Genomic DNA, 115,343 nt, shown 5'->3' on the forward strand with positions numbered 1-115,343 from the left:
ATGGCCGCCGCCCCAAGCTCAACAACAGCGGCCGACGCGCCGGAGCCGAGTGCCGCGAGATCGAGAGGGACTACGGCCTGCGCAGGCTCGGCACCGGCGACGGCACCGCCGACAAGCGGCCCACCCAGGCCGAGATGCACAAGGCGGCACGGCTCGGCTGGGAACAGACCAGCAGGCAGTGGCTGCAGGAGCGCATCCGCGCCGCCATCCCCCACGCAGCCAACGCCGAACAGTTCCTCGCCTACCTCCAGGCGGACGGCGTCGAGGTGAAGATCCGCCGCCTGCCGTCCGGGGACCTCCAGGGCTACTCCGTCGGCCGCCCCGGCGACCTCGACAAGAACGGCAGGCAGATCTACCTTCCCGGCGGGAAGATCTCACCCGACCTCTCCCTGCCCAAGCTCCAGGCCCTCCTCGAAGACGGCCAGCCGACCGAGCACCCGACGGCGCGCCGCAACCGGCCCAGCAACACGTGGCAGCGCGCCACCGACGCCCTCGACACCCTCCACGACGACTTGGCAGACGGCGAGTCGAGCGCCGGTGGCGGGAGCGGTGACGGCTCCCGCGCGCAGGCCCAGATCACCGCGCTCGGCGAACTGATCGAGGCCACCGCGCAGGTCGCACCCGCCGACCTGCGCGGCGAACTTCGAGTCGCTACCCGCGTGTTCGCGCGCGCCCAGCGCTCCCAGGTCCGCGCCGAGCACCAGGCCGCAGCCGGCCTTCGTCACGCGGCCCGCGACATCGTGCGCGCCGCCGACGGACCCGACGGCAGCACCCTCGCCGTCCTGCTCGCCACCCTCGTCTGGGCCGCGATCCTCGCCGGACGCTGGCACCAGGCCCGAGGCCACCAGCAGCAGGCCGAAGCCGCCCACCGGGCCGTTCGGCACCTTGAGGCCGCCTACGACCAGGCCGCCGCACCGCAGTTCGCCGCCCTCGTCCACCGACAGCCCAAGGAGGAGACCCGCAACACTCTCGCTCACGACGTCCGCGCAGCTGTCCCCGAGCACGCCGAGCGGATCCTTGCCGACCCCAACTGGCCAGCCCTGGCCACCGTCCTCGCTGATGCCGAAGCCGGCGGCCACCAGCCCCACCAGCTCCTCGCCCAGGCCGTCGAGCGACGCGAGCTGGCCACCGCCCGCCTGCCCGCCAAGGTCCTCATCAGCCGCATCCAGCACACCAGCCGCAACCCCGTCCCCAGCCGGGTCGCCGAAGCCGCCCGCCTGCGCTCTAGCACCCTGGCTGCCCTCCCGCAGCGGCGGACGCCCGAGCCCGCGGTACCGACGTTCGCTGTCCCGACTGAGAACCGCCAGCATCGCCGCAGGTAAGAGATGACGGCCGACCATTGAGTGGCCATCAGCGGCGCCCGTCCGCATGGCGGGGTGCCCAGTGAAATACAGCTTGGCGTCGCTTCCGGTGGTCGGGAGCCTTCCCGACCACCGGAAGCCTCGTCGTGTCGCCACCGTGGCCGACCGGCCAGGAGTACCCCCATGCCAGACCCGCCGATACGCCCTACCCTCCCTGACCGCCAAGCGATCCGGGCCGCTCCATCCCGACAAGTTCAATCCCCGGCGGCCTCCGGGGCAGGGGGGTTCGCCAGCCAGTCGGGGAGCTGGGTCGTCGAGTCGGTGACCGCATGCGAGATTTGCTCGTGGGTCAAGCCCATAACTTGACGGAGGTCGGCTCCTTCGAGATGCGTCTGATAGAGCAGCGCTTCATCGAGCCGGGTACGCGTCCAGTCAGCCTCGCTCAGGCGGGCATTGGAGAGGTTCGCCCCAGTGAGATCAGCGTCGACGAAGGAAGCCGAACCTGCCTGGTCGATCAACTTGAGATCGGCGCCGCGCAGGCTTGCCCCGGTCAAGTGTGCTGCAGGAAGCCGCGCTTGCGTCAGATGGGCACCATCCAGCATGGCGCGATTCAGCCAAGCGGCGCGAAGGTCAGCTCGGTCGAGACGGACGTCCGGGAGGTGCGCCCCGGTGAGCTTGGCGAAGGCCAGATTTGTGTCGATGAGATTGGCCCCGTTCAAGCGAGCGCCCCTCAGCTCGGCCCCAACGAGGTAGGCCCCGGCGAGGTCAATGGGGCCTGACTCCTCCCGGTCGGGCCGACGGCGCAAAACGGCGAGTCCGGCTTCGACGTCAGTGGGGGGTCGGAACCGCAAGGCTGGGGGCAGCTTTTGACGCTGCAGAAGCTGCTCCTCGCTGGGCACTGTCGCATGCTCGCGAATAAACGCGATCACCACCTCGACGATCGCTGCGTGATCCGCCGGGGAGTCGTGCATGATCCGTTCGAGGGCGTATACACCGCCGATGCGCACGCTCAGCTGACTGGATCCGAGCTGCTGGATCGCCTTGATGTATCGGTCGGTCACCTGGTTCTCGCGAGCGATCCTTCCTGCCGCTGATCTTTCTCGCGATTGTGTTGAAGAGTCTCTTGAGCCACCCTCAGGTTCTCTTGGGTGACTCTGAGTGTCCTGCCAGTGAAGAAGAGACCAACGGCACCCGCCGAAGCAACCAGGAGTGCAACGACCGCAGTGCGGAAACCCGCGACAACGGTCGCTTTGGGTCCGCTGTCCCTGAGGCCGTTTAGCTCCACCCGGTCCAGTTCCCATGGGCCGCGCCACAGCAGCCAGAGGGAGCCCACCAACACGAGAGTGATCAACATGGGAGTGAGGGCTCGTAGCAGCAATCGCCGTGCACTGCCGGTGGTCACGGGGCTCACCTGCTGGCCACGCTGCCATCGAGATTCGTCATTGGGCCTCCGCGGGCTTGGCGGCACGGTGCCGCAACCGTCTTGGAACCTACCGGAGGACGAGGTCGTCGACGTGCCGTTCACCGACGAGAATGGTCACGTGTGCCACGGGTTGCAGCCACAGCGCGCGCCGAGGAACAGCTCAAGGTTGGCCGGCACCCGGCCCAGTGCCCCCTGGCAGCACCACCGACGCCCTCGACCCACTGTCCGAAGACCTCACCGCTGGCGGCAGCGGGGGCGACGGCAACCTGGCCCAGGCCCAGATCATCGTGCTCAGCGAATTGATCGAGGCCACCGCACAGACCGCACCCGCCGACCTGCGCGCCGAACTCCGGATCACTTCAGGGGGCGTTCGCCCGCACTCAGTGATCCCAGATCCGCTCTGAGCATCAAGCCGCCGCCAGCCTTCGCACCGCCGCCCGCGACCTGGTGAACGCCAGAAGTGGCAAGGACGGCAGGGCTCTCGCCGAACTGATCAGCAATCGAACCGACACCAGCGCGGTGGTGCTGGCTCTGTCGTCTTCGGTCGCCAGGAACGATCTCAACCTGACACAAGCAGCAGTCCGGCACTACGAGCAATGCGGTGCCGGACGTCTTCTCTCGATGCCAGTGGCCAACCCCTCGCTACCGCGCGCCGAGGTTCACAGCTGGGCGGAGCAGGTCGAGGACGTGCGTCCAGCTGTAGCTGTCGCGGCCTCCGCCCGCCTTGGGCATGTGGGGCACGTAGTCGCCGATCAGGACGCCCATCGAACGGAGCCGGGCCAGGCTCTCGTCGTATGCCGGATGAGCCGCCTGGGCGGAGTTCACGTACGGCTGGATGGCGGTCGGGATGCCGAGTCCGTACGCCTCGCAGAGGATGCCGAGTGCGAGCGTGTCCGAGATGCCAGCGGCCCACTTGTTGATGGTGTTGAAGGTGGCGGGCGCGACCGCGATGGCATCTGCCGGCGGCAGTGGCTGTGGGACGCTGGGCGTGCGCCAGGCCGAGCGGATGGGGTAGCCGGTCTGTGTCTCGATGGCCTCCTGGTCTATGAAGCCGAGTGCGCTGGGGGTGGCCACCACGCCGACCTTCCAGCCTTCGTCATGGGCGGCGGTGATGAGCGTGCCTACATCGTCCGCGATGCCTGAGGCACAGACGACGATGTAGAGGAACGGCTCGCGCTGATCGGTCAAACCTGGACTCCCAACTCCTGGCAGAAACGACGAAGCTCCGGGATCGCGCCGCGCCGGTCGCGGGCGGCCATGTCACCGGCCAGCTCCAGCACGGCAGGGCGTCGGCGGATGTCCTCCGACGCACAGCTCTCCGCGATCCTCAGCGCTTTGTACCCCTCGGCCAGTCTGCCCTGTTGGCTGTATGCCCGTGCAGCCTCCACCCAGAGTGCCGCCCGGCGTTCAGGAACGGGGATGCGTCGGCGCATCAGGGGCTGAGCGGCTTCGAGCGCCGCTCCCGCATCGCCCAGGACGACGGAGGCGCTCACCGAATGCAGCGCGACGTTGGTCGGGCTGAAGTTCGCCCAGGCGTCCGGTGCGTCGAGCTCGACGTAGTGCGCGACCTCCTGGGCCTCGGCGAGGAACTCTGCGGTCGTGGCGCGATCGCCGCCCGCGCTCGCGGCCGTAACTCCGCGAAGAAGCATGAGGCCGAGCGCTGCGAGGTAGGCGGGAGGCCGCCGGTCGTAGCTGCTGGCGAGTTGGTCGGCGGTGTGGCGGATGAGGGTGATGGCCGGCTTGGTGTGCCGGTCTCGGGCGAGCACGTGGGCCTGAACACGGACACTGGAGGCCATGACGACGGGATCGCCGCTCCGTTCGGCCTCGGCCATCGCCCGGCCGACCGCTAGCCAGGCGTTGCCGTGGTCGCCCAGCTTCAGGAGCAGACTCACCGCGGTCTGGTAGGCCGTCGCGAGCAGACCTGCCAGCGCCGGGTCGCCGCCATGGACAGCGTCCTGGGCCTGGCGAAGGTCGGCGATCAGCGACGGCAGGGCGTCTTCCAACTCGGCATACCGACAGGCATAGAAGAGCCTGCGGGCCTGGGAGAGTCGCGCGGTGAGAGCGGCCTGGGCCTGTGGCGGAGCACTGGCTGGAAGCGGTCCAGGCAGAAGTGCCTGCACAAGCTCCATGCCCACGCTGGGCGGGGCTGCTGGGGCCGCGAGCGCGACGACGCTCGCAGCCAAGAAGTTCCGACGGTGCATGTCGTCCGCCCTGCTGTCCGCACTGGTATGGGAGGACAGGCCGAGGCTCCCCAGTGGGATGTCGAGCACGGCCGCGACAGCCCGCAGAACGTCCATGTCCTGCGTCCCCGTGCCGCTCTCAAGTCGGCTGATCTTCGACTGGTGGTAGCCCAGTTCGGTGGCCACATCCTCTTGCGTCCGGCCGCTCAACACTCGTGCGCGGCGGATCACTTCTCCGATCCCGCCCGCTGCGGAGTGTGCCTTGGCCGTCGGCGACATGGCTTCTCCTGCCAATGCTGATCCTGCCTGGTGGGCCGAGCGTAGCCGCACCAGGACAACCCGGTATGCACGATCTGCATGGATCATGCGCACCTGGCGCGCTACCTAACCACTCGGCTCGGCCACGGAGTTGTCTTGGCGTCAGCAGCTCACTCACCCCTGGAGCTCGCGACTCCCGACCCCGCATGCCCGAGGCCCATCCGTGGTCTCCGGCGAGCGTGGTTCTACCCAGTGGCTAAGGAGAAGCGCCAATGGCCTTCCGCTCGGACGTGCAGAGAGAAAACACCGCGCACCAGCGGGACGCCATGGCCCTTCCTCTCGTACCGGTCGGAGAGCAGATGATCAGCGGAGTGGCGGCCCTCCCAAACCGCGCCACCGAGCGCCGTCGGCGCCTCGCGGCTGCCAGCGCCAACGCCCGGGAGGTGCTGGGCCGTCACCAGTTCGCCGACGGTCAGTGCAGTCACGGCTGTGGCGTCTGGCCGTGCAACACCGTGGTCGACACGGTCCAGGAATGCGACGGTGACCGATGAGCGCCCCCTCCCTCGCGCGACGCATCGCCTTCGACGGCACCACGCGGGACGACATCCCCCCAGCCCGGGAAGCCGTCGTAGGCATTGCCCGATCGTGGGGAATCACCGGGGACGGCCTGGACGACATCGCCCTGGTTGCCGGCGAGCTCCTTGCCAACGCGGTCATCCACGCCCCCGGACGGCTGCTGGCCGGTGTTTACCTCTCCCCGGACGGCGACCGCGTGGTGATCGAGGTCTACGATCCGTCGCGCAGGATGCCGACCGGGGCGGCGAACTTCGGCAGCAGCGAACTGACCTGCGGTCGAGGCATGCTGCTGATCGAGGACCTGTCGGAGAGCTGGGGCGCCGATCCGACTACTCACGGGAAGAAGGTCTGGGCCGAGCTGGCCGTCCCAGCCGTGGTGGTACCCGAGCTCCCTCGCTCGGAGCGCCGAGCCGCCCTGATCGCCAGCATGGTCCGGACCGATCGTCCCAGGCCGCGCCCCATCGACCCACCCGACCCAGCGCCCGCGCGTACCAGTGGTTCTCGGAACACCGAGCCCCGCGCGCCCACCGACTCCGCCCGTACTGGTCAAGGCACACCAGCCGGGCGGTGACGGGGCCGGTCGCTCTTCCCCCGGGAGCGGCTGGCCCCACCCTCGCACAACCCGCTGGGTTCAGCTGCGCATGCTCCACCTGAACTCAGCTCTACGGAAGGATGGATGAATGAGCGACTGGGACTTCGTGAAGGACAGAACGGCCACGCAAGGCGCGGTGTGGAAGTCGACAGACGGCCTGCTCTACAAGCGGACCGGGGGCGAGGACCTGCGCGAGGAGATCGAGTTCCAGCGACTCGCCGCCGGCCTCGGCTACCCGGTCCCGGAGATCGTCGACAGCGGGTCGGAGAACGGGAGCTACTACGTCACGGAGCGCTCCCTCGGCAGCGCCTCACTGCACGAGGAGGCCCTGGCCGACGCTCTGCGCGACGGGCGGGTCAGCTACCAGGTGATCAGCACGGCGGCAGCCGTCTCGTCCAAGCTCTTGCAGGCCCAGGCCAGGCACCCGCTGCCCGCCTCGCCCTGGTTCGAGAAGGCTGCCTTCGCCAAGGACGTCTTCGAGGAGAACCCGGACTTCGACACCACACGGGTCCACGACACGGTCAAGCGAGCCCTCGACCGGATGGCACTGCTGCCCACGGTTCACGGGCACCTGGACTTCGGCCTGCCCAACGTCCTGGCGGCCGGCGTCATCGACTGGCAACACCACGGCCCCATCCCGCTCGGCTACGACGTCTACCCCGCGCTCGACATCGTCGCCTTCAAGGGCGGAGGCAAGGGTTACAGCATCAGCCCCGAGCAGCGCGCCAGCTACGTCGCCGCACTGGACGAGACCAGCGCCTCCCTGATCGGGCAGCGGGTGGGCGAGCACCTGGGCGACTTCCTGCTCGTCAAGTGCTTCTTCTTCCTCGCCCTCATGCGGCCCACCGACCCCGCACGGCACGACAAGCACATCAAGTGGCAGTACCGCCGCACCCTATTTACGATGGGACTTGATCAGTATGAGTCGTCCAGCACGATCGACACCGACACCTTCCCCACTCTGGAACGGTTTACCACTGAGCACCGGTAGGCCGGTTCCCACCGTTCGCGACCGCGACTACCTGATGGACCACCACGGAGTCGTCTTCAAGGTCATTGGCGACAGCCACCCCGGCAGCCATTACCTCGGCTACGTCAAGTACCACCCTGACGAGAAGGGCGACCGTCGGCTCTTCGACCGGACCTACCGGCAGAACAGCGTCGTGTCGAAGTCCTTCGGCATCCTCGCCGGCAGGCCGGAGTGCTACGTCTACTCCGACACCCTCGGCTGCGTCATCACCGGCATCCCGCGCGAGGACGTGGCCGTCCACTACTCCTGCCGCCAGGCCCTCGCCGCCATCCACGAGGGCCCCGGCGCGGTCGCCGACAACCCGGCAGGCAAGGACCTCCTGGCGATCACCGAGTGGATCACCGCGAACGACGCCAAGGGCCTGATCGGCGTCACCGGCTCCTTCCTCGTCGGCTGCTTCAACGAGCGCTCCGACATCGACCTCGTCTGCTACGGGCCGGAGGGCTACGAGGCCGCGCAGGAGTTGTTCAAGCAGCCCGAGCTGATCAGGCCGTATGACGGGGACGACCTGACACGGCTCTACATCCGGCGGGCGAAGTACATGGAGGGCAGCTCGTTCGACACGCTCATCAAACAGGAGAGGCGCAAGCTCCAGGGGCTGACCGCCAATGCCGGCGCGCACATCAACTGCGAGCCGATTCGCTCCGACCGCGACAAGACCTTCTCCCGGGTGACCTCCAAGGAGATCGGTGAGGTCTCGCTCCTGGCGAAGATCACCGACCACGCCGAGGGCCTCACCACCCCGGCGGTCTACGGGATCAAGGTCAAGACCATCCTCAGCTCGACCATCGACGAGCCCGACTCCTTCGCCCGCAGGATCACCCACATGCGCTCGTACCTCGGCGCCTACACCAGCGCGTTCCGCACCGGAGACACCGTTCACCTGTCCGGCAAGCTCGTCCACACCCAGGACGGCGAACGCAGCGGCTTCGGCATCGAGCTCACCCCATGGACCGTCAGCGGCTCCTACGTCGCCAACCTCGCCGGATAGGAGCCGTGCCATGACCTTACTCATCGTCCGCCACGCCGAGTCCGTCGAGAACGCCGACAAGTACAACGGCTTCTACCAGGACCCGCGTCCGTACAGCGGGGCCGCCGCCCACAGCATCTCCCGCAGCATCGTCGGGCTGACCCCACGCGGCTTCCGGCAAGCCCAGTGGCTCGCCGAGGTGCTCCCGGGCCTCATGAATCACGAGCCGCACGTCTACACCTCGACCTACCGGAGGGCGACCGACACCGCGCTGATCGCTCTCCCCGACCTCCCGGACGGGTGGCCCCAACAGACGGCGCTCCTCGACGAACAGCACTACGGGGACGCCACCTACATGACCAAGCGCGAACTGTTCGACACCTACCCGGAACTGGCCGAGGACCGCAGACAGCGCAAGCACATCTGGACCGCGCCTGGCGGTGGCGAGTCCCTCGCCGAAGCCGTGAGCAAACGGGCCGCCGAGTTCGCCGCCCTGGCTCAGTCCGAACTCCAGACACCCTGCACGGTCGTCGCATTCACCCACCAGACCGCCGCCGTCGCACTCCGCTCGTTGCTCGAAGGCCGCGAGCTTCCGGAGATCCTCGCGGAGGAGCGGAAGGGCAAGATGCCCAACGCCGCGATCCTCCACTACGACCTGCGAGACGGCCGGTTCGTCCGGACGGGAACGACCATCCCGCTGATTTAGGAGGAGCCCGTGCGACACCTGTTCCTCAACGGACCCGTCCAGAACGGGCCCTTCACCTTCGAGACCAAGCCGGGCAAGGCCGTCGGCATTCGACTCGCCGCAGCCCTGAACGCCATCATCGGCGCACCACCCGTGCCCCACCTGTGGAACACCGTGACCCTCGCAGGAGACCTGCGGCATCGCCAGGCGGACAGGAGGCAGGTCCGCGAGGCGTTCGAGGCCGACCTCATAGCAGCCAAGTATCCGCCTGGGCAGTCGCCGGTAGCTGGCACCCTGACCGACGCTGACGCCGAGGTGGCCAGCGTGGCCCTGGAGATGATCGAGAGCAACCTGAGGGCTGGCACCCTCGTGGTGAGCCGCGAGACCGTCCCGACGTGTCGCGTCTGCGGTCACATGACCGGCAACGGGACCCACCCCTGCAACGCCTGCGGCAGCACCGAGACTCAACCCTGCACCGGCCTGCACCTCGTCGCCGAGCTCGCGAAGGACCGCCCAGTCCTCGACCGCTCGGACATCCACGCGAGCCATCGCCAGGAGCCCAAGCACTTACAGAACACCGCCAGCAACGTTACCCAGCGCCTGATTCTCACCCGAACCCGCGACCACGGCATCGACCTCTCACCGCTCGGGCTGGCCGGCCTCGTCCTCGACCCACGGGTCGGCATCCACGCCACTGTCCTCGCCGTAGCACGAAGGCACCAGGCGGACACAGCCGTGATGACCATCACCCAGAACGCGGCCAACCACATCGCAGCGCACGGGCAGCACTTCCGAGAGCACTTCGGCACTCGGCTGCAGTACGCCCTGCACGGACATCTCCCCTATGACCACACGGCGGACCTCCGAGCGGTGTATGAGGCCTACAAGGCGAGCCCCGGGGCGAAGATGGCGTTCGAGACGTGGTTCCTCCCTCTCATCTCCCTGAAGGAGAAGACCGCGACTCGACCGCAGCAGCTTCCCGCGCTCTTCAAGCACTACATGCGGGCACACATGGTCCAGCCCGCCGAGGCCGACGAAGCCGTCATCAACGCCATTCGGCGCGCTGTTGCGAGTGGTGACACCGGCTGGATCATGAATAAGCCGGAGTTGGCCAACGTGATGGCTGCCACTCGGCTCGCTGCCACCTACCCCTACGTCGGCTGAATCCCAAGAGCGCGCTCCAGCCCGGCCGATGCAGAGAGCGACATGGCGAATGCTCAATGCCACCTGAACGTGTCGAGCGTGAGACGTCCTCCGAGGTGCCCACTGTAGGGTCGATCCGTGGCAACTCTCGCGCTCTTCGACACCGACAAGCAGGCACTGCCCGACGTTCCGGCGGAGGCAGTCGAGCATGGCGAGGTCTTCACCCGGCGCTGGGTGGTCGAGCTCATCCTTGATCTACTCGGTTACACATCGGACAAAGATCTCTCGGAGCTGAAAGTCGTAGAGCCTGCCTGCGGTGCGGGAGCGTTCCTCGGCGTGATTGCCTCGCGGATCAGTGCCTCGTGCCGAGCTCACGGTCGTCCGATCACCGATGCGGTGAGCGCAGTCCAGGCCTTCGACCTGCTCGCGCGGAACGTGGCCGGGAGCCGTGGACTCGTCGAGCAGCAGCTACACGACGAGGGGTGGGAGCGTCACGATGCTCGGAAGGTGGCTTCGAGCTGGGTAACTCAGGGGGACTACCTGCTCCAGGCTGACTCCGAGCACCGCGCGGACTTCGTGGTGGGCAATCCCCCGTACATCAGGCTGGAGGATGTGCCCGATGACCGGATGGATGCCTATCGCGATGCATGTTCCACGATGGGTGGTCGGGCCGACATCTACGTCGGCTTCTACGAGGTAGCGCTTCGGAGCTTGCAGCCGGGCGGCCGGCTCGGCTTCATCTGCGCTGACCGCTGGATGAGGAACCAGTACGGCCGCAAGCTGCGCCAGCTGGTGACAAAGCAGTTCAGCATGGACCTGGCGCTGGTCATGCACGACGTGGATGCCTTCCAGGACCAGGTCGCGGCCTACCCTGCGATCACGATCATTTCCAAGAAGGCGCAAGGCGGTGCCGTGGCCGCCGATACGACCCGCGCCTTCGGGGAATCAGAGGCCCGTAAGTTCCTCGCTTGGTACGAGGCCGATGACCGGAAGCCGGTTGCAACCAAGGCCTTCCAGGCGGCCCCCCTGCCGCACTGGTTCCCCGGCGAGGACTCCTGGCCTGCCGCCTCACCAGCCAGGCTCGCTGTTCTCGAAGATCTCAGCGAGCGGTTTCGCTTGCTGGAGGACATGACGACGGGCACGCGCGTCGGCATCGGCATCGCCACTGGGGCCGACAAGGTCTTCATCACCGACGACGCTGAGCTGGTCGAGCAGGACCGGCTTTTGCCTATGGCCATGGTTCGCGACACCACAAGCGGCTCCATTAACTGGAACGGCTCTTACCTGGTCAACCCGTGGAACTCCCAGGGCGAGCTCGTCGATCTGGCTGGTTACCCGATGCTCTCGGCCTACTTCCGCCAGCACAGTGGCGTGTTGCGCAAGAGGTACGTCGCGGTCAAGCAGCCGGACCGCTGGTACAAGACCATCGACAAGGTCGACCATAGGCTGACGACGAGGCCGAAACTCCTCTTCCCGGATATGAAACTGACGATCCATCCGGTGCTCGATGAAGGGGCGTTGTACCCTCACCACAACCTGTACTTCATCGTCTCGGACGTCTGGGACATGCGCGTACTTGGCGGCCTGCTCCTCTCCAAGGTCGCCGAGGCGTTCGTGGAGGCATACGCGGTCAAGATGCGCGGGGGAACGCTTCGCTTCCAGGCGCAGTATCTCCGCAAGATCCGTGTGCCTGACCCGGAATCCATCGCTGCCGAGGACCGGTCTGCTCTGGCAGACGCCTTCGACAAGCGGGACGTGAAGGCGGCCACCGAGGCAGCGCTGCGCGTCTACGGGCTAACCGAGCTTCCCAACTAGGAGGAACCGACCTTGACGGTCAGCCGCCAGGACTTCGAAGACGCCATCGCCGCGTACTGGGGCGTCAAGCAAGCCCAGAACGCGCAGTCGGCGATCAAGGCTGCAGTGGGCGCCGGCACCGCTGGTTCCGTCAGAGGCGGCAAGCACTTCGATTCCATCGCAGCCCTCCTGGCGAAGTTCTTCCTCGAAGCGGGCTACCCGCCGGAGAGCATCCGGGTCACCAAGTCGCAGGGGTTGGAACTTCCGGGCTACTACAGGCCCCAGAAGCAGTGGGACGTAGTTGTCGCGTACGAGAACACACTGGTGGCCGCCTTCGAGCTGAAGGCACTGGGTGGTCCGTCCTTCGGCAACAACTACAACAACCGGGTGGAGGAGGCGCTCGGCAGCGCTGTCGACCTCCGCAGGGCAGCGCTGGCGGACCTCTACCCCGGCGAGAAGCCGTGGCTCGGCTACTTCTTCATCATGCAGGACGAGGCCGGATCGCGGAGGCCGGTCAAGCCGGCCAAGGGGGCCCTCCCCGTCGAAGACATCTGGCACGGCAAGTCCTACCAGGACCGCTTTGGGATCTTCTGCCAGCGGCTGATGGCAGAGCAGCTGTACGACGCGGTCTGCTACGTCACGTCGTCGGCGGATGAGCCGAAGCCGACTGAGCCGGTCGCCAGCCTCGACTGGCGGCACTTCTCGGCTGCCATAAACGCTCGGATCACGTACCTGCAGGAACTGGGGCTGCCCAAGCCGAGCTGGCCGCTGGCCCCGCTCTTCGGAAACCCCAGCTAACGCCAGCCGGTAGAGGCCCCAACGGGCGCCTGTCGCCCTCCGCTACCCGGAGCTATGGGAGTCCGCAGGACACTCGATTACGACCGTCGCATGCCAACCAAGAAATGCCTGGTCAGGGGCCCCTGCCACTCTCCGTCGCAGGTCAGGATCGGCCGGCATTTGTTCCGCTTCAGCGTCTGACGCCGCCCGGCGCGTGGTTGGGCGCGTCAGTCGCTGAGCACGCTGACGAGCTGGTGGAGCTGCGCTTCGTCGAGAGGGGTCCGGTGGGCGAGGCGGTTGCGGGACCTCCAAAGGGTGCGCAGCCGCCGGCGCTCCACCTCGTTGAGGGCGATGTGGCCGTTGAGGTGCGCTCCCCACATGGCGCCGAGTTCCATAGCGGTGAGCACCAGTCCGGTGTCGGTCGCCGTGTCGGGATCGGCTGAACCGCCGACGGGCCGGGGCCCGTACTGCTCGGCCAACCGGGATAGGGGGATCCGGGCGCGACGGCGGACGACATCGGTGAACTCCTCGCGGGCGTCGTCCAGCCGTGGAAGCAGCGCATGGTGCTGGGCGAGCCAGACCCTGGTGGCCACGATGTGCCGGTGCGCGAGGTCGTGTGCGGGATGACGGCGCAGGTGGCCGTCCCAGTTGTCGACGATCCCGGCGCTCCAGGGGGTTAGCACCACCTGGTCGGGTCGGTGGCCCGGTCCACCGACCCGCTCGTGCCACTTCGGCGGAGCGGTGTCCTCGACGGCGGTGTCTGCGACGGTGAGCCGCAGTGCGTCCAAAAGCGTCTCGGGGCTCCCGTTCCAGTGACTGGCCAGGGCGGCGGCTACGTCGAGAAAGGGGCCGCTGACCTCGGTGATGGTCGCCTGGACGACGGCCTCCAGCAGCTGCTGATGACGAGCCAGGCCGGTCCTGGGAGGTCGGCTGACGGCGACGACCGTGGCCGTGTCCAGGCGCCCGACGGCGCCCCACCACCAGTGGACAGCGATGTCCTCGCGAGCGAGTTGGTCCGGCAGGTTGGCGGGCAGGTCCTCCGCGGTCACGACGACGAGGGCCCGCGGGCGCCGGTCCGGTGGGAGGCCGGCCTCCTTGGCCGTGGCAACGATCCGCCGCAGGAGGTTGGTCGCAGCGGTGGGTGCCTCCTCGTTCCATGCCCTGATGATGACGGGGCGGGTCTCGGGCCGGTCGTCTGGCTCTCCGACGAGCCTGGCGAGCACTCCTTCAGTCGTGGCACGGGTGGCCCGGTGACTGGGGGCGCCGGGCTGGGCCGCCAGCGGCTGCTCGGCGAGCTCCGCCGCGAGCCGTCCCAGCAGCTCCGCGAGAGATTCGGCGGGGGTGATGGGGCGTGCCGGCACCGGGCGAGGCGCGGAAGGCACGCCGACCCCGGGACCGGCGCCGAAGCCCGACAGGCCGTCGTCGTAGTCGAGCAGAGGCGCTAGACCGGACCACTGCGGTGCGGTCGGCGGTGGTGCGGGTGTCGCCGGAACGGAGGCGCCGGGGCGGTCGGGGGCGGCCGTAGGCAGAAGGAGGAAGTCACCGATCTCGTGAAGGAGTTCGGTGAGCAACGCATCGGCGACGCAGCCCGGCCCGGAGGTCAGCGCGCGTGGCAGCAGCCAGAGGCAGCTCCGCCCCGCGCGGAGGTCGTCGTGAAGCCGTCGGAGCCACCCCCTGACCCCGGGGAGCGAGGTCAGGGGGACGGCTGTGCTCGTACTCACACGCCCCGCCTGACGACGCCGAGCGCCTGAAAGGTGATCAGGTCCAGGGCATAGCCGTCCTCGCTGTCGTCCAGCACCCCGTGATTGGTGAGCCTGCTGGTGAGCCGACGCACCTCGTCCAGCTCCAGGCCGGTGACCGCGGCGATGTCGGCGTGCCCGCAGCCTTCCCCGGCTTCGACGTACTCGGCCCAGACGGACAGCGGCTCGATCACATCCTGGTCCAACTCGACCCGGGCGAGATGGTCGGCGGCGTTGCCCGGCTGAGCAAAATAGGCGGTGACCTGGTCCAGCGCGGCTTCCAGGGTGGCGCCGCCCCGGGTGGCCTGATGGACGGTCCGTTCCACCACGCTTGGCCAGCCTCCCGTGGCATCCGCCAGCCGCCGCCGTTTGTCCGGGGTGTCGAACGGGCACTCCGGCCAAGCACGCAGGCTGTCGGCGTTCCACCGTTCCGGCCGTAGCACACTGGTGACCCGCTCGTCCCCGAAGCCCAGCCAGGTCATCGGGTCGACGACGAGTACCGCGGCTCGGTGTGGGGCCCCGGAGCCGTGGGACATGTGCGCGTGCAGCTTCTCCACGGCCTGACGGAGCACCTCAAGGCCGCACGTGCGCACGTCGGCGAGGACGACGCTGGGCTGCCGGCTCCGGGCGTCCCGGGTAAGCACACCTGCGAGGTCGTCCGGACCGGCTGTGTGCACGGTCAACCCGCGCGCGTCTGCGTACGAGCTGATCGCGAGGGTCACCAGCTCCGGGCCGTGCGCCTTGGTCAGACACACAACGGTCGCACCCGGGCTGGTCGCCTCGTATAGCTGCTGCTCGGTCAGCGGGCTGTAACGGGCGACACCGTGCGGATCGCTGCCGACCAGGCGCCGTGAGAAGCGCGGGTTGTAGTCGTAGGGCAGGCTGAACTCGGTCTGACGGAGCTCCAGTTCCAGATCCTCGCGAGTGCCGAGCATGCGGACCACATTGGGGCTGCGCACCGCGTAGTTGCGGCGATCGGCCTCCTGGACCAGCAGTCCGAGGCCCACCATCTCGTCCAGGTAGATCTTCACGTCGCTGGCGGTGAGCTTGTTGAAGCCGTCGGGCCAGTGCCGCTTCGCCTCGCTGAGTAGGTAGTCCGCGTCGTAGCCGCGCTGGAAGCGGTCGTCGCCGCTGCGCAGCGCTATCACCAGCGCGAGCACCCGGTAGCGGTCCTCCAGGTTGATCGTGATCCGTAGACGCTCGGCGATGTTGCGGTGGACCTGCGCCGAACCGGTCACCGCCCGGATGTCCTCCTCGGTGACCGTGATCGGCCACTGCGCCGAGCCGAGCGGCTTCTCGCGCAGCGCCGCGACCAGCCGGTCGCAGAAGATCTGCACCAGGCAGGCCTGGTAGTTGGTTGCAGCGAGCACACGCCACACCAGGTCGGGGCGCTCGAAGCGGTAGCCGAACGCGGCCATAGGCTCTACGACGAGGCGCTGCGCCTCGGCCGGCTTGAGCGGGCCGATGAGGACGTCCGGGCCGCCGTGGGCGAGTGGCACGTTGGAGAGGTGGCTGAATCGCTGGACCTGGTGCAGGCCAGCAAAGACGATCTTGAAGCGACGGTCGGTGCTGTCCATGAGGCCCTTGAGGCGGGCGACGTTGGCGAACGTGCCCTCGCCGCCGCGGCCGTGGACCGCCTTCGAGTCAGCGGTCAGGAACGCGTCGGCCTCGTCGGCGAGTACGAGCACCCGGCGCTCGCGGTTCTCCTCAAGCCAGCGCCGCACATGATCCAGCAGGACGTCGGCGCTCACCTCGGAGGACACCTTCGGGCCGAGGACACCGACCCGTTTGAGCTCCGCGCTCAGCACCGACCAGATCCGGTCGGCCGGTTCGGCCTCACCCACGCCACGAGCCTTCAGGTCGAGGTATATCGCCTTGCGTTCCGGCGTCATGGGGAAGGTTGCCTCGACCTTGCGCAGCAGCGCGGACTTGCCGAGCTGGCGTCCCCCATACAGGAACAGTGCTCCGAGCGGGTCGACGACTGTGGCCATCTCCTTGCTACGGCCGTAGAACACCTCCGGCGGTACCAGGCCGGCCACGAACGGCGTGTACGGCGTGAAGGCGGTCCACGGCAGCGTGACGCGCTGGGCGGCTCGGAACGAGCGAGGCGAACGGGCCGCCGTCCAGCCGAACACGGCCGGGTCCACCACCAGGGCCTGCTGCGACGAGGTCCGTGCATGCGTGGCCATCACCCGGCGCCCGGCCAGGCCCAGCGGATAGAGGTAGAGGATGATGCAGGCGCCGGTCTCGTTTCGCAGCAGCTCAAGCGGACTGCGCCCGCGTAGCTCGTCGGCGACCACCAGGACGGTGTAGGTGATCGCCGCGGATCCGAGCGCGGCGACGTAGCCGGGAGCGGCCTCGTTGGCCGCCAGCTTGGCGGTCAACCGGAGGATGCCGCGCACCTGCTGGTGGTCGTCGCGGGTCGGCGTGCGTCCCTCCAGCCCCAGGACGCGCAGAACGGAGGGGACGTGCTTCTGCCACTCCGACCCGCGCGTGGTGGGCTTGCACAGCGCGTCCCATGACTCCAGCCCGATCCGCGAACCCTCGGTCAGCGGCTGGCCATCGGCGTACAGTTCCGCCCACGGCCGGGCCGAGTATCCCTGCGCCCCGGCCTTCGAAGACCGGACGGTCTCCAACCCGGCCATGAACTGGCGAAGTTCGTCGCCCCAGTCGACACTGCTCCAGTCGGGCAGCGCGCTGCCCTCGCGCAGCAGCGCCAGGCACTCCTCGGCGGTGACCGTGTCGCCGGCCCGGAGCAGCTCGGTGAGCCGCTTGTGGTCCTGTTCCGATATCACCAACGAGTCCAGTTGCTCGTACAGCCGCGCCAGGTACGCCTGGAGCCTTTCGTCCAGCTCCTGTTCAAGCCGCCGGATATCCTCGACCGCGGCGCGGAACGCCCCGTCGGGCGTGGGCTGTTCGAGGTGTTCCAGTCGACCGACCAGCTCACGCTCGGTCAGGTCATCGAGGTTCTGGGTGCGCAGCTCGGCGAGTCGACCGGCGGCCATCCGGTGGGCTTCCCGGCGAAGGCCGGACCAGCGCGCCCACTCGGCGTCGCGCAGCGTGCGCCAGTCGGGGGGAAGGGCCCGGATCCCGGCGGGAGCCGCTGGCACCAGCCCCTGCTCCAGGGCCTCCACCAGGCTGTCGGCCAGGTGGAGGTCACCGCGCTCGGCATAGGCGGTGACGACGGAACGGATGTTGACCGGCGCGAGCAGCAAGGCCACGGCTTCGGCGAAGCCGGGCTCGCTCGGCAGCGGCAGACCGTCGCGCGAGCGCGGCAGGTCGAGCGCCGCCAGCAGCGCCTCGGTGCCCGGCGCGATGTCCAGTGCGGTGTCCAGGCGGGCCTCTCCCTCGGCGACGTCCAGCACCCGCAAGGGAACCGGCGCGCTGTCCTCGCCCAGGAACCACGCCCGCAGCCGGAGCAGCGCGGCGCCTTCGGGCCCTGGCAGCGCGGGCGCCTGCCGCACCTGGTCGACGGCGTGCCGGAGCGCGGTCACGGTGTCGCCAAGTTCCTCCGCCCCTGGCGCGGCCAGCGCGCGGGCCTGCGAGAGCAGGGTGACGACCTGCTCGATCCGGTTGAGCAGGGAGCGCTTCGCCTTGGCCTCGATCGGTTCCTTGGCCTGCTTGGGCGTCCGGATCGCTGCGTCGGCATCCTCGATGATGCGCTCGGAGGCGTCCCGCTTACGGAAGGTCTCCCATGCCTCCTCCAGGACTGAGGTGTCCGCCTCTTCGGCCGCCCACGCGCGCACGGCCGCCAGCGCCCGGCCGAGCGGCTGCTCCGCGCCGATCAGCCGGTTCTGCACCTGGGTCGCTCGGGCATAGCCGATCTTCTTCAGCGGCAGGCTCGTCGCCAGCTCGGCGGCTGCCGCGGCGATGCCGGTCCGAGTGAGGATCGGTTCCGCGTCACGGCGCGGGTGCAGAGTCGCCGGATCGAAGCGCTGGTAGCGCCGCAGCACGTCGACCGCGCACTCCAGCAGTCGGCCCCAGGGCCCGGGCACGAGGGCCGACGGGTCCGTCTGCAGCAGGAGGTCGTTCGGCCAACCCGCCACCAAGCCGGCCCGGAGCGATGCCACAGTGGCCAGGATGAGCGCCGGACGGTCGCCCTGTAGGGCCTCCAGGTCTGGCACGAATCGGGTCATCACCGGGGTGGCCTCTTCGGCGAGGTCGCAAGAGAAGGCGGCGTCCGTGAACGCGAGGCTCTCGGCTCGGTGCGCGGGTTCGGCCGACCCCAGGGTCAGCCAGTACGCCTCCTGGAAGCGGCGCGCGGTCACCAGCCGCTCGACGGGAGAAGCCTCGGCCGCGACGTTCTCGTCGTCCTGGGTGCTCTGCCACGCCAGGTAGGCGGTCTCCTCGGTGCCCGGTTCGTCTGCCGGCTCCGCTGTGGAATTCTCCAGGCCCGGGACGTCCGCAAGGGGCTCAGGGGCGGCGGTCGGGAGTTCAGGAGTGGCAGGGGTTTCCGCCACGGCCTCCGGCGGGAACGGCTGCTCGGCCTCGGGCTGCGGCGTCGGCGGTTCGGGTGCGGTCTCGGACGCGGACCGGGTGGGTTCCTCGACCTCCTCGCCGGGCTTCTCGTCGACCCGCTCGTCGACCGGCTCCGAGTCCGCAGTGGTGGGCCCGTTTTCGGCAGCTGGCTCTTCGGCGGGGACGGCGGGCAGGGCCTCAGTTGGCCCGGCGTCGCCGCCCAGGCTCGCGATCTCGTCGTCGAGTGCGTGCAACGAGGCTCTCAGCGTCTCCAGGTAGACGCCGCCGCTGTCCTGCCCGGCCTGCTCGACGATCTTCAGCAACGTCTCCCGCTGCGTCTCCAGCAGCGTGAGCCGTGCGGCGCGTGCGGCCCGTTCCTCAGCCTCGGCGCGCAGTCCCTCTACCGAGGCATGAAGCCCCGCGAACCCTTCGTCGGCGTTCCACCCTAGGCCGACCACTGCGGTCCTATCCGCCAGTGCGGCCCGCTCGGTCGACCAGGCGGCCGCCTCGTCCAGTACGCCCTCGGGCAGCCCGAGCCCGGCGCGGACCCGATCGGCAGCCTGGCCGAGGCGTTCGGCGACCGAGCTCGAACGCTCGCGCAGCGAGCGTGCCAGGTCGGCGAGTTCGGTCCAGTCAGGGACCGGCAGGTCGTCCTCTGCCAACAGTTTCTCCTCCTCGTCCTGCTCGGATATTTCCGTCATGTGGTTGTCGGTATCGGCGGCGGCATGCATGCTGTCGACGGAGTGGCAGCCAACCTCGCCCTGGCGGCAGCGGCACGGCACCTCGGGTCGGGCTGCGGCTTCAAGCAGGGTCCCCCAGTTCTGTGAGACCAGGTTGGCCGTCGGGCCGTTCTCGGAGAGCAGCCCGTAAAGCGTCAGGCGGGCGAGTACCGGCTCCAGGAAGCCGATCATCGCCTCCAGCTCCTCGGCACCGGGGTTGGCACACGTTTCCTGCGGATAGCCACCGCAGTGATGGAGCCGATGCCTCGCGAACCGCGTCGCGGCGTTGGCGATCTCCTTGAGGTCCTTCGTGGGCGCGCGACTCAGCCAGACCCGAACCGTCAGGAGTTCGCGCTGGCCAGCCCGGCGAACCCCGTTCCGGCGAGCGCCCGCCACCCGCGCCCAGTAGGGCAGCGGGCCGGGGGCGAGGATCAGTTCTCGTAACTCGGCGTCGGTCAGGCTGGTAATCCAGACTCTGAGGTCCCCACCCGATATTGCCATGCCGGGATCCTGCCAGATCGTCCTCTCTTCGGAACAGTCGGGCCGTGATTCGAATTGACGACCGATCAGCTTGCTCGTCGGAGTGAATGCCGCCAAGGCGGCCCCCGTGCGAGGCCCTCCGCCGTGCAGCGACTTGCGGGCTTCAGACTCTGAAGATCTCGGCGGGGGCGCAGGGTGAGGTCAGATCCTCGGGAGCCGTCCTCGCGCGCCAAAGTGCAGATCGCCTGTCTGGCCGAGGGGGAAGGCGGTGCTGGACCGAGCTGGCGGCAAGGTGACGGTCTCAAACGTGCGTTCAACGCCGCGTTCACGCCCGCCGAGCTAGCACCCCCATGCGAGCTCCCGGGGCGCACAACGGCCGTCCTCGTAGACCGGACCTCAGGCGCTCCCGCTCGTTGAACGGGCCGAGCGCAGGCGCGTTTGCAGGGCCGGGCCCGCAGTCGCGAGGTTGAAGCGGAATCCGTCGCAGTCCGCGTACAGTCCGCAGGACACCCGATTGCGACCGTCGTAGGCCATCGCTGGCCAACCAAGAAATGCCTGGTCGGAGGCGTGATCGACCTCTCGCCGCAGGTCAGGTTCGGCCGTCATATGTTCCGCTTCAACGTCTGACGCCGCACTTCGGTGATCCGGCGGATGCCGGATCAACCGGATCAGAAGGGGGCCGAGTCCATTGGGACTCGGCCCCCTCGGGGTCAGCGCACGTGGACGGACGTGACCTCGGTGGTGCGGGCGACGTACGGGTGGCCGCCCTTCAGGCCGTCGACGCCGTAGAGCACACCACGGAACTGCAGAGTCCCTCGGTGAGTGGCCTTGACCTGCGCATCGACCCTGGCATCACGTACGTTGACGTACGTGATGGGGCCGCACTTGACGGTGTGCCAGGCACCGTGCGTGCCGACGCGCTCCTGCGCGCACAACTTGCCGAAAGGCACGCCGTCGTCGCCGGCGTCCCCCTTGAGGTGGATGCTGTGGCCCAGGCTCACGGTGCCCGGTGACACCTTGAGCTCGGCACTGCCCTTGGCGAGCGCGGGCGTCACCGCGACCGCGAGCGAGGCCACGCCCAGTGCGCCGACCACGGCCATACGTGCCGCGCTGCGCTTCAGACGGTTTGTCATCGATATCTCCCCCTGTGAGTCCGACAGTTCGGTCCGCGCGCCGCACCTCGGTTTCCCCCTCGGCGCGGGGCGCTGTCACGAGCAGGCCACAGCGTACGGCAGTTCGACAGGAGCGGCCGGGCAGTGGCGGGTCCGGCGGCCTCGTGAGACGAGGCAGAGGCCGTACCGGGTAGGACGAGGAGGGAGAGTCCGCAGTTGCGTTCGAACGGCTGATGATTCGCCAAGGAGCTCGGTGTGCCCAGCCGGTGCACCCGTGTTCGGTGCGTCTAGAAGCCGGTGTCGTAGGTGTAGAACTTGGTGTGGTCGAGCAGGTCGGCCGGGGTGACGTTGTTCCACGGCTTCATGGTGTCGTTGAGGTCGACGACGTCCGGGGTGTTGCCGGTCGGCAGGTAGCCCTGGCCGGGGTGGCGGGACTGCCACTCGGCCCACAGCTTGTCGATGAAGCAGTGGTGCAGCCAGAAGGCCGGGTCATTGGGCGACATCCCGGTGGCCATGTGGCCGCCGATCCAGACGTGGACCCGGTTGTGCAGGTTGACGCCCCGCCAGCCCTCGAGGTTGTTGCGGAAGCCGTCGGAGGAGCTGTTCCACGGGGCGGCGTCGTAGGTGGCCATGGCCAGCACGGAGTCGGCCTCGGCCTTGGTGGGCAGTGCGGCGACCGCTCCGCCGAGGTTGCGGCGCAGGTAGGAGCGGCTGTCGGGACGGACGGTGAGGGCCCACTTGCCGCTGCTGAACGCGAACGGCCCCGTGGTGACCTGGCCGTCGCTGCTGCGGCCGGTGCCGCCCAGGAAGTCGGCGCCCCAGAGCGAGGAGTTGGCGGTGCGGTCGGCCGTCCAGTCCCAGTAGGGGAGGTTGACGGCGGGGTTGATGCTCTGGAGTTCCTGCTCGAACTGGAGCAGGAACCTGCGGTGCCAGGGCAGGAAGGACGGCGAGCGGTGTCCGGTCCGTTCGCCGTTGTCGGTGTCGCTGACGATGAAGGTGTTGTGGGTGCTGACGAAGGAGTCGTAGCGCCCCAGGCGCTTGAGCTCCAGGACGGCGTCGACGAAGTCGCGCTTCTCCTTGGCCGTCAGGGTCGCCTGGTTCTTACGGACTGCCATGGGTGATCCTCTTGGGTTCGTGCTGTCAGGGGCCGGGTGGTGGCTCGGTCGCTGTGCGGCTCGGTTGCTCGGTGGTTCGCGGCTCAGGTGAGCGGGAGCAGCTCGGCACCCTGGAGATCGAGTACGGCGGCACGGGCGAGCGAGCGCGGCGTGGCATGGGTCTGGTAGTGGTTCACCACGCTGATCCAGGTGCCGTCGGCGTTGCGCATGACGTGCAGTTCCTGACCGTCCACCAGAACCTGGTAGCCGCCGCCGTGGTGTCCGCTGTGGTCACTGCCGTGCCCGGCGGCCAGCGGCCTGCCCTGGATCCGGCGGCCCTGGTACACCTCGTCGAACCCGTCGCCGGCGCCCGGGTCGGCGGCCACCGCGGACTGCCCGTTCGGCCCGGTGAAGCCGATCACGGCCGTACCGACGGCAGCGGTGAGCGCGACGCCCGCGCCCTGCAGCATGCGACGCCGGGTCAGCTCGGACGAGCTCCCGCGATCGGGCATGGCGCTGTTTTCGGACATGGCTGAGTACCCCCCTGTGATGGTTGCCTGAGTGACGGATCGCCGGCCCGGCAGGTGTGTGCCGAAGACGTGTGCGAAAGATCGGGATCCGTGGACTCATGCTTACAGAACGGGCAAGACTGCCGGAACGGCCGATCGGCGGGGGTTGGGCGGTTGTCCATATTTCCGGACATGCTGCGCCGAATGTTGCATCCTGCACCAGTCAAGGACTTCTCTGAAGATGGTAATCAGAAGTGCATTTGACGGCATATTTTTCGGCAAAATGCCTGCTTGGCAGGAAATTATTCGGCAGCTACGCGCGTCATGTGACCGGCCTTACGGTTCCAGGATGGCGTGAAGCCGCAGGTCCGGGCGGCTGGAAAGGACTTTGCGGACCTCGGCCCGTCGAGGCCGTCGGCCGTCGCCCAGCGGCACCGGCAACGGTCCACCACGGCATCGGAGTTGACCAGGATGCCGTCCGTGTCGAGCAGGAGCGCGCGGGCGCCGAGGGTGGTCGGCGCGGCGCTGGGCGTACGGGCTCCTCGGGTGGCTTGGCCGGTTCTGTTCCTCAGGGGTGGGGAACGCTCAGCCGAGCAGATGGGCATTGACCGCCCGCGCCGCTTCGGCCAGTTCGGGCAGTTCCACGATCGTCACTCCGGCCGAGATGAGCAGCGCCGTCCCCTGGCAGGCGGTCACGAAGAGATCCGGCTCCCGCCAGGCGACGACCACCCGGGGGATGCCTGCTGCGATGATCAACTGGGCGCAGGTGCGCGGCCGGGAGGCGCGCTGCCCGCAGGGCTCCAGCGAGCTGTAGATGGTCGCGGTGCGCAGTCGGGGATCGTCGGCGGGCAGCTTGGCGAGCGCGGCCTCTTCGGCGTGGTTGTGCGCGTCGATCTCCCGGCTGTAGCCCTCACTGAGCACCTCGCCGTCGGCGCCGACGAGCACTGCGCCGACGGAGAAGGCGGTCTTCGACGGCGGGCAGAGCCGGGAGAGTTCGACGGCGCGGGCGAGCCACTGCAGATCCTCGGGTGCGGTCATGGGCTGGTCTCCTTGGGGGCGTACCGGAGCAGGACGACATCGCCCACCGTACGCGCCTCGACCAGCCTCATCCGCCGGGTGGGCCCGCCGGGATAGTCGGCCGGACCGGCGAAGCGGGGTGCGTCGCACTGGCCGACCAGCAGCGGTGCGACGGCGAGTTGCAGCTCGTCGGCGAGCCCCTGGGCGAGGAACTGGGTGTGGACGCTGCCGCCGCCCTCGACCATCAGCCGCCCGACGCCACGCGCGCCCAGGTCGTCCAGAACGGCGCCGAGTTCGACGTTCGCGCCGAGGCCGACGACCTCCGCCAGTCCGTCGAGCTCGGCGCCGAGCCGGGCCGCGGCAGCGTTCGTGGTGTAAGCGAGCTTCGCGCCGCCGGTGTGCCAGAAGTTGAGGTCGGCGGTGAGTGAACCGCTTGCGCTCAGGGTGACCTTGAGTGGGTACTCGGGCTTGCCTGCGGCGACCCGGTCGGCCCGTCGGGTGGCGGAGTTGACGAGCAGCCGGGGGTTGTCCCGGCGCAGGGTGTTGCCGCCGACCAGGATGGCGTCGCAGCCCGCCCGCAGCTCGTCCACCCGGTCGAAGTCCGCCGGGTTGGAGAGCAGCAGACGGTCGGGCGAGGCGTCGTCGAGGTAGCCGTCGACGGACATCGCGGCGCTCAGCAGGACGTAGGGGCGGCGTGCGGCCACGAGGAGTCCCTTCCCTAGGAGTGGTGCCACGGTACGGCCCGGCGGGTGCTGTCCGCCCATCGGCCCGGTGCGGCGGGGACGGGTCAGGCCGCCCGCGGCGGCAGGGGGAGCGGGAGGGCGGGCAGGCCGTCGATGCTGGTGCCGACGTGGTCCTTGCCCTCGCAGTATGCCGAGAACTCCTCCTCGCCCTTGCGTTCGAAGTACTCGGAGTGCAGGCTGCGGTCCTCGCGGTAGTCCATGAACGGGACGGCGAAGCCGCAGGAGTCGCTGACCCGGTCGGCCCGCACCAGCACGATCGCGCGCAGCCCGGCGCCGTCCACGGACGGGTCGAAGTGCGCCAGCAGAGCGCCGAAGCGCGAGTCGTCGCGGAAGACCGCCTCGCCCTGCCCGTGCACCCGCACCACGGTGGGCGGCCCGGTGAAGGCGCACCACATCAGGGTGATCCGCCCGTTCTCCCGCAGGTGGGCGATGGTCTCGGCGGTGCTGCCGCCGAAGTCCAGGTAGGCCAGGGTCAGTTCGTCCAGGACGGCCAGCGTCCCGGAGCGGCCCTTGGGGGAGAGGTTGACGTGCCCGTCCCCGGCCAGCGGGGCGGTGGCGGTGAAGAAGACCGGCTGACTCTCGATGAACTTCCGCAGGCGGCCGTCGATGCGTTCATAGGTCTTTCCCATGCCTCCGATTGTGACTCTCCGACCTCGGGGGCGGGAAGTCGACAGTACGTGCGTCTCGACATCGGAGACGGATCTTCTCGTTGAGTGAGACATGCGCGTACCCTCGGAGCAGTCGCCGGAGCGAGGGGAGCAACTGATGGCGGATCGTCAGGTCGTCTATACGCACGGGTATCAGGAGCCGGTGTTGCGTTCGCACCGGTCGCGTACGGCGCAGAACTCGGCCGCCTACCTGCTGCCCGAGCTGCGGCCGGGGCAGGTGCTGCTGGATGTCGGCTGCGGCCCCGGCACGATCACCGCCGACCTGGCCGAACTGGTCGGTCCGAGCGGCCGGGTGGTCGCGGTGGACGCCTCCGCCGAGGTGCTGGAGCAGGCCGCCGCCCACGTGGCCGGCCGGGGGCTCTCCAATGTGGTCTTCGAGTCCGCCGATGTCCACCAACTGCACTATGTCGACGGCGAGTTCGATGTCGTGCACGCCCATCAGGTGCTCCAGCACGTCGCCGACCCGGTGGCCGCGCTGTGCGAGATGCGCCGGGTCACCGCCCCCGGCGGGGTGGTCGCGGCCAGGGACTCCGACTACGCGGCGATGACCTGGTACCCCGAGGTGCCCGAACTGGCCGAGTGGTTGGCGCTGTACCGGCGGATCGCCCGCGCCAACGGCGGCGAACCGGACGCGGGGCGCCGACTGCTGTCCTGGGCGCGCGCGGCCGGCCTGGAGGACGTCCGGGCCACCTCCGCGACCTGGACGTACGCCACGCCCGAGCAGCGCGCTTTCTGGGGCGGCATGTGGGCGGACCGGGCGGTGAGGTCCACCTTCGCCGAGACCGCCGTCGCCAAGGGGTACGCCACCCTGGCGGACCTGGAGCGGATCTCGGCGGGCTGGCGGGCCTGGGGCGCCGAGCCGGACGGCTGGTTCGCCGTCCTGCACGGTGAGGTACTGGCTCGCGTCTGACGACCGTGCCGACCCCGGACCTGCGGCGGGGCTGCGCCCCGTACGGCCTTCGGGTGGCGAGGGGTGCGTGCCCCTGACGCCGGTCCCCGGCGCCCTGCGCGTGCGGCCTTACCTGCTGTTAACCGGCCACGTACCCATCGGTAGCAGGGCCTGCATAGCGTCGGGAGCAGTACCGCAGTCCCCGGCCCGCCCCCCACCGGGCCGGGGGCAGTACCGTCCCCGGTATGGAGACGTACCGGGTGATGCGCCAGGACGACAACGGCAACCGCCTCGTGGTCGCCAAGGGCCTCGGACGTGCCAAGGCCGAGATGCTCGCGGCCGAGTTCGAGGCTCGCGGGCACAAGCAGCTGTACTGGGTCGAGACCGAGCCCGCATAGGGTCGGCGGCATGGAGATGCAGATCGTCGTCGGCGGGGCCCTCATCCACCAGGGCCGGGTACTGGCTGCCCGGCGCAGTGCGCCGCCCGAGGTGGCCGGTCTCTGGGAGTTCCCCGGTGGCAAGGCCGAGCCGGGTGAGACCCAGGAACAGGCGCTGGAACGCGAGCTGCACGAGGAGCTGGGTGTGCGCGCCCGCGCGCTGAGGCAGTTGCCGGGTCGGTGGCCGATCCGGGCCGGTCTGGAGCTGCGGATCTGGGCCGCCGAGCTGCTCTCCGGCGATCCGCAGCCGCTGGAGGACCACTCCGAACTGCGCTGGCTCGGCCCGACCGAGCTCGGCGACGTGGACTGGCTCGAACACGACCGCGAGATCCTCCCCTACCTCGCCCGTCTGCTCGCCGAGTCCTGAGTGCCCGCCGAGTCCTGAGCGCCCGCCGGGTCCCGAGCGTCCGCCGGGTTCCGGGCGGTGCGCCGACGCGGTGCTGCCCGGAGCCCCGTGCCCCGAGGCGGTGCCGGCCGGACCGGGGCATAGCCCGGGTAGACCAATCGGAAAAGACGACTCGGCTGCCGGGATACCCTGGCCGTGTGGTGGGTATGTCACTGTTCGGCAGCATTCGTCACCATAGGTGAGGTGACAACCAGCCATCCGTACCCCGGTGGTCCGCCGGGGTGCGCAGCCCGAGAGCCGGAGGCCCCGTCCGTGTCGAGTACGGGTAACGGCGAGGGAGCACGGCAAGGCCAGGGGCTCCCCCGACGCGGTCCCTCTGCGGCGGACTTCGGGAGCGGTACAGGCCGGGGACTCGGCAGTGCCGCCGCCCGCGCCCGCCTGCGCCGCCGTATGCCGTCGCCCGCGCCGCCGCGCTCCGCCCAGCAGGCATCCCGCTCGCCGTCGCCCGCCCCGTCCTCGCCCGCGGGGCCCACCCGCCACCGCGATGCCATTCCCTCCGCACCCGCCTCGCGCGGCCGTCCGACCGCCCCGTTCCCGGGCAAGGCCGCCCCACCCGCCGCCCGGTTCGGCCAGCACACCCAGCACACCCAGGGCAGCCTGTTCGACGTGGTGAAGGTGGCCATCGCGATCCTGGACACCTCGGGCCGGGTGGTGCTGTGGAGCCCGGCTGCCGAGGACCTGCTCGGCTGGCCGAGCGAGCTGCTGGTCGGCCGCCGGATCGAGGAGCTGGTGAGCGACGAGGAGATGGTCGCCCGCACCCGGGTCGCGCTCCAGGACACCGTGCGCAGCGGCAGCTGGCACGGGCTGGCCGAGCTGCGCCACCGCGAGGGCCGGCTGATCGCGGTCGAGGCCCGGATCTCGCTGCTGGTGGACGGGGACGGTACGCCGTTCCTCCAGGTCGCGCTGGCCGACGCCGGTACGCTCCAGGCGGTCGAGCGCGATCTCGCGGTCAGGGACGCGCTCTTCGAGCAGTCCCCGCTCGGCATCGCGATCCTCGACACCGACCTGCGCTACACCGCCGTCAACCACACCCTCGCCGAGATGAACGGTGTCGCCGCCGAGGAGCACGTCGGCCGCACCACCGGGGAGACGCTGCCGGAGCGTGCCGCCGACGAGATCACCACGATCCAGCGGCAGGTCCTGGCCACCGGGGAGCCGGTCGTCGACGTCACCCTCGCCGCCCCCATCACCGCCCGCACGGGCTTCCGGTCCATCTCCTACAGCCGGATGACGGACCGTTCGGGCAAGGTCCTCGGCATCTCGGGCACCGTGATGGACGTGACCGAGCGGTACCGGGCGGTGTCCAAGGTCGAGCACGCCCGGCGCAGGCTCTCGCTGCTCAACGAGTTCGGCTCCCGGGTCGGCGATCTGCTGGACGCCTCCAGGATCGCCCAGGAGCTGGCGGGCGCGGTCGTCCCGAGGCACGCGGACTACTCGGCCGTCATCCTGCTCCAGGCGGTGGCCCACGGCGACGATCTGCCCAGGCACGGCCACGACCGCCGGACCTCGCTGCTCCAGCTCGGCACGGCCTCCGTGCAGGACGGCCCCGAGGTCGAGGTGATGCTCCGTCGGGGCGCCAGGATCACCTTCGCCGAGGACTCCGCCTTCGGCAGGGTCCTGCGCAGCGGAGTCCCCGAACTGCTCTCCGGACCGGACGAGCTGAGCGACCTGTCCTACCCCGGCGATCCGAAGCTGCAGGCGGCGCACGACCTGGGCGTGCACTCCCGGCTGGTCGTCCCGCTGCGCGCCCGGGGCATTGTGATCGGCCTGCTGGTGGTCAGCCGGGCCGGGTACCGGGAGGGCTTCGACCGCGACGACCTGGCCTTCACCGTCGAACTCGCCGACCGGGCGGGCAGCTCGCTGGACAACGCCCGGCTGTACGCGCGCGAGCGCACCGCCGCGCTCACCCTCCAGCGCACCCTGCTGCCCCAGCAGGTCCCGCAGCCCACCGGGATCGAGGTCGCCTACCGCTATGTGCCCGGCAGCAGCGGCACCGAGGTGGGCGGCGACTGGTTCGACGTCATCCCGCTGCCGGGCGACCGCACCGCGCTGGTGGTCGGCGACGTGATGGGCCACGGCCTGCGGGCCGCGGCCACCATGGGGCGGCTGCGCACCGCCGTCCGCACCCTGGCCGGTCTCGACCTGCCGCCCGAGGTACTGCTGCGGCACGTCAACGAGCTGGCCGACGACCTGGCCCAGGGCCCGGACGAGGCGCTGCTCGCCACCTGCGTGTACGCGGTCTTCGACCCGGCGACCGGACGGCTGACCGTCACCAAGGCCGGGCACATCCCGCCCGTCCTGATCGTCCCCAAGGACACGGCCGAGGACCCCGCCCGGATCGGCAGCCCGCTGCCGGGCGGGGCGGGGCAGGTGGTGGACCTGCCCTCCGGTGCGCCGCTCGGTGTCGGCGGCGTCCCGTTCGAGTCGATCGAGCTGGAGATCCCCGAGGGCAGCCTGCTGGCCCTGTGCACGGACGGTCTGGTGGAGTCCCGCGACAAGGACCTCGACGTGGGGCTCGACCGGCTGATCGGCGTCCTGGAACAGCCGTACCCGTCCATCCAGCAGGCGTGCGAGGCGGTGCTGGCCACCATGGAGCAGGGGCGCGAACCGGACGACGTCGCGCTGCTGCTGGCCAGGCTCGGCCGGGGCCGGACCGGTACACCGACGGCGGGCTGGACGCTGCCCGCCGAGCCGACCGCCGTCTCCCGGGCTCGCCGCCTGGTCCGGGGCACCCTGACCGAGTGGTCCATCGAGGAACTCACCGACACCACCGAGCTGCTGGTCAGTGAGCTGGTCACCAACTCCGTCCGGTACGCCAGCGCCCCGATCGGCGTCCGGCTCACCCTGGGGGACACCCTGCTGGTGGAGATCTCCGACCCGCTGCCCGACCCGCCCCGCGAGCGGCACGCCGCCGAGGCCGACGAGGGCGGCCGGGGCCTGGAGCTGGTCCGCCGGCTGGCGCTGCGCTGGGGCACCCGCACGGAGGGCATGGGCAAGGTGGTCTGGTTCGAACTGGCGGCCGGCGAATCCGAATCCCCCGGGTCTGCGGTGTAGCAGGTCATCCGGAGTTCACCAATGAACGTAATTCCGCCACAACTCGGCATGATCTTGTCAGATATGAGCGGCATTCAGGTCGGATAAGCTCAATGCGCTTGACCCGAGAGCACTGATTCGACTGAGCTGCTTGGTTCGAACAGTCGCCGCCGGGTAAGGACCCCGGGGCGGGCCCTCCCTCGATTCGATGTTGTGATGTTCGAGGGCGTGTGCGCGCGCTCCGGAATGATGAATACTCGGACTTCATCGACATCCGGATGGCCACGGGTTGGAGGGGTCGGTCCGTTGGACAGCATCCCGGCGCCGAACGCGCCGAGCAGCGGCGCTCATGCTGCCGTGCCCGGGCAGCCTGGCGTCCCGACTGCCCGGGGCAGGGACCGCAGCGCGCCCGGCAGCTGGGGTCACACCCAGCCGGGCTCCATCTACGACTTCGTCCGGGTCGCCACCTTCGCGATCGGCCCCGACGGGCGGATCAGCCAGTGGAGCGGCCGGGCCGCCGAGTTCTTCGGCGTCCCCGCCACCGAGGCGGTCGGCAGTGACCCGATCACCACCTTCGTCCCCCGCGAACTCTGGCAGCGCGGCCGCGCCCGGCTGGAGCGCATCCTGGGCGGCGAGGAGTGGGTCGGCACCGCGCCCTACCGGGGTGCCGACGGCAGCGAGGGCCTCGCCGAGCTGTACGCCATGCCCGACGCGCTGCCCGGCACCGGCACCGGCACACCCGACGCCGCCGGCGCGACCTGTCTCGCCGTCGACCTCGGACGGCTGCGCCGGATCGAGACCGACCTCGCCGCCTCCGAGGCCGTCTTCGGACAGACCCCCACCGGCTTCTTCCTCTTCGACAACGAGCTGCGCCTGCAGCGCGTCAACGACGCCTTCGCCGCCGGCGTCGGCCTGCCGCCCGCCGAACTCCAGGGCCTCACCCCGTACGACCTCTTCCTGCCCGGCGAGGCCGAGCGGCTGCTGGTCGCACTGCGCAAGGTGCTCGACGGCGGCGGGCCGACCGTCGACCTGCGCTTCACCGGCGCCGTCCCGCGCACCGCCAGCGTTCCCGCCCCGACCGGCAGCCGGCGCGACGGCGGCCGCCGCTGGGCCATCTCGCTCTACCGGCTCACCGGCTCCGCCGGGCACCCGATGGGTGTGGCCGGGCAGGTCACGGACGTCACCAGCCGCCATGTCGCCGAGCGGGAGGCCGCCGGCGTGCGCCGCAGCCTCGCCCTGCTGAACGAGGCCAGCAGCCACATCGGCTCCACCCTCGATCTGGAGACCACCGCCAAGGAGCTGCTGGACGTGATCGTCCCGCAGTTCTGCGACCTGGCCACCGTCGACCTCTACACCGCTCTGCTCACCGGCGACACCGGGCCGATCTCCGGCCAGTCCGGGCTCTCGGACGGCTGCGGCGAGCTGCGCCGGGTCGCCGTCTCCAGCGTGGTCGGCGGTGCCTCCAGTGTGCTCGGCGCCGAGGGGTCCATGCCGGTCGCCGAGGCCGGCGGCACCCTCTGTTACCCGCGCCGCTCCCCGCACGCACGTGCGCTGCGCACGGGCCGCAGCGTCGTCCCCCAGCCGGGGCCCGACCCGCTGCTGCGCTCGACCCTGGTCGTCCCGTTGGTCGCCCGCGACCAGGTGCTCGGCCTGGTCCAGCTCTCCCGCGCGATCGGCAGCGAGCCCTTCGACGCGCGTGATGTCGCCATCGCCGAGGAACTCGTCGCCCGCGCCGCCGTCTGCGTCGACAACGCCCGGCTCTACCGCCGCGAGCACGAGCGCGCCCTGCTGCTCCAGCGCAGCCTGCTGCCGCCGGGCAACCCGGCCGCCACCGGCCTGGAGATCGCCCGACGCTACCTGCCCAGCAACAACAACACCGAGGTGGGCGGCGACTGGTTCGACGTCATCCCGCTGCCCGGCAGCCGCACGGCGCTCGTGATCGGTGACGTGATGGGCCGCGGCCTGCGCGCCGCCGTCGCGATGGGCCAGCTCCGTACGGCGGTTCGCACCCTCGCCATGCTCGATCTCGACCCGGCCGAGGTGCTCACCGCGCTGGACGAGATCGCCCGCGGCCTCGGCGGCGACGGCGGGCAGGACGGCCGCCCGGGCGAGGAGTCCACCGAGCTCTACCTCGCCACCTGCGTCTACGCCGTGTACGACGCGGTCAAGCAGCGGTGCATCTTCGCCAACGCCGGACACCTGCCGCCCGTCCTGCTCAGCCCGGGGGAGCCCGCCAGGATGCTGGACGTCCCGCCGGGGCTGCCGCTCGGCGTCGGCGGCGAGCCCTTCGAGGAGGTCTGGGTCGACCTGCCCGACGGCGCGATCCTCGGCCTCTACACCGACGGCCTGGTGGAGTCCCGCAAGCACCAGCTGGACGAGGGCCTCCGCGCCTTCCGCACCGCCCTGACCGGCGGCTCCAAGGAGCTGGAGAAGCTCTGCGACCAGGTGCTGGACGAACTGATCCCGCACCACGGCGAGGACGACATCGCCCTGCTGATGGCCAAGGTGCAGAGCCTGCCCGAGGACGCGGTGGGCGACTGGAGGCTCCCCGCCGAACTGACCTCGGTCGGCAAGGCCCGCGACCTCGCCTGCGGCTGGCTGCTGACCCGGGGCCTGGACGAACTGGTCGACACCACCGAGCTGCTGGTCAGCGAGCTGGTCACCAATGCGCTGCGGCACGGCCGGGGCGAGATCAGGCTGCGGCTGCTGCGCGATCGCACGATGGTCTGCGAGGTCTGGGACGACGGGTACGCCCAGCCGAGGCAGCGCCGCGCCCAGGAGACCGACGAGGGCGGCCGGGGCCTGCAACTGGTCAGCCTGCTGGCCGAACGCTGGGGCAGCCGCCGGACGCCCAACGGCAAGATCGTCTGGTTCGAACTCGCCCTGTAGCCCTTCGGCCCTCCTCGGCTCCTCGGGCATTCTCGGGCCTCCTCGCCCTGTCTGTCGTACGTAGGCCGGGAGGGTGCTTCCCGGCGGCCGGCTCGCCGTGTCGCCCGTGCGCGGGTCCGTATGTGTCTTTCAGTGGTGGTCCACCCTGATCCTCGGATCAACTGACCATCAGCCGGAGAAGTGCATGCGCGTCAGCCAGCTCACCGCCGCCGCCCTCGCCTTGCTGATGAGCACCGCGTTGACCGGGTGCTCCGACGACGGGGACCCGTCGCCCCAGGCCGCCGCCGACCTGGTCCGCGTCGACCGGGCCGAGATCCGCGAGGGCGGCACCCTGCGCTGGGCCGTGGACGCCGTCCCGGCCACCCTCAACGTCTTCCAGCCGGAGGCGACCCCCGACTCCGACCTGCTCGCGCAGGCCCTGCTGCCCTGCCTGTTCCGGCTGGACGAGCACGCCCGTCCCACTGCGGACCCGGACTACCTGGTCGCCGCCGCCTCCACCGCGGCCGGGAAGAACCCGCAGACCGTCACCTACCGGCTCAACCCCAAGGCCGTCTGGAGCGACGGCACCCCGATCTCGGCCGCCGACTTCACCGCCCAGTGGCATGCACTCGCCGGCACCGACCCGGCCTTCCACAGCGACCACCCGGCCGGATACGCCGCGATCGACTCCGTCACGCAGGGGGCGGACGCCCACGAGATCAAGGTGACCTTCAAGCAGCCGTACGCCGCGTGGCGGGCCCTCTTCAGCCCGCTCTACCCCGCCCCGTCGATCAGCACCGCGGACGCCTTCAACCAGCCGCTCGCCGAGACCCTGCGCGTCTCGGCAGGTCCGTTCACCGTGCGCTCGTACGACCGCAACGCAGGCAGGGCGGCGCTGGTCCGCAACCCCGACTGGTGGGGCGACCCCGCGAAGGCCGAGGAGATCGACTTCCTGGCCACCCCGGCCGCCGACCGTCTGGACGCCCTCGATCAGGGCAAGGTGGACATCGCTCCGCTCACCGCCTCGATCGACCGTGCCCCGTCCGACCGGCCCGCAGCCGCCGACACGTCGGCCTCGGCTACCGCGTCCGCTTCGACCTCGTCCTCCGCGTCCTCGTCCGCGTCCGCTTCGACCTCGTCCTCCGCGTCCTCGTCCGCGTCCGCTTCGACCTCGTCCTCCGCGTCCTCGTCCGCGTCCGCTTCGACCTCGTCCTCCTCGTCCGCGTCCGCGTCCGCTTCGACCTCTCCGTCCGGTTCCGGGTCTCCCTCGTCGGGCTCTCCTGCCTCTCCTGCCTCTCCTGCCTCCCCTGCGTCTCCCGACTCTCCCGCTTCGCCCAAGCAGAGCCCGGCCGGTGCCGCGGCCACAGCGAAGTCGGGGAAGCCCGCTGCTCCGCCGGAGGCCGCCGGGGTCGTGGACGCCTCCGTCCAGGCCCTGCGGCGCGCCGAGTCGCTCCCCGGACTGACCCTGCACCGCGCGGCCGCCCCCGCCTTCACCCAGCTCACCCTGAACGCCGCCCGGACCCCCCTCAACGACCCCTCGGTGCGCCGCGCCGTCGCCCGGGCCGTGGACCGGCAGCGGATCGCCACCGCGGCCCTCGGCCCGCTCGGCATGCCCGCCGTAGCGCTGGGCAACCACCTGCTGATGGCCGACCAGGAGGGCTACCAGGACAACAGCGTCGCCGCGGCCGGTGGCGGCACGGTCGCCGGCAAGCTGCTGGACAACGCGGGCTGGCAGCGGACCGACGCGGGCCGGGCCAAGGACGGCAAGCAGCTCAGCCTCGCCCTGCTCATCCCGGACGGCTCGGCCATCGCCCGTCGTGCCGCCGACGCAATCACCGCGAACCTGGCGGAGGTCGGCATCACGATCCGTACGACGCCGGTCCCCGTCGACGGCTTCGTCAAGGACCACCTGGCCACCGGTGACTACGACCTGGCGCTCTTCTCCTGGCCCGCCTCGGGTCACCCCGGGGCCGAGGAGCGCGCCCTCTACGCCAAGCCCCAGCCGGGCCCCGACGGTGTGCCGGTGGTCGGCCGCAACTACGCCAGGATCGGTACCGAGGAGATCGACCGCCTCTTCGACAAGGCCGCCGCCGAACTCGACCCCACCGCCCAGCGCAGGCTGCTCCAGCAGGCGGACGCCCGGATCTGGCAGCTGGCCCACTCCGTTCCGCTCTACCAGCGCCCCGACCTGGTCGCTGTCCGCAACACCGTCGCCAACGCGGGTGCGTACGGCTTCACCACCCCGCGCTTCCAGGATCTGGGCTTCCGCCAGGGCTCGTAGGGCCCGGTGCGGAGCCCGCGCCCCGAAGGACTCCGAGGCCCCCCGGAGCGTGAGCAGATGATCTTTCAGCGCCCGTTTCGGTTTCGTTGGGTAGTTCCACGTACCATAGGAGGAAGCCGTGGCATGTCAACGTGCCCGGCGGGTGGACCGGTAGTAGCAGGCGGAACGGGCGGCGGCGATCAACAGGGTCGCAAGTCGGCGTCACGCAGCCGGGCGCCTCAACCCACGATTCCGGGAGAATCCGCTAGGCATGCCCACGCGCAACGACATCCGTAACGTCGCCATCGTCGCCCACGTCGACCACGGCAAGACCACCCTGGTCGACGCCATGCTGAAGCAGGCCGGCGCCTTCGCCGCCCACCAGCACCTCGACGACCGCATGATGGACTCGAACGACCTGGAGCGCGAGAAGGGCATCACCATTCTCGCGAAGAACACTGCGGTCAAGTACCACCCCAAGGAGGGTGGCGCCCCGATCACGATCAACATCATCGACACCCCGGGCCACGCCGACTTCGGTGGCGAGGTCGAGCGCGGTCTGTCGATGGTGGACGCGGTCGTCCTCCTGGTCGACGCCTCCGAGGGCCCGCTGCCCCAGACCCGCTTCGTGCTCCGCAAGGCACTGACGGCCAAGCTGCCGGTCATCCTCTGCATCAACAAGACGGACCGTCCGGACTCCCGGATCGCCGAGGTCATCAACGAGACCTACGACCTCTTCCTGGACCTGGACGCCACCGAGGACCAGATCGAGTTCCCGATCGTCTACGCCTGTGCGCGTGACGGCGTCGCCTCGATGACCAAGCCGGAGGACGGCACCGTCCCGGCCGACAGCGACTCGCTGGAGCCGTTCTTCTCGACGATCCTGGAGCACGTCCCGGCCCCGACCTACGACGAGGACGCCCCCCTCCAGGCGCACGTCACCAACCTGGACGCCGACAACTTCCTCGGCCGTATCGCGCTCTGCCGCGTCGAGCAGGGTGAGCTGCGCAAGGGCCAGCAGGTCGCGTGGATGAAGCGTGACGGCTCGATCCAGCAGGTGAAGATCACCGAGCTGCTGATGACCGAGGCGCTCACCCGCAAGCCGGCCGAGGTGGCGGGCCCCGGTGACATCTGCGCCGTCGCCGGTATCCCCGACATCATGATCGGTGAGACCCTGGCCGACCTCGAGAACCCGATCGCGCTGCCGCTGATCACGGTGGACGAGCCGGCCATCTCCATGGTCATCGGCACCAACACCTCGCCGCTGGTCGGCAAGGGCGGCAAGGGCCACAAGGTCACCGCCCGCATGGTGAAGGACCGTCTGGACAAGGAGCTGATCGGCAACGTCTCGCTCCGCGTGCTGCCGACCGAGCGTCCCGACGCCTGGGAGGTCCAGGGCCGTGGTGAGCTGGCGCTCGCCATCCTGGTCGAGACCATGCGCCGCGAGCTCTTCGAGCTGACCGTCGGCAAGCCGCAGGTGGTCACCAAGATCGTCAACGGCAAGACCCACGAGCCGGTCGAGCGGATGACGATCGACAGCCCCGAGGAGTACCTCGGCGCGATCACCCAGCTGATGGCCGTCCGCAAGGGCCGCATGGAGACCATGACGAACCACGGCTCCGGCTGGGTCCGCATGGAGTTCATCGTCCCCTCGCGTGGCCTGATCGGCTTCCGCACCCAGTTCCTCACCGAGACCCGTGGCACGGGTATCGCGCACTCCATCTTCGAGGGCCACGAGCCGTGGTTCGGCGAGCTCCGGATGCGCAACAACGGTTCGCTGGTGGCCGACCGCGCGGGTGTCGTGACGCCGTTCGCCATGATGGGCATCCAGGAGCGCGGCACGCTCTTCGTCGAGCCCACCACCGAGGTGTACGAGGGCATGATCGTCGGCGAGAACTCGCGCCAGGACGACATGGACATCAACATCACCAAGGAGAAGAAGCTCACCAATATGCGTGCCGCTTCCTCCGACACCACCGAGAACCTGGTGCCGCCGCGCAAGCTCTCGCTGGAGCAGTCGCTGGAGTTCTGCCGCGAGGACGAGTGCATCGAGGTGACCCCGGAAACCGTGCGTATCCGCAAGGTCGTCCTGGACCAGAAGGAGCGCGGCCGCTCCGCGTCCCGCGCCAAGAAGGGCTGACGCTCTTTCGGTAGTACACCAAGGGCCGGTTGTTGTCCCCCTCAGGAAGGGGGACAACAACCGGCCCTTGTCACTCTCCGTCGTCGACGCGCGTAGCTAAAATGATCTCCGAGATGTCCGGTAATCGTGCGTAACCGACCGTCATTCAAGGCAACTGTCCGTTTCATGCCTGTCTGAGTATGTCTCATATGTCCGATTTTCAAAATCAATCCAACTTTCATGTGACCAAATTGAAATGCGTAATGGTCATCTAAGTATCCGAGCGTGACCGATAGTGGGTTCAGTCGAGCTCGGGTCAAGGGTTACGCGCAGGGGTGCGCGCCGAACCTCGGGCAAGGAAGCATCGCTCGGTCAAGGCGCTGTTGCCGGCCATATCCCGCGGTGCTTTCCACGTTCGGAACACGGATACAGGAGGCACATCCATGCGCGGTGCCAGCCAGGCCAAGTGGGTCGTTGCAGCTGTCGCGGTCGCCCTCGCCGCTACCGCCTGCAGCAGTGGCGGTTCGTCGGGCAGCTCGGGCAGCGGTGCGGTCAACGCCCAGGGCGTTTTCAGCTACCAGAGCGCCGAGCCGCAGAACCCGCTGCAGCCGGCCAACGCCATGGAGAACCAGGGCGGCCGCATCACCATGCAGCTGTTCAAGGGTCTGGTCGACTTCGACCCCACCGGCAAGCCGCGCAACCAGGTCGCCGACAAGATCGAGACCACCGACGCCCAGCACTACACCGTCACGCTGAAGTCCGGCTGGACCTTCCACGACGGCACCCCGGTCACGGCGCAGTCCTTCGTGGACTCGTGGAACTGGTCGGCGAACGTCAAGAACAACCAGATCAACTCCGACTGGTTCAAGGACATTGCCGGTTACACCGACGTCCACCCGGAGAAGGGTGACCCGACCACGGACAAGATGTCCGGTCTGAAGGTCGTCGACGACACCCACTTCACCATCGAACTGACCGGCCCCGTCTCGTACTTCCAGTACAAGCTCGGCTATGTCGCCTTTGCGCCGCTGCCGAAGGTCTTCTTCACCGACCCGGCCAAGTACGGCCAGAACCCGATCGGTGACGGCCCCTACAAGTTCGTCTCGTGGGAGCACAACAAGGCGATCACCCTGGCCTCGTACGACAAGTACGCCGGTGTGGACAAGCCGAAGAACGGCGGCATCGTCTTCCGCAACTACACCCAGGCCGACGCCGCCTACAAGGACCTCGTCTCGGACTCCCTGGACGTGCTGGACCAGGTCGACCCGACCGACCTGGCCTCCTACAAGAACGACCTGGGCGACCGTGCCGTGGACCAGGTCCAGGGCGCCATCCAGAACATCTCCTTCGCGATGTACCAGCCGGAGTGGCAGGGCGTCGACAAGGCGAAGGTCCGTCAGGGCCTGTCGATGGCGATCGACCGCGACACCATCACCAAGACGGTGCTGCACGGCTCCCGCCAGCCCGCCGACAGCTGGGTCGCTCCCGGTGCCCTGGGCTACAAGGCCGGCACCTGCGGCGACTTCTGCAAGTTCGACCCGGCCAAGGCCAAGGAGCTGATCCAGGCCGGCGGCGGTGTGCCCAACAACAAGATCACCATCGTCTACAACGCCGATGGCGGCCACAAGGAGTGGGTGGACGCGGTCTGCAACTCCATCCGCCAGTCCACCGGTGTCGACTGCCTCGGTGACCCGAAGCCGGACTTCAAGACCGCGCGGGACATCATCACCAAGAAGCAGGTCACGAGCATGATGCGGACCGGCTGGGTGCAGGACTACTCGGTGAACGCCAACTACCTGCGCGACGTGTACGGCACGGGTGCCTCGGCCAACGACGCCGGCTACTCCAGCGCGGACTTCGACAAGCTGGCCGCCCAGGCCGACAAGGCGACCACCGTCGACAAGACCGCGGACCTGTACCAGCAGGCCGAGACCCAGCTGGCCAAGGACATGCCGGCCATCCCGCTCTGGTACTACAAGACCAACTCCGGCTACTCGAACAACGTCCAGAACGTGAAGTTCGACAACGTCGGCAACCCGGTCTACACCGACGTCGAGGTCAAGCAGAAGTAGTCAGGTCGGCACCGCACGGCTTGAAGCGAGACGGCCGGTGCCTGTCCGACCCCACAAGGGCAGGACTGGCACCGGCCGTTGTCGCGCCGAGAACCTCTGGCCGGGATGACGGCCCGTCAGAGTATTGGATGGAGGCATAATGGGGCGCTTTGTCATAAGGCGACTGCTCCAGATGATCCCGGTCTTCCTAGGGACGACCTTTCTGATCTTCTTCATGGTGCACATGCTGCCCGGTGACCCGGTCAGAGCGATGTGGGGCGACAAAGCGGTGGACCCCGCTCAGCTTGCCTCCATCAGGCACAACCTGGGGCTCGACAAGCCCTGGTACGAGCAGTACCTCACGTACATGGGGCACCTGTTCCAGGGCGACTTCGGTACCACGATGGGTAACCGCAAGGTTCTCGACGTGATCACCGAGGCGCTGCCGGTGACGGTCCGACTGGCGCTGCTGGCCTTCGTCTTCGAGATCGTGCTCGGCGTGACGATCGGTCTGTTCGCCGGTCTGCGGCGGGGCAAGTCCTTCGACAAGGGCACCCTGATCCTCACCCTGCTGCTGATCTCGATTCCGGTTCCGGTACTCGGTTTCATCTTCCAGACGGTCTTCGCCACCCAGCTGAGGTGGGTCACCCCGACCGTCCAGGACTCGATGAACATCGGCCAACTGGTGCTGCCCGCACTGGTGCTGGGTTCGCTGTCGCTCGCGTACGTCGCCCGGCTCACCCGTACCTCCATCGTCGAGAACATCAGGGCCGACTACATCAGGACGGCGGTGGCCAAGGGCCTGCCGCGCCGCAAGGTGATCGGTACCCACCTCCTGCGCAACTCGATGATCCCGGTGGTCACCTTCCTCGGTACCGATCTGGGCGCGCTGATGGGCGGTGCCATCGTCACCGAGGGCATCTTCAACGTGAAGGGCGTCGGCAACGCGCTCTACCACGCCATCAACCTCAACGAAGGCGCCACGATCTCCGGCTTCGTCGTGGTCCTGGTGCTCGTCTACCTGGCCGCCAGCCTGATCGTCGACCTGCTCTACGCGGTCCTGGACCCGAGGATCCGTTATGCCTGACCTGATCGAGAAGACCGCAGACGTCCCTGCGCAGGGCGCCACGGAGCCCAAGCCCGAGAAGCCGCGCAGCCTCGGCTCGGACGCCTGGCACGACCTGCGCCGCCGGCCGATCTTCGTGATCTCCGCGCTGCTGATCCTGCTGCTGATCGTGATAGCCGTCGCCCCGAGCCTGTTCACCTCGGTGGACCCGCGCGCCGGAGACCTGCGCAACCACTTCCTGACCAAGCCGAACTACGGCCACTTCTTCCAGCCGGACTGGTTCGGTTACGACGGCCAGGGCCGCTCCATCTACGCCCGCGTGCTCTACGGTGCCCGCGCCTCGGTGGTCGTCGGCATCTGCGTCACCCTCGGGACCACCATCCTCGGCGGCATCATCGGTATGTTCGCCGGATACTTCGGCGGCTGGGCGGACGCGGTGCTCTCCCGGATCACCGACGTCTTCTTCGGTATCCCGCTGCTGCTCGGCGCCCTGGTGATCCTCAACGCCTTCAGCACGCGCACCGTCTGGAGCGTCGTCTTCGCGATGACCGCGCTGGGCTGGACCCAGATGGCCCGCGTGATGCGCGGTGCGGTGATCACCGTCAAGCAGCAGGACTACGTCACCGCCGCCAAGGCGCTCGGTGCGGGTACCGGCCGGATCATGCTGAAGCACATCCTGCCGAACGCGCTCGCCCCCGTGATCGTGGTCGCCACCATCGCGCTCGGCGGCTACATCGCCCTGGAGGCGACGCTCAGCTTCCTCGGTATCGGTCTCCAGGACCCGACCATCTCCTGGGGTATCGACATCAACTCGGCCCAGAAGGTGATCCGCGAGGCCCCGTTCGCGCTCTTCTTCCCGGCCGGCATGCTCAGCATCACCGTGCTGGCGTTCATCATGCTCGGTGACGCGGTCCGCGACGCCCTCGACCCGAAGCTGCGCTGAGAGAGGCGGTACGCACCATGACCACTGTCACTGAGAAGGCCGACAGCGGGGAGCGCCTCGCTCCCGGCACCCCGTTGCTCGAAGTCCGCGACCTGCACGTGGAGTTCGTGACCCGGGACGGCATCGCCAAGGCCGTCAACGGGGTCAACTACTCCGTAGCAGCGGGCGAGACGCTGGCCGTGCTGGGCGAGTCCGGCTCCGGCAAGTCCGTCACCGCGCAGACCATCATGGGCATCCTGGACATGCCCCCGGGCCGGGTCACCTCGGGCGAGATCCTCTTCCGCGGCCAGGACATGCTGAAGATGTCCAACGAGGAGCGCCGGAAGATCCGCGGCCGGAAGATCGCGATGATCTTCCAGGACGCGCTCTCCTCGCTCAACCCGGTGCTCTCCGTGGGCTACCAGCTCGGCGAGATGTTCCGGGTGCACCAGGGCGCCTCCCGAAAGGAGGCGAAGGCCAAGGCCATCGAGCTGATGGACCGGGTCCGCATCCCGGCCGCCGCCCAGCGGGTGAACGACTACCCGCACCAGTTCTCGGGCGGTATGCGTCAGCGCATCATGATCGCGATGGCGCTGGCCCTCGAACCGGACCTGATCATCGCGGACGAGCCCACCACCGCCCTGGACGTCACCGTCCAGGCCCAGGTGATGGACCTGCTGGCGGAGCTTCAGGCCGAGTACAACATGGGCCTGATCCTGATCACCCACGACCTCGGCGTGGTCGCCGACGTCGCGGACAAGATCGCGGTGATGTACGCGGGCCGGATCGTCGAGACCGCCCCGGTGCACGAGCTGTACGCCAGCCCGGCGCACCCGTACACCAAGGGTCTGCTCCGTTCGATCCCGCGCCTGGACCAGAAGGGCCAGGACCTGTACGCGATCAAGGGCCTGCCGCCCAACCTGCTCAAGGTTCCGGCCGGTTGCGCGTTCAACCCGCGCTGTGACATCGCGACCGACCTCTGCCGTACCGAGATCCCGGCGCTGCACCAGGTGGCCGACAAGGACGGCGCCGAGCTCGCGGGCCGCCGCAGCGCCTGCCACCTCTGGAAGGAGACCCTCCATGGCTGAGCCGATCCTGGAGGTCAGGAACCTGGTCAAGCACTACCCGCTGACCCAGGGCGTCCTCTTCAAGAAGCAGATCGGCGCGGTCAAGGCCGTGGACGGTATCTCCTTCGAGCTGCACAAGGGCGAGACCCTGGGCATCGTGGGGGAGTCGGGCTGTGGCAAGTCCACGCTGGCCAAGGTGCTGATGAACCTTGAGCGGGCCACCGCCGGCGAGGTGCTGTTCAAGGGCGAGGACATCTCCAAGCTCTCCGGTGCCGCCCTCAAGGCTGTGCGGCGGAACATCCAGATGGTGTTCCAGGACCCGTACACGTCGTTGAACCCGCGTATGACGGTGGGTGACATCATCGGGGAGCCGTTCGAGATCCATCCGGAGGTGGCGCCGAAGGGCGACCGCCGCAAGGCTGTTCAGGATCTGCTGGACGTGGTGGGCCTCAATCCGGAGTACATCAACCGGTATCCGCACCAGTTCTCGGGCGGTCAGCGCCAGCGGATCGGTATCGCACGCGGGTTGGCGCTGAAGCCGGAGATCATCATCTGTGACGAGCCGGTGTCGGCGCTGGACGTCTCGGTGCAGGCGCAGGTGATCAACCTGCTGGAGCAGCTCCAGGGCGAGTTCGACCTGTCGTACATGTTCATCGCGCACGACCTGTCGATCGTCCGGCACATCTCGGACCGGGTGGGCGTGATGTACCTGGGCAAGATGGTGGAGATCGGGTCGGACGAGCAGATCTACGAGCACGCGACCCACCCCTACACCCAGGCGCTGCTGTCGGCGGTGCCGGTGCCGGACCCGACGGGCCGGGAGGGACGCGAGCGGATCATCCTGTCCGGGGACATCCCCTCGCCGGCCAACCCGCCGTCGGGCTGCCGCTTCCGCACCCGCTGCTGGAAGGCCGAGGAGCGCTGCTCGACCGAGCTGCCGCTGCTCGCGGTGCCCTCGCTGGAGGGCCCGGCCGCCCACGAGTCCGCCTGCCACTTCGCGGCGGAGCGCGAGGTCGAGCAGAGCGCGGCGTGAGCGCGAGGTCGAGCAGAGCGCGGCGTGAGCGCGAGGTCGAGCAGAGCGCGGCGTGAGCGCGAGATGGCGCAGAGCGCGGCCTGATCGACCGTAGCCCGTGAGGCCCGGTCCACACCCAGGTGTGGACCGGGCCTCACGGCGTTCGGGATGGCGTGGCGGGGAGCCCATCCGGAGGTACCTCGGTCGCGCCGCCGGGAACTCGCGCTTCTCATGGGGTGTGATGCGTCACACGTCTTGAGGAGGACATCCATGTCTGCTGTCGCCCGAGTGCGCTGGGCCGTGATCGTTGCGACGTCGGTGGCCCTGGTGGCCACCGGGTGCAGCAGCACCTCAAGCGGCGGCGGCGGGGGTGGTGGCAACGCCAACGGCATCGTGACGGCGTGGTGGGGCGACCCGGCGAACCCGCTCGAACCCGCCAACACCAACGAGGTCAACGGTGGCGCGGTGCTCGACATGATCTACACCGGTCTGGTGGCCTACGACCCCAAGACCAGCAAGGCCGGCAATGCGATGGCCGAGTCGATCACCTCCAGCGATCAGCAGAACTGGACCGTCAAGATCAAGCCCGGCTGGAAGTTCAGCGACGGCACACCCGTCACCGCCGCCTCCTTCGTGGACGCCTGGAACTACGGGGCGCTCTCCACCAACAAGCAGGTGGGCTCCAGCTTCTTCCAGTACATCCAGGGCTACAAGGACGTGGCCCCGACCTCCGGCAGCCCCGCCGCCCAGACCATGTCGGGTCTGAAGGTCGTCGACGACACCAGCTTCACCGTGGCGCTCAGCCAGAAGTTCTCCACCTGGCCGCAGACCCTCGGCTACGCCGCCTACTACCCGCTCCCGAAGAGCTTCTTCACCGACCACGCGGCCTTTCTCGACAAGCCGGTGGGCAACGGCCCGTACACGATCGCCGCCTGGACCAAGAGCCAGAAGATGCAGCTGCGGCCGAACCCCGACTACAGCGGGAGCAACAAGCCCAAGAACGCCGGTATCGACCTCAAGGTCTACACCGACACCAACGCCGCCTACGCCGATCTCCAGGCCGGCAACCTGGACGTCGACAACGGCCTGCCGAACAGTGCGCTGAAGACCATTCAGTCCGACCTCAGCGGGCGCTTCCTCAACCAGCCCGCCGGCATCATCCAGACCATCTCCTTCCCGCTCTACCAGTCCGACTGGAGCACCGGGAACGCCAAACTGGTCCGCCAGGGCATCTCGATGGCGATCGACCGTGCCACCATCACCAAGGTCGTCTTCAACAACACCCGCACTCCGGCCACCGACTTCACCTCGCCCGTCCTCGGTGACTCCGGCGGCTACAAGGAGGGCCTCTGCGGTGACACCTGCAAGCTCAACGCGGCCAAGGCCAAGCAGCTGATCCAGCAGGGCGGCGGGATCCCCGGCGGCCAGCTGACGATCAGCTACAACGCGGACGGCCCGCACAAGGAGTGGGTGGACGCGGTCTGCAACAGCATCAACAACGCGATGGGTGACACCAAGGCGTGCGTCGGCCGCCCGGTCGGCACCTTCGCCGACTTCCGCAACCAGGTCCACGGCAAGCAGATGACCGGAGGCTTCCGCACCGGCTGGCAGATGGACTACCCGCTGATCCAGAACTTCCTGCAGCCGGTGTACGTGACCGGGGCCTCCTCCAACGACTCGGGTTACAGCAACAAGGCCTTCGACGCCAAGGTGAGCCAGGCGAACGGCGAGGCGGACGCGGCCAAGGCCGTCGCCGACTACCAGGACGCGGAGAAGATGCTGGCCACCGACCTGCCGGCGATCCCGCTCTGGTACCAGAACGGCACGGTGGGCTGGTCGTCCCGGGCCTCCAGCGTGATGCTGAACCCCTTCAGCGTCCCGGTCTACACCGAGATCACCGTCAAGTAGCCGGTGGCGGGGGGCGGGCCCCCCGCCCCCCCGGCCCCCGCCCCCCCCCCCCCCCCCCCCGGGGCGGGGGGGGGGGCCCCCCCCCCCCCCCCCGGGGGCCCCGCCCCCCGCCGCTGAGACGGCCGACTGGAGGTCCGCATGGGACGCTATGTCATCAGACGCCTGCTCCAGATGATCCCGGTCTTCATCGGGACCACCTTTCTGATCTTCGTCATGGTCCACGCCCTGGGCGACCCGGTGAACGCGCTCTTCGGCGACCGGGCACCGGACCCGGCGGTCGCGGAGAAGATCCGTGAGCAGTACAACCTCAACGACCCGCTCTGGCTCCAGTACCTGAAGTACATGGGCAAGCTGTTCCGGTGGGACTTCGGAACCACCTTCAGCGGTCAGAGCGTCACCTCCCTGCTCGCCACCGCCTTCCCCACCACGCTGAAGCTGACCGCGGTGGCCTTCACCATCGAGGTGATCTTCGGGATCGGCCTCGGTCTGCTGAGCGGCCTGCGACGGGGCCGGGTCGCCGACAACAGCGTGCTGATCCTGACCCTGGTGGTCATCTCCATCCCGACCTTCGTCACCGGCTATGTGCTTCAGTACCTGGTCGGTGTGAAGTGGGGCGCGGCACCCGCGACCGTCGGCGACCAGGTCACCCTGGACCGGCTGATTCTGCCCGGTGTGGTGCTGGCCTCGGTCTCGCTCGCGTACGTCGCCCGGCTCACCCGGACCACCGTCGTCGAGAACGTCCGCGCCGACTATGTGCGAACCGCCGTGGCCAAGGGCCTGCCGCGCCGCCGGGTGGTCGTCAACCACCTGCTGCGCAACTCGCTGATCCCGGTGGTCACCTTCCTGGGCACCGACCTGGGCGCCCTGATGGGCGGTGCGCTGGTGACCGAGCGCATCTTCAACATCCATGGCGTGGGCTACTACCTGTACCAGGGCATCGTTCGCCAGAACAGCAACACCGTGGTCGGCTTCGTGACCATCCTGGTGATCATCTACCTGGCGGCCAACCTGCTCGTCGACCTGCTCTACGCGGTCCTGGACCCGAGGATCCGTTATGCCTGACCAGGAGAAGTACAACGCGGCGGACCCGCTCGCCGAGGCCGGCACCGAAGAGCTGGAGATGCCGAGCGCGGTCGAGAACCGGACCTTCGACCTCGGCACCATGGAGGCCCAGTCACTTATAAAGCCCGAACGCCTCCAGGACCATCCCGAGGCCCCTGCCGCCGACGAGCGGGTGGAGGCGCGCAGCCTCTGGCAGGACGCCTGGCGCGACCTGCGGCGCAATCCGATCTTCATCATCTCCGGACTGCTGATCGTCTTCCTGATCGTGATGGCGGTCTGGCCCGGCCTCTTCGCCTCCACCGACCCGCTCAAGTGCGACCTGTCCAAGTCCCAGCAGGGTGTCTCCTCGGGGCATCCCTTCGGCTACGACAACCAGGGTTGCGACGTCTATGCCAGGACCGTCTACGGCGCCCGCGCCTCGATCACCGTCGGCGTCTGCGCCACGGCCGGGGCGGCTCTCGTCGGCACCGTGATGGGCGGTCTGGCGGGCTTCTTCGGCGGCTGGTTCGACTCGGTCGTCTCACGGATCGCCGACATCTTCTTCGGCATCCCGATCCTGCTGGGCGGCCTGGTGTTCCTCTCCGTGGTGCCCAGCCAGTCGATCTGGATCGTGGTGGCCTTCATCGTGGTGCTCGGCTGGCCGCAGATCGCCCGTATCTCCCGGGGCTCGGTCATCACCGTCAAGCAGCAGGACTACGTCACCGCTGCCGAGGCGCTCGGCGCCGGCAGCAGCCGGCTGATGGTGCGGCACATCCTGCCCAACGCGGTCGCCCCGATCATCGTGGTGGCGACCATCGCCCTCGGCACCTACATCGCCCTGGAGGCCACACTGAGCTTCCTCGGCGTGGGGCTCAAGCCGCCGACGGTCTCCTGGGGCATCGACATCTCCTCGGCCTCGGACTCCTTCCGCAACGCGCCGCACATGCTGCTCTATCCCGCCGGTGCGCTCAGCATCACCGTGCTGGCGTTCATCATGCTCGGCGATGCGGTCCGCGACGCTCTCGACCCCAAGCTGCGCTGAGAGAGAGGCCCACCGACCATGAGCAGCAGCATGACGACCGGCGTGAGCAGCCGGAAGGCCGACCCCCGGGGGAGCGGCACGGGTGTCGAGGACGCACCGCTGCTCCAGGTGCGCGACCTGCATGTGGAGTTCCGCACCAGGGACGGTGTCGCCAGGGCCGTCAACGGTGTCGACTACTCGGTCAGGGCGGGCGAGACGATCGCCATCCTGGGAGAGTCGGGTTCGGGCAAGTCCGTCACCGCGCAGGCGGTCATGGGCATCCTGGACAGTCCGCCGGGCTTCGTCACCGGTGGGGAGATCCTCTTCAAGGGCCGCGACCTGCTGAAGCTCGGGCAGGACGAGCGCCGCAAGATCCGGGGCTCACAGCTGGCGATGATCTTCCAGGACGCGCTCTCCTCGCTCAACCCCGTGCACTCGGTGGGCTACCAGCTGGGCGAGATGTTCCGGGTGCACCGGGACGCCTCCCGCAAGGAGGCGAAGGCCAGGGCCGTCGAGTTGATGGACCGGGTCCGCATCCCGGCGGCCAAGGAGCGGGTGAACGACTATCCGCACCAGTTCTCGGGCGGTATGCGTCAGCGCATCATGATCGCGATGGCGCTGGCGCTCGAACCGGATCTGATCATCGCGGACGAGCCGACGACGGCGCTCGATGTGACGGTGCAGGCCCAGGTGATGGAGCTGCTGGCGGAGCTTCAGGCCGAGTACAACATGGGCCTGATCCTGATCACCCACGACCTCGGCGTGGTCGCCGACGTCGCGGACAAGATCGCGGTGATGTACGCGGGCCGGATCGTCGAGACCGCCCCGGTGCACGAGCTGTACGCGCGCCCGGCGCACCCCTACACCCGGGGCCTGCTCGACTCCATCCCGCGCCTGGACCAGAAGGGCCAGGAGCTGTACGCGATCAAGGGTCTGCCGCCCAATCTGCTGCGGATCCCGAAGGGGTGCGCCTTCAACCCGCGCTGCCCCAGAGCGCAGGAGATCTGCCGGCAGGAGGTGCCGAAGCTCTTCCAGGTCACCGAGGACGACGGGACGGAGCTGGCCGGCCGGGGCAGTGCCTGCTTCTTCTGGAAGGAGACCCTCCATGACGCATAGCGGAGCCGGCGCCGACGGAGCCGACACCAACGGGGCCGGAGTACCGGAGGAGGCCGCGTTCGCGCAGGAGGTGCCGCGCGGCGAGCCGATCCTCGAAGTCCGGCAACTGGTCAAGTACTTCCCGCTGACCAGGGGCATCCTCTTCAAGAAGCAGGTCGGCGCGGTGAAGGCCGTGGACGGTGTCTCCTTCGACCTGCGGCAGGGCGAGACCCTGGGCATCGTGGGGGAGTCGGGCTGTGGCAAGTCCACGCTGGCCAAGGTCCTGATGAACCTGGAGGCCCCGACCAGTGGCTCGGTGAAGTACAAGGGGGAGGAGATCTCGCGGCTGAGCGGTGCGGCGCTGAAGGCTGTGCGGCGGAACATCCAGATGGTGTTCCAGGACCCGTACACGTCGTTGAACCCGCGTATGACGGTGGGTGACATCATCGGGGAGCCGTTCGAGATCCACCCGGAGGTGGCGCCGAAGGGCGACCGCCGCAAGGCTGTTCAGGATCTGCTGGACGTGGTGGGCCTCAATCCGGAGTACATCAACCGGTATCCGCACCAGTTCTCGGGCGGTCAGCGCCAGCGGATCGGTATCGCACGCGGGTTGGCGCTGAAGCCGGAGATCATCATCTGTGACGAGCCGGTGTCGGCGCTGGACGTCTCGGTGCAGGCGCAGGTGATCAACCTGCTGGAGCAGCTCCAGGGCGAGTTCGACCTGTCGTACATGTTCATCGCGCACGACCTGTCGATCGTCCGGCACATCTCGGACCGGGTGGGCGTGATGTACCTGGGCAAGATGGTGGAGATCGGGTCGGACGCGGAGATCTACGAGCACGCGACCCACCCCTACACCCAGGCGCTGCTGTCGGCGGTGCCGGTGCCGGACCCGACGGGCCGGGAGGGGCGAGAGCGGATCGTCCTCTCGGGCGACGTGCCTTCGCCGGCCAACCCGCCGTCGGGCTGCCGCTTCCGCACCCGCTGCTGGAAGGCGCAGGAGAAGTGTGCGAGGGAGACGCCGGCGCTGACCGTGCGGGAGTGGCTCGAAGGAGCTGCGGCGCATGACTCGGCCTGTCATTTCGCGGCGGAGCGCGAGATTGGGCAGAGCGCGGCGGAGCGCGAGAGCGGGCAGGGCGCGACGGAGCGCGAGAGCGGGAAGCAGGAGAAGCAGCAGTAACTCTGTTCACAGCTTTCACGGCCCGTCCCCTTGTGGGGCGGGCCTTTGGTTTCCAGTGTTGTGCAGATAAAGCATCAGCATTCGGATGATGTTGTCCGGTATTCGGAAAATGGCTGCGTGAATTCCGTGAACGATATGCGGCTCTCTGTCAGTTAATGCCCGGGTTGGGCGCTCCACGTAACAGAAAAGAGATGTGAGGAAGATTCCAAACGGGGGCGGGGAGATTGATAGTTGCTCTGCGCACGTCGATGGGCCGCATCGTCAACTGATTTGATGCGCCCAGACGTTGACCTTCGCCATGCCTGGAACGCCGGGCCGCGGAGGGGCTCTTCGTTCCCACGCCCTGAATCGAGAGGCAGTTGAATGAGGCTCACCAAGGCAATGCGCTGGACAGCGGTGGCTGCCACCACAGTCCTGGCAGTGGCTGCTTGCAGCAACGGCGGTAGCTCGGGTGGCGGCGGAAAGCCGGCGGCGAGCAATAACGCGCCGGCCAAGGACGGCGGTACCTTCCGGCTGGGCATTGTCGAGCCTACGGCTATTGATCCGTACAACGTGCAGGAATCCGAGGGAACCCTGGTTGCCCAGAATCTGTTCACCGGCCTGACCAGCGTCGATGTCAATGGCAAGATCAGCAATGCGCTGGCCGAGAGCCGGACCCCGAACGACGACTGCAGCCAGTGGACGTTCAAGATCAAGGGCGGGACCACCTTCTCGAACGGGGAGGCGGTGGACGCTGCGGCGTTCATCCGCGGCTGGACCCGGGCCGCGGCGAAGGACGCGGCCTCCGACGTGGCGTACCACCTGAACGAGATCGACGGCTTCAAGGCGCTCCAGGACGGTACCGCGACCACCTTCAAGGGCCTTGCCGCGCCGGACGCGACCACGCTGGTGGTCAATCTCGCCATCAAGGACTGCGAGTTCGACCTGCGCACCTTCCACACGGTGTTCAGCCCGGTACCGCCGGAGGCGGGCGCGGCCACCAACAAGGCGTACAACGACCAGCCGATCGGCAACGGGCCGTTCAAGATGGAAGGCCCCTGGCAGCACAACAGCAAGATCACGCTGGTCCGGAACGACAGCTACGGCCTGACCAAGGCACACCTGGACCGGGTCGAGATCTCCATCCTGAACTCCGCCAACGCCGACCAGCTGGAGTACCAGGGCTTCCAGGCCGGGCAGTTCGACTGGGCCCGGATGCCCACCGAGCAGCTCCCCGTCGCCAAGGCCACCTACGGGCCGAAGAACGAGTGGTACGACTGGGACGCCAACGGCATGAACTACCTGATGCCCGTCACCTTCAACGGCCCGTTGAAGAGCAAGGAGGCGCGCCAGGCGATCTCCTACGCGATCGACCGTGACGCCATCGTCAGCGGCGTGTTCAAGGGTTTCCGTCACAAGGCCACCACGCTGGTGCCCTCGGCCTTCAAGGACGCCTTCCAGGACGGCGTCTGCGCCAGCTGCGTGAAGCAGGACAAGGACAAGGCCAAGCAGCTCGCCGCGCAGGCCGGTCTGACGCCCGGCACCAAGCTGTACTTCGGCTACAACACCGGTGGCGGCCACGACGCCTGGGTGCAGGCCGTCGCACAGCAGCTCAAGGACGTGCTCGGCCTGGACGTGCAGATCGACGGCATCCCGTTCAAGGAACTGCTGAAGAAGGAGAAGACGCCGACTTCCACCGGTATGTACCGGGCGGCCTGGGGTGCGGACTACCCGACCCCCGGCAACTTCCTGAGCCCGCTGCTGGCCACCGCCTCCATCAACGAGGACCCGGCCACCCACACGGTCCAGGGCGACAACGCCGGCCGCTACAGCAACCCGGCCTTCGACGCCCTGCTGCAGAAGGCCACCGCCACCAAGGACCTGGCCGAGCGGACCAGGATCTACCAGCAGGCCGAGAAGATGGCGATCGGCGACGACCAGGCACTGATCCCGCTCTTCACCCGTAGCCAGCAGCGTGTCGCCAACACCGAGAAGTGGGCCAACCTGACCTACGACTTCAACGAGAACCCCACCCTGGCGAACGTCTCGCAGAAGTAGCCCGTCCATCGCGTCAGGCGTTCTCCCCTCCTGGACCCCTACGCCCCACCGCAGTTGACGTGGGGCCAGTAAACCGCCGCCGGCTCTGTCTGGACCAGGCAGAGCCGGCGGTCCCCCGTACCCGCCCGACCGGGTGACGTACAGGGGAGGGCGACGCCGCTCTGCCGCGACCCCACAGAGAGGCACATGCCATGGGTAGGTATCTGCTGCGAAGGCTCGGACAGATGATCGTCGTGCTGCTCGGCGCGACGCTGATCCTCTTCGCCTGCCTGTTCGTCATTCCCGGCGACCCGGTCGGCTCGCTGGCCGGCAGTGAGCGCTCGCGCGACCCCGCGGTGGTCGAGCAGCTGCACAAGCGCTACGGGCTCGACAAGCCGCTGATCGTCCAATACGGCACTTACGTCAACAAGTTGGTGCACGGCGACATGGGAGAGGACTACACCCAGCGCCGCCCGGTCGCCGAGATCCTCGGCCCCAAGCTGGTGAACACGTCCAAGCTGGCCATCGCCGCGATCGTCTTCGACGCGGTGATCGGCGCGGGGGTGGGTGCGCTCGCCGCGCTCAAGCGGTACTCGCTCTGGGACACCGTGGTCACGCTGATCACCACCATCCTGGTCGGGTTCCCGACCTTTGTGATCGGCATGCTGATGCTCAACCTCTTTGCCGTACAGCTCAAATGGGTGCCGGTCATCGGTGACCCGAGCGATCCGGTGCAGGTCGTCCTGCCCGCGATCACCCTGGCCATCATTGATGCCGCACTGGTCGCCCGCCTGATGCGCGGCACCATGCTGGAGGTGCTGCGGGCCGACTACGTGAAGACCGCCATCGCCAAGGGCGTGCCCCGGCGGCAGGTGCTGCTCAAGCACGTCATGCGCAACTCGGTCATCCCGGTGGTGACATACATCGGCATCTCGTTCGGCAGCCTGCTGGGCGGCGCGATCATCACCGAGACCATCTTCAACTGGGACGGCATCGGCATGGCGATGTCCACCGCGATCCAGCAGCAGAACAACCCGATCGTGGTCGGGGTGGCGACCTGGGGGGTCGCCATCTTCGTGCTGCTCAACCTGGTCGTCGATCTGCTGTACGCGATGCTCGACCCCCGAATCCGGCTGAGCTGAGGGCGCCGATATGACTGACGACAAGACGACCACAACTCCCGTGTCGGGCAAGGTGGTTCCGCAGCAGCGCAAGGACCGGACCCCGGCCGCCGGCTCGGCCGAACCGGCCATCAAGGTGGTCAAGGAGTGGCAGGAGGTCTGGCACCGCTTCGCCGCCAACAAGCTCGCACTGGTGGGCCTGGTCCTGGTCGTGGGCCTGCTGCTGACCGCCGTCTTCGCTCCGCTGATCGCGCCGCACGACCCGCTGAAGCAGGACCTCATGAACACGCTCAAGCCACCGAGCGGGGAGCACCTGTTCGGCACCGACATCCTGGGCCGCGACCAGCTCTCCCGGGTGATCTACGGCTCCCGGATCGCGGTCATCGTCGGTGTGGTCTCGATCGTGCTCACGCTGCTGATCGGCGTCGTGCTCGGCGCGATCGCCGGCTACTACGGCCGGTTCTACGACACCCTGACGATGCGCGTCGCCGATGTGTTCTTCGCCTTCCCGCTGCTGATCGGCGCGATCATCATCATCACCGTGACCGGGCGGGGCGTCTGGCCGGTGGTGCTCTCGCTGGCGATCTTCGGCTGGGCCACCGTGGCGCGACTGCTGCGGAGCTCGGTGCTCTCGGCCCGTGAGATGGACTATGTGCACGCGGCCCGCGCGCTGGGCGCAGGCCATGCGCGGGTCATCCTGCGGCACATCCTGCCCAACTCGATCGCCCCGGTGGTCATCTACGGGACGTTCAACGTCGGCACCGCCGTGGTCGCGGAGGCCTCGCTCTCCTACCTGGGCGTCGGCGTCAGCCCGGAAGTCCCGGAGTGGGGCAACATGCTCGCGGCCGGGCGGGGGTTCATCGGCGTGTACGACTACATGTGGACCCTTCCCTCGCTCGCGGTGGTGCTGACCTCGCTGGGCTTCATCTTCGTCGGCGACGGCGTACGCGACGCGCTCGACCCCAAGCTGCGGTGAGCGGCATGGAGTTGACGGACGTGACGGGACCCGGAGACGGCAGGAGCAGGGCGATGGCGAAGTCGGAAGAGAGTGCGGCCGGGGCGGCTCTGTTGCAGGTCGACGATCTGCAGGTGGAGTTCGTGACCCGGGACGGCGTGGCCAGGGCGGTCAACGGCGTCAGTTACAGCGTCGGTGCGGGTGAGACGCTGGCGGTGCTGGGCGAGTCGGGCTCGGGCAAGTCCGTCACCGCCCAGGCCGTCATGGGCATCCTGGACATGCCTCCGGGCCGGATCACCGGCGGCCGGGTGCTGTACCGGGGACAGGACCTGCTCACCATGCCCGAGGAGCAGCGGCGGAGGATCCGCGGCCGGAAGATTGCGATGATCTTCCAGGATGCGCTCTCGGCGCTCAACCCGGTCTTCTCGGTGGGCTGGCAGCTCGGTGAGGTCTTCCGGGTGCACGAGGGGATGTCGAAGAAGGACTCGCTGCGCAGGGCCGTCGAGTTGATGGACCGGGTCCGCATCCCGGCCGCCGCCCAGCGCGTCAACGACTACCCGCACCAGTTCTCGGGCGGTATGCGTCAGCGCATCATGATCGCGATGGCGCTGGCCCTCGAACCGGATCTGATCATCGCGGACGAGCCCACCACCGCCCTGGACGTCACCGTCCAGGCCCAGGTGATGGACCTGCTGGCGGAGCTTCAGGCCGAGTACAACATGGGCCTGATCCTGATCACCCACGACCTCGGCGTGGTCGCCGACGTCGCGGACAAGATCGCGGTGATGTACGCGGGCCGGATCGTCGAGACCGCCCCGGTGCACGAGCTGTACGCCGGCCCGGCGCACCCGTACACCAAGGGTCTGCTCCGTTCGATCCCGCGCCTGGACCAGAAGGGCCAGGACCTGTACGCGATCAAGGGCCTGCCGCCGAGCCTGCTGCACATCCCGGACGGCTGCGCGTTCAACCCGCGTTGCGAGCGTGCCGCCGACCGGTGCCGGGCCGAACTGCCGCTGTTGCAGGCAGTGTTGGACGAGGACGGTGCTGACCTGCCCGGTCGGCGCAGCGCCTGCCACTTCTGGAAGGAGACCCTCCATGGCTGAGCCGATCCTGGAGGTCAGGAACCTGGTCAAGTACTTCCCGCTGACCCAGGGCGTCCTCTTCAAGAGGCAGATCGGGGCCGTGCAGGCGGTCGACGGTATCTCCTTCGAGCTGCACAAGGGCGAGACCCTGGGCATCGTGGGGGAGTCGGGCTGTGGCAAGTCCACGCTGGCCAAGGTGCTGATGAGCCTTGAGCGGGCCACCGCCGGCGAGGTGCTGTTCAAGGGCGAGGAGATCTCGCGGCTGAAGGGCGCGGCGCTGAAGGCTGTGCGGCGGAACATCCAGATGGTGTTCCAGGACCCGTACACGTCGTTGAACCCGCGTATGACGGTGGGTGACATCATCGGGGAGCCGTTCGAGATCCATCCGGAGGTGGCGCCGAAGGGCGACCGCCGCAAGGCTGTTCAGGATCTGCTGGATGTGGTGGGCCTCAATCCGGAGTACATCAACCGGTATCCGCACCAGTTCTCGGGCGGTCAGCGCCAGCGGATCGGTATCGCACGCGGGTTGGCGCTGAAGCCGGAGATCATCATCTGTGACGAGCCGGTGTCGGCGCTGGACGTCTCGGTGCAGGCGCAGGTGATCAACCTGCTGGAGCAGCTCCAGGGCGAGTTCGACCTGTCGTACATGTTCATCGCGCACGACCTGTCGATCGTCCGGCACATCTCGGACCGGGTGGGCGTGATGTACCTGGGCAAGATGGTGGAGATCGGCTCGGACGAGCAGATCTACGAGCACGCGACCCACCCCTACACCCAGGCGCTGCTGTCGGCGGTGCCGGTGCCGGACCCGACGGGCCGTGAGGGACGCGAGCGGATCATCCTGTCCGGGGACATCCCCTCGCCGGCCAACCCGCCGTCGGGCTGCCGCTTCCGCACCCGCTGCTGGAAGGCCGAGGAGCGCTGCTCGACCGAGCTGCCGCTGCTCGCGGTGCCCTCGCTGGAGGGCCCGGCCGCCCACGAATCCGCCTGCCACTTCGCGGCGGAGCGCGAGGTCGAGCAGAGCGCGGCGTGAGCGCGAGGTCGAGCAGAGCGCGGCGTGAGCGCGAGGTCGAGCAGAGCGCGGCGTGAGCGCGAGATGGCGCAGAGCGCAGCCTGAGTAGCGACGCCGACGCACCGGGCCCCGGCGGGAAATCCCGCCGGGGCCCGGTGCGTTGGCCGGATCGGATCGGATCGGATCGGATCGGATCGGATCAGATCAGACCTGAGCTGTCATCACTTGGTGAGGCCGATGTTCTCGTAGATCGGGTCCGAGAGACCCGCGGAGCCGAGGTTGGCAACGGCCTTCTTCACACCGTAGATGGCCGGACGCTGGTACAGCGTGATCAGACCGGCGACCTTCCACTCCTCGGCGTCCGCCTTGTCGAGGCCGGCGAGCTCGCCTTCGGCGTTGGGCGCCGCAACGGCCTCGTCCAGCGCCTTGTCCAGCGCGTCGCTACCGACCTGGCTGTAGTTGGAGCCGCCGTTCTGCTTGTACTGCGGCATCATCGAGCTGGCGGCGAACGGGTTGCCGAGCAGCGAGTAGATGGTCATGTCGAAGTCGTACTTGTAGACGTACTTGTCGAAGAACTCGTTCGACGGAGCGGTGAAGATGGTCAGCTTGATGCCGACCTGCTGCAGCATCTGGGTCAGCATCGAACCCTCGCTGGTGGCGATGGTGACGCCGGCCGGGATGACGAGCTTGAGCGCGAGCTCCTTGCCGTCCTTCTTCCGGACGTCGCCGTCCATCTTCCAGCCGGCCGCGTCCAGCGTCTTCTTGGCCGCCTCGGGGTCGAACTTGCTCAGACCGCCCGAGTTGTCCTTGTAGCCGTTCTGGGTCGGCACCAGGAAGTGGTTGTTCATCGCCGCGGGCGGCCAGCCCAGGCCGTTCAGGTCGGACTTGGCGATGGTGTCCCGGTCGACCGCCTGGAAGATGGCCTGACGCACCGTCGGGTCGGTCAGCATCGGGCTCTTGCCGTTGAGCATGATGTGGCGGAAGTCGGGGCCACCCGCGATCCGGGCCTCGCCGTCGGCGGTGGACTGGATCTGCTTCAGGCCGGCGGCGTCCGGGCCGTTGTTGAAGAAGTCGATCTCGCCGTTGGCGAAGGCCTGCGGCATGGTGTTGGTGTCCATCGCCTTGAAGACGATCTTGTCCAGCAGCGGCTTGTCACCCGTGTAGGTGGGGTCGGCCACCACGGTGACGGTCTTCGCGGTCTGGTCGATCTTGTCCAGCTTGAACGGGCCGGAGGTGACCGGGATCTTGTCCACGTACGCGGTGTTGAAGACGTCCGGGGTGGCGACGTACTTCGCCGGGAACAGCGGCGCGTTGGCGACGGAGTTGAACATCCCCTTCCAGTCCGAGTACGGCGCCTTGAAGGTCATGATGGCCTGGTAGTCGTCAGCACCCTTGACGACGCTCTCGACCTGGTCGAAACCGGCGGTCGAGGAGACCTTGAAGTCCTTGTTGCTGCCGTTCTGGGCCTGCCAGTTCGCCTGGATGTCCTGCCAGGTGATCGGGGCGCCGTCGGACCACTTGGCCTTCGGGTTGAGGGTCCAGGTGACGACCTGCTTGCCGTCCTTCATCGCGGACGTGGCGTCCAGCAGGTACGCCTTGTTCGGGGTCTGGGTGCCACCGGCGTCCGAGCGCCAGAAGGTCGGCATGAGCGCCTTGGCGACGTCGATGGTGGAGGCCTCGTTGCCGTCCGCCTCCAGCGGGTTCCACTGGCTGGACATCTGGTCGATGGCCCAGTTGACGGTGCCGCCCTGCTTCAGCGCGGCACGGTCCTTGGCGTTCATGGCCACCTGGGTCGGCTTCGGCGCATCGGACACGGCCGGGGCGGCGGAGCTGTCGCTCTTGCTGCTGGAACAGGCGGACAGCGACAGCGAGGCGGCAGCGATGGTGGCGACCAGCGCGACCGGGATCCGGTTGTGCTTCAAGGGGTTCCCCCTGGTGTGTACGGAACGGTGAGTGAGCCCAGCGGTGCCGCCCGCGTTGGCGGATAGTGCTGGTGGTTCGGGTGGTGCGGCGGTGCAGGTGGTGCACGGCGCCCGAAGGCGCAGCTCGGTGGGGGTCAGATCACTTCGAGGGCCTTGGCGAAGTGGCAGGCGGCCGAGTGGTCGTCGGCCAGCTTCGCGCTTGCGGGGTCCTCGTCGCGGCAGCGCAGCTGCTCGGCCTCGTCGAGGCTCAGGTACTTCGGGCAGCGGTTGCGGAACCGGCAGCCGCTCGGCACGTTGGCCGGGCTCGGCAGGTCACCGGTGAGCAGGATCCGCGTCCGCTCGCGCTCCCGGCGCGGGTCCGGGAGGGGAACGGCGGAGAGCAGAGCCTGGGTGTACGGGTGGGAGGGTGCGTCGAAGATCGACTGGGTGTCGCCGACCTCGACGATCCGGCCCAGGTACATCACGGCGATCCGGTCGGCGATGTGCCGGACCACCGAGAGGTCGTGGGCGACGAACAGGTAGCTGAGGCCGAGCCGGGTCTTGAGCTCGTCCAGCAGGTTGAGGACGCCCGCCTGGATGGAGACGTCCAGAGCGGAGACGGGCTCGTCCAGGACGACCAGCTTGGGCTCCAGAGCCAGTGCGCGGGCGATGGAGATGCGCTGACGCTGACCGCCGGAGAACTCCTGGGGGTAGCGGTCGGCGTGGTCGGGGTTGAGGCCGACCAGTTCCAGCAGCTCCGGGACGCGGGCGGCGATCCGCTCCTTGTCCCAGCCGTGGGTCTTGAGCGGCTCGGCGAGGATGTCGCCGATCGGCATCCGGGCGTCAAGGGCCGCCATCGGGTCCTGGAAGACGATCTGCATGTCCCGGCGGAGCGTCTTGCGGTCGGCCCGGTTCATGCTCCGGGTGTCCTTGCCGAAGACCGTGACGGTACCGACCTGGCCCTTGGGCAGGTCCAGGATCTCCAGCAGGGTGGTGGTCTTGCCGCAGCCGGACTCTCCGACCAGGCCGAGTGTCTCGCCCTCGCGGATGTCCAGTGAGATGCCGTCCACCGCGCGCACCACGCCGACCTTGCGCTTGACGACGGCGCCCTTGGTGAGCGGGAAGTGCTTGGTCAGGTTGTCCAGCTCCAGGACGGTGGCGCGCTCACCACGGGGGCGCTGCTCCAGGTCGGAGGCTTCGGGAACTTCGGGCACCGGGTAGATGGCGGCCGGGTCCAGGGTGTCGCCGAGCTCGTGGCTGCGGTGGCAGGCGGTGGGGTGGGTGTTGCCCTCCTTCACCGACAGGGTGGGCTCCACCTCCCGGCAGCGGTCGATCGCGATCGGGCAACGGGCCGCGAAGGGGCAGCCCTTGGGCAGCTCGACCATGGACGGCGGGTTGCCCTCGATCGGGGTGAGCGCCCGGCGCTCGGTGTCGTCCAGGCGCGGAATCGAACCCAGCAGACCGATGGTGTACGGCATCCGGGGGGAGTAGTACACCTCGTCCACGCTGCCGGCCTCGACCGGCTTGCCCGCGTACATCACCTGGACGCGGTCGGCGAAGCCGGCGATCACGCCGAGGTCGTGAGTGATCATCACAATGGCGGCGCCGGTGACGTCCTGGGCCTTCTTCAGGACTTCGAGGACCTGGGCCTGGATGGTCACGTCGAGCGCGGTGGTCGGCTCGTCGGCGATGATCACCTTGGGGTCGTTGGCGATCGCCATGGCGATCATCGCGCGCTGACGCATGCCGCCGGAGAACTCGTGCGGGAAGTTGTCCACCCGGCGCTTGGGGTCCGGGATGCCGACCAGGTCGAGCAGCTCGATGGAGCGCTCGCGAGCCTGCACCTTGGTCAGGTCCTGGTGGATCTGCAGCGCCTCGACGATCTGGGTGCCGACGCTGTAGACCGGGGTGAGCGCGGACAGCGGGTCCTGGAAGACCATGCCGATGTCCTTGCCGCGGATCTTGGACATCTCGTTGTCCGAGAGGCCGAGCAGCTCACGCCCGTTGAGCTTGACCGAGCCGGTGACCGCGGCGCTTTCGGGCAGCAGGCCGAGCACGGCCATCGAGGACACGGACTTGCCGGAGCCGGACTCGCCGACGATGCCCAGCACCTCGCCCGGGCGGACGGCGTACGAGACACCGCGCACCGCGCGCACCTGGCCGGCCTCGCTCGGGAACGCGACGTGCAGGTCGCTGACTTCGAGGACGGGCTGAGAGATGTCCAGCCGGGTGTCGGTCACCGGTCGGAGTCCTTCCTTGGTACGGGTGCTGTCCGAGGGCTGCGAGGGGTTGGTCGAGTCCGTCATGAGGGGCTCAGCACATCGGTGGAGGTGGTCGGACCCTGCAGCTGGTTGGACAGGTTGGTCGCGCCGGCCTTCGTCTCGCCGGTCTTGATCTTCTTGGCCTTCGCCTTGGCACCGGAGGCGTTCGGGTCGAGGGCGTCACGCAGGCCGTCACCGATGAAGGAGACCGCGACACCGATCAGCACCAGGCAGCCGGCCGGGAAGTAGAACAGCCACGGGTACGCCGGGGCGTTGGTGGTGTTGTCGGAGATGATCGTGCCGAGCGAGACGTCCGGCGCCTGGATGCCGAAGCCGAAGTAGGACAGGCCGCTCTCACCGATGACAGCCGCACCGACCTGGATCACCGTGTCGATGATCAGCAGCGAGGCCATGCTCGGCAGGATGTGCCGGAAGATGATGACCGGGCCGGAAACGCCCATGTACTTGGCGGCCTTGACGAACTCACGGTCCTTCAGGGTCAGCGTCATGCTGCGCACCACCCGGCCGGTGATCATCCAGCTGAACGCGGACAGCAGCACCACGAAGATCAGCCAGCCGGCCTTCTGGAAGGCGGGCGACATCACGGCGACGAGCAGGAAGCTCGGCAGCACCAGCAGCAGATCGACGATCCACATCAGGATGCGGTCGGCCCAGCCTCCGTAGTACGCCGCGAAGGCACCGACCGCGCCCGCGACCAGGGTGCTGATGACGCCCACCAGCAGACCGATCACCAGGGACTTCTGCAGGCCGCGCATGGTCAGTGCGAAGAGGTCCTGGCCGCCCTGGTTGGTACCCCACCAGTGGTCGCCGCCCGGAGGGGCGTTGAACGCCATGTAGTCGTGGTACAGGTAGTCGTACTTATTCACCAGCGGGCCGATGTAGGCCATCAGGAAGAGGATGACCATAACGGCCAGGCCCACCAGGGCCAGCCTGTTACGGGCGAACCGGCGGATGGTCAGTTTGGTGCGGCTCTGCCGCTTGGCGGTCTTCTTGGGCTGCTCGGTCGTTGCGGTGCTCATGGCTTCTTCTCCTCTGCTGAGTGCGGGACGTGATGCTCGGCCGGTGCGTCAGCGCACCCGGACACGCGGATCGAGCGCCGCGTACATCAGGTCGGAGAGGATGCCCGCGATCAGTACCAGCACGGCGGTGAACAGTGAGACGGCGGCCGTCGCGTTCACGTCGTTACGGGTGATCGAGTTGACGAGCAGTTCGCCCATGCCGTGCCAGCCGAAGGCCTTCTCGGTGAAGGTGGCGCCGACGAACAGCAGGACGATGTTGTAGACCAGCAGCGGGACGACCGGCAGGATCGCGGTCCGCAGACCGTGCTTGACCAGGGCGGTCCGGCGGCGCAGACCCTTGGCCCGCGCGGTGCGCAGGAAGTCGCTGCCGAGCACGTCGAGCATGGTGCTGCGCTGGTAGCGGCTGTAGAGCCCAACCTGAATCAGGACCAGCGTCAGGCCGGGCAGCAGCATGTGCTCGGCGCGGTTGCCCAGCGCTGCGAAGTCCCAGTGGCCGGCGAACTCGGGGTCGGTCTCACCGGTGAAGTGGATGGTGCCCGCACCGAGGAACTGGATCGACGCCAGCTTGAGGAAGAGAGCGAGTACGAAGGTCGGCATGGCCAGAATGAAGAACGAGGCCAGGGTGGTGACCCGGTCGAAGAGCTTGTACTGCTTGATGGCGCCGAGCGCGCCGAGCGCGACACCGCCGACCGAGCCGACGAGGGTGGCCAGCAGAAGCAGCCGGGTGGAGACGCCGATCCGGCGGCCCACCTCGTCGTTGACCGGGGACCCGTCGATGGTCTTGCCCAGATCGCCGTGTGCCACGCCGTCAGCCCAGGTGATGAATCGGGTGACGATCGGCGTGTCAGGGTTCATGTTCACGTCATCGAGCGTCTTCGCGATGGTCGACTTCGCCAGCGGAGGGTTGCGACCTTCGTAGTTCGATTGCGGGTGCAGGCTCAGCCCTGCTACGAAATACGAGAGGGAGGCTGCAAGCAAGACCAAAATCAGATTATTGGCCAGCTTGCGCAGCAAATAGCGACCCAAGGTGGTTCTCTCCCTCGTGCTGTCCCGCGTTCGCCGACTGCACAAGTCCCCGTCTGCGCGATCCGTGAGGATGGCGGGTCCCGCACTTGGTGCTTCGGGGCGTCTCGGATGTCGGACTGTTGGTCAGAAATGCGACAGCCGCTGTGGAACGGCTTGCTGCCACATCTTGCTGACCTTGTGAACGCTTGTCGACCGGCGTGGGATCAATTATTGGTAACGCCGCAGCCAATCCGTGAGGTCGATGGCCGTTTTGACCATCGGTTCATCGACTCAAGGCGCAGGCTGCGGGCCATTTTTCAGGTTTGAATGCCCCCGGAGCGCATGGTTCCACTGCCGTGCGGTAGTTGATGTGGTATGTCCGGTTATAGGCCGCCACTGGCGAGGATTCGCCAGTGGCCAGGTGATGATGTTCCGGCAAAGCCAAGAGGTCATTACTGAGCGTGAGTATCCGATATTCGGACATACCTCGCCGCTGAGCGTGGCACGGTCGGCCGGGAACGGCAGAGGCCCGGGACCGGGACCTGTGGACAGGTCACGGCCTCGGGCCTCGGAGAAGGTGCGGGTCAGGTGGTCTGGAAGTGGTAGACCCGGTCCTTGGCCGCCGTCTTGTCGATGACGGAGGCGATACCGTCCGCCACGTCCTGCGGAGTGATCGTCACCAGGGCGCCGTTCTTCTTGATCTTGACCTTGTCGAAGGCGACCTTCTTCAGCGCGTCGTTCAGCTTGTCGAGGTCCCACTTCAGGACGACCTTGCCGGAGTCGTCCGGTGCCAGGGTGAGCGCCTGACTGGCCGTGACCTTGCCGAAGTCGAACTTCTTGGTGCCCGCCAGGACCGACACCGTGCCGTTCAGCACCGACTTGCCGAGACTGTCGGCGGCGGCCTTCAGAGCGTCCTCGGTGACCTTGGGCTGGGCCGCGGCCACCGGCACGGTCACCACGGCGTCCGGCTTGCCCGCGGCGCGGTCCCGGTACGCCTGCTCGATCAGGTCGAGCGCGGCATTGGCGTCCACGGCCTGCCCGGCCTTGCCGGGGACGACCTCGGTCTGACCGTCGGAGGTGAAGCGGACGTACCCCTGCTGGAGGCCCTGGCTGGACTTGCCGCTGAGGCTGTCGAGCGCCGCCTTGAGCTTGGCCCGGTCCACCCTCACCTCGGGCTCGACGGCCTTGCTGCCGCCCGCCAGCGAACCGATCACCTCGACCGGGTTGTAGCTGTGCTTGGTCAGCCCGTCCACGGTGGCCGTGGTGTCGAAACTCAGACCGGCGGTGGCCGGGTCGAGATCGACCGTCTGGTCGCCGAGCTTGAGCTTGAGCGGCTGCTGTCCGGCCTTGCCGACCGAACTGTCCAGCGCGCTGACGGCCTGGTCGCGGGAGTCGCCGCCGATGTCCGTGCCGAGCACCGTGGTGCCCTTGGGGATATCGGCCTGGTTGAGCATCAGCCCCGTCCCGTAGGCGGCCGCACCGGCGAAGAGCAGCCCGCCGACCGCGTAGGTGGCCAGCTTGCGGACTCGGCCACGACGGGGCTTGGCGGCGGGGGTCGACGGGGACTCCGTCTTCGGCTTCGAGTCCTTCGACTCCTTCGAGCCGTTCGCCTCGTCGGCCCCGCCCGAATCCTTGGAGGGCGTCGAGCCCTTGGGGTCCTGAGCGCCCTGCGGCGCCGGCTCGAAGGCGGGGACTGCCGCCTGTGGGAAGCCGGCGACGGGCGATGCGCCCTGAGGGCCGGAGGCGCCGGGAGCGCCTGGAGCACCGGGGAACGGAGCGGGCGATTCGGCGAAGCGGCCCCGCGTGGGCTGGCCGTTCGCGAACGGGCGCGTCCGGTCGGCGGCCGAGGGGTCCCGCGGGCCGGAGCCGGGCCGGCCGGGGGCGAAGGGGTCGCTCCCGGGCGCCGCAGGGGGCGCCGAGCCGAACAGGTTGGCAGCGGGCAGCCCGGATATGGCGGAGGTCTGCGCATCCTCGCCGATCGGGTCGAAGCCGCCGATCCGGGTGTCCTCCGGCTCGCCCATGGCGGCGGCCGGTCCTGTGGCCGACTCGGAGCGCCTGGGTGCGGCCTGACGGCGTGGCGCAGCGGCAACGGTCCGGAAGGGGTCGGCCGGGAGCCCGCCCTCCGCGAACGGGTCGGCGGCACCCTGGCCACCCGCGAACGGGTCGGCCTGGCCGCCGGCGAAGGGCGCCGCTGCGGCCCGGTTGTCCCGGTACGGGTCGGTCGGGGCCTGGCCGCCGGCGAACGGGTCGGCTGCGCTCCGGTTGCCGGCGAAGGGGTCCGCCGGAGCCTGGCGGCCGCCCGGGGCGGGATAGCTCTGGGCGGAGTCGGGCTCGGGCGCGGCCTCGCGGTGCGGGGTGGCTGAGTACGGGTCGTTGGCGGGCCGCTCCTCGGGCCGGTGGCCAGGGCCCGCGCCGAAGGCGGCGCTCTGCCCGGCGTCCCGGGCGAACCCGGCGTCGGCCTGGCGGGGCTGCTGCCCGGCCGCGAACGGCGAAGCCGGTGCGCCGGACGGCCGCGCTCCGGCCTCGCCGAGAGTGCCACCCGGGCCCGGCCGCTCCTGGGCCGGCAGGCCCTGGGCTGCCCGGTCCTGCCTGAGCCGGTCCTGCATGGCCCGGTTCTGCGCGGTCCGGTCCTGCCTGTCCTGGCCCTGGAGAGCCTGGCCCTGCATACCCGGGTCCTGGAAGCCCTGAGCGCGCATCGGACGCTCCTGAAGGGGCATCCGGTCCTGGGGCGCTCGCGCACCGGCACCCGCGGCGGCGGCACCGCCGGCGACAGCTGCGCCGGCGACGCCCCCGGCACCCGCACCCACCTGCGCGGGCCCCGCGTCCTGCTGGCGGCCCCGCTGGCGCGGCCGGAACCACTCGCCGGTCGACTCCGGGGAGTCGCCCTGAGCGTCCGCCTCCGCCTGCTGACGGCCGTTCTGCCACTCCGGCGGCAGGTTCGGCGGCGTCGAAGCCCGGGCGGCGGGGTCGATCATCCCGAGCACGGGAGAGGACGGATTGCCGGAGCGGTGGCGCGGTCCGGACGGCCCGGTGGGCTCGGCCGGAGCGGCTTCCTCGTTCTTCACGGGGCTGCGCACCACCACAGGCGGGATCGGCCGTGACCCGGGGATGTTGATCCGGATCCTGGTGGTCAGCGTGGTCTCGGTCCTGGGCCCGTCGTCCTCCCCCGTGTGCGGGGTGCCCGCCGTTGTCCCCGGCTCGGCCGCCGACGGACCTGCCGGGCCGAAGGGGTCGGGGCCGACCCCGTTCGGGAGGCCCGTGCCATACGGCGGGGTGCCCGACGGGTAGACGTCCGGTCCCTCCCCCGGCCGCCGGCCGGGGGAGCCCCCTGGCCGGCGCGGCGGGTACGCGCTGTCAGATTCGCGGCTGCTCAATGCTGCTCTGCTCCGGGTTCGCGGCGCACTGTGGAACGGGCGGCCGCGGGTTGTGGGGCGTCAGCCCGGTCGAGCGCCGACTGGCGCCGCTCGATGGACCGGACAACCCCTCCGACACCAGTCTTCTTTTCGTGTTGGCTGCGGCAGGCCGCCGGCCTCGTGATTGGGCGAAGGTACCTGCTTGTCCCGTGCACCGCATCGGCCGGGGCCGGTTCTGCCGTTGAACCACCTTACTGGGAAGAAGGACGCGGCGAACTGGTTCGGATAGAACCTGATACGTCCGGGTTCCTCCGATATGAGCCTACGTGCGGGGCTCCCTGACTGCTCGTCGCGGGGTGTTCAGCGCCCGGGTCCGGCCGCCCCGAAGCCGAAACCGGACCGCGTCGGCAGCGTGGCGCAGATCACGCCGCCGACCGCGCCGAGGAAGAGATAGGCGTACGAGGTGAGGTCCGCGGACAGGACGAAGTCGCCCTCGGGGCGAGGGCTCATCAGGATCAGCAGCATCAGGAACCAGCCGGCCAGCGGCACTCCGGCGCCCAGTCTGGTGCCGGTGAGCCGCAGGCCGCCGTAGAAGACGCCCAGGGAGGCGAGCACCGAGAGGATCATCCCGAACGGTGGCCAGAGCGCCTGCACGAAGCAGCCGCAGAGCGAGACCAGGATGCCGAGCGGGAAGAGGAGCACGTACGCCACGATGCGCCCGGCGCGCGGGGGCTGGGCTTCGGCCAGCCGCTCGGCCTGGCTTCCGAGTACCCGCGCCGGGAGGCTGCGCGGCTTCGGGGGAGTGCTCATCGGAAGGACTCCGCCTTCGTGTCGGTGGTCTCCGAACCTTCCGTCCGCCGACCGGATGCGTCCGGCGCCGCCAGGTCCAGACCGGAGAAGAGATCGGTCTCGGGCTGGTCCGGACCGAGTTCGCCCCTCACCAGCTGGTAGTACTCGGTCGTCACCACCGGCTGCGCAAGGTGGTTGCTGAGTGCGAAGAACTCGCCGTTCACGGTGATTTGGGTGCGGTGTGCCCGCAGCGCCGCCGTCTTGGCCGCCGCGTGGGCGGAGCCGTCGAACGCGGTGGTGATCAGCTCGTCGTCCACCACACCGGGGATGTCCCCGGGCCGGGCCACCCCGGGGAAGGGCTTGAGGGCGGCGGCCCCGGCCAGCCCGCGGTCGATCACCGAGCGCGGCATCCGGTTGTAGTAGACCTTGGCGATCCGCCAGGCCGCGCCGAGCCGGGGGCGGAAGTCCGGATCGGCGGCCAGCTCGTACGCCCGCAGGGCGACCAGGTGTGCCTTGATGTGGTCGGGGTGGCCGTAGCCGCCGTTCTCGTCGTACGTCACCAGTACCTGCGGCCGCACCTCGCGGATCACGGCGACCAGATGCCCGGCGGCCTCGTCCAGGTCCGCCTGCCAGAAGCAGCCGGGGGCGTCGTTCTCGCGTACGCCCATCATTCCGGAGTCCCGGTAGCGTCCCGGCCCACCGAGAAAACGGAAGTCGGCGACACCGACCGCCTGCATCGCGGCGGTCAGCTCGCCGATCCGGTACCGGCCCAGGGTGTCCTCCCGGTCGGCCGTCAGATGGGCCAGCTCGGGCGGGATCACCTCGCCCCCCTCGCCGAGGGTGCAGGTCACCAGCGTGATCGCGGCCCCCTCGGCGGCGTAGCGCGCCATGGTGGCGCCGTTGCCGATCGACTCGTCGTCGGGGTGGGCGTGCACCAGGAGCAGGCGCCGGTTCTGCTGGTCGGTGGCAGAGGTCATGGACAGCAGCCTATCGACCGGATTCGGGCGCACGGAGCCCGGCGCCCGGCGGCCGGTGGGCGCGACGCCGCGGCCGGGTGGGACGAGCACCTCGCCGCTCCTTGATCCGCCGTCACCTGGCGCCCTAGAGCTTCAGGCCATTGATCATCCCTGCGAGGTTGCTGGTCACCTGCTGGATCGACGGGGCGATCGAGCTGGACGCGAGGTAGAAGCCGAGCAGCGCACAGATGATCGCGTGCGCCGGCTTGAGCCCCGATCGGCGGATCAGGACCACCACGATGACCAGCATCAGCATGGCTGCGGAGATGGACAAAGGCATGACGGCTCACACCCTTTCTCGGGTGCGCCACCCTCGGCGAGGGCGGCAGTCGGGACGTGCGGGACAAGCTCTCGACCCGGGCCCGACCCGGTGCTCTGGCGCACCTGGACGCGACGATTCCGAATCGACGAGTCAAGGAATACCCGATCGGTGAGGAGTGCATTACTTTCCGTGAGTCTGCATGGTCGGAGCACGGGAGCGCCCCCGGGGCGCATGGCCCGGTGAGAAGGGGTGTCGGGGCCGCGCGGAGCCAGTTCGGGGCGCTGCTCCGAACGAGTGATCACGAGTCGCCCCGGACGGGTGGTCGGGGGTCGTATGGTCTGGTGTCATGACCACCGACACACCTGCGGACACCTTTCCCCGGCAGCATGCGCGCACCCTGCGCTACACCGTCGGAGCGCCCCGGTCCTTCGCCGTCGCACCCGATGGCTCCCGGGTCGCCTTCCTGCGCTCGAAGTCCGGCAGCGACCGGGCCAACCTGCTGTGGACGCTCGACGCCGCCACCGGCGAGGAGCGGATCGCCGCCGACCCCTTCGACCTGCTCGGCGGCGGGGAGGAGGACCTCTCCCCCGAGGAGAAGGCCCGCCGCGAGCGCAGCCGCGAGGGCTCGGCCGGGATCGTCGGCTACGCCCTGGACGGCGCGGGCACCCAGGCCGCCTTCGCGCTCTCCGGCCGCCTCTTCCTGGCCGACCTCGTTGCCGGTACCACCCGTGAACTCCCCGCCGCTGGGCCCCTGTTGGACCCGCGACCGTCGCCCGACGGCAGCTGCGTCGCCTATGCGACGACCTCCGGGGAGCTGCGGATCACCCGCACCGACGGTAGCGGGGACCGCGCGCTCGCCACGCCGGAACAGGACGGGGTGACCTGGGGTCAGGCCGAGTTCATCGCCCAGGAGGAGATGGACCGCGACCGGGGCTACTGGTGGTCTCCCGACAGTGACCGGCTCCTGGCCGCCCGCGCCGACGACGCGCCCGTCCAGCGCTGGTGGATCGCCGACCCGGCCAACCCCGCCAGCACCCCCGCCGAGGTCGCCTACCCGGCGGCCGGCACGCCCAACGCCGAGGTCGGCCTCTGGGTGCTCGGCCTGGACGGCTCGCGGGCCGAGGTGCGCTGGGACCGCGAAGCCTTCCCGTACCTGGCCCGGGCGCACTGGTCTGCGGGCGGCGCGCCGCTGCTGCTGGTGCAGGCCCGCGACCAGCGCAGCCAGCAGATCCGTACGGTCGACATCGCCTCCGGCGCGACCGAGCTGCTGGTCGAGGAGCAGGACGCGAGCTGGCTGGAGCTCTTCGCCGGTGTCCCCGCCTGGACGGCGGACGGGCAGCTGGTGCGGATCTCCGACGAGAGCGGCGCCCGTGCCCTGGTGGTGGGCGAGCGTACGGTCACCGGTGACGAGCTGCACCTGCGCTCGGTGGTCTCGGTCGGCGCGGACAGCGTGCTCTTCGCCGCCTCGGCCGGGGCGGGCGAGGCGGTCCTGGAGCCCGGCGCGATCGGTGTGTTCGAGATCGGCCTGGACAGCGGCGCCCAGCCCGTCGCGCTGGGGGAGGCCGGTGTGGTCTCCGCCGTCCGGGCGGGCGGGGTGACCGTACTGTCCTCGGCCGACCCGACGTGGGCCGGGGCGAGGGTGGAGGTCCTGCGCGAGGGCAAGGTGCTCGCCACCGTCGCCTCGTACGCGGAGACGCCGCTGCTCACCGCCAGGCCGCAGTTCACGCTGGCCGGTGAGCGGCGCCTCCCGTGCGCCGTCTTCCTGCCGACCGGCTACGACCGTGAGCGGGACGGGCTGCTGCCCGTGCTGATGGACCCGTACGGCGGGCCGCACGGCCAGCGGGTCGTCCGGGCGCACAACCCGCACCTCACCTCGCAGTGGTTCGCCGACCAGGGCTTCGCCGTGGTCGTCGCGGACGGGCGCGGCACCCCCGGGACCAGCCCGGCCTGGGAGAAGTCCATCGCCTTCGACTTCGCCGGAGCCACCCTGGACGACCAGGTCGCGGCGGTCCAGGCGCTGGCGGGGGAGTTCCCGCTCGACCTCGGCCGGGTCGGCATCCGCGGCTGGTCGTACGGCGGCTACCTGTCCGCACTGGCCGTGCTGCGCCGTCCGGACGTGTTCCACGCGGGCATCGCCGGTGCGCCCGTGACGGACTGGCAGCTGTACGACACCCACTACACCGAGCGCTACCTCGGCCACCCCGCCGAGCGGCCCGAGGTCTACGCGGCCAACTCGCTGATCGAGGACGCGCCGAAGCTGGAGCGTCCGCTGCTGATCGTGCACGGCCTGGCCGACGACAACGTCGTCGCCGCGCACACCCTGCGGCTCTCCTCCGCCCTGCTCGCCGCCGGGCGCCCGCACAGCGTGCTGCCGCTCTCCGGAGTCACCCACATGACCCCGCAGGAGCAGGTCGCGGAGAACCTGCTGCTGCTCCAGGTCGACTTCCTGAAGAACGCGCTGGCGCGCTGAGTTTCAGAGGCGCTGAGTTTTCAGGGGCGCGGGGAACTGCGCGAAAATCGGAAGGCGACTTCGTTCACCCGGGCCCGGTGGGTCAGTTGCACCTCGTTGCTTCCTGTGGGGCGGTGCAGGTTGCTCTCCGGAGGACAAGTACAGCCCGGTGTCTTCCGATTCGCGCAGTTCCCCGCGCCCCTCAAGAACCCCTGCGGGGCGCCTAGGAGCCCCCTTGCGGGGCCGCCGCATGACATCCGTCATAGCGAGGACACGACGGTGCACACTGCCGGGGCACCCCCCGATCGCGGGACTCTGAGGAGGTCGGCGATCAGGAGAGGGCGTGGGACGGATGAGCACGGTGACGGCGGGGCCGAGGGCGGACGGGGAGGTCGCCGCCTTCCGGAGGGTCAGCAAGAGCTACGGCCGGGTCAAGGCGGTGAACGGCCTCGATCTGGTGCTGCGGCCCGGTGAGACGGTGGCGCTGCTCGGCCCCAACGGGGCCGGGAAGTCCAGCAGCCTCGACCTGCTGCTCGGCCTGCGCGAGCCGGACCAGGGCAGCGTCTCGCTGTTCGGCGGCACGCCGCGCGCAGCCATCGAGGCCGGCCGAGTCGGCGCGATGCTGCAGAGCGGCGGTCTGATGGGCGACGTCAAGGTCCGAGAGCTGGTGAAGTTCGCCTGCGACGTCCACCCGCGCGGCCACCGGGTGGACGAGGTCCTGGCGAACGCGGGCATCACCGAGCTCGCTGACCGCAAGGTGGACAAGCTCTCCGGCGGTCAGGAGCAGCGGGTGCGCTTCGCCCTCGCCGTCGCCGGTGCCAACGATCTGATCGTGCTGGACGAGCCGACCACCGGGATGGATGTCTCGGTCCGCCAGCAGTTCTGGGCGAGCATGCGGGCCCAGGCCGACGCCGGACGCACCGTCCTGTTCGCCACCCACTACCTGGAGGAGGCCGACTCGATCGCCGACCGGGTGCTCGTCCTGCACCGGGGTCGGCTGATCGCCGACGGTTCCTCCGCCGAGATCAAGGCCAAGGCCGGCGCCCGCCGGATCAGCTTCGAACTGCACCCTGCCGACGGCCCCGGCGAGGAGACGGTCCTGCGCACCCTGCCGGGCACCGTGAGCCTGGACGTCACCGGCCGCGCCGACGGCGTGCGGACGGTGCGGATCCGCAGCTCGGACGCCGACGCCGGCGTCGCCGCGCTCTACCGCGCCGGGCTCTACCCGCGCGGCCTCGAAGTCACCAGTCTCGGCCTGGAACAGGCCTTCCTGACCATCACCGGCGAGCAGGACGCTGCCGACTCCACCGAGGAGGACGCACGATGAGGACCTTGATCCAGCTGGAGGTCATGCGCAGCCTGCGCAACCGGCGGTACCTGATGTTCACCGTGCTCTACCCCGCGCTGCTGTACGTCTTCTTCATCAGCGCCTACAGCGGCGGCAATGTGGCGGGCGGCATCCCGGCGAAGTCGTACTTCATGGTCTCGATGGCCACCTTCGGTGCGGTCGGCGCCGTGCTCACCGGCAACGCCCAGCGGATCGCGCTGGAGCGCAAGAGCGGCTGGGTGCGACAGCTCCGGCTGACCGCGCTGCCGGGGCGGGCGTACACCTTCGGCAAGATCGCAGCCTGTGCGGTGACCACGCTGCCCGCGATCGCGGTGGTCTTCGCGATCGGTGCGATCGAGGGCGTGAAGCTGTCGGCCGGGCAGTGGCTGGGCCTCGCGGCGGTGCTCTGGCTCGGCAGCTTCGTCTTCGCCGCGCTGGGGGTGGCGCTCGGCTACGCCGCGCAGCCGGAGGCGGTGCAGCCGCTGGTCATGATCATCTACATGCTGATGGCGGCCTTCGGCGGCACCTGGTTCCCGGTCAGCGGTTCGCTGAAGAACTTCGCCCGGTTCAACCCGGTGTACCTGTACAACCAGCTGGCCTCCTTCGTACAGCCGGGCCACTCGATGAACACCACCGCCGCGGCCGGGATGGCCGGCTTCCTGGCGGTCTTCGTCGCCGGTGCGGCCTACCTGTACCGCAAGGACACCAAACAGGCATGATGGCCGACATGTTCAAGACTCGCCTGCCCAGCCGCCCCGACGATGCCGGGGAGGACGGGCAGGCTCAGTCGTTCGGGAACATCCCCGGCGCCCAGGTGGAGAACCGGCGCCAGCTGGTGGTCAAGCTGGCCTGGATGTCGATGTGGATGATCTATCTGATCTACCCCGTCAAGGACCTCGTGGGCGCCAGGCACGGCACGGCCGCCACGGTGGCCGGGGCGCTGGCCCTGGCGCTGTTCCTGGCCTCCTACATGAGCCTGGTCGCGGTCCGTGCGACCAAGCCGGGGTCCTGGCGTGGCAGCTACCTGATCGTCGGGCTGATGATGCTGCTGGCCGTGGCCACGTCCTTCGGCCTGGGCGAGGCGTGGCTCACGCTCTTCACCTACTGCTCGGTCTGTGCGGCCACCGTGCTGCCGCCGAGGCTGGGACTGCGCGGGGTGGCCGGGACGACCGCCCTGGCGCTGGCCGTCGCACTGCTGACGCACGCGGAGACCGACACCCTGGCCGGGATCGTCCTGCCCTGCTTCCTCGGCGGCCTCGCGATGACCGGCTTGCAGCGGCTGGTCACCACCATGCGGGAGCTGCGCGAGGCCCGGGCCGCCGTGGCGCACCTGGCCGCCGCAGAGGAGCGGCTGCGCCTCGCCCGGGACCTGCACGACCTGCTCGGCCACTCGCTCTCGCTGATCACGCTCAAGAGCGAGCTCGCCGGACGCTTCATGGACCAGGACCAGCAGGAGGCCGCCAGGGCCCAGGTGGCCGACATCGAGAACGTGGCCCGCCAGTCGCTGGTGGACGTCCGGGAGGCGGTCGGCGGCTACCGCAGGCCGACCCTGCCGGTCGAGCTGGCCGCCGCGCGCACCGCCCTGACGGCGGCCCAGGTGACGCTGGAGGCCGATCCTGCGGTGGCCGAGGACCGTCCGGGACTCGGTGGCCAGGAGGCCGGTGCACTGGCCTGGGCGCTGCGCGAGGCCGTCACCAACGTCGTACGGCACGGCGAGGACGCCACCGTCTGCACGGTGACCATCGACGAGACCTGGGAGGGCGACGGCGAGCGCTACGCGGTGCTCGAAGTCGCCGACAACGGGCGCGGCCCCGGCAAGTCCTCGCCGGGCAACGGACTCTCGGGCCTGGAGGAGCGGCTCGCCCTGGTCGACGGCCGGCTGGAGACCGGTCCCGGGCAGCGCGGCAAGGGCTTCCGTCTGCGGGCGATGGTGCCGCTGCGCACCGTCCCCGTGCCGACGGCCGACAGCGTCCGGGAGTGACCGGCGTCCGGGATGCGTCCCGCCGTGCCTAGGCTGGCCGTATGACTGACGAGACGCCAGAAGCGACCGTACGCGGTGTGAGAGTCCTCCTCGCCGAGGACCAGGGGATGGTACGGGAGGCGCTGGCCGCACTGCTCGGACTCGAGGGGGACATCCACGTCGTCGCGCAGGTCGCGCGCGGGGACGAGGTCGCCGACGCGGTCGAGGCGCATGACGTCGAAGTGGCCGTACTGGACATCGAGATGCCCGGGATGACCGGGATCGACGCGGCGGCCGAGCTGCGGCGCCGCAGGCCCGGGACGAAGATCGTGATCGCCACCACCTTCGGACGCCCCGGCTATCTGCGCCGGGCCATGGAGGCCGGGGCGGACGCCTTCCTGGTGAAGGACGCTCCCGCCTCCGAACTCGCCGAGGCGATCCGGAGGGTGCTGCGCGGCGAGCGGGTGATCGACCCGGCGCTGGCCGCGGCCGCGCTGGCCGAGGGCGCCAACCCCCTGACGGCCCGCGAGCGGGACGTCCTGGCGGCGGCGGCCGACGGTGCGGTCAACGCGGACATCGCCAAGCGGCTGCACCTCTCCGAGGGCACCGTACGCAACTACCTGTCGATGGCCATCCAGAAGACCTCGGCGCGCAACCGGGCCGAGGCGGTACGGGTCGCCAAGGAGAAGGGCTGGCTCTGACCCCTTGCCCCGGAAGGGGCTTCCCGGCTCCTGGAAGGCCCGCCGGCCTTGTGGGTGGGCTCAGTTGAGGCGGTGGCGGGCGGCGCGGGCCTCATGGCGGACCCGGCCGGCGGCCTCCGGGTCGAAGGCGTCCAGGATCTCCGCGTAGGACTCCATCTCGGCCGCGCCGGCCAGGAAGTGCCCGGTGCGGACCAGTAGTTCGGCCCGTTCCAGCCGCAGGCTGGCCGGGTGTCGGGGCAGCAGCAGGGCGAGCTCGGTCGCCCAGAGCTGGGTGCGGGCGTGCTCGGGGCGGTCGGAGGCCCAGCTTCGGACGTTGCCGAGCACCCTCAGCACGATGTCCAGCGGCTGTGCGGGAGTGAGGAGTTCCGGTGTGAACCGGTGGCCGGTGGCGCTCACCAGCTGCTCGGTGTCGTCCAGGTCGAGCAGCCGTCCGCCGTGGAACGGATCCGCCAGCACGTACTCGTTGCCGCCGGTGGGGCCGCCCACCGCGACGATGAAGTGCCCCGGCAGGGCCACCCCGTGGACGGTCAGCCCGGCGCGGGCCGCGACCGCGCACCAGACCAGCGAGAGCATGATCGGCAGCCCGCGCCGCCGCCGCAGTACATCGGGCAGCAGCGAGGACTCCAGCCGCCGGTAGTCGGCGGGGCGGCCGTGGAAGCGCTCCCGGCCGCCGAGCACGGCGGCGAGCAGGGCGGCGGTCTCCTCAGGGGTGGCCGGGGCCCGTTCGGCCACCGCCAGCCGGACGGCCGCCGCGTACCGGTCGAGTGCGGCCCGGCAGGCCGTCAGCAGCTCCTCCAGGGTGGCCGGTTCGTCCGGGTCGGCCAGGGTGTGCTCGGCAGCGGCCAGCAGGCAGAGCAGCACCGGATCTGGGTGCTCTGCCCTGGCCTCGGCGCGGAAGCGTGATCTGCTCTGCTCGGTCAACAGAAGCCTTCGTCGGTCCGGGGTCGGTACTGCCGCAGGGGTCGGTCCTACCGCTGGGGTAGCTGGGCGTAGTGGTAAGTGTGACTCGTCCGGAAGCCGAGCCGGTCGTAGAGGGCGATCGCGCCGGAGTTCTCCACCTCCACCTGAAGGTATGCGCCGCTCGCGCCCTCCTCGGCGGCGCGCGCCGCGAGAACGGCCATCACGGTGGTGGCCAGCCCGGTGCGCCGCGCGTACGGGGAGACCTCGATCGCCGCGAAGCAGGCCCACGGCCCGTCGATCACGCACCGGCCGATCGCCAGCGGGGCCTCGGGCCCCGGCACGGTCGCGAACCAGACCGAGGGCCCGCCGTGCAGCACCAGGGCTGCGGCCCGGTCCAGTTCGGCGTCGCCGCCGGCCCTGCGGTACTGGGAGAGCCACTCGGGCCCGGCGGTACGGGACAGCCGTACCCGCTCATGACCGGTGCCCAGCCTGGTGAGCGGGGCGAGCGGCGCGGTGCGCACCAGGGTCGGCGCGTACCCGGCGCCGAGCCGGTCCAGCTCGGCGGTGAGGTTCTCGGGCGAGCCGGGGGTGACCACCTCGACGTAGGCGGGCAGGCCGCGCTCCCGGTACCAGTCCTGGACGGCGGCCAGCGCCTCGGGCAGCGGACGGCCCGGGTCTCCGAGCGCCTGGACCGAGTTGGCCCGGCGGGTGAATCCGGCCGAAGCGCGCAGGATCCACTCGCCGAGCGGTTCCTGCTCCACGGCCGGCCAGCCGCGGGCGGCGATCCGTTGCAGTTCGACCGGGCCCGCCTCGGGCACACGGGCCGCCTGCCGGGCCGGGAAGGGCGGTACGGTCTTGCCCGCGACCAGCAGCTTCTCAGGGAACGAGACGGCTTGGCCATCCCGTGGGACGACCGTCAGGCCGTGATCGTCCCAGGATACGAGCACTCCGATCACATCGCGGAACACCGGACGGCCGTCCACGAACTCCGAAAGGCGCCGCACAGAGACCCGTCGTCCCACGTCAGAGCGGTCCATCCGGACCTCGGGACGAGGGTCGACCGGATCTTGAGCCGTCATCTGGGGCACCTCCTGTGCATTTGCAGTCTCTGACCCGCGATACTAGGGGCGGGCATCGACGACGCCGCGCTCACCCGCGCACGCGAGCAAGAGCAAACAGTTTGGGGCGCCAGCCCTTCCGAGGAGGAACGAAAGCGTGACCTACGTCATCGCGCAGCCTTGTGTCGACGTCAAGGACAAGGCGTGCATCGAGGAGTGCCCGGTCGACTGCATTTACGAGGGCGAGCGCTCTCTGTACATCCACCCGGATGAGTGCGTCGACTGTGGTGCGTGTGAGCCGGTCTGCCCGGTCGAGGCGATCTTCTACGAGGACGACACCCCGGAGGAGTGGAAGGACTACTACAAGGCGAACGTCGAGTTCTTCGACGACCTCGGTTCGCCCGGTGGCGCCTCGAAGCTGGGCCTGATCGAGAAGGACCACCCGTTCATCGCGGCCCTTCCGCCGCAGAACGCCGAACACTGATCGGTGGCAGCTGAGCTGTGAGCACTGATTCTCCGCACGCGCCGCTCCCGGGTCACCCGGGGGCGGCGCGCCGCGTCTCCGACCTCTTGCCGGTCTTCCCCTGGGACAAGCTGGAGCCGTACAAGCGCACGGCGCTCGCCCACCCGGGCGGGCTCTGCGACTTCTCGGTCGGCACCCCCGTGGACCCGGTCCCCGAGGTGATCCAGAAGGCGCTGGCCGCCAACACCGACACCCCCGGCTACCCGACCGTCTGGGGTCCGCCGGAGCTGCGCGAGGCGATCGCCGGCTGGCTGCGCCGCCGGCTCGGCGCCGAGATCGGCCCCGAGGCGATCCTGCCGACCGTCGGCTCCAAGGAGCTGGTGGCCTGGCTGCCGACCCAGCTCGGCCTCGGCCCCGGCGACCAGGTGGCATATCCGCGCCTCGCCTATCCGACGTACGAGGTCGGTGCCAGGCTGTGCGGCGCCGAACCGGTCGAGTACGACGACGTGGCCGATCTCGACCCGGCCAGGGTGCGGCTGCTCTGGCTGAACTCGCCCTCCAACCCGACCGGTCGGGTGCTCTCGGTCGCCGAACTCCGCCGGGCGGTGGAGTGGGCACGCGAGCACCGGGTGCTGCTGGTCAGCGACGAGTGCTACCTGGAGCTCGGCTGGGAGGCCGCCCCGGCCTCGGTGCTCGGCCAGGAGGTGTGCAACGGCGACCATGAGGGTCTGCTGGTGGTGCACTCGCTCTCCAAGCGCTCCAACCTGGCGGGCTACCGGGCGTCGTTCGTCGCCGGCGACCCGGTGGTGATCCGGGAGCTGCTGGAGATCCGCAAGCACGGCGGCATGATAGTGCCCGCTCCCGTGCAGGCGGCCACCATCGCGGCCCTCGCGGACGACGCGCACGTGGCCGAGCAGCGGGCTCGCTACGCGGCGCGCCGCAGCGCGCTGCGGGCGGCCCTGGAGGCGTACGGCTTCCGGATCGAGCACTCCGAGGCGAGCCTGTACCTGTGGGCGACGCAGGACCGGCCCTGCTGGGAGACGGTGGCGGAACTGGCCGAGCTGGGCATCCTGGTGGCGCCCGGCGACTTCTACGGGCCTTCCGGCGGCCGGTTCGTCCGGGTGGCGTTCACGGCGACCGACGAGCGGGTGCAGGCCGCGGTGGAGCGGCTCAGCCCCAGGTAGCTCTTCAGGGGCGCGGGGCTGTGAATGGGACGGCGAAGGGGCCGGGGAGATGTGCGAGCTCCCCGGCCCCTTCGCCGGTTCTGTGGCAGGCGGGTGCCGCCCCCGGGTGACGGTTGATCAGCCGCCGAGGTGGCCGATCAGGCCGGTGAGCTGGTTGGCCGGCAGGCCGAGGGAGTCGAGCGGGCTGTTGCCCAGGCCGGGGACGCCGCCGCCGAGGCGGTGGCCCTCGCCGCCGTGGCCGGTCAGCGAGCCGAGGGCGTCGGCGGCGGGCAGAGCCTTGCCGAGACCGCCCGGGAGGGCGTTGGTCACGGCGCCGGTGTCGGGCACGCCGCCGGTGGGCAGGGCGCTGGTGACCGTGCTGCCGCCGGGCAGGGCGTGGGAGAGGCTGTCCAGGCCGCCGGTGGCGGAGGTGCTGCGGGTGCCGGGCACGGAGGGCAGTTTGCCGGCGAGCTCAGGGGCGAGCCGGTCGGCCAGGGCCGGGGTGGCCTTGGCGGCGACGGTGGAGAGCGCGCCGGTGACGGCAGCGGTCTTCTCGGCCGGACCGGTCAGCTTGCCGAGGGAGTGGTCGGTGTTCGGCAGGGCGGTGGTCACCTTGCCGAGGGAGTGGTCGGTGTTCGGCAGGGCGGTGGTCACCGTCCTGCCGGCGGCGTCGGCGGTGGCCGGAACGCCGGCCGCGACGGTGGCGGCGCCGGTCGTGCCGGCGGCCTGGCCGAGCTCGTGGGTCGCTCCCTGCACCGTGGAGGCCGAGTTCGGGACGTCCGGCTGGGTCAGCGTGGACCCCAGGTCGGTCGTCGAGGGCACCAGGTCGGCGGCGGAGGCGGACCCGGCCCCGATCAGAGGTGCCGCGCCGGCCGCAACGAGCAGCGCGGCCTGGGCGATCCGGCGTGTGAGGGGGAGAGACATGGTGCTCCTAAAGAAGGTGAGTTCGTACCGTCCGGCGAACGGACGACGTGAATACCGCTGGAGGAGCGAGAAGGTTTCGGCCTGCGAGGGTCAAGCGTTTCCAAAGATCGGACGATCCTTTTTCGGGCAATCCGGGCGGACCGGCCATCCGGCGGACCCGTGATGAAACGTCACATCCCTTGGGCGGCAAGGGGGTGTCGGCGCAGGTGCGGTGATTCCCCGAATCGGACGAAACGGACCAGGACCGTCCACCCAGATTGACCGGAATCACCCGTTGGGCGGTAACCCGGACACCTGTGCGTCAATCCGGGCGTCAGCTCTTGGCCGGGGCGCCCAGGGTGACCAGTACCCGGTCCGTCGAAGGTGCGGTGGCGCTCGCCTTCCAGCCGTCCGAGGGCCGCTCCACCCGCCAGACCTTGCCGTCGTACGCCACCGCACCGATGCCCAGCTGCTGCGCGTGGGCCACCGACCACTGTGCGACCGCCCAGCCGCTCTGCCGCAGTGCGTCCGGACCGGAGTCGGTGCTCGTGGACGGCTGCGGGGCGAGCGCCAGTACCGTGCGCGGGTCCTTCTCGGCCTTGGCGGCCGGCGCGGCGGTGACGGTCTTGCCGAACTCGCGGCGGACCCGGTCGCCGACGTCCAGCGGCTGCTGTCCGGTGCCGGTGGCCGAGGGGGAGGGCGAGGGAACGGTCAGATCGTCCACCACGCAGTTGAGCGCGGCCGGTTCGCGGCCGGTGAGCACCGAGGAGACCAGTGTCGCGTTGCCCTCGTGCTTGGCGTACGCCTGCGGGTAGCCGCTGCGCTGCACCTGCTGAGCCGCGTCGGTGAGCGGCATCCGGGCGTAGCCGGGCACCTTCACCAGGCTGTCGAGGAACTTGTTGGTGGCGTACACCGGGTCCATGATCTGGTCCACCGTGCCCCAGCCCTGGGAGGGGCGCTGCTGGAACAGGCCGACCGAATCCCGGTCGCCGCCCGGGATGTTGTGCAGCTTGGACTCCTGCATCGCCGTCGCCAGAGCGATGGTGACCGCCCGCTCGGGCAGCCCGCGGGAGATCGCCACCGAGGCGATGGTCGCGGCGTTGGCGGCCTGCGAGAGGTCGAGGGTGCCGGTGCCCGCCTGGGTCTTTATCGTGCAGCCCTCCGCCGGTGAGATCAGCCGGTCCCGGTTGAGGTACACCACCACACCCGCGATCACGGCGAGTACCAACAGGCCGATCAGCACCCGGCGCACCGGCCGCCGCCGGCGGCCGCCCGCCTCGGCACCGTCCTGCCCGCCCGCTGCCATCTCGGCCACGGCTTCCCCTCTCGCCTCGCATCCGCGCAGTGGTCACTGCGCTCGCACACCGTACCCACTCGGACGGCTGTACGGGGAAGGACGGTTGCGGAGCCCGCCGCGGAAACCTCGGCACGGGTGCACCAGGCCGCTGCCAGCGGAGATGCCGGGCCCGGGCCCGGCTACGCTAGGCGACCATGAGCAGCCCTCACCCGTCTCTGGATCTGACCCTCGACGGCGGCGCACTGACCGCCAGGCTCGTCGACTTCCCCTCCGTCAGCGGCGACGAGCAGGCGCTCGCCGACGCGGTCGAGAGCGCACTGCGGGCCTACCCCCACCTCGCGGTCGACCGCCACGGCAACAACATCGTTGCCCGTACCAACCTCGGTCGTGCCGAACGGGTGCTGCTGGCAGGCCACTTGGACACCGTGCCGATCGCCGACAACCTCCCCTCCCGGGTCGAGGGCGACCTGCTCTACGGATGCGGCACCTCGGACATGAAGTCGGGTGTCGCCGTGCAGCTGCGCCTGGCGGCCTCGCTCACCGAGCCGAACCGCGACCTCACCTACGTCTTCTACGACTGCGAGGAGATCGAGGCCTCCCGCAACGGCCTCGGCCACCTGGCCAAGGAGCACCCCGACTGGCTGGCCGGCGACTTCGCGGTCCTGATGGAGCCCAGCGACGCCGTGGTCGAGGGCGGCTGCCAGGGCACCCTGCGGGCCCAGATCAGGCTCACCGGCACCCGCGCCCACTCCGCCCGCAGCTGGCTCGGCGACAACGCCATCCACCACGCCGCCGAGGTGCTCGGCCGGCTCGCCGCCTACCAGCCGCAGCGGGTGGAGATCGACGGTCTGGAGTACCGCGAGGGCCTCAACGCGGTACGGATCGACGGCGGGGTGGCCGGCAACGTCATCCCCGACGAGTGCGTGGTGACCGTCAACTTCCGCTATGCGCCGAACCGTAGCCTTCAGAACGCGGAGGCACACGTCCGCGAGGTCTTCGCCGGGTACGAGGTCACCGTCACCGACCACGCCCCGGGCGCGCTTCCCGGCCTCGCCCAGCCCGCCGCGCAGGCATTCCTGGCGGCGACCGGCGGCCAGGCACGCGCCAAGTTCGGCTGGACGGACGTGGCCCGGTTCAGCGGGCTCGGCGTACCCGCGGTCAACTACGGCCCCGGCGACCCCAACCTCGCCCACAAGCGCGAGGAGCACTGCTCGCTCAGCGCGATCGCCGAGTGCGAGGAACGCCTGAGGGCCTGGCTCGGCTGAGTCCGACGCCCCTTTTCCCGCAGCCTCGAAGGCACCTTGCGTTCGCCCGCCGTTCCCGGAAAAGCCGGAGCGGCGGGCGTAGGGTTTCGACATGACAGGCACTGGAGAGGAAAAGCACTACGGGCACGGTCCCGAGCGGGCCGACGCGCCCGAGCGGAAGAAGTCCTGGCCGGAGAAGCAGAAGGGCCCGGTGCTGCTGCGCCGCGACCAGGTCGGTACGGGGACGACGGACCAGCGGCTGCTGGACACCACCGGCCCGACCGACTGGCTGCACACCGACCCGTGGCGGGTCTGGCGGATCACCTCCGAGTTCGTCGAGGGCTTCGGTGCGCTGGCCGAACTCCCGGCCGCTATCAGCGTGTTCGGCTCGGCCCGGACAGCCGTCGACTCGCCCGAGTACGCGGCGGGAGTGACGATCGGCCGGGCGCTCGCCCAGGCCGGCTACGCGGTGATCACCGGCGGCGGGCCGGGCGCGATGGAGGCCGCCAACCGGGGTGCCTCGGACGCGGGCGGACTGAGCGTCGGCCTCGGCATCGAGCTGCCTTTCGAGCAGGGGCTCAACGAGTTCGTCGATCTCGGCCTGAACTTCCGCTACTTCTTCGTCCGCAAGACGATGTTCGTCAAGTACGCCCAGGGGTTCGTGGTGCTGCCCGGCGGACTCGGCACCCTGGACGAGCTGTTCGAGGCCCTGACGCTCGTCCAGACCAAGAAGGTGACCCGCTTCCCGGTGATCCTCTTCGGCAGCGCCTACTGGGGCGGCCTGGTCGACTGGCTGAAGAACACCCTGGTCGCGGAGAAGAAGGCGTCCCCGCAGGACCTGGAGCTGTTCCACGTCACCGACGACGTGGACGAGGTGCTGGAGATCCTCGCGGACAGCCGCCGTCCCAACGGGGACATCTGAGCCCCGCACCCCTGGAGGCTCTCCCTCGCTCCCGGGGCCTACGCCAGTCCTCGGCGGGCCACCGCCGGGGGCCTGGTGCCCCGGATCGAGGCGACCATGTCCAGCACCTGCCGGGTCTCCGCCACCTGGTGCACCCGGTAGACCTGGGCGCCCAGCCAGGCCGAGACGGCGGTGGTCGCCAGGGTGCCCAACAGCCGCTCGTTGACCGGCATGTCGAGCGTCTCGCCGACGAAGTCCTTGTTGGAGAGCGAGACCAGTACCGGGAAGCCGGTCGCGGTCATCTCGGGGAGGCGGCGGGTGGCCTCCAGCGAGTGCCGGGTGTTCTTGCCGAAGTCGTGGCCCGGGTCGATGATCAGCCCGTCCCGGCGCACGCCGAGCTCCAGGGCCCGCTCGGCCAGTCCGACGGTGACCCGCAGGATGTCCGCCATCACGTCCTCGTACCCGATCCGGTGCGGCCGGGTACGCGGCTCGGCGCCGCCCGCATGGGTGCAGACAAGACCGACGTCGTACCGGGCGGCGACCTCGGCCAGCTTCGGATCCGCCCCGCCCCAGGCGTCGTTGAGCAGGTCTGCCCCGACCTCGCAGACCGCCTCGCCGACCTCGTGCCGCCAGGTGTCCACGCTGATCACGGCCTGCGGGTGGCGCCTGCGCAGCTCGGCCACGAACGGGACGGTGCGGCGCAGCTCCTCCTCGACCGTGACCTCCTCGCCGGGGCCGGCCTTCACCCCGCCGATGTCCAGGATCGCCGCGCCGTCCGCCATCGCCCTGTCGGCGGCGGCGAAGGCGGCCTCGTCGGCGAAGGTCGCGCCGCGGTCGAAGAAGGAGTCCGGGGTGCGGTTGACGATGGCCATGATCACCAGCTCGTCCTCGCCGAACTCACGCGGGCCAAGGCGCAGTGACACCGGTATCTCCTCCACAGCTCACCCGGGTGCGATGATGGGCCCCGGCCTACTCAGGGACCATGATCCCACCTGTTTCCAAGGCAGGCCGGGAGTCTGGAGGACAGCTCGTGTTCTGGGTGATCGTGGCGGCGATGGCCGTAGTGGTCGGCGGCGCTGCCCTGGTGGCGCTCGGCGGCGGTGGCAGTCTGCCGGAGGCGGTGCACGACCGGATCGCCGCCCGGCTGCCGCAGGACCGTCCGCTCAGCCGCCACGACGTGGACGAGATCCGGCTGCCGATGGCCCTGCGCGGCTACCGGATGGACGAGGTGGACGACGTCCTGGACCGCCTCGGTGCCGAACTGGCCTACCGGGACTCGCGGATCGCCGAGCTGGAGGCGGCCGCAGCGGTGGCGGGTTCGGTGGAGGCGGCGGGGCCGAAGGGCGAGGAGCCGCTGCCGGGCCTGGAGGACTTCGCCAAGGTGGTCGGGAAGCCGGCCGCTGCCGGTGAGGCGAGCGCCGCCGAGCAGGACGCCGCCGAGAAGAGCGAGAAGTGAGCGGCGCCGTCCTCGGACCCGACGGGCTGCTCCGCTGCGGCTGGGGCCTGTCGTCCGAGGACTACCGGGACTACCACGACACCGAGTGGGGCCGCCCGGTGCACGGTGACGACGCCCTGTTCGAGCGGATCTCGCTGGAGGCCTTCCAGTCCGGGCTCTCCTGGATCACCATCCTGCGCCGTCGGGAGGGCTTCCGGGCGGCCTTCGCGGGCTTCCGGGCCGCCGCGGTGGCCGAGTTCGGCCCCTCCGACGTCGAGCGGCTGCTCCAGGACCCGGGCATCATCCGCAACCGGGCCAAGATCGAGGCGACCATCGCCAACGCCCGTGCGGCGCTGGCGCTCGGCGCGGGCGGCCTGGACGAGCTGATCTGGCGCCACACCGGTGACCCGGACCGGCCGGCCCCTCGCTCGATGGAGGAAGTCCCGGCCGTCACGCCCGAGTCCACGGCGCTGGCCAAGGAACTCAAGAAGAACGGCTTCCGCTTCGTCGGCCCCACCACGGCATACGCGCTGATGCAGGCCTGCGGCCTGGTGAACGACCACCTGGCGGACTGCCACGCCCGAGCCCACCGGGCCGACTGACCACGCTCGCGGTGGCCCTTCAACTGCGGCCTTCTCCGCCGGCGTGAGCTGATGGTTTTTCAGGGGCGCGGGGGGTCTGCTTGATCAACTGCGTGCGCGACCAGCCCGCTACGGAGGTGCACGGTTGTTCGCGCACGCAGTTGATCAAGCAGACCCTCGCGCCCCTGAAAACCAGCGCTGGGCCCGCGCCTCGGAAATGCCGGCGCAGAGCTGGCGCCCCGGAGGGGGCCTAGCGGCCCAGGTAGACGGGCTGCTCCTTGGCGAGGAAGGCGCGGACGGCGATGCGGTGGTCCTCGCTGGCGCCGGCCAGGGTCTGGAGCTCGTCCTCCTTGTCGAGCAGTTCGCTGAGCGAGTGCGAGGCGCCGTACGCCAGCGACTCCTTGATCGCTCCGTAGGCGACGGTCGGGCCCTCGGCCAGCCGCTTGGCGAACTCCCGTGCGGTCTCGGCGAGTTCGGCGGCGGGGACGACCTGGGTGGCCAGGCCGAGGCGCAGTGCCTCCTCGGCCTTGACCGTCCTGGGCAGCATCAGGAGCTCGGTGGCCCTGGCGTGTCCGACCAGCCGGGGCAGGGTCCAGGAAGCGCCCGAGTCGGCGGTCAGCGCGACTCCGGCGAAGGAGGTGTTGAACCCGGCGGTGTCGGCGACGATCCGGAAGTCGCAGGCGAAGGCCAGCGAGGCGCCCGCGCCCGCCGCCACCCCGCCGACCGCGGCCACGGTCGGCTTGTGCATCCCGGCCAGCGCCCGGACCAGCGGGTTGTAGTGCTCGGTGACGGTCCGCAGGGCACCCTCGCCGGTCTCCTCCTGCCGCTTGAGCAGTCCCAGGTGCTCCTTGAGGTCCTGTCCGACGCAGAACGCCTTCCCGCCCGCGCCGGTGAGCAGCACCGCCCGGACCGCGCTGTCCTCGGCGGCGGCGGTCACGGTGTCGCGCAGCGCCACCTTGGTGGTCACGTCCAGGGCGTTCATCGCGTCCGGGCGGTTGATGGTGATGACGGCGAGGCCGCCGTCGAGCTCGTACAGCACGGAGTCGGACATGGGCGGGGCTCCCCGGATCTCAGTGGGTGGGACGGTGTCAGCATGCCCGAGGCGACGGCCCGCCGGGGAGTGTGAGGTGCGGCACCTTTTCGGGGCGGGTGAAGTACCTCCCTGATGAGGCTTCTGGCAGCTAATGCACGGTTCAGACGGGTGTGGTCGGGCTTGCGGAGAGAGTGATGTTGGTCATCGGGCCGTCGCATGCGGGATAATGGCTTCCGATCAATGCGTTCGATACCGGCGGTGGACGGACTGCCGGTGCGTAGCTGAGCGGTTGCAGGAAGGGGAACGAGCATGGCGGCCATGAAGCCGCGGACGGGTGACGGCCCGCTCGAGGTCACCAAAGAGGGGCGGGGCATCATCATGCGAGTTCCGCTCGAAGGCGGCGGACGCCTCGTGGTGGAGCTCACGCCCGATGAGGCCGATGCCCTGGGCGAGGCCCTGAAGAAGGCCTGCGGCTGACGCAGCGGGTGCTCCCCTCATCTCCCGGAGATGATGCGCACAGAGCCCGGGTCCGGATCGTCGGACCCGGGTTCTGCGCTGCGCAAGGGAGTTGACCCGGCCGCTGAGGGTGCTCAGCGTTTGACGGCGCACAGCAGGCCGTCGCTCACCGGCAGCAGCGCGGGCAGCAACAGGTCGCTCTCACGGATGTCGCGGACCAGCTCGCGGACCGCGTCGGTCTGCGGGTCGCCGTGGTCGGGCTCGGCCAGCCGGCCCTCCTGGAACACGCCCTCGAAGCAGACCATCCCGCCGGGTCTGAGCAGTCGTAGGGACTCTGCCAGGTACTCCTGCGACTCGGCCGGGTCGCCGTCGCAGAACACCAGGTCGTACTGGCCGTCGGCGAGCCGGGGCAGCACCTCCAGCGCCCGTCCGGGTATGAAGCGCGAGCGGTTGGAGGCGAAGCCCGCCGCGTGGTACGCCTCACGGGCGAGCTGCTGGCGGACGGGCTCGGCGTCCACCGTGGTGAGTACGCCGTCGGCGCGCATGCCGCGCAGCAGGTAGAGGCCGGAGACGCCGGTTCCGGTGCCGATCTCGGCCACCGCCTTGGCGTCCAGCGCGGCCGCGAGCAGCCGCAGACAGGCGCCGCCGCTCGGTCCGATCGCGCGGATTCCGGTCCTGGCGGACTGCGCTCGCGCGTAGGTCAGCACCGCGTCCTCGCCGATGTAGGTGTCGGCGAGAGCCGCATGAGCGGGCCCGAACTCGGTGATGGCTGCCTCTTTCGGAGCGCCGGCTGTCGGCCTGGTGGCGGCCGGATGTCGATATTTCCTGCCACAGATTACTGGCCGACCGGGAACCGCGTTCGATGACCGGCCGTTGATCCCTGAGGAACGGGCGGTCGGCCCGGGTACCGACCCGGTCGAGCACTTTTATCCAGATCTGACGGGTGAGGTGGATATGGTGGTGGCCCTGCTGGGCAGAAGAGCCGACCGAGGAGGTGTGGCCGAGGGCGACGTCCCTGTGCAGCGGCATCCCCGCGGCACCGCGTCGGCCCGTACGCCGAAGCCCGTGATGAACCAGCCTGCGCACTCTCCCCTGGACAAGTCGACCGCAGCCGACACCGCGATGGCCGAGGCCCCCGCCAAGCTCGCGACCTTCGCCGAGGGCCCGGACGCGCAGACCTGGACTCCGCCCACCTGGGAGGAGATCGTCGAGGCGCACAGCGCCAGGGTCTACCGGTTGGCCTACCGCCTGACGGGCAATCAGCACGACGCCGAGGACTTGACCCAGGAGGTCTTCGTCCGGGTCTTCCGCTCGCTCTCCACCTACAGCCCCGGCACCTTCGAGGGCTGGCTGCACCGGATCACCACCAACCTGTTCCTGGACACGGTGCGCCGCCGTCAGCGGATCCGCTTCGACGCACTCGGCGAGGACGCCGCCGAGCGCCTGGCCAGCCGTGAGCCGAGCCCGGCCCAGCACTTCAGCGACACCCACTTCGACGCCGACGTCCAGCACGCGCTGGACACCCTGGCTCCCGAGTTCCGTGCCGCCGTGGTCCTCTGCGACATCGAGGGCCTCTCGTACGAGGAGATCGCGGCCACCCTCGGGGTCAAGCTGGGCACCGTGCGCAGCCGGATCCACCGCGGCCGCTCGCACCTGCGGGCCGCGCTGAAGCACCGCGCCCCCGGCTCCGCCCCCGGGCGGGCCCGTCGCGGCGGTACGGCGGAGCCGGTGGCGGTCGGTGTCGAGTCGGGCCCCTCCGGTGGGAGTGAACGGGGGCGCTTGTGAGTGGCGCCAACCCTTCGGGGGCCGGCCGTTCCCCGGTCCCGGGTCCTGACCCGGCGGGCAGGCTCAGGCGCGGTACCGGCTGGGCCCAGCTCGGCCGTCGGGGCGAGCAGGAGCGCCGTGCGCCGGAGGGCGCCGAGCTGCGGGCTGTCGCGGTCAAGGCGGCCGAGCCGCCGGCCGAGGAGCACCACCTGGGCGACCGCCTCTCGGCCTTCCTGGACGGCGAGCTCGGCCATGACGCCCGTGAGCGCGTCCAGGCCCATCTGGCGACCTGTGCCGACTGCCTGGCCGAGGCGGACGAGGGCCGCGCGGTCAAGCAGCTGCTGACCAGGACGGTCACCCCCGCACCCTCTTCGATGCTGATGTCCCGTCTGCTGGCGGTCGCCGCACTGCCGGACGACGAGCCGGGCGCGGGGCCCGGTGCGGGATCGGGTACCGGCTCGGCCTCCGGCGAGGTGGCTGCGTCCGGGACGATAGGCGGCAGCCGGCTGACGGGCGGCTCGTTCGGGCGTGGTGCCGGTTCCTCGTTCGGCGGTGGGGCGCTCGGCGCCGGCACACCGCTGCCAGGGGTGGACCCGCGGGCTGGCCGCTCGGGCTTCCTGCGGCGCTCCCCGGCCGCTTCCGGGCTGCCGCAGCTGCCGGTGCCCGCTCCGCTGGCGGCCATGGTGGAGCCGGTGGTGGTCCGTCCGGTCCGAGGGCGCAGGTTCGTCTTCGCCGCGGCCGCCGGGGCGTTCTCGGTCGCGGCCGTCACCCTCGGCAGCGTGAGTGTCGTCCCCGGCGGCGACGGCGGCCAGCAGCACGGCAGTGCCGTCACCCCGGCCCGGGGTACGGGCGACCAGGTGCTCCCGATGACGGCGCAGCAGCCGGTGGACTTCTCGGTCTACCCGGTACGGGCGGCGCACGGCGCAGGTACGGTCCCGCAGGCCCCGTACGGCGGTCAGTCGCAACTGACCTCGTCGTTCCGGCAGAACTATCCCCGTTAAGACCGACCGGCAATAGGGAGCGCCGCTCCTTGGCCCGCGGGCCCTGTTGCCAGTCGGTCCAAGAGGCTCCGCCAGTAGCGGGTCCGAGTGCTTCGGCCACCGGCCGGTCTTCGCCGCGGCTTCATCCTGCCGTGGGCCACGGACCGGCCGGTGGCCATTACGCTGTAGAGACCGTTGCCCGCAAAGCCTGTCGGGATTCGACCACCAGGAGCTGGGAGCTTACGTGTTTACAGACATAAGCCCGCTTGAGGTCCTGACGCTGGTCGTCATGGCCATCGTGATCTTCGGGCCGGACAAGCTTCCGAAGCTGATCCAGGATGTCACCGGTTTCATCCGCAAGGTGCGGTCCTTCGCGGACGGCGCCAAGGAGGACATCCGCAACGAGCTGGGCCCGGAGTTCAAGGACTTCGAGTTCGAGGACCTGCACCCGAAGACCTTCGTCCGCAAGCAGCTGCTGGGCGGGAACGAGGACCCGCTGGGCCTCAAGGGGATCCGGGACGGCCTCGACATCAAGTCCGTGCTGAACGACGAGCCGGCCCCGGCCATGACCGCGGTCAAGGCCGACCTGACCAAGAGCAGCGTCCCGGCGGCCGCCACCGGAGCCCCGCTGGCGGAGGGCGAGCGTCCCCCCTACGACATCGACGCGACCTGACGGATCGCCAGGACGCCCCGCCCGGCCGCGCTCGGCTGGACGGGGCGTCGGCATGTCCCCGGTTATCGTTCTGATTGCCTCCGTTGTGCCGCAGCTCACGGACCCTGTGGTGCCGAGTTGCCGGACGGAGGCGCCGCCGTAGGCCACCATGGAGCGCGCTACGGCACGGAACGGTGCACTGAGGAGGCCCAGGGATGGACGCGACTACGAGTAGTGCGGTGGGAACGGCCGAGGCCGTGGTCGGTGCGCAGGCCGGCCGAGCGGTCCCGGCCGATCAACTGGCGTCGTACCTGGCGGCGGACTTCCCCTGGTACGGCCTGGACGACGGCTGGACCGGCCGCCGCTGGCTGATGCGGGCGGGCAGCGGCGCTGGCCGGGCGGGCCAGCGCGGTGCCATCGACTACGGCACCCTCGGCCACGGCGAGGAACCGGCCAGGGCGTACGAGCCCAGAGACGTCCGGCGCTTCGCCGTGGTGGTCACGGTGGCCCGTCGGGACGTACGCCGCAGTTCCGACAACACCGGGACGCTGGAGGCCACCTCGGCCTCCTCCGCCGCGTGGCTGGCCGGCTCGGGACTGCTCGCCAACACCTGGCCCGGCCAGCTGGACCGCTCCCTGCGCCAGAAGTGGCTGGACCAGCAGACCGCGCTGGCCTGGGACCTGGCCGACGACCTGGACGGCTCGGACTGGTCCTCGCTGACCCTGCCGGTGAACGGTCTGCCCCAGCCCTTCCGCTACCGCGAGTCCGAGTACGGCTGGGTACTCGCCGGCGAGGCACCGGGCGTTCTGCTGGGCGCCTACGGGCGCGGTGTGAGCGCCTACGGCGTGGGCTTCTCCACCGTCCCCGACCTGACGACGTACACCCGGGGCTGACCCGGACTTCAGGGGGCTGACGGGTTAGCCATCAGGGGCGCGGGGCCCCTGTCTCGCCTACCCGATTGCCCTTAGAACTTGTTCTTGGGCGTGAGTCCCAGCGAGAGGCCCGAGAGGCCGCGCTGGCGGCCGCCCAGCTTGCCCGCGACGGCACGCAGGGCGGCGCCGGCCGGGGAGTCGGGCGCGGCGAGGACGACCGGGCGGCCGTCGTCGCCGCCCTCGCGCAGGCGGACGTCGATCGGGATCGAGCCGAGCACCGGGACGGTGGCGCCGACCGAGCGGGTGAGCGCGTCGGCCACGGTCTGGCCGCCGCCGGTGCCGAAGACGTCGATCATCTCGTCGCAGTGCGGGCAGGGCATGCCCGACATGTTCTCGATCACGCCGACGATCTTCTGGTGGGTCTGGAGCGCGATCGTCCCGGCCCGCTCGGCCACCTCGGCGGCGGCCATCTGCGGGGTGGTGACGATCAGGATCTCGGCGTTCGGCACCAGCTGGGCGACCGAGATGGCGATGTCGCCGGTGCCGGGCGGCAGGTCGAGCAGCAGGACGTCCAGATCGCCCCAGTACACATCGGCGAGGAACTGCTGGAGCGCGCGGTGCAGCATCGGTCCGCGCCAGACCACCGGTGCGTTGCCCGGGGTGAACATACCGATCGAGATGACCTTCACGCCGTTCGCCGACGGCGGCATGATCATGTCCTGCACCTGGGTCGGGCGGCCCTCGACACCCAGCATCCGCGGCACGCTGTGGCCGTAGATGTCGGCGTCCACCACGGCGACCTTCAGACCGTCGGCGGCCATCGCCGCGGCCAGGTTGACGGTGACCGAGGACTTGCCGACGCCGCCCTTGCCGGAGGCGACCGCGTACACCCGGGTCAGCGTGCCGGGCTTGGCGAACGGGATCTCCCGCTCCGGCGCACCGCCGCGCAGCAGCTGGGAGAGCTCCTTGCGCTGTTCCTCGCTCATCACGTCGAGTTCGACCTCGACGCCGCTGACGCCGGGCACCTTGGCGACCGCCTCGGTGACCCGGTTGGTGATGGTCTCGCGCATCGGACAGCCGGAGACGGTCAGATAGACCGCGACGCGCACCGCGCCGCCCTCGGCGATCTCGACCGATTTCACCATGCCGATCTCGGTGATCGGGCGGTTGATCTCCGGGTCGTGGACGGTCGCCAGGGCCTTGCGTACGGACTCCTCCGTCACGCCGGGGGCAACCTCTGTCTCGTTGGCCATGCCTTGATGGTACGGCGAACATCGAAGTGGTTAACGCCCCAGTAGCGTGCTGCCGATCACAGCGCCTCGGAGGACTCCCGCTGCCCGTCCAGTTCCTTGAGCAGCGCCTGGAGTTCCGACCTTATGAAGTCCCTGGTGGCGACCTCGCCCAGGCCCTGACGGAGTGCGGCGACCTCGCGGGTCAGATACTCGGTGTCGGCGATGTTGCGGTCGCTGCGGGCCCGGTCCTGCTCCATGTTGACCCGGTCGCGGTCGTCCTGGCGGTTCTGTGCCAGCAGGATCAGCGGCGCCGCGTACGAGGCCTGGAGCGAGAGCACCAGGGTCAGGAAGATGAACGGGTACTCGTCGAACCGCGTCTGGGGCGGCAGCATGGTGTTCCAGACGACCCAGGCGATGATCACCACCGTCATCCAGACGATGAACCGTCCGGTGCCCAGGAACCGCGCGATCCGCTCGGAGAGCTTGCCGAAGGCCTCGGGGTCGTAACTGGGCAGGGTGATCAGGCCGGGGCGTCCGGTGCGCGGCTGGTCGAGCCGGCTGCGGGCGCTGGAGCTGCCGCTGCCCTCGGCCCTGGACGCGCGCTGGCTGCCCTCCCTGGCCCGCAGTTCCCGCAGCTGGCGCAGTTGGCGCAGCTCGCCCTGGAGGCGGTGGCCGGGACCTTCGTCCCGTCTTCCCTTGCGGTCAGTGTCCACCGGCAGCCTCCCTCTCGTGTTCGTGGTCCAGGCCGGTCTCGCCGCTGTGCAGGGCCGCCTCGCGCCAGTCGTCCGGCAGCAGGTGGTCGAGCACGTCGTCGACGGTGACCGCGCCCAGCAGGTGGTCGCCCTCGTCGACCACGGGCGCGGCGACCAGGTTGTACGCGGCGAGGTAACTGGTGATCAGGGGCAGTGGGGTGTTCGGCGGCAGCGGGTCGAGGTCGTCGTCCACGATCGAGCCGACCAGGACGTACGGGGGCTCGCGCAGCAGCCGCTGGAAGTGCACCGTCCCAAGGTACTTGCCGGTCGGCGTCTCGTTCGGCGGGCGGCAGACGTACACCTGGGCGGCCAGCGCGGGCTTGTTGTCCGAGATCCGGACCCTGGCCAGCGCCTCGGCCACGGTGGCGTCCGGTTCCAGGACGATCGGCTCGGTGGTCATCAGACCGCCGGCGGTGTCCTCCTCGTAGGAGAGCAGGCGGCGCACCGAGGCGGCGTCCTCGGGCTCCATCAGGCGCAGCAGCCGCTCGGCGTCCTCCTCGGGGAGGTCGGAGAGCAGGTCGGCGGCGTCGTCCGGGTCCATCGCCTCCAGGACGTCGGCGGCGCGTTCCTCCTGCAGCTTGCCGATGATCTCGACCTGGTCGTCCTCGGGCAGCTCCTCCAGGACGTCGGCCAGCCGGTCGTCGTCCAGCGCGGCGGCCACCTCGGCGCGGCGCTTGGCGGAGAGGTGGTGCATCACATTGGCCAGGTCGGCCGGGCGCAGCTGTTCGAAGGTCGCCAGCAGGTTGGCCGCGCCCTGACCCTCCTCGGCCAGCGAGAAGCCGGTCACCGCCGACCAGTCCAGGGTGAGCGTCTCGCCCTTGGCCTTGCGCAGCCGGCTGACCTTGCCGGTCTGTACGAAGACCTTGCTGATCTCCCACTCGCGCACCCGGGTCTGCACCATGGCGACGTCCAGCACGGTGACCTGCTCGCCGGTCTTGGTCCGGGTCACCGTGCGGTCCAGCAGCTCGGCGAGGACCAGGGTCTCGGAGGGGCGCTGCTCGAAGCGCCGCATGTTGATCACGCCGGTGGTCAGCACCTGACCGGACTCCAGGCTGGTCACCCTGGTCATCGGCAGGAAGATCCGGCGGCGGCCGATCACCTCGACCACCAGGCCGAGCACCCGGGGCGGGCGACCGCCGATCCGCAGCGACACCACGACATCGCGGACCCGGCCGACCTGGTCGCCGTTCGGGTCGAAGACGGCGATCCCGGAGAGGTGCGAGATGAAGACCCGGCTGCCTGGCCCTGCCATGGACTCCCTCTCTCTGGGCTGCACTCGGTGATGTGCTCTGGGGCTGCTCCGCGGGGCCGCTCCGCGCTTAGGTTACCGGTGCCGCAACCGGGGAGCCCGCCGACCGGGGCGGGTGCGGCACGGCCCGCAGGGTCCAGGACGCGGGGCCGGCCCCGGCGAGCGTCCCGTCCGGTGTCCCGGTCAGCCCCGGCGGCGCTTGAACAGCAGCTTCGGCAGCCCGGCCGGGATCGGCTTCCGCGTGGTCACGGGGGAGGGCATCGGGGCCTCGGCGTGCGAGCAGTCGGGCATCGACCCCGGCTGCTCCGTGAGTGGGCCCGAGGGCTCCAGCCGCAGCACCCGGCACTCGCGGGCCCAGCGGTCGCCGATGGTGTCGGTGTCCGGGGCGTTCAGCCGCTTGCCCTTGAGCTCCTCGACGGCGCCCAGCCAGCCCTCGCTCTGCGGGGCCAGCTCGACGACCCTGGCCGACCAGCCGGTCAGGCGCCCCCACTTGTCCTTGCTGCGGACCGTCACCACGGCGGTGGAGCCTCCCACGAGGCCGTGCAGCGGCTGCTCGGCGCCGTCGCCGACCACTACCACCGCGCCGTCGTGCCACGCGTGCCAGAGCGCCCGACTGTGCGGCTGCCCCTCGGCCCGTACCCAGAGGAGGCCGGACTTCTTCGCGGCCTCCTCCAACAGCGCACGGTCGAGGAAGGCGTCGGCGGCGGTCGTAGGCTCCATGGCGCACAGCGTACGGCCTGGGTGTCGATGGGGTGTCTCGCCGGTCAGAATGACAGCGCCGTGACCTGCGCAGAGGCCTTACCGTGGGAACGCTTCGCCACTCCGTCCGCTCCGCCCCGCCCGAGGAGAGCTGTGCCCGCCGCCCGGCCCGACACCGCGCCGACCATCGCGCCAAGCCCCGCCGGGGAGGCCCGCCCCGCGTCGCCCAAGCTGGACCTGGCGCTGCTCGCGGTCTCGATCGGCGGTATCTCGTTCTCCGCACCGCTGATCAGCGCCACCGCCGCGCCCGCGCTGGCGATCGCCTTCTGGCGCAACGTCATGTCGGTGGGTGTGCTGGGCCCCTACGCGCTGCTGCGGCACCGCGCCGAGCTGCGCGCGATCGGCCGTCGGCCGCTGCTGCTGGCGATGGCGGCGGGCGCGCTGCTGGCGGTGCACTTCGCGCTCTGGATGCCCAGCCTGCGGATGACCTCGGTGGCCTCGGCGACCGCGCTGGTGACCACCACCCCGCTCTGGACGATCCTGCTGATGCGGCTGTTCGGCACGCGGGCGCCGAGGCTGGTCTGGCTCGGTACGGGCGTGGCCTTCGCCGGGGTACTGGTGCTCACCGGCGTGGACCTGTCGCTGTCGTCGCGGGCCCTGCTCGGAGATGCGCTGGCGCTCGGTGCGGGCCTGGCCGCCTCCGGATACATGCTGCTGGGCGCCGAGGTCCGACGTACCGTCAGCACCACCGCGTACACCCTGGTCTGCTATGCGACCACGTCCGTCGTCCTGCTCGGGGTCTGCCTGGTGGCGGGCGCCCCGATGTCGGGCTGGCCGGCCGGGGTCTGGTGGCAGATCGCGCTGCTGATGGTGGCCGCGCAGCTGCTCGGGCACTCGTTGAGCAACCGGGTGGTACGCACCCTGGGACCCTCGATCACCTCGACGGCAATCCTGCTGGAGACCCCCGGTGCGGCCCTGATCGCGGCGCTCTGGCTGGGCCAGTGGCCGCCGGTGGCCGCGTACCCGGCGGTCGTGCTGATCCTGCTCGGCCTGGTCCTGGTCGCCAGGGGCGGTCGCGCGAGGTAGCGGTGCGCTGCTCCGGCGCCGCACGCCGCTGAACCGCCTGCCCGGGCCCTGTTCGGCCGGTCGCGCAATTCGGGGGCTACAGCCAGCCGTTGCGGCGGAAGCCCCGGTACATGCCGACGCAGATCAGCACGATGCCGCCGAGGACGATCGGGTAGCTGTACCGGTACTTCAGCTCCGGCATGAACTCGAAGTTCATCCCGTAGACGCCGGTGATCATGGTGGGCACGGCGAAGATGGCCGCCCAGGCGGTGATCTTGCGCATGTCCTCGTTCTGCGTCACCGAGACCTGGGCCAGGTTCGCCTGGAGCAGCGAGTTGAGCAGTTCGTCGAAACCGTGCACCTGCTCGGTGACCCTGGCCAGGTGGTCGGCGACGTCCCGGAAGTACTTCTGGATGCTCGGCTCCACCAGCCGCTGCACCGGCTCGGAGAGCTGCTGCATCGGCCGCAGCAGCGGTGCCACCGCGCGCTTGAACTCCAGCACCTCGCGCTTTAGCTGGTACACCCGGCCGACATCGGTACCCCGGCCGCCGTTGTTGCAGAAGACCTCGTACTCGATCTCGTCCACGTCGTTCTGCAGCCGGTCGGCGACCAGCAGGTAGTTGTCCACCACCTGGTCGGCGATCGCGTGCAGCACTGCGGACGGCCCTCGGCCCAGCAGCCCGGCGCCGTCCGGATCGGCCTCGAGGCGGTGGCGCAGCTCCGTCAGCGAGCTGTGCCCGCCGTGCCGGACGGTGATCACGAAGTCCGGACCGGCGAAGACCATCAGTTCACCGGTCTCGACCACCTCGCTGGTCGAGGTCAGCTGGTCGTGCTCGACGTAGCGGATGGTCTTGAAGACCGCGAAGAGCACGTCGTCGTAGCGCTCGACCTTGGGCCGCTGGTGCGCGTGGACCGCGTCCTCGACGGCCAGCGGGTGCAGGCCGAAGCGCTGCGCGATGCCCTCGAACTCGGCCGCGGTCGGCTCGTGCAGCCCGATCCAGCTGAACGATCCTGCGTCTGTCTCCCGGGCCTGCCGGACCCGCTGGACGGCCTCGCGCGGGCTGCAGCTGCCACCGTGGCGCTTCCCGTTGCGGTAGACCGCGCAGTCCACCACCGCCGACGTGACGTGCCCGGGGTGCAGGCTGTCGCAGCCGTCCGCCTGGACGCGGCGGCGGTGCGGGCGGACGGCTGCGCGCAGGCTGTTGATCATCGACATGGCAGGCTCCTCGGGCAGGAACCGTCGAACGGCGGGGCGGTGGCGGGGCCGTGGTACGACGGCGGAAGAAACACCGGGTGAGTCCGGGCCCGCGGCCGGTCCAGCTGCCTTGCTGGGGCACCATGAGGACTGCGCGGCTCCGGGGAAGGCGCTCTCCCGGCCGAGTTGACGCCGCTTCGGCTGCCGGATCAGGAGGAGATCAACGGCAAGTGCGGTGAAGGCGACGCGGCGGCCGGGCAGAGCTGCCGGTACTGCATGGTCGGCTGGTATCCACCGCAACCACCTCCTTCATGCCGCCGCCCAGGGAGAGGATCCCCGGTGGCCGGCTGCTCACACTAACAGTCGACGGGTGAACAACGACGGGGGGTTTGGGCGCGCTCGCACGGCATGGCGTTAGGGTCGGCGCATGGCGCACGACTTCCCCCTCTTCGGCGACCCCACCGACCCTTCGGGAGCCGGTCAGGACGAGCTCTCCCGCGAGGCGGTACTGACGGCCGTCGAGGCCCGCCTGCTGGCGACCTTCGGCGAATCCAGCGGCCGGGCGGCCGTCACCTTCCTCGGTGCCGACCGGATCGAGGTGCTGCGCTTCGGCCCCGACGCGGACGGGCTGGTGAGGTACGTCACCCTCGGTATGTCGGCTGCGCCGATGGCCGACCCCACCTCGGTGGTGGCCGATCCGGTGCGCGGACCCCGAGTCGAGTTGGTGCTCACCGTCCGTGGGGGGCGCGACGACGTGCTCCGCACGCTGGCGACTTTCGCCGCCACTCCGCAGGTCGAGGGCCTGGTGCTGGCCCCGGGCGGCTCGCTGGATCTGGGCTCGCCGCTCTGGGAGGGGGCCCCGTTCACCTCGGTGCTCGCCGCCGAACCCGGCGGCCTGATCCCGGACCTGGAACTGGCCGAGCCGGCCGAGCCGGTGCGGTTCCTGCCGCTGTTGCCGATGACGCCCAACGAGGCCGCGTTCAAGCGAGTCCAGGGCGCCGACGCGCTGCAGGAGCGCTGGCTGCGCCACGGCACCGACCTGCGCGACCCGCAGCGCCGGGGCGTACCACTGGACTGACCATCCGTCAGCCGCGCGCTGCTCGCGGTTTTCAGGGGCGGGGAGCAGCGGGGTTCTCAGGGGCGTGCATGGCTGTTCGGGTAGTTCCGCCGAAGGCAGTGCATGGTCGTTCGCGCAGTTCCCGCCCCTGAAGGCCACAAGTTCCCCGCCCCGGGGGAGGCCGGGCCTCGTCGGACGGTCAGCCCGTGATCGGGCGTGCCCCGGTCGCCTGGGCGATCAGCGCCTCGTACACCTCGGGGTCGGTGGTGTACTCGCCGAGGCGGACGGTCTTGCGGGTGCCGTGGTAGTCGCTGGAGCCCGTGGTGAGCAGTCCGAGCTCGGCGGCCAGGCTGCGCAGGCGCTCGCGGGTCTCCTCGTCGTGGTCCAGGTGGTCCACCTCCAGCGCGGCCAGACCGGCCGCCGCCAGGTCGGCGATCACCTGCTCGGAGACCGTACGGCCGCGCTTGACCGCCCCCGGGTGGGCGAAGACCGGCACCCCGCCGGCGGCCCTGACCAGCCGGACGGCCGTCACGGGGTCGGTCTCGTGCTTGCGTACGTCCGCCCGGCCGCCGTTGGCCAGCCACTCCTGGGTGAACGCGTCCGACACGCTGGCGACCGTGCCCGCCTCGACCAGGGCGCTGGCGATGTGCGGGCGGCCGACCGAACCGTTGCCCGCGATCCTCTGCACCTGCTCCCAGCTGATCGGCGCGCCCAGCTCCCGGCAGCGCTCGACGACCGCCCGCCCGCGCCGGAACCGGTCGGTGCGGACCAGCTCGCGCTCGGCGGCGAAAGCGGGCTCGACCGGGTCGAAGAGGTACGCCAGCAGGTGCATGCTGATGCCGTCCACCTGGCAGGACAGCTCGGCGCCCGGGACCAGGGTCAGCCCGGTGCCTCGGACGGCGTCCGCTGCCTCCGCGTGTCCGGCCACCGTGTCGTGATCGGTCAGCGCGACCACGTCGAGCCCGGCGGTGACCGCCGCGGCGATCAGCTCGGCGGGGGAGTCGGTGCCGTCGGAGGCGTTGCTGTGGGCGTGCAGGTCGATGCGCACGGTCTCTGACACTCCAGGAGGAAGGCGGGCGGGTGCGCCCCAGGATAGTCAGCGGCCCCCGGCGGAGAGCCGGCCGGGCGAGTGCGGGCAGAGTGCCCCGGAGTCAGCCGAGCAGGCGCGGGGAGAGCGCCCCGCAGGGCAGCAGTTCGAGCTCGGCGCCGGCGTCGCGCAGATCGGTGAGGACCAGCTCGTCGTACATCATCAGCGCCGACTGCTCGGGCCAGGCGATCGCCCAGAGCCACAGTCCGCGTGCCTCGCCGACGAAGACGGCCCGGTCGGAGGGCGCGTCCGGTACGTGGAACATCGGGGTCGGCCGCCCGGCCGCCAGCAGTTTGGCGTCGGCGGGCTTGTAGAGCGACACCGAGTCGCCGGGGTCGGGACCCGGCAGGCCCGCGTACCGGGCGCCGAGACCGATGCCCAGCTCCTCGGCCACCAGCACCAGCTCGCCGAAGCCACCCAGCGGGGCGGGGCCCGAGCAGGCCACGGCCGTCGCCCGCGCGCCCGAGCGGTCGTCCCCGGCGTGCGCGATACCGGTGAACAGCCAGCCCACCGGAAGCGGCCAGGGCAGCCAGACGGGGACCTGCGAGCGGGCCACTGCCACGCTCAGTGCCTCCACGCTCGGGGGCACCACCGGTTGCACCGGATGTACGGCGCCGTGCTGGTCACACTGCCAGGTGTCGGAGAAGAGGCCGGGCGCGCGGACCCGACCGGCGCACCTCGGGCAGCTTGGCTCGCCCCTCATAGCGGACAACGCTCCTCCCTCCGGAGCGCCGCGTCAAGGACGATCACCCGTACGGAGTGCGTCACGTTGCTCCCCCGGGGTGCCGGTGGTGGCAGCTGCCCCGGAAGGGCATGTCCGGTGACGGGCGGTGGCAAACGTCTCCGCAGGGTGAACGGAGCGCGAACGCACTGACGCCCCGTCAACGACCCGGATCCGGGTCGGGGGGTGACTGGGCGTCAGTCAGGTCTCGGAACGTCGGACGCGGCCTCGGTGGGGGCCTCGGTCGGTCCGGCGTGGGTCAGGCCGCCTTGCACGGGCGGATGTACAGGCGTTCCCCGGTGCGGGCGGCGGCCTCGACGAACTCGCGGACGGTCTCGGCGTCGGCGATCAGGCGGTCGGTGACGGCGCCCTGGGCGTCGTCCAGTCGGAGGATCTCGAAACGCATTGGCCTCTCCTTTCCCTGCCCCACTGGCTTGGGGGCGATTCGGCTCGGTCGTTGTGCGCGTGCTCCGGGCGGCGAGCGGCTTCCTCGTGCGACCTGTGGACCAGGGTGCCGCAGCGCTGCTTCCGGGTGGTTGCCCGTCCGTAAAGTCCTGGTTTCGGCGAACTGTCGCCTTCAAGGTCAACGGGGTGGCAGGCGCGATGATTCCCGGACAGAATCAAATATTACCTGAACTAACGAAATTTGTCGCCTGTGTTGCCGAAGCCCGGCGAGCCCGGGCGCACCGTGTCAGGTCGGGAGGCGGCCGGGGCTCAGGCCCAGAACTCGTCGAGCGCGGTGGCCGTCGCGCTCGGCTGGTCGGCGTTGGGGGAGTGCCCGGCGTCGGCGACCACCACCCGACGGGCGGCCAGGCGCTCTGCCATCCGGGACTGCGTCTCGACCGGCCAGGCGTAGTCCCGCACGCCCGAGAGCACCAGCTTGGGCAGCGGTACGGCGGCCAGCTCCGCGACCAGGTCCGGGGCGGCGATCAGATGGGTGCCCATGGCGATCAGTGCCTGCGGGACGTTGGCCAGCCAGCGGCGGTGCAGGAAGTCCGCGATCTCCGGGCGCGGGGCCGGGGCGCCCTTGTCCGCGTCCAGCTGCCGCATGACCTGCCAGATGGACTCCAGGTCCATCGACCCCAGCGCGTCGATCAGCAGCTTGGTCCGGGCGGCCTCGCCGGGGTCGATCGCGGCCGGGCCGGTGGCGAGCAGCGTCAGCGAGCGCCATGGCAGTGCGGAGCCCTCGGCAGCCGCTGCCAGGACGGCCTGGCGGACCACCTGGCCGCCGAAGGAGTGCCCGAGCAGGTGCAGCGGCCCCTGGCCGGCGAGCTCCGCCGAGAGCGCGCGCACGTCGCGGGCCAGCTCGTCGACCGCGTACACGGCCGGATCGGCCGGGCCGCCGGTCTCGTACTGCCCGCGCTGGTCCACCGCCACCACCCGGTAGCCGGCCGTCGCCAGCGGCTCCAGCAGGGCGATGAAGTCCTCCTTGCTGCCCGTGAACCCCGGTACCAGCAAGGCCGTCCCACGCGCCGTCCGACCCTCGGGCACGGCCTCCAGCGCAGCGAAGGCGCCCCGGGCGGTCTCCACCCGCAGCGCCCGCGCGCAGGCCGGAAGGGTCAGAAACGGTGGCGTGCTCATCGGCTCTACTCCTCGGTAGCCACAACTTCCCCGAGCTTAGAGCGTCCGCGAGTAGGTAGCCCATCAGGACGGGGTATCCCAGAGCCTCGCCCCTGAACAGTGCAACTGGCTCCGGTGAGTGCCTACTGGCGGGGCCTCTCGTCCCCGCCGGCACCGCCCTGCCCGAGGGCCGTGCACTCTCCTCCGGGTTGCCGCAGCGGGCGGCCGACCCGGGGGACGGGGTGCGGGAACGCCGACGGGCGGGCCGGATCGTGGTCGATCCGGCCCGCCCGTTCGGGTGGCTCAGCTCTCCGGGGTGGCCTCGGGGGCTGCGGTGGTGCGGCGGGTGCGGGTGCGCGTACGGGCGCGACGCGGGGCCTCACCGGCCTCGGCGTCACCGGCCTCGGCGTCCGGGGCCGCCACGGCCTCGGTGCCCACCGCTGCCTCGCCGCTCGCGGCGCTGCGCGGACGGCGACGGCGACGGCGCGGAGCCTCGCCCTCGGCCGAAGCGGCGTCCGAAGCCCCGTCCGAGAAGACCGCGGCGATCGGAGCCGCCACAATGCTCTCGGCCGCAGCAGCGGCCACCGTGCCCTCGACGCCCTCGGAGGTCACGCCACCACGGGTGCGGCGGCGCTGCCGCGGCGCCCGGGCCGGATGCTCGGCCGGCGCAGCCTCGGCGGCGGGTTCGGCTGCGGCAGCGGCAGCGCCACCGCGCGCGCCCTTCGCCCGGCCGGTGCGCGCGCCGCGACCGCCGGTCTCGCCGAGGTCCTCGACCTCCTCCGCGTTCAGCCCGGCGCGGGTGCGCTCGGCACGCGGCAGCACACCGGTGGTGCCCGGGGTGATCTTCAGTAGTTCGTACAGGTGGGCCGAGGTCGAGTACGTCTCCTCCGGCTCGTTGAAGGACAGGTCCAGCGCCTTGTTGATCAGCTGCCAGCGCGGGATGTCGTCCCAGTCGACCAGGGTGACGGCGGTACCCGAGGCCCCGGCGCGGCCGGTGCGGCCGATCCGGTGCAGGTAGGTCTTCTCGTCCTCGGGGCACTGGTAGTTGATGACGTGCGTGACGCCCTCGACGTCGATGCCGCGGGCCGCGACGTCGGTGCAGACCAGGACGTCGACCTTGCCGTTGCGGAAGGCTCGCAGGGCCTGCTCGCGCGCGCCCTGGCCGAGGTCGCCGTGGACCGCGCCGGCCGCGAAGCCGCGCTTGGTCAGTTGCTCGGACACATCGGCCGCGGTCCGCTTGGTCCGGCAGAAGATCATCGCGAGACCGCGGCCCTCGGCCTGCAGGATGCGCGAGACCATCTCGACCTTGTCGAGCGAGTGGGCCCGGAAGATGTGCTGGTCGACGGAGGCGACGGTGTGGCCGGTGTCGTCCGGCGCGGCGGCCCGGATGTGGGTCGGCTGGCTCATGTAGCGACGGGCGAGGCTGATGACCTGGCCCGGCATGGTGGCCGAGAAGAGCAGGGTCTGCCGCTTGGCGGGCAGCATGGTGATGATCTTCTCGACGTCGGGCAGGAAGCCCAGGTCGAGCATCTCGTCGGCCTCGTCGAGGACCAGCGCGCGGACCTTCGACAGGTCCAGCTTGCGCTGGCCCGCGAGGTCGAGCAGCCGGCCCGGGGTGCCGACCACGATGTCGACGCCCTTCCTGAGCGCCTCCACCTGCGGTTCGTACGCGCGGCCGCCGTACACCGCGAGCACGCGGACGTTACGGACCTTGCCGGCCGTCTGCAGGTCGTTGGTGACCTGGGTGCACAGCTCGCGGGTCGGCACCACGATGAGCGCCTGCGGGCTGTCGGAGAGCTGCTCCTCGGTGGCCCGGCCGGCGTCCACGTCGGCGCGGACGATGGCCCGCTCGATCAGCGGGAGGCCGAAGCCGAGGGTCTTGCCGGTGCCGGTCTTGGCCTGGCCGATGACATCGTGGCCGGTCAGCGCGACCGGGAGAGTCATCTCCTGGATGGGGAAGGGGTGGACGATGCCGACGGCCTCCAGGGCCTCGGCGGTCTCCGGGAGGATCCCCAGCTCCCGGAAGGTGGTCTTGGCGGGTTCAACGGTGGTGGACAGGGTGCTGCCTCTTCCATGTGGTGGGGCCGAGAGCGAGAGGCGGGGCGGGCAGCCGCACGGCTGCTCGCGGGCCTGCCAGGCCCAGCAGCAGCTGTGGGACGCACAACCGCGCCTGCCCCTGCGACCTGCCGATTCGAGCGGCCCGAAGGGCGGGCGCGTCGTCCGGCGGCGTGGGGGAGGGTTCCCGTGAGGAGCCAGGCGCGGGACCTTCGCCGGATCGGCGCGGTCCGCAACGGCCCTCGCTCGGCCACTGATGCGGTGCCAAGGCTTGAAGTCCAAGCCAAGGTCGGAGCCGATCGGCTCTCCGACCGGGCATCCGCGTACGTGAGCGCCTGGTGTCCGTACGGAGCACGTATGCGCGGCCCGCCGTGGGGTGGCCGGCCGCGCAAATCACCAAGCCTCGCTACCACCATACAGTCAAGCGACGACTCGAACATGTGACGCGGCTAACGTGGAAGCCGTGGACGTCGGGAGCGTCCGAGGTCAGGGGCCGGCCGGTCTAGGGTGGCGAACCGTGACTCCGCCCCGCGCGGGCCGGGAGCTTGCCACCCGTTCCGTCAATACGGGCTCATGGCGGTCAGGACCTGACCGCTGTGCTGTGGCAGAGTCGCACAGTACAACGGGGCATCTGATAGCGAGGACTGATGGAGACCCAGGAATCCGGCGCCGGCAACCCGATCGGCTCGATCGGCGACTGGACGGCGTGCGCGGCGGACCCGGGCTACCGGGCCGCCGTTCTCGACCTGCTCGGCGCGCTCGCCTACGGCGAGCTGAGCGCCTTCGAGCGGCTCGCCGAGGACGCGAAGTTCGCCCCCGGCCTGGCCGACAAGGCCGCGCTGGCCCGGATGGCCTCCGCCGAGTTCCAGCACTACCAGCTGCTGCACGACCGCCTGGTGGAGGTCGGTGCGGACCCGACCGAGGTGATGAGCCCCTTCGTCGAGCCGCTGGAGTCCTTCCACCGGATGACGGCGCCCTCGGACTGGCTGGAGGGCCTGGTCAAGGCGTACGTCGGCGATGCGATCGCCACCGACTTCTACCGCGAGGTGGCCGTCCGGCTGGACGACGACACCCGCGAGCTGGTGCTGCGGGTGATGGCGGACACCGGACACGCGCAGTTCGCCGTGGACCGGGTGCGCCAGGCGATCGAGGCGGACGGCCGGGTCGGCGGACGCCTCGCACTCTGGGGCCGACGGCTGATGGGCGAGGCGCTCAGTCAGGCGCAGCGCGTGGTGGCCCAGCGGGACGCCCTCTCCAACCTGCTGGTCGGCGGCGCACATGTGCAGGGCTTCGACCTGGTCGAGGTCGGCAAGATGTTCAACCGGATCACCGAGGCGCACACCAAGCGGATGGCCGTCCTCGGACTGGCCTCCTAGGGCCGGAGGGCCCCGCACTTCCCGGACGGCGCACGGCCGACCAGGTGTCCGGGGGCCCGCTCAGGCGTGCCGGTGGCGGTGCCGCCCCTGCCGGGCGGCGTGCTCGGGCCGGGCGAGGACGGAGACCAGCAGCGCCGAGCCGACCGCGGAGATCGCCAGCGCGAGGCCGGGCAGCCGGGTGTCGAGCGTGTAGCGGGAGATCAGCCCGCCGAGCAGCGCCGCCACCACCGCGGTGCCGACCGTCAGGCTGCGAGCCGCCGGGAAGTACTCGGGCAGCAGGAGCAGCGCCGCGGTACCGACGGTCAGACCGATGAGCACGAAGACGAACGACTCGACGAGCACGGGCTGCCTCCCGGGGCCGAACGGAGCACATGGGGTTCCGCTTCGGCCATACCCCGACGCTGTCGGCGGTACGCCCATCCATGGAAATACGCGCTGCCACGGAAAACGGCGCTGCCCCGTCCCTTCCAAGAAGGGACGGGGCAGCGCCGTAGAGCCCGTGGCGCCGACGGCGCCTCAGACGGTGCCGAAGCCGACCTTGCGCGCGGCCTGCTCGCCGATCTCCACGTACGCCAGGCGCTCGGCCGGGACGATGACGCGGCGGCCGTGCTCGTCGGTCAGCGAGAAGAGCTTCGAGGTGCCCTCCAGCGCCTTGGCGACCGCGCTCTCGACCTCATCCGCGGACTGCGAGCTCTCGATAACGATCTCGCGAGGCGCGTTCTGCACGCCGATCTTGACCTCCACGGCTTCCTTCCCTCCGGGTTGCAGCCATCCACGCGCGGGCTCCTCGAACGATTGCTCGTGGTGATCGCGCCGTACGGCTTCACCTTAGAGCACAGGCACCGCTGCAAGGCGAAGGTCCGGTGATCGCCTATTCGGCCAAGGACCCCTGGCCCTGCTCACCGGGGTGCATCGGGAAGCCCTTCAGGCCGCGCCAGGCCAGGCTGGCGACCAGCCGGACGGCCTCGTCCCGGGGGATCTCCAGACCCTGCGAGAGCCAGTAGCGGGCGGTGATCTGGGCCAGGCCGCAGACCCCGGCGGCGAGCAGCTTGGCCTCCGCCTCCGGCAGGTCGGTGTCCTCGGCGATCACCTTGCTGACCAGCGTCGCGCTGGCGTCCGAGGCCCGCTCGACCCGCTCGCGCACGGCCGGCTCGTTCGTCAGGTCGGACTCGAAGACCAGCCGGAACGCGCCGGACTCGCTGGAGACGTAGTTGAAGTACGCCTCCATGGTCGCGGCCACGCGCAGCTTGTTGTCGTTGGTCGCGGAGAGTGCCTGGCGGGTGGCGTCCACCAGGGCGTCGCAGTGCTTGTCCAGCAGTGCGAGGTAGAGCTCCAGCTTTCCGGGGAAGTGCTGGTACAGCACGGGCTTGCTGACCCCGGCGCGGTCGGCGATGTCGTCCATGGCCGCGGCGTGGTAGCCCTGGGCGACGAACACCTCCTGCGCGGCACCGAGTAGTTGTTCGCGGCGGGCGCTTCGCGGCAGGCGGGCACCGCGCGGGCGCTCCTGCGCCTCTTGGATGGCCGTCACGGGCGCTCCTCACTTGACGGTCTGCGGCAGTGCGCCCACGGGATGGACGGTGTGCCGGGTGTAGCTGGCAAGGTCACTGATTCTACTTTTGAGTAATGGGATCTGCGCCGGGTGCGGGCGAGAAAAGCGCGGGACCGCCTTGTCGGGAGCCCACAATACGGCGCGGGGCCGTGCTGTCCAGAGGGTGAGATCGGAAGCTTCGGCGGGGTGCGGGTCCGGGGCCCGCGGACCCCTCCCCCTACCATCGTCCTCCATGAGCGCTGAGCAGCAGGTTGTGGCTGCGGCCGAGGCCGCGCCGGTCCGTACGGTCGCCGTCCCAGGGGCGGTTCTCGCGGTGAGCGGGCCCTCGGCCGACGGAGACGGGCTGGCGCCCGCGCTCTTCGTACACGGCCTCGGCGGCTCGGGCGAGAACTGGACGGAGCTGATGGCCGCTCTCGCCGACCAGGTGTCCGGCGAAGCCGTGGACCTGCCGGGCTTCGGGCGCTCCGCACCGCCGCTGGACGGCAATCTCTCGGTCTCCGGCCATGTCCGGGCCGTGATCGGGTACCTGGAGGCGTCCGGCCGCGGACCTGTGCACCTGTTCGGCAACTCGCTGGGCGGCGCGGTGGCCGTCAGGCTCGCCGCGCTCCGGCCCGACCTGGTGCGCAGCCTCACCCTGATCTCGCCCGCCCTGCCCGAACTGCCCCCGCAGCGCACCGCCTGGCCGACCGGCCTGCTGGCGGTTCCCGGGGTGCCCTCGCTGCTCGGACGCGTCCCGGTCGGCCGTCGCAGTCCGGAGGAGGCCACCGAGAGCCTGCTGGATCTGGTCTACGGCGATGTGGTGGCCATCCCGGCCGCGCGGCGGGAGCGCGCGCTGGCCGAGTACAAGCGGCGCCTCGGAGTGCCGCACGCGATGCACGCGCTGGTCGGCTCGGCCCGAGGGATCGTCTCCGCCTACACCGAGCGCGGTGACCAGTCACTGTGGCGGCAGGCCGAGCAGATCAAGGTGCCGGTGCTGCTGGTGTACGGGCTGCGCGACAAGCTGGTCTCCTACCGCTCGGCACGGCGGGCCTGTGCGGCCTTCGAGGACGCGCGACTGCTGGTGCTGCCGGAGTCGGGGCACGTGGCGATGATGGAGCACCCGGAGCAGGTGGCGCGGGCGGTGCGGGAGCTGCTGGCGGAGGTCTGAGCGGCCTGCGTGCGAGAGACGGTTGCGACGCGTTGAAACGCGGCGCGCCGGGGTAGGTCACGCGGGTTCACTCGTTCAGGTGGAACCGGGCGGGTGACCGAGGAGTCGCCGGGGTTTGGTTCTACCTTCGTGGTGTCGGACCGAACAGGTGTGGGGGGAGTAGCAGCCGCCGGTGCCCGTGGGGCGGCTGAGCGGGCCACCGGGCGATCTCTCCGGGTCCGTAGCGGGTGCTGCCCTCCCCGAGCGTCGCAGCTGCGCTTGAGACCGGGCCTGGGCGCGCCGGGTCTCGCGGCCGACCGGGCTCGGCCGCCTTGCCGGTCGGGTCTGCCGTCCTCCGCCGTCCCGGACCGCCCCGCCCCGATCACTCAGCTCTGGAGGTTGTCGTGCGCGTCGCTCTGCTCACCGAGGGCACTCGCCCGGACGCACCGCGTGCCGGAGACAGCTGGTGCGACAGGCTGATGGACGGGCTGGCCGAGCACGAGTTCCGGCTCTATCTGCTGGCCGGCCAGGGCTGCACGGTCGAGACCAGACCAGGCCGCCCGGCAGCGGTGCACGAGCTCGTGATGTGGGGCCGCCGTCCGCCGGGGCGAGGCCCGGCGCTGCACCGGCGGCGCCAGTACCTCTGCGCCTACCGGGACTTGCTGCGCGCCCTGGTGCTGCCCGCCGAACGCTCCTCCTTCGCCCCCGGTCTGTACCGGCTGGCCGAACTGGCCCGCGAGGACGGCGCACTGCCCGCCTTCCTGGCCTCCGGCCACGCCCAGCGCGCCCTGGAGGCGATCTGGCGCTCGCCCGGCGCGGACACCGCTGCCGGGCAGCCGCAGGTCTGCGACGTCCTGGTCGCCGGTGACCTGCTGGAGCAGTGCCTGCGACCGCTCTCCGCCCCCTGGTACGGCAGCGAGACCGGCGGGCTCGGCAGCGCCGACGTGTGCCACGTGGCCGGTGGCGGCCCGGCCGCGCTGCCCGCTCTGGTGGCCAAGCAGCTGCACGGGGTGCCCTTCGTGGTCACCGAGCACGGCCTGCACCTGCGCGAGCAGTACCGCGGCTACCGGGCCGCGCCGTACCGGTGGCCGGTCCGGGCCCTCCTGCTCGGCTTCTTCCGGCTGCTGGCTGAGGAAACGTACCGGCAGGCCGCCGTGCTCACCCCCGGCAGCGAGTTCGACCGGCGCTGGCAGCAGCACTGCGGGGCCCTGCCCGACCGGATCCGGGTGGTGCACGAGGGCACGGCCGCGGTCGCCCGAGCGGCCGCCGGGCCCGAACCCGAGGTACCGACGCTGGTCTGGGCCGGAGCGCTGGAGCCGGGGCACGACCCCGAGGTGATGCTGCACGCCTTCGCCCGGGTACGGGCCGACCTGCCCTCGGCGCGGTTGCGGATGTACGGCGAGGAGGGCGAGCCCGGCTACCTGGCGCACTGCGGGGCGATCGCCGCCCGGCTCGGGCTCGGCACCGCCGTCTCCTTCGAGGGGGGCCCGGGCGGCGCGGGCGCCGCCGGGATCTGGGCGGCGGCCAGTGTGGTGGTCTTCTCGGGCCTCGCGCAGGGCAGTCCACGGCTGCTGGCGGACGCGATGCTCAGCGGTCGGGCCGTCGTCACCACCGAGGTCGGGGTGGCCAGGGAGGTGGTCGGGCAGGCCGGGCTGCTGGTGCCGCCGCGCAGCCCGCAGGCCCTGGCCGGAGCCTGTCTGGCCCTGCTTGGTGATCACGAACGCCGGGCCAGGACCGGCCTGGCCGGTCGACTGCGGGCGCAGCAGCGGTTCGCCGTCGAGCCGGTGGTGACGGCCTTCCGGGAGATCTACCTGGAACTGGCATCCCGTCGACACGCTCTCCCGGCCGCCCCCGGCACCCGGCAGCAGCAGCGGGCCCAGCCCTTCGCCCGCCCCGCCGAGTACTGGTACCTGGGCGAGCCGCAGGGCGTGGGCGAACCGAGTGCGGGGGAGAGCCCAGGGGCTGGTGCCGGTCCGACTGGTACCGGTCCGACGGGTGGTGCCCGCCGGGTCGCGGCCGGTCGCGGCCGGGGGACGTCGTGGGCCGTCGGCGCGGGGGAGAGGCCGACGGGCAACGGCGACCGGCCCGAGGACCGGGCTTCCCGGCTGTTCGGTGCGGCCCGGGTGGGCGCAGGCAGTGGCGCAGTGGGCACGGCGGAGCCGGGAGCGTTGGCGGAGGCGGTCTGATGGGCCGCCGTGAGGAGTCGTTACGGTCGTCGGCGGCCATGCCGACGGTGCACCGGGCGCAGTCGCCGCTCCCCGGGGCGTCGAGGGATCCGGCGCGGTTGTCGGGGAACCCGGTGCGGGAGTTGATGGAGCGGTACCGGGGCCTCTGTGAGCAGGCGGTCGACCCGCTGGACATCGCCGTCGGCCTGGAGGATGCCGGGCTCGGTCCGGTGGAGGCCCGGTGCTACCGGCACGCGGACGTCTTCGCGCTCGCGGAGGAGCTGTACGCCCGGTTCCCGCGCCGCCTGCCCACCGACGCACCCGTGCCGCCCGTGCCGTCCTGGCGGCGGCGTGGCGGGCGGGCGCTCGGCAGCGCCCTCCGGTACGGGCTGCCCTGCGCCGCACCCGTAGTCCTGCGCGCGGTGGTCCCCGCCGCGGGAGTGCCGTTGCTGGCCCTCGCGCTCGTGGTGTCCGGCGTCCGGCCGGTCCGCTCGGCGGTCGGGATCCGGCCGGCCGAGCGGGCGGCCAACGCCGCGATCGCGCGGCGGCAGCGACCGGGCCCAAGAGGACCGGGCCCACGGGGTGCCCGGCTCGGGTACGGCCTCGGGGTGGGGCTCCTGCTGGGGGTGCCGGTGGTGGCCGCCGACCCACCGGGAGCCGTGCTGGGCCTGGCGGCCGCGCTGGGCATGGGTTCGGTGGAGTGGTCGGCGGGCTGGCTCCGGCACGCCGCCCTGCTGAGTCTCGGCTCGGCGGCGACCCTGAGCGGCTTCCGTTCCCGGATGCGCCCCGTGCTGCCGGTCGCGCTCGGCCTGCACCTGGCGCTCCTGGCAGTGCTCTCCTTCGCCGGGCTCGCCGCCCTGACGGCGCTCGATCCCGGGGCGGGGGCCGGGGCCGGTTTGCTGTCCGCCACGGTGTACCGGGCGTCCGCGCTGCAGTGGGCGGCGCAGGCGGTGCTGGGGCTGCTGCTGGTGCCGTCGGCCGTCCTCCTGCGTACCGCCAGGACCGCGCCGGCGGCGGCCGGTGTGCTGGTGGCCGGCTGCGGCAGTGCCGCGCTGGCGGCGGTCCGGGCGCCGGAAGCCGGTCGGCTGCTCTGCTGCGGTGCGGTGGCTGCGGTGCTGCTGCCGTACGCCTGGCTGGTCCTCGGCCGTCCCGGGGCGTACCGCCCGGATCCTTCGCTGCTCTGACAGTGCCCGTTCCGAACACCTGCCCATCCGAACACTCGCAACCTGCCGTGCCCGTACGGGGCGGCTTCGTGGAAGGACACCCCCGATGAGGGTGCTGCTGCTGGGAGCCGACGGTTTCATCGGCCGCCGGGTCGCCGACCGTCTGATGACCGAGGACGAGCTCCAGGTAACCGTGCTCGGCCGTCGCGACTCGGCCGACATCCGCTTCGACCTGACTGCGGGAAGCCCGGGAGCGCTGGCCAGATTCCTCGACGCGGTGGCCCCGCAGGTGGTGATCAACTGTGCCGGCGCGACCTACGGCTCCTCACGGGCCCTGATCCGGGCGAACACCCTCGCCGTGGCGACGGTGTGCGAGGCGATCAGGCGCAGCCGCGAGCCGGCCCGGCTGGTGCACGTCGGCTCTGCGGCCGAGTACGGGCCGATGCCCTCGGGCGTGCCGATCCCGGAGAGTGTCGAGCCCCGGCCGGCCGGTCCGTACGGGGTGTCCAAGCTGGCCGGGACGGAGCTGGTGATCTCCTCGGGGCTCGACGCGGCGGTGCTGCGGGTCTTCGACGTGGTCGGCCCGGGCTCGCCGACGGCCTCGCTGTTCGGGCGGCTCGCCGAGGGGCTGCGTCGTGCGCTGGAGCAGGGCGAGCACCAGGTGCGGATGCCGGACCTGTCCGGATTCCGGGATTTCGTGGACGTCCGGGACGTCGCCAGGGCGATCCAGTCGGCCGCCGTGTCGGCCGCGACCGGGGTGATCAACATCGGTAGCGGCCATGCCGTCCGGGCCCGGGACGCGGCCGGGCTCCTGGTCAGGGCGGCCGGGTTCGAGGGATCCATCAGCGAGGATGCCCGTCAGGTGCTGGTGCCCAGCCAGAGCACGGCGGACCAGCAGCACCGGGGGGCGGAGCCGCACCGGGTGTCGGATGCCCGTCCGGTGCTGGAGCCGGTGCAGTGGCGGCAGGCCGATGTGCGCACCGCGAGGGACCGTCTCGGATGGCGGGCACAGGTGCCGCTGGAGGAGTCGCTCGGGGACATCTGGCTGGAGACCGCCTGCCGGGTCTGAGACCTCGACCAGCGCCGTACGAACGGCCTGCGGCACCGGACGGCCCTCCTGGGCCGGTCCCACGATCCGGTGCCGCCGGTCTCGCCAGTCGGACATGCTGTCTCGGAATAGGTGCCCGGCGTGACACTGTTGGCGTAGTTGGAATCGAAAGCTGCAACCGAACTGACCATCGGAGTCCACGTGTCGCTGCCACCCCTGGTCGAGCCGGCCGCCGAGCTCACCGTAGACGAGGTCCGCCGGTACTCCCGCCACCTGATCATTCCGGATGTCGGGATGGCCGGGCAGAAGCGGCTGAAGAACGCCAAGGTGCTGTGCGTCGGCGCCGGCGGTCTCGGCTCGCCCGCTCTGATGTACCTGGCCGCGGCCGGTGTCGGCACGCTCGGCATCGTCGAGTTCGACACCGTCGACGAGTCGAACCTCCAGCGCCAGATCATCCACGGTCAGTCCGACATCGGTCGCTCCAAGGGCGAGTCCGCGCGCGACTCGGTCAAGGAGATCAACCCCTACGTCAACGTGATCCTCCACGACGAGCGTCTCGACAACGACAACGTCATGGAGATCTTCTCCGGCTACGACCTGATCGTGGACGGTACCGACAACTTCGCCACCCGCTACCTGGTGAACGACGCAGCGGTGCTGCTCGGAAAGCCGTACGTCTGGGGCTCGATCTACCGCTTCGACGGCCAGGCCAGCGTCTTCTGGGCCGAGCACGGCCCCTGCTACCGCTGCCTGTACCCGGAGGCCCCGCCGCCAGGCATGGTCCCCTCCTGCGCCGAGGGCGGCGTGCTGGGCGTGCTCTGCGCCTCCATCGGCTCGATCCAGGTCACCGAGGCGATCAAGCTGCTCGCCGGTGTCGGCGACCCGCTGGTGGGCCGTCTGATGATCTATGACGCCCTGGAGATGACCTACCGTCAGGTCAAGGTCCGCAAGGACCCGAACTGCGCCGTCTGCGGTGAGAACCCGACCGTCACCGAGCTGATCGACTACGAGTCCTTCTGCGGTGTCGTGTCGGAGGAGGCGCAGGAGGCGGCCCTCGGCTCGACGATCACCTCCAAGCAGCTCAAGGAGTGGATCGACACCGGCGAGAACATCGAGATCATTGATGTCCGCGAGGTCAACGAGTACGAGATCGTCAGCATCCCGGGCGCCAAGCTGATCCCCAAGGGCGAGTTCCTGATGGGCACCGCCCTGGAGACGCTGCCGCAGGACAGGAAGATCGTGCTGCACTGCAAGACGGGCGTCCGCTCCGCCGAGGTGCTGGCCGTGCTGAAGTCGGCGGGCTTCTCCGACGCCGTCCACCTGGGCGGCGGCGTGATCGGCTGGGTCAACCAGATCGAGCCGCAGAAGCCGACCTACTAGGCCGTCGCCGCAGGGGCCGTCCGCTTCTCCGAGTGGGCGGCCCTTTCGCGTGCGCGGCTCCGGGCAAGTGATCAGCCGTGCACTGGTCCCTGACGGACACGCGGTTCCCGGCCCCCGCTGGAGCAGACAGGCCCTAGAGCGCGCGCTTGCGCTGGAGGACGTTGTAGGCGATCCAGCCGGGCAGGACGGGCAGCCAGAAGGTCAGCAGCCGGAACAGGAAGACCGCCGGGGTGGCGACGGTCGGCGGCACACCGGCCACCGTCAGCGCACCGATCAGCGCGATCTCGACCGGGCCGATGCCGCCCGGGGTCGGGATCGCGGACCCGGCCGCGTTGGCGGTCAGGAAGACCACGGCGACCGCCGAGAACGTGATCGTCCCGCCGAACGCGTTGATCGAGGCGTACAGGCAGGCGGTGAAGCTCAGGGTGAGCAGCAGGATGCCGCCGAAGCCGGTGACCAGCTTGCTGGGCGTCTGCATCAGGTCGAGCATCCGGGGCACCACGCCGAAGAACAGCGAGCGGACCCTGGTCACCACGAAGCGCCGCAGCGGCCCGACCGCCGCGACCACCAGGGCGAGCACAGCGGCCGTCAGCACCCCGATGATCACCGCTCGGGAGGCGCCGAGGTCCCCGTTGGTCTGGGTGCCGGTGATCAGACCGAAGCTGAACAGCAGCAGCAGGTGCCCGCCGAGGCCTGCCAGCTGCGAGGCGCCGACGCTGGCCACCGCCTGTCCGGAGCGGATGCCCGCCTTCTGCAGATAACGGGTGTTCAGCGCGATGCCACCGATCGCGGCGGGTGCCACCAGCTTGACGAAGGACCCGGCGAGCTGGGCCGCCATCGTCCGGACGAACGGAAGCCGTTCCGGGACGAAGCCGGTCAGGCTCATCGCCGCCGCTCCGTAGCTGGCTGCGGCTGCGGCCAGGGCGACCGCCGCCCAGGCCCAGTTCATCTGGGATAGCCGGAGCTGAGCGGGCTGGATGGTGGTCAGCGCCAGGTACGCGGCGAAGGTCAGCGCGATGACCATGATCAGGCTCTTCGGCTTGAGCCGCTCCAGCTTCGCCGGGGCCATCGGGGCCTCCGGGGCGATCTGCAGGATCTGGCCGCGGATCCGGCTCAGCAGGTCCTCGCCGGCCGCCGCGATGTCCTCCTCGGCCTGCTGCTGGGTCCGCTCGCCCGCTGCCACCTGCTCCAGCGCCAGTGCCTGGGCGGCGGCCTTGCGGTCCTTGCTGAGCCGCTTCAGGTCGATCCTGGTGGAGCGGCTCATCCCGACCGGTTGCAGCAGCGGCAGCGCGGCGGCGACCCGTTCGGCGCCCAGGACCCGGTTGGCGACGGCCACCGCCCGCTCCGGCCCGACCCGCAGCGCGAAGGTGGTGACCAGCTGGGCGACATCGATCCGCAGCGTCAGATCGCTGGCCGCGATGTCCCCGCCGGAGAGGTTGACCAGGCAGCCGGTCTTCTCGTCGACCACCAGCATCGACTCGCCGGTGAGCCTGCGATGGGCGATCCGCCGCTCGTGCAGCGCCCCGACGGAGCGCCAGAGCGAGGCCATGACCTGGTCGGTGATCTCCTCGTCCGCCAGTTCGTCCAGGGTCGGTCCTGCCACCTTCTCGTAGACCAGGATCGCGGCGTCCGGGCCCAGCTCCGAGGTGGCCACCAGCTGCGGTGCCAGCGCCCCTGCGGCGGCGGCCGCGTACGCGATCAGGGCCTCCTGCTCCAGTGCCTGGCGCAGTGACTGGGGGCTGCGCCGGACGGCCACCGAGCGCAGCCGCAGCCGCCGCCAGGCCCGGTAGAAGAAGCCGGACGCCTGCTGCTCGCGGTCGATGATGTGGACGTCCAGCTGGGGGCCGTCCTGCTGTTCGACGTAGTAGCGGCGGGTGCCCCCGGGGGCGTCCGGTGCACGGACCGCGCCCACCGGGGCGAAGCCGACCTTCCGCAGGCCGATCAGCAGGTGCTGCCCGGTCGGGCGGATGTTGGGCGAGCCGATCGCGTAGAGCGTGCCGTACGCGACGGACCAGCCGATCAGCACCGTCAGGATCAGCGAGAGCAGCGTGGTGTAGCCGCTGACCAGCTCGGTCAGACCGCTGAGGATCACCACCGCCCAGAGGGCGACCCGCCAGCGCGGGCGGCTCGACATCCCGACGGCCGTCATGTAGGCGATCACCGGTGCGAGGTAGCCGTGCACCGGGTCGGTGAGGGTCTGCCCGCCGCCCGGCGGCAGCTTGGTGAGGGCGTCCCGGACGACCCCGGGGGCACCGGCCGCGACCCACCAGTCCACCCCGAGGGAGACCCCGTACGCGAGCACCGAGGCGAGTACGCCGTCGGAGACCCGCAGGCCGTCGCGTTTGATCAGCCGTTCCACCGCGAAGGCGAGCGGCACGGCCAGTACCGCGACGCTGGAGACCAGGGCGGCGATGGTGCTGAGGACGTTGGGGATGCGGTGGGCGTTGACGGAGATGTCGCTCTCCAGGCCCGAGGTGGTCGAGATCGCGAACCTGGCCACCAGGAAGAGCGCCACGATGCCCGCGATCCCGGCCAGGAACCGGATCAGATCGGACGGCCGGTGCGCACGCGCGGCGAGCAGCGGCTCGTCCACGGCGAGCGCTCCGCCGTTCGATGGCTCGCCCTCCCGCACGTGCTTCTCCCCCTTGACCAATGACACCCGGCGGTCCGGTGCGGGCCGCCGCGACGGGACCTTCCCCGAGTCTGCGGGGTGGTCGGGGGCGGACTCCTCGGAGCCCCTGTCCACGTCCACGCCTGCCGTCCCGGTCATCTGGTCTTGTCCTCGTATCACCACTCACCGCCCCGAAGATGGTGGCATGCCGGAAGGGCTCCTGCGGGACAGGGGCCGTATCGGGCGCGGCGGATCCCTCGCAAGTGGCCGCCGGATCCACCGGATGGGGAAGAATCAACCCGGTGACGGAGAGTACGAAAACGGGTGCCCTGCCCCCCTTCGCCGAGTCGGTCCTCGACCTTGCCGAGCGCATCCCGGCAGGGCGGGTAATGACCTACGGCGACGTCGCCGAGTACCTCGGCCAGGGCGGCCCGCGCCAGGTGGGCCGGGTGATGGCGCTGTACGGCGGGGCCGTGCCCTGGTGGCGGGTGATCCGCGCCGACGGACGCCCGCTGCCCGGTCACGAGCACCGGGCGCTGGGGCACTACCGCGAGGAGGGCACCCCGTTGCGCACCGTCGGCGACGAACCCCGGGTCGACCTGAGGCGCGCCCGCTGGGACGGGCAGCAGGAGCGACGCCGGCCCGGGGGCGCGAGCCC

At 70.3% G+C, this 115,343-nt stretch carries 93 protein-coding genes and 4 pseudogenes (2 of these 97 running past the window's edge); 57 read left to right on the forward strand and 40 right to left on the reverse strand.

What is annotated here, in order from left to right; translation table 11 throughout:
• A pseudogene (locus tag P3T39_RS00520) lies at positions 1–1,322 on the forward strand (mobilization protein); it begins 420 nt to the left of the window's first position.
• A 233-nt stretch (positions 1,323–1,555) separates the two neighbouring features.
• On the opposite strand, the gene P3T39_RS00525 reads toward P3T39_RS00520, so the two are convergent.
• Complete coding sequence (locus P3T39_RS00525; protein ID WP_280695195.1) at positions 1,556–2,362, reverse strand: pentapeptide repeat-containing protein; 807 nt, start codon at positions 2,360–2,362, stop codon at positions 1,556–1,558.
• Between the two features lie 547 nt (positions 2,363–2,909).
• Here P3T39_RS00525 and P3T39_RS00530 point away from each other — a divergent pair.
• On the forward strand, positions 2,910–3,128 hold the full coding sequence (locus P3T39_RS00530; RefSeq protein ID WP_280695197.1) for a hypothetical protein: 219 nt from the start codon (positions 2,910–2,912) through the stop codon (positions 3,126–3,128).
• A gap of 238 nt (positions 3,129–3,366) precedes the next feature.
• On the opposite strand, the gene P3T39_RS00535 is transcribed toward P3T39_RS00530, so the two are convergent.
• Positions 3,367–3,912 carry a flavoprotein gene (locus tag P3T39_RS00535; protein ID WP_280695198.1) on the reverse strand — a complete coding sequence of 182 codons (546 nt, stop codon included), beginning with the start codon at positions 3,910–3,912 and terminating at the stop codon, positions 3,367–3,369.
• Complete coding sequence (locus tag P3T39_RS00540) at positions 3,909–5,183, reverse strand: helix-turn-helix transcriptional regulator (RefSeq protein WP_280695199.1); 1,275 nt, start codon at positions 5,181–5,183, stop codon at positions 3,909–3,911. Before P3T39_RS00540 ends, P3T39_RS00535 begins: the two co-directional genes overlap by 4 nt.
• 251 nt (positions 5,184–5,434) lie before the next feature.
• On the opposite strand from P3T39_RS00540, the gene P3T39_RS00545 reads away from it, so the two are divergent.
• The 8 genes from P3T39_RS00545 (at position 5,435) to P3T39_RS00580 (ending at position 12,750) form a co-directional block, all read left to right on the forward strand.
• Positions 5,435–5,713 carry a hypothetical protein gene (locus P3T39_RS00545; protein WP_280695200.1) on the forward strand — a complete coding sequence of 93 codons (279 nt, stop codon included), beginning with the start codon at positions 5,435–5,437 and terminating at the stop codon, positions 5,711–5,713.
• On the forward strand, positions 5,710–6,309 hold the full coding sequence (locus tag P3T39_RS00550) for an ATP-binding protein (protein WP_280695201.1): 600 nt from the start codon (positions 5,710–5,712) through the stop codon (positions 6,307–6,309). Before P3T39_RS00545 ends, P3T39_RS00550 begins: the two co-directional genes overlap by 4 nt.
• A 109-nt stretch (positions 6,310–6,418) precedes the next feature.
• Positions 6,419–7,321 (forward strand): phosphotransferase, encoded by a 903-nt coding sequence (locus P3T39_RS00555; RefSeq protein ID WP_280695202.1) that lies wholly within the window; start codon positions 6,419–6,421, stop codon positions 7,319–7,321.
• Between the two features lie 34 nt (positions 7,322–7,355).
• The gene (locus P3T39_RS00560; RefSeq protein WP_280695203.1) at positions 7,356–8,351 is read left to right on the forward strand and encodes a nucleotidyltransferase domain-containing protein; all 996 of its coding nucleotides are present in this window, start codon (positions 7,356–7,358) and stop codon (positions 8,349–8,351) included.
• Positions 8,352–8,361: 10 nt separating this feature from the next.
• A complete protein-coding gene (locus tag P3T39_RS00565; protein WP_280695204.1) occupies positions 8,362–9,036 on the forward strand; it encodes a histidine phosphatase family protein in 675 nt (224 codons plus the stop codon).
• A 9-nt stretch (positions 9,037–9,045) separates the two neighbouring features.
• Complete coding sequence (locus P3T39_RS00570) at positions 9,046–10,179, forward strand: hypothetical protein (RefSeq protein ID WP_280695205.1); 1,134 nt, start codon at positions 9,046–9,048, stop codon at positions 10,177–10,179.
• Positions 10,180–10,296: 117 nt separating this feature from the next.
• Entirely contained in the window at positions 10,297–11,973 is a 1,677-nt protein-coding gene (locus P3T39_RS00575) for an Eco57I restriction-modification methylase domain-containing protein (RefSeq protein ID WP_280695206.1), read from the forward strand.
• Positions 11,974–11,985: 12 nt separating this feature from the next.
• Positions 11,986–12,750, forward strand: a complete 765-nt coding sequence (locus P3T39_RS00580) for a PaeR7I family type II restriction endonuclease (protein ID WP_280695207.1) — start codon at positions 11,986–11,988, stop codon at positions 12,748–12,750.
• A 206-nt stretch (positions 12,751–12,956) separates the two neighbouring features.
• Here the strand turns inward: P3T39_RS00580 and P3T39_RS00585 are convergent, their stop codons facing one another.
• From P3T39_RS00585 to P3T39_RS00620, 8 genes and pseudogenes are all read right to left on the reverse strand, one after another.
• Positions 12,957–14,450, reverse strand: coding sequence for a hypothetical protein (locus tag P3T39_RS00585; protein ID WP_280695208.1), 1,494 nt, complete (start codon positions 14,448–14,450; stop codon positions 12,957–12,959).
• Positions 14,447–20,146 carry a hypothetical protein gene (locus P3T39_RS00590; protein ID WP_280695209.1) on the reverse strand — a complete coding sequence of 1,900 codons (5,700 nt, stop codon included), beginning with the start codon at positions 20,144–20,146 and terminating at the stop codon, positions 14,447–14,449. Before P3T39_RS00590 ends, P3T39_RS00585 begins: the two co-directional genes overlap by 4 nt.
• A gap of 689 nt (positions 20,147–20,835) precedes the next feature.
• Positions 20,836–21,258, reverse strand: coding sequence for a hypothetical protein (locus tag P3T39_RS00595; RefSeq protein ID WP_280695210.1), 423 nt, complete (start codon positions 21,256–21,258; stop codon positions 20,836–20,838).
• Between the two features lie 266 nt (positions 21,259–21,524).
• Entirely contained in the window at positions 21,525–22,352 is an 828-nt protein-coding gene (locus P3T39_RS00600) for a tyrosinase family protein (protein ID WP_280695211.1), read from the reverse strand.
• Between the two features lie 83 nt (positions 22,353–22,435).
• Positions 22,436–22,843 carry a tyrosinase cofactor gene (locus P3T39_RS00605; RefSeq protein ID WP_280695212.1) on the reverse strand — a complete coding sequence of 136 codons (408 nt, stop codon included), beginning with the start codon at positions 22,841–22,843 and terminating at the stop codon, positions 22,436–22,438.
• A gap of 401 nt (positions 22,844–23,244) precedes the next feature.
• Positions 23,245–23,331, reverse strand: a pseudogene (locus tag P3T39_RS00610) (HAD family hydrolase); the annotation flags it as partial.
• A 94-nt stretch (positions 23,332–23,425) separates the two neighbouring features.
• Positions 23,426–24,522 (reverse strand): annotated as a pseudogene (locus P3T39_RS00615) (dihydrofolate reductase family protein).
• Between the two features lie 122 nt (positions 24,523–24,644).
• The gene (locus P3T39_RS00620; protein ID WP_280695213.1) at positions 24,645–25,229 is read right to left on the reverse strand and encodes a pyridoxamine 5'-phosphate oxidase family protein; all 585 of its coding nucleotides are present in this window, start codon (positions 25,227–25,229) and stop codon (positions 24,645–24,647) included.
• Positions 25,230–25,365: 136 nt separating this feature from the next.
• Between P3T39_RS00620 and P3T39_RS00625 the strand changes: the two genes are divergently transcribed.
• The 22 genes from P3T39_RS00625 to P3T39_RS00730 all read left to right on the forward strand — a co-directional run bounded on the left by P3T39_RS00625 (position 25,366) and on the right by P3T39_RS00730 (position 55,850).
• Positions 25,366–26,178, forward strand: coding sequence for a methyltransferase domain-containing protein (locus P3T39_RS00625; protein WP_280695214.1), 813 nt, complete (start codon positions 25,366–25,368; stop codon positions 26,176–26,178).
• A 224-nt stretch (positions 26,179–26,402) separates the two neighbouring features.
• Entirely contained in the window at positions 26,403–26,555 is a 153-nt protein-coding gene (locus tag P3T39_RS00630) for a hypothetical protein (RefSeq protein ID WP_280695215.1), read from the forward strand.
• A 10-nt stretch (positions 26,556–26,565) separates the two neighbouring features.
• Positions 26,566–26,961 carry a (deoxy)nucleoside triphosphate pyrophosphohydrolase gene (locus tag P3T39_RS00635; protein ID WP_280695216.1) on the forward strand — a complete coding sequence of 132 codons (396 nt, stop codon included), beginning with the start codon at positions 26,566–26,568 and terminating at the stop codon, positions 26,959–26,961.
• Positions 26,962–27,390: 429 nt separating this feature from the next.
• Entirely contained in the window at positions 27,391–30,054 is a 2,664-nt protein-coding gene (locus P3T39_RS00640) for a SpoIIE family protein phosphatase (protein WP_280695217.1), read from the forward strand.
• Between the two features lie 420 nt (positions 30,055–30,474).
• On the forward strand, positions 30,475–32,922 hold the full coding sequence (locus tag P3T39_RS00645) for a SpoIIE family protein phosphatase (RefSeq protein WP_280695398.1): 2,448 nt from the start codon (positions 30,475–30,477) through the stop codon (positions 32,920–32,922).
• Between the two features lie 184 nt (positions 32,923–33,106).
• The gene (locus P3T39_RS00650; RefSeq protein WP_280695218.1) at positions 33,107–35,182 is read left to right on the forward strand and encodes an ABC transporter family substrate-binding protein; all 2,076 of its coding nucleotides are present in this window, start codon (positions 33,107–33,109) and stop codon (positions 35,180–35,182) included.
• A gap of 250 nt (positions 35,183–35,432) precedes the next feature.
• Positions 35,433–37,301 carry a translational GTPase TypA gene (typA, locus tag P3T39_RS00655; RefSeq protein WP_280695219.1) on the forward strand — a complete coding sequence of 623 codons (1,869 nt, stop codon included), beginning with the start codon at positions 35,433–35,435 and terminating at the stop codon, positions 37,299–37,301.
• Positions 37,302–37,723: 422 nt separating this feature from the next.
• Positions 37,724–39,352, forward strand: coding sequence for an ABC transporter substrate-binding protein (locus P3T39_RS00660; RefSeq protein WP_280695220.1), 1,629 nt, complete (start codon positions 37,724–37,726; stop codon positions 39,350–39,352).
• A gap of 139 nt (positions 39,353–39,491) precedes the next feature.
• Positions 39,492–40,418, forward strand: coding sequence for an ABC transporter permease (locus P3T39_RS00665; protein ID WP_280695221.1), 927 nt, complete (start codon positions 39,492–39,494; stop codon positions 40,416–40,418).
• Entirely contained in the window at positions 40,411–41,340 is a 930-nt protein-coding gene (locus P3T39_RS00670; protein WP_280695222.1) for an ABC transporter permease, read from the forward strand. The genes P3T39_RS00665 and P3T39_RS00670 overlap by 8 nt, the downstream gene beginning before the upstream one ends.
• A gap of 17 nt (positions 41,341–41,357) precedes the next feature.
• Positions 41,358–42,407: an ABC transporter ATP-binding protein gene (locus tag P3T39_RS00675; protein ID WP_280695223.1), complete on the forward strand. Its 1,050-nt coding sequence runs from the start codon at positions 41,358–41,360 to the stop codon at positions 42,405–42,407.
• Positions 42,400–43,419, forward strand: coding sequence for a dipeptide ABC transporter ATP-binding protein (locus P3T39_RS00680; RefSeq protein ID WP_280695224.1), 1,020 nt, complete (start codon positions 42,400–42,402; stop codon positions 43,417–43,419). The genes P3T39_RS00675 and P3T39_RS00680 overlap by 8 nt, the downstream gene beginning before the upstream one ends.
• Positions 43,420–43,668: 249 nt before the next feature.
• On the forward strand, positions 43,669–45,306 hold the full coding sequence (locus tag P3T39_RS00685) for an ABC transporter substrate-binding protein (RefSeq protein WP_280695226.1): 1,638 nt from the start codon (positions 43,669–43,671) through the stop codon (positions 45,304–45,306).
• Between the two features lie 138 nt (positions 45,307–45,444).
• A complete protein-coding gene (locus tag P3T39_RS00690; protein ID WP_280695228.1) occupies positions 45,445–46,368 on the forward strand; it encodes an ABC transporter permease in 924 nt (307 codons plus the stop codon).
• Between the two features lie 100 nt (positions 46,369–46,468).
• A complete protein-coding gene (locus P3T39_RS00695) occupies positions 46,469–47,389 on the forward strand; it encodes an ABC transporter permease (RefSeq protein ID WP_280695399.1) in 921 nt (306 codons plus the stop codon).
• Between the two features lie 30 nt (positions 47,390–47,419).
• Positions 47,420–48,484 carry an ABC transporter ATP-binding protein gene (locus P3T39_RS00700; protein WP_280695230.1) on the forward strand — a complete coding sequence of 355 codons (1,065 nt, stop codon included), beginning with the start codon at positions 47,420–47,422 and terminating at the stop codon, positions 48,482–48,484.
• Positions 48,474–49,643 (forward strand): dipeptide ABC transporter ATP-binding protein, encoded by a 1,170-nt coding sequence (locus P3T39_RS00705; protein WP_280695231.1) that lies wholly within the window; start codon positions 48,474–48,476, stop codon positions 49,641–49,643. The genes P3T39_RS00700 and P3T39_RS00705 overlap by 11 nt, the downstream gene beginning before the upstream one ends.
• Before the next feature lie 420 nt (positions 49,644–50,063).
• Positions 50,064–51,680: an ABC transporter substrate-binding protein gene (locus P3T39_RS00710; RefSeq protein ID WP_280695232.1), complete on the forward strand. Its 1,617-nt coding sequence runs from the start codon at positions 50,064–50,066 to the stop codon at positions 51,678–51,680.
• A gap of 191 nt (positions 51,681–51,871) precedes the next feature.
• Positions 51,872–52,801, forward strand: coding sequence for an ABC transporter permease (locus P3T39_RS00715; RefSeq protein ID WP_280695233.1), 930 nt, complete (start codon positions 51,872–51,874; stop codon positions 52,799–52,801).
• 10 nt (positions 52,802–52,811) lie between these two features.
• Positions 52,812–53,756 carry an ABC transporter permease gene (locus tag P3T39_RS00720; RefSeq protein ID WP_280695234.1) on the forward strand — a complete coding sequence of 315 codons (945 nt, stop codon included), beginning with the start codon at positions 52,812–52,814 and terminating at the stop codon, positions 53,754–53,756.
• A 53-nt stretch (positions 53,757–53,809) separates the two neighbouring features.
• Positions 53,810–54,838 (forward strand): ABC transporter ATP-binding protein, encoded by a 1,029-nt coding sequence (locus P3T39_RS00725; RefSeq protein WP_280695235.1) that lies wholly within the window; start codon positions 53,810–53,812, stop codon positions 54,836–54,838.
• Entirely contained in the window at positions 54,831–55,850 is a 1,020-nt protein-coding gene (locus P3T39_RS00730) for a dipeptide ABC transporter ATP-binding protein (protein WP_280695236.1), read from the forward strand. The genes P3T39_RS00725 and P3T39_RS00730 overlap by 8 nt, the downstream gene beginning before the upstream one ends.
• A gap of 200 nt (positions 55,851–56,050) precedes the next feature.
• Here the strand turns inward: P3T39_RS00730 and P3T39_RS00735 are convergent, their stop codons facing one another.
• The 8 genes from P3T39_RS00735 to P3T39_RS00770 form a co-directional block, all read right to left on the reverse strand.
• A complete protein-coding gene (locus tag P3T39_RS00735) occupies positions 56,051–57,751 on the reverse strand; it encodes an ABC transporter family substrate-binding protein (RefSeq protein ID WP_280695237.1) in 1,701 nt (566 codons plus the stop codon).
• 134 nt (positions 57,752–57,885) lie between these two features.
• Positions 57,886–60,036 (reverse strand): ABC transporter ATP-binding protein, encoded by a 2,151-nt coding sequence (locus tag P3T39_RS00740; protein WP_280695238.1) that lies wholly within the window; start codon positions 60,034–60,036, stop codon positions 57,886–57,888.
• Positions 60,033–61,031, reverse strand: coding sequence for an ABC transporter permease (locus tag P3T39_RS00745; RefSeq protein WP_280695239.1), 999 nt, complete (start codon positions 61,029–61,031; stop codon positions 60,033–60,035). The genes P3T39_RS00740 and P3T39_RS00745 overlap by 4 nt, the downstream gene beginning before the upstream one ends.
• Before the next feature lie 48 nt (positions 61,032–61,079).
• A complete protein-coding gene (locus P3T39_RS00750) occupies positions 61,080–61,886 on the reverse strand; it encodes an ABC transporter permease (protein WP_348534297.1) in 807 nt (268 codons plus the stop codon).
• 734 nt (positions 61,887–62,620) lie between these two features.
• Positions 62,621–65,410 (reverse strand): peptidoglycan binding domain-containing protein, encoded by a 2,790-nt coding sequence (locus P3T39_RS00755; RefSeq protein WP_280695241.1) that lies wholly within the window; start codon positions 65,408–65,410, stop codon positions 62,621–62,623.
• A gap of 339 nt (positions 65,411–65,749) precedes the next feature.
• Positions 65,750–66,199 (reverse strand): DUF6113 family protein, encoded by a 450-nt coding sequence (locus P3T39_RS00760; RefSeq protein ID WP_280695242.1) that lies wholly within the window; start codon positions 66,197–66,199, stop codon positions 65,750–65,752.
• Positions 66,196–67,155 carry an N-acetyl-1-D-myo-inositol-2-amino-2-deoxy-alpha-D-glucopyranoside deacetylase gene (gene mshB, locus P3T39_RS00765; RefSeq protein WP_280695243.1) on the reverse strand — a complete coding sequence of 320 codons (960 nt, stop codon included), beginning with the start codon at positions 67,153–67,155 and terminating at the stop codon, positions 66,196–66,198. Before mshB ends, P3T39_RS00760 begins: the two co-directional genes overlap by 4 nt.
• Before the next feature lie 124 nt (positions 67,156–67,279).
• Positions 67,280–67,474 carry a DUF2304 domain-containing protein gene (locus P3T39_RS00770; protein ID WP_280695244.1) on the reverse strand — a complete coding sequence of 65 codons (195 nt, stop codon included), beginning with the start codon at positions 67,472–67,474 and terminating at the stop codon, positions 67,280–67,282.
• 328 nt (positions 67,475–67,802) lie between these two features.
• Here P3T39_RS00770 and P3T39_RS00775 point away from each other — a divergent pair, with 328 nt between their 5' ends.
• The 5 genes from P3T39_RS00775 to P3T39_RS00795 all read left to right on the forward strand — a co-directional run bounded on the left by P3T39_RS00775 (position 67,803) and on the right by P3T39_RS00795 (position 73,893).
• Positions 67,803–69,926: a prolyl oligopeptidase family serine peptidase gene (locus P3T39_RS00775; protein WP_280695245.1), complete on the forward strand. Its 2,124-nt coding sequence runs from the start codon at positions 67,803–67,805 to the stop codon at positions 69,924–69,926.
• Positions 69,927–70,257: 331 nt separating this feature from the next.
• Entirely contained in the window at positions 70,258–71,232 is a 975-nt protein-coding gene (locus tag P3T39_RS00780) for an ABC transporter ATP-binding protein (protein ID WP_280695400.1), read from the forward strand.
• Positions 71,229–71,951 carry an ABC transporter permease gene (locus P3T39_RS00785; RefSeq protein ID WP_280695246.1) on the forward strand — a complete coding sequence of 241 codons (723 nt, stop codon included), beginning with the start codon at positions 71,229–71,231 and terminating at the stop codon, positions 71,949–71,951. The genes P3T39_RS00780 and P3T39_RS00785 overlap by 4 nt, the downstream gene beginning before the upstream one ends.
• A gap of 8 nt (positions 71,952–71,959) precedes the next feature.
• Positions 71,960–73,213, forward strand: coding sequence for a histidine kinase (locus tag P3T39_RS00790; RefSeq protein WP_280695247.1), 1,254 nt, complete (start codon positions 71,960–71,962; stop codon positions 73,211–73,213).
• 41 nt (positions 73,214–73,254) lie between these two features.
• The gene (locus P3T39_RS00795) at positions 73,255–73,893 is read left to right on the forward strand and encodes a response regulator transcription factor (RefSeq protein ID WP_280695248.1); all 639 of its coding nucleotides are present in this window, start codon (positions 73,255–73,257) and stop codon (positions 73,891–73,893) included.
• A 60-nt stretch (positions 73,894–73,953) separates the two neighbouring features.
• Here the strand turns inward: P3T39_RS00795 and P3T39_RS00800 are convergent, their stop codons facing one another.
• Both P3T39_RS00800 and P3T39_RS00805 read right to left on the reverse strand, forming a co-directional pair.
• Positions 73,954–74,814 (reverse strand): transglutaminase-like domain-containing protein, encoded by an 861-nt coding sequence (locus P3T39_RS00800; RefSeq protein WP_280695249.1) that lies wholly within the window; start codon positions 74,812–74,814, stop codon positions 73,954–73,956.
• A gap of 47 nt (positions 74,815–74,861) precedes the next feature.
• Positions 74,862–75,872 carry a GNAT family N-acetyltransferase gene (locus P3T39_RS00805; RefSeq protein WP_280695250.1) on the reverse strand — a complete coding sequence of 337 codons (1,011 nt, stop codon included), beginning with the start codon at positions 75,870–75,872 and terminating at the stop codon, positions 74,862–74,864.
• Between the two features lie 136 nt (positions 75,873–76,008).
• Between P3T39_RS00805 and fdxA the strand changes: the two genes are divergently transcribed.
• Together fdxA and dapC are read left to right on the forward strand one after the other, a co-directional pair.
• Positions 76,009–76,335 carry a ferredoxin gene (fdxA, locus tag P3T39_RS00810; RefSeq protein ID WP_280695251.1) on the forward strand — a complete coding sequence of 109 codons (327 nt, stop codon included), beginning with the start codon at positions 76,009–76,011 and terminating at the stop codon, positions 76,333–76,335.
• 17 nt (positions 76,336–76,352) lie between these two features.
• Positions 76,353–77,498: a succinyldiaminopimelate transaminase gene (dapC, locus tag P3T39_RS00815; protein ID WP_280695252.1), complete on the forward strand. Its 1,146-nt coding sequence runs from the start codon at positions 76,353–76,355 to the stop codon at positions 77,496–77,498.
• A gap of 777 nt (positions 77,499–78,275) precedes the next feature.
• On the opposite strand, the pseudogene P3T39_RS00820 reads toward dapC, so the two are convergent.
• Positions 78,276–78,401 (reverse strand): annotated as a pseudogene (locus P3T39_RS00820) (ATP-binding protein); the annotation flags it as partial.
• A 313-nt stretch (positions 78,402–78,714) separates the two neighbouring features.
• Positions 78,715–79,686 (reverse strand): hypothetical protein, encoded by a 972-nt coding sequence (locus P3T39_RS00825; RefSeq protein WP_280695401.1) that lies wholly within the window; start codon positions 79,684–79,686, stop codon positions 78,715–78,717.
• A gap of 185 nt (positions 79,687–79,871) precedes the next feature.
• Here P3T39_RS00825 and dapE point away from each other — a divergent pair, with 185 nt between their 5' ends.
• Positions 79,872–80,942: a succinyl-diaminopimelate desuccinylase gene (dapE, locus tag P3T39_RS00830; RefSeq protein WP_280695253.1), complete on the forward strand. Its 1,071-nt coding sequence runs from the start codon at positions 79,872–79,874 to the stop codon at positions 80,940–80,942.
• A 91-nt stretch (positions 80,943–81,033) separates the two neighbouring features.
• Positions 81,034–81,843, forward strand: a complete 810-nt coding sequence (locus P3T39_RS00835) for a TIGR00730 family Rossman fold protein (protein WP_280695254.1) — start codon at positions 81,034–81,036, stop codon at positions 81,841–81,843.
• Between the two features lie 38 nt (positions 81,844–81,881).
• Here the strand turns inward: P3T39_RS00835 and folP are convergent, their stop codons facing one another.
• Entirely contained in the window at positions 81,882–82,694 is an 813-nt protein-coding gene (gene folP, locus P3T39_RS00840; RefSeq protein ID WP_280695402.1) for a dihydropteroate synthase, read from the reverse strand.
• Between the two features lie 158 nt (positions 82,695–82,852).
• Here folP and P3T39_RS00845 point away from each other — a divergent pair, with 158 nt between their 5' ends.
• Together P3T39_RS00845 and P3T39_RS00850 are read left to right on the forward strand one after the other, a co-directional pair.
• The gene (locus P3T39_RS00845; RefSeq protein ID WP_280695255.1) at positions 82,853–83,278 is read left to right on the forward strand and encodes a DivIVA domain-containing protein; all 426 of its coding nucleotides are present in this window, start codon (positions 82,853–82,855) and stop codon (positions 83,276–83,278) included.
• A complete protein-coding gene (locus tag P3T39_RS00850; RefSeq protein ID WP_280695256.1) occupies positions 83,275–83,859 on the forward strand; it encodes a DNA-3-methyladenine glycosylase I in 585 nt (194 codons plus the stop codon). Before P3T39_RS00845 ends, P3T39_RS00850 begins: the two co-directional genes overlap by 4 nt.
• Before the next feature lie 229 nt (positions 83,860–84,088).
• On the opposite strand, the gene P3T39_RS00855 is transcribed toward P3T39_RS00850, so the two are convergent.
• Complete coding sequence (locus P3T39_RS00855) at positions 84,089–84,889, reverse strand: enoyl-CoA hydratase-related protein (protein ID WP_280695258.1); 801 nt, start codon at positions 84,887–84,889, stop codon at positions 84,089–84,091.
• A 291-nt stretch (positions 84,890–85,180) separates the two neighbouring features.
• Between P3T39_RS00855 and P3T39_RS00860 the strand changes: the two genes are divergently transcribed.
• Complete coding sequence (locus P3T39_RS00860) at positions 85,181–85,348, forward strand: DUF3117 domain-containing protein (protein ID WP_014137929.1); 168 nt, start codon at positions 85,181–85,183, stop codon at positions 85,346–85,348.
• A gap of 113 nt (positions 85,349–85,461) precedes the next feature.
• On the opposite strand, the gene P3T39_RS00865 is transcribed toward P3T39_RS00860, so the two are convergent.
• A complete protein-coding gene (locus P3T39_RS00865) occupies positions 85,462–86,094 on the reverse strand; it encodes an O-methyltransferase (protein ID WP_280695403.1) in 633 nt (210 codons plus the stop codon).
• A 187-nt stretch (positions 86,095–86,281) separates the two neighbouring features.
• Here P3T39_RS00865 and sigE point away from each other — a divergent pair, with 187 nt between their 5' ends.
• From sigE to P3T39_RS00885, 4 genes are all read left to right on the forward strand, one after another.
• Positions 86,282–87,112: an RNA polymerase sigma factor SigE gene (gene sigE / locus P3T39_RS00870; RefSeq protein ID WP_280695404.1), complete on the forward strand. Its 831-nt coding sequence runs from the start codon at positions 86,282–86,284 to the stop codon at positions 87,110–87,112.
• Positions 87,109–88,092, forward strand: a complete 984-nt coding sequence (locus P3T39_RS00875; RefSeq protein WP_280695259.1) for a zf-HC2 domain-containing protein — start codon at positions 87,109–87,111, stop codon at positions 88,090–88,092. The genes sigE and P3T39_RS00875 overlap by 4 nt, the downstream gene beginning before the upstream one ends.
• Before the next feature lie 223 nt (positions 88,093–88,315).
• Positions 88,316–88,744, forward strand: coding sequence for a sec-independent translocase (locus P3T39_RS00880; protein WP_280695260.1), 429 nt, complete (start codon positions 88,316–88,318; stop codon positions 88,742–88,744).
• A 194-nt stretch (positions 88,745–88,938) separates the two neighbouring features.
• Positions 88,939–89,616, forward strand: coding sequence for a hypothetical protein (locus P3T39_RS00885; RefSeq protein WP_280695261.1), 678 nt, complete (start codon positions 88,939–88,941; stop codon positions 89,614–89,616).
• Between the two features lie 71 nt (positions 89,617–89,687).
• Here P3T39_RS00885 and P3T39_RS00890 read toward each other — a convergent pair whose 3' ends face one another.
• From P3T39_RS00890 to P3T39_RS00905, 4 genes are all read right to left on the reverse strand, one after another.
• Complete coding sequence (locus P3T39_RS00890; protein ID WP_280695262.1) at positions 89,688–90,848, reverse strand: Mrp/NBP35 family ATP-binding protein; 1,161 nt, start codon at positions 90,846–90,848, stop codon at positions 89,688–89,690.
• 56 nt (positions 90,849–90,904) lie between these two features.
• Positions 90,905–91,453: a DUF1003 domain-containing protein gene (locus tag P3T39_RS00895; RefSeq protein ID WP_280695405.1), complete on the reverse strand. Its 549-nt coding sequence runs from the start codon at positions 91,451–91,453 to the stop codon at positions 90,905–90,907.
• 76 nt (positions 91,454–91,529) lie between these two features.
• On the reverse strand, positions 91,530–92,831 hold the full coding sequence (locus P3T39_RS00900) for a CBS domain-containing protein (protein ID WP_280695263.1): 1,302 nt from the start codon (positions 92,829–92,831) through the stop codon (positions 91,530–91,532).
• A gap of 180 nt (positions 92,832–93,011) precedes the next feature.
• Complete coding sequence (locus P3T39_RS00905; protein WP_280695264.1) at positions 93,012–93,548, reverse strand: hypothetical protein; 537 nt, start codon at positions 93,546–93,548, stop codon at positions 93,012–93,014.
• A 165-nt stretch (positions 93,549–93,713) separates the two neighbouring features.
• On the opposite strand from P3T39_RS00905, the gene P3T39_RS00910 reads away from it, so the two are divergent.
• On the forward strand, positions 93,714–94,613 hold the full coding sequence (locus tag P3T39_RS00910; protein WP_280695406.1) for a DMT family transporter: 900 nt from the start codon (positions 93,714–93,716) through the stop codon (positions 94,611–94,613).
• Between the two features lie 76 nt (positions 94,614–94,689).
• Here P3T39_RS00910 and P3T39_RS00915 read toward each other — a convergent pair whose 3' ends face one another.
• Complete coding sequence (locus P3T39_RS00915; protein ID WP_280695265.1) at positions 94,690–95,808, reverse strand: magnesium and cobalt transport protein CorA; 1,119 nt, start codon at positions 95,806–95,808, stop codon at positions 94,690–94,692.
• Between the two features lie 406 nt (positions 95,809–96,214).
• Between P3T39_RS00915 and P3T39_RS00920 the strand changes: the two genes are divergently transcribed.
• Complete coding sequence (locus tag P3T39_RS00920) at positions 96,215–96,865, forward strand: suppressor of fused domain protein (RefSeq protein WP_280695266.1); 651 nt, start codon at positions 96,215–96,217, stop codon at positions 96,863–96,865.
• A 178-nt stretch (positions 96,866–97,043) separates the two neighbouring features.
• Here P3T39_RS00920 and P3T39_RS00925 read toward each other — a convergent pair whose 3' ends face one another.
• From P3T39_RS00925 to P3T39_RS00945, 5 genes are all read right to left on the reverse strand, one after another.
• The gene (locus P3T39_RS00925) at positions 97,044–97,892 is read right to left on the reverse strand and encodes a PHP domain-containing protein (RefSeq protein ID WP_280695407.1); all 849 of its coding nucleotides are present in this window, start codon (positions 97,890–97,892) and stop codon (positions 97,044–97,046) included.
• Positions 97,893–97,995: 103 nt separating this feature from the next.
• On the reverse strand, positions 97,996–98,634 hold the full coding sequence (locus P3T39_RS00930) for a DUF6758 family protein (RefSeq protein ID WP_280695268.1): 639 nt from the start codon (positions 98,632–98,634) through the stop codon (positions 97,996–97,998).
• A gap of 277 nt (positions 98,635–98,911) precedes the next feature.
• Positions 98,912–99,058 (reverse strand): hypothetical protein, encoded by a 147-nt coding sequence (locus tag P3T39_RS00935; protein WP_280695269.1) that lies wholly within the window; start codon positions 99,056–99,058, stop codon positions 98,912–98,914.
• A gap of 308 nt (positions 99,059–99,366) precedes the next feature.
• Positions 99,367–100,233 (reverse strand): alpha/beta fold hydrolase, encoded by an 867-nt coding sequence (locus tag P3T39_RS00940; RefSeq protein WP_280695270.1) that lies wholly within the window; start codon positions 100,231–100,233, stop codon positions 99,367–99,369.
• A gap of 282 nt (positions 100,234–100,515) precedes the next feature.
• A complete protein-coding gene (locus P3T39_RS00945; protein WP_280695271.1) occupies positions 100,516–102,156 on the reverse strand; it encodes a DEAD/DEAH box helicase in 1,641 nt (546 codons plus the stop codon).
• 758 nt (positions 102,157–102,914) lie between these two features.
• On the opposite strand from P3T39_RS00945, the gene P3T39_RS00950 reads away from it, so the two are divergent.
• The gene (locus P3T39_RS00950; protein WP_280695272.1) at positions 102,915–103,643 is read left to right on the forward strand and encodes a ferritin-like fold-containing protein; all 729 of its coding nucleotides are present in this window, start codon (positions 102,915–102,917) and stop codon (positions 103,641–103,643) included.
• A gap of 60 nt (positions 103,644–103,703) precedes the next feature.
• On the opposite strand, the gene P3T39_RS00955 is transcribed toward P3T39_RS00950, so the two are convergent.
• The 3 genes from P3T39_RS00955 to P3T39_RS00965 form a co-directional block, all read right to left on the reverse strand.
• Positions 103,704–103,985 (reverse strand): hypothetical protein, encoded by a 282-nt coding sequence (locus P3T39_RS00955; RefSeq protein ID WP_280695273.1) that lies wholly within the window; start codon positions 103,983–103,985, stop codon positions 103,704–103,706.
• Positions 103,986–104,159: 174 nt separating this feature from the next.
• Positions 104,160–104,387: a DUF3107 domain-containing protein gene (locus P3T39_RS00960; RefSeq protein WP_280695274.1), complete on the reverse strand. Its 228-nt coding sequence runs from the start codon at positions 104,385–104,387 to the stop codon at positions 104,160–104,162.
• Between the two features lie 127 nt (positions 104,388–104,514).
• Positions 104,515–105,171: a TetR/AcrR family transcriptional regulator gene (locus P3T39_RS00965; protein ID WP_280695275.1), complete on the reverse strand. Its 657-nt coding sequence runs from the start codon at positions 105,169–105,171 to the stop codon at positions 104,515–104,517.
• A gap of 253 nt (positions 105,172–105,424) precedes the next feature.
• Between P3T39_RS00965 and P3T39_RS00970 the strand changes: the two genes are divergently transcribed.
• The 5 genes from P3T39_RS00970 to moeZ all read left to right on the forward strand — a co-directional run bounded on the left by P3T39_RS00970 (position 105,425) and on the right by moeZ (position 112,074).
• A complete protein-coding gene (locus tag P3T39_RS00970) occupies positions 105,425–106,339 on the forward strand; it encodes an alpha/beta fold hydrolase (RefSeq protein ID WP_280695276.1) in 915 nt (304 codons plus the stop codon).
• Between the two features lie 383 nt (positions 106,340–106,722).
• On the forward strand, positions 106,723–108,504 hold the full coding sequence (locus P3T39_RS00975; RefSeq protein WP_280695277.1) for a DUF3492 domain-containing protein: 1,782 nt from the start codon (positions 106,723–106,725) through the stop codon (positions 108,502–108,504).
• 98 nt (positions 108,505–108,602) lie between these two features.
• Complete coding sequence (locus P3T39_RS00980; protein WP_280695278.1) at positions 108,603–109,667, forward strand: hypothetical protein; 1,065 nt, start codon at positions 108,603–108,605, stop codon at positions 109,665–109,667.
• An 85-nt stretch (positions 109,668–109,752) separates the two neighbouring features.
• The gene (locus P3T39_RS00985; RefSeq protein ID WP_280695279.1) at positions 109,753–110,715 is read left to right on the forward strand and encodes an NAD(P)-dependent oxidoreductase; all 963 of its coding nucleotides are present in this window, start codon (positions 109,753–109,755) and stop codon (positions 110,713–110,715) included.
• Positions 110,716–110,895: 180 nt separating this feature from the next.
• The gene (gene moeZ / locus P3T39_RS00990) at positions 110,896–112,074 is read left to right on the forward strand and encodes an adenylyltransferase/sulfurtransferase MoeZ (protein WP_280695280.1); all 1,179 of its coding nucleotides are present in this window, start codon (positions 110,896–110,898) and stop codon (positions 112,072–112,074) included.
• 133 nt (positions 112,075–112,207) lie between these two features.
• On the opposite strand, the gene P3T39_RS00995 is transcribed toward moeZ, so the two are convergent.
• The gene (locus P3T39_RS00995) at positions 112,208–114,844 is read right to left on the reverse strand and encodes a lysylphosphatidylglycerol synthase transmembrane domain-containing protein (RefSeq protein WP_280695282.1); all 2,637 of its coding nucleotides are present in this window, start codon (positions 114,842–114,844) and stop codon (positions 112,208–112,210) included.
• Positions 114,845–114,987: 143 nt separating this feature from the next.
• Here P3T39_RS00995 and P3T39_RS01000 point away from each other — a divergent pair, with 143 nt between their 5' ends.
• Positions 114,988–115,343 carry the 5' portion of an MGMT family protein gene (locus tag P3T39_RS01000; RefSeq protein WP_280695283.1) on the forward strand. The gene runs 7 nt beyond the window's last position, so the window shows 356 of its 363 coding nt (coding positions 1–356); the start codon lies at positions 114,988–114,990; its stop codon lies beyond the right edge, outside the window.

The sequence above is a fragment of the Kitasatospora sp. GP82 genome, assembly GCF_029892105.1.
Taxonomy (GTDB): Bacteria; Actinomycetota; Actinomycetes; order Streptomycetales; family Streptomycetaceae; genus Kitasatospora.

Bases quoted from the DNA above. Each gene is read 5' to 3' on its own strand.
- P3T39_RS00560 (WP_280695203.1), top strand. From the start codon at position 7,356: ATGGACCACCACGGAGTCGTCTTCAAGGTCATTGGCGACAGCCACCCC.
- mshB (WP_280695243.1), bottom strand. From the start codon at position 67,155: ATGACCTCTGCCACCGACCAGCAGAACCGGCGCCTGCTCCTGGTGCAC.
- P3T39_RS00550 (WP_280695201.1), top strand. From the start codon at position 5,710: ATGAGCGCCCCCTCCCTCGCGCGACGCATCGCCTTCGACGGCACCACG.
- P3T39_RS00690 (WP_280695228.1), top strand. From the start codon at position 45,445: ATGGGACGCTATGTCATCAGACGCCTGCTCCAGATGATCCCGGTCTTC.
- typA (WP_280695219.1), top strand. From the start codon at position 35,433: ATGCCCACGCGCAACGACATCCGTAACGTCGCCATCGTCGCCCACGTC.
- P3T39_RS00805 (WP_280695250.1), bottom strand. From the start codon at position 75,872: ATGACGGCTCAAGATCCGGTCGACCCTCGTCCCGAGGTCCGGATGGAC.
- P3T39_RS00775 (WP_280695245.1), top strand. From the start codon at position 67,803: ATGACCACCGACACACCTGCGGACACCTTTCCCCGGCAGCATGCGCGC.
- P3T39_RS00625 (WP_280695214.1), top strand. From the start codon at position 25,366: ATGGCGGATCGTCAGGTCGTCTATACGCACGGGTATCAGGAGCCGGTG.
- P3T39_RS00935 (WP_280695269.1), bottom strand. From the start codon at position 99,058: ATGCGTTTCGAGATCCTCCGACTGGACGACGCCCAGGGCGCCGTCACC.
- P3T39_RS00760 (WP_280695242.1), bottom strand. From the start codon at position 66,199: ATGAGCACTCCCCCGAAGCCGCGCAGCCTCCCGGCGCGGGTACTCGGA.
- P3T39_RS00900 (WP_280695263.1), bottom strand. From the start codon at position 92,831: ATGGCAGGGCCAGGCAGCCGGGTCTTCATCTCGCACCTCTCCGGGATC.
- P3T39_RS00740 (WP_280695238.1), bottom strand. From the start codon at position 60,036: ATGACGGACTCGACCAACCCCTCGCAGCCCTCGGACAGCACCCGTACC.
- P3T39_RS00640 (WP_280695217.1), top strand. From the start codon at position 27,391: ATGCCGTCGCCCGCGCCGCCGCGCTCCGCCCAGCAGGCATCCCGCTCG.
- P3T39_RS00860 (WP_014137929.1), top strand. From the start codon at position 85,181: ATGGCGGCCATGAAGCCGCGGACGGGTGACGGCCCGCTCGAGGTCACC.
- P3T39_RS00660 (WP_280695220.1), top strand. From the start codon at position 37,724: ATGCGCGGTGCCAGCCAGGCCAAGTGGGTCGTTGCAGCTGTCGCGGTC.
- P3T39_RS00720 (WP_280695234.1), top strand. From the start codon at position 52,812: ATGACTGACGACAAGACGACCACAACTCCCGTGTCGGGCAAGGTGGTT.
- P3T39_RS00785 (WP_280695246.1), top strand. From the start codon at position 71,229: ATGAGGACCTTGATCCAGCTGGAGGTCATGCGCAGCCTGCGCAACCGG.
- sigE (WP_280695404.1), top strand. From the start codon at position 86,282: ATGGTGGTGGCCCTGCTGGGCAGAAGAGCCGACCGAGGAGGTGTGGCC.
- folP (WP_280695402.1), bottom strand. From the start codon at position 82,694: ATGGCCATCGTCAACCGCACCCCGGACTCCTTCTTCGACCGCGGCGCG.
- P3T39_RS00620 (WP_280695213.1), bottom strand. From the start codon at position 25,229: ATGGGAAAGACCTATGAACGCATCGACGGCCGCCTGCGGAAGTTCATC.
- P3T39_RS00545 (WP_280695200.1), top strand. From the start codon at position 5,435: ATGGCCTTCCGCTCGGACGTGCAGAGAGAAAACACCGCGCACCAGCGG.
- P3T39_RS00680 (WP_280695224.1), top strand. From the start codon at position 42,400: ATGGCTGAGCCGATCCTGGAGGTCAGGAACCTGGTCAAGCACTACCCG.
- P3T39_RS00855 (WP_280695258.1), bottom strand. From the start codon at position 84,889: ATGTCCGACTCCGTGCTGTACGAGCTCGACGGCGGCCTCGCCGTCATC.
- P3T39_RS00685 (WP_280695226.1), top strand. From the start codon at position 43,669: ATGTCTGCTGTCGCCCGAGTGCGCTGGGCCGTGATCGTTGCGACGTCG.
- P3T39_RS00600 (WP_280695211.1), bottom strand. From the start codon at position 22,352: ATGGCAGTCCGTAAGAACCAGGCGACCCTGACGGCCAAGGAGAAGCGC.
- P3T39_RS00985 (WP_280695279.1), top strand. From the start codon at position 109,753: ATGAGGGTGCTGCTGCTGGGAGCCGACGGTTTCATCGGCCGCCGGGTC.
- P3T39_RS00700 (WP_280695230.1), top strand. From the start codon at position 47,420: ATGACGACCGGCGTGAGCAGCCGGAAGGCCGACCCCCGGGGGAGCGGC.
- P3T39_RS00885 (WP_280695261.1), top strand. From the start codon at position 88,939: ATGGACGCGACTACGAGTAGTGCGGTGGGAACGGCCGAGGCCGTGGTC.
- P3T39_RS00835 (WP_280695254.1), top strand. From the start codon at position 81,034: ATGACAGGCACTGGAGAGGAAAAGCACTACGGGCACGGTCCCGAGCGG.
- P3T39_RS00705 (WP_280695231.1), top strand. From the start codon at position 48,474: ATGACGCATAGCGGAGCCGGCGCCGACGGAGCCGACACCAACGGGGCC.
- P3T39_RS00995 (WP_280695282.1), bottom strand. From the start codon at position 114,844: ATGACCGGGACGGCAGGCGTGGACGTGGACAGGGGCTCCGAGGAGTCC.
- P3T39_RS00780 (WP_280695400.1), top strand. From the start codon at position 70,258: ATGAGCACGGTGACGGCGGGGCCGAGGGCGGACGGGGAGGTCGCCGCC.
- P3T39_RS00930 (WP_280695268.1), bottom strand. From the start codon at position 98,634: ATGAGGGGCGAGCCAAGCTGCCCGAGGTGCGCCGGTCGGGTCCGCGCG.
- P3T39_RS00890 (WP_280695262.1), bottom strand. From the start codon at position 90,848: ATGGCCAACGAGACAGAGGTTGCCCCCGGCGTGACGGAGGAGTCCGTA.
- P3T39_RS00945 (WP_280695271.1), bottom strand. From the start codon at position 102,156: ATGACTCTCCCGGTCGCGCTGACCGGCCACGATGTCATCGGCCAGGCC.
- P3T39_RS00920 (WP_280695266.1), top strand. From the start codon at position 96,215: ATGGCGCACGACTTCCCCCTCTTCGGCGACCCCACCGACCCTTCGGGA.
- P3T39_RS00635 (WP_280695216.1), top strand. From the start codon at position 26,566: ATGGAGATGCAGATCGTCGTCGGCGGGGCCCTCATCCACCAGGGCCGG.
- P3T39_RS00695 (WP_280695399.1), top strand. From the start codon at position 46,469: ATGGAGGCCCAGTCACTTATAAAGCCCGAACGCCTCCAGGACCATCCC.
- P3T39_RS00915 (WP_280695265.1), bottom strand. From the start codon at position 95,808: ATGTCGATGATCAACAGCCTGCGCGCAGCCGTCCGCCCGCACCGCCGC.
- dapE (WP_280695253.1), top strand. From the start codon at position 79,872: ATGAGCAGCCCTCACCCGTCTCTGGATCTGACCCTCGACGGCGGCGCA.
- P3T39_RS00675 (WP_280695223.1), top strand. From the start codon at position 41,358: ATGACCACTGTCACTGAGAAGGCCGACAGCGGGGAGCGCCTCGCTCCC.
- P3T39_RS00565 (WP_280695204.1), top strand. From the start codon at position 8,362: ATGACCTTACTCATCGTCCGCCACGCCGAGTCCGTCGAGAACGCCGAC.
- P3T39_RS00725 (WP_280695235.1), top strand. From the start codon at position 53,810: ATGGCGAAGTCGGAAGAGAGTGCGGCCGGGGCGGCTCTGTTGCAGGTC.
- P3T39_RS00715 (WP_280695233.1), top strand. From the start codon at position 51,872: ATGGGTAGGTATCTGCTGCGAAGGCTCGGACAGATGATCGTCGTGCTG.
- P3T39_RS00555 (WP_280695202.1), top strand. From the start codon at position 6,419: ATGAGCGACTGGGACTTCGTGAAGGACAGAACGGCCACGCAAGGCGCG.
- P3T39_RS00950 (WP_280695272.1), top strand. From the start codon at position 102,915: ATGGAGACCCAGGAATCCGGCGCCGGCAACCCGATCGGCTCGATCGGC.
- P3T39_RS00595 (WP_280695210.1), bottom strand. From the start codon at position 21,258: ATGACAAACCGTCTGAAGCGCAGCGCGGCACGTATGGCCGTGGTCGGC.
- P3T39_RS00540 (WP_280695199.1), bottom strand. From the start codon at position 5,183: ATGTCGCCGACGGCCAAGGCACACTCCGCAGCGGGCGGGATCGGAGAA.
- P3T39_RS00790 (WP_280695247.1), top strand. From the start codon at position 71,960: ATGTTCAAGACTCGCCTGCCCAGCCGCCCCGACGATGCCGGGGAGGAC.
- P3T39_RS00770 (WP_280695244.1), bottom strand. From the start codon at position 67,474: ATGCCTTTGTCCATCTCCGCAGCCATGCTGATGCTGGTCATCGTGGTG.
- P3T39_RS00650 (WP_280695218.1), top strand. From the start codon at position 33,107: ATGCGCGTCAGCCAGCTCACCGCCGCCGCCCTCGCCTTGCTGATGAGC.
- P3T39_RS00630 (WP_280695215.1), top strand. From the start codon at position 26,403: ATGGAGACGTACCGGGTGATGCGCCAGGACGACAACGGCAACCGCCTC.
- P3T39_RS00590 (WP_280695209.1), bottom strand. From the start codon at position 20,146: ATGGCAATATCGGGTGGGGACCTCAGAGTCTGGATTACCAGCCTGACC.
- P3T39_RS00905 (WP_280695264.1), bottom strand. From the start codon at position 93,548: ATGGAGCCTACGACCGCCGCCGACGCCTTCCTCGACCGTGCGCTGTTG.
- P3T39_RS00670 (WP_280695222.1), top strand. From the start codon at position 40,411: ATGCCTGACCTGATCGAGAAGACCGCAGACGTCCCTGCGCAGGGCGCC.
- P3T39_RS00750 (WP_348534297.1), bottom strand. From the start codon at position 61,886: ATGAACCCTGACACGCCGATCGTCACCCGATTCATCACCTGGGCTGAC.
- P3T39_RS00825 (WP_280695401.1), bottom strand. From the start codon at position 79,686: ATGGCAGCGGGCGGGCAGGACGGTGCCGAGGCGGGCGGCCGCCGGCGG.
- P3T39_RS00940 (WP_280695270.1), bottom strand. From the start codon at position 100,233: ATGAGCACGCCACCGTTTCTGACCCTTCCGGCCTGCGCGCGGGCGCTG.
- P3T39_RS00730 (WP_280695236.1), top strand. From the start codon at position 54,831: ATGGCTGAGCCGATCCTGGAGGTCAGGAACCTGGTCAAGTACTTCCCG.
- P3T39_RS00745 (WP_280695239.1), bottom strand. From the start codon at position 61,031: ATGAGCACCGCAACGACCGAGCAGCCCAAGAAGACCGCCAAGCGGCAG.
- P3T39_RS00605 (WP_280695212.1), bottom strand. From the start codon at position 22,843: ATGCCCGATCGCGGGAGCTCGTCCGAGCTGACCCGGCGTCGCATGCTG.
- P3T39_RS00795 (WP_280695248.1), top strand. From the start codon at position 73,255: ATGACTGACGAGACGCCAGAAGCGACCGTACGCGGTGTGAGAGTCCTC.
- P3T39_RS00665 (WP_280695221.1), top strand. From the start codon at position 39,492: ATGGGGCGCTTTGTCATAAGGCGACTGCTCCAGATGATCCCGGTCTTC.
- P3T39_RS00970 (WP_280695276.1), top strand. From the start codon at position 105,425: ATGAGCGCTGAGCAGCAGGTTGTGGCTGCGGCCGAGGCCGCGCCGGTC.